The organism is Buchnera aphidicola (Panaphis juglandis) (genome assembly GCF_964059065.1).
Lineage (GTDB): Bacteria > Pseudomonadota > Gammaproteobacteria > Enterobacterales > Enterobacteriaceae > Buchnera_L > Buchnera_L aphidicola_AM.
In genome coordinates, this window is sequence record NZ_OZ060378.1 from 304930 (window position 1) to 420272 (window position 115343).

Consider the following 115343-nt stretch of genomic DNA (forward strand, 5'->3'; position numbering starts at 1 on the left):
AAAAATAAAAATTGTCTAAATACACATCTTATCTGAGATATTTTAATTATGAAAAATAATATCATTTACAGAATTGAAAAAAAACAAATGAAAGATAAAGTTACAAAATTTAAAACAGGAGATACAATAGAAATAAAAATATGGATTATAGAATCTTCTAAAAAAAGATTACAATCATTCGAAGGTGTTGTTATTTCTATTAAAAATAAACAACTGCAATCATCATTTGTAGTAAGAAAAATATCACATGGTGAGGGTATCGAACGAATGTTTCAAACACATTCTAATAATATTGAAAATATTATTATTAAAAAAAGAGGTATGGTAAGAAAATCAAAATTATACTATTTACGATATAAAACTGGAAAATCAGCACGTATTAAATCTCGTATATAAAAATATATGAAAAATATTAATATTTTATGCAGTCATAATTGTATTGACTGCAAAATCTAAACTAATTATATAAAATTCCTCATATTAATAATTTTACTTAAAATAATTTAATTTTTAATATATTTATAAAATTTATAATGAATATAATATTTATGAAAATATGGAAATTTAAAAATAAAATAATATTTCTAATACATAGAATATAAAAAAGTAAAAAAATTAAAATTTGAAAATAAAATACCAATCATATCAATTAAAAATAATGAAAAATATTTCATCATCTAAATTTTAAAAAATCAAATATATTAAAAAATTAATATTAAAAATTAAATCAATACGTAAATCATTTTAGATGATGAAAAATATAAAAATAAAATCTGTTATTAATAAAAATAAATATATAACAATTATTTCATTAAATTAAATATCAGAATATAAAATGTACACATATTCACTATAACAATATTTATATCGATTCAATTTCAATATCTATCATATAGAGTATAATATCTAAATAACAATATTAATTCTTTATTTATATTTTTACTCATCATATGATACGATTCATAAAATATTAATATGATATAAAATAAAAATAATAAAAATATAAATATTTTAATAATCAAAAATAAATTCATATTATTAATATAATGAAATTGAAATAATAATTCCGGAAATAATTTACAACTATTGAGTTTCAATAAATAATATATAAAAGTATCATTCATGAAATAAATTAATTTTAAAAACTTGAAATATCAAAAAATAAAAAATATTATTATATTATAAAAATTTTATTTCATGATAAATTTTAAATACAGTAATAATATAAATTAATGAATAATGATAATATTTTATAAAATAAAATATAATACTATCATTCATCGGAAATGTATAATCTTTATACAGTAAAATATTATTCTATTGTGATTTATATAAAATAAGTAAAAATACTATTTAATTATATAAAATAAAATTATAAAAATATTTTAAAAAATTAAATTGTTAAAATAAAAGTATTTAAATCATCATAAAAATTATACATGATAAAAATATTTTATTCTCATATTATTAAAATATTTATGATAAAATATTGATTATATTCTTTATGAATATGCAGTATAAAAAATTAAAATCTTTACAAAAAATTTAAGATTATTTATCATAAAAATAACATTAATATCATTAAAATAAAAAAGATTAAATAGTATGTCTCAATTCAACATATTATTATTAAACGGTCCTAATTTAAATTTATTAGGAAAAAGAGAATCAAATATATATGGAAATAAGAATTTAAATGATGTATTAGATATTTTAAAAAAAAAAGCTAATAAAATGAACGCAAAAATTACACATTTACAATCGAATGCAGAACACATACTAGTAGAAAAAATTCATCAATCACAAGATTTCGATTATATTATCATCAATCCAGCTGCTTTTACACACACAAGTATCGCATTAAGAGATGCTTTTTTATCTATAAAAAAGCCATTTATTGAAGTACACATATCAAATATTTATGCAAGAGAAAAATTCCGTAAAAAATCTTTTTTATCAGATATTTCAAATGGAGTAATTTCTGGATTTGGAATTGAAGGATACTATTGGGCTTTAAAAACAGCTATTAATCGACTTATTATTAATAATAAATACAATTAATAATGAAAATCAATATTAATATCGATATAAATATTTAATATATACATCATAGATATTTCATAATTTCAATCATATCCTTTGGTAATGACAAATAACAGTCTACTATAACATTTATAATTGGATGAAAAAATTTAATATGACTTGCATGTAAAGCTTGTCTTGAAAATAATTTTAATTTATTTAAAACATTTGTATTAATTTTCAATGGAAAACAGTTTCTTAATTGATACAAAGGATCACCTAAAATTGGTTTTTTAATATTTAACATGTGTAGTCGAATTTGATGTGTTCTTCCTGTTTCTAATTTTAAATGAACATGAGTATAATATTTAAATCTTTGTATAATTTTATAGTGTGTAACAGATATTTTTCCAGAATTATGAACAACCATACGAATGTTTTTCCTAATTTTCTTTATAATTGGTAAATTTACTGAACCACTAGAAATCAAGTTACCAAAAACAAAAGCATCATACTCACGAATCACCATTCTATTTTTAATCAATGTAACCATACTATAATACGTAATAGTGTCTTTAGCAATTATTAATAAACCAGTAGTATTTTTATCCAATCGATGTACAATTCCAGCTCTCGGAACATGATATAAAAAAGGATATTTTATTAATAACATATCCATTAAAGTTGTACTATTTACGTTACGACCAGAATGTATAACTATATTTTTAGGTTTATTAATAATAAATATATATTGGTCTTCATAAACAATATGTAAAAAAAAACCATTTTTAAAAAATATTTTTCTCATTTTATTCATAATAAAAATTTAATTTCCTATTTTAACTGTAATAAAAAATATATCAATTATTATTGTATATCATTGATACAATATTTAGATTATATAACACTAATAATGTTAAAAACATACTATAATGAATATTATATTGTATAATAAAATCAAAAATAAACATTTGTTGTATTAATTACATCATCAAAAAAAATGGGAAAATCAAATCAAAAAAAAAACTAATAAAATATATAGGAAATACATGAAATATACAACTAATAACATTCGTAACATGTTTTTAAAATTTTTTTCGGAGAATAAACATGCAATTGTTCCAAGTAGTTCACTAATTCCTAAAAAAAAAACTAATTTATTATTCACTAATGCTGGAATGAATCAATTTCAAGATATTTTTTTAGAAAAAAAAAAGTATACTCATTCAACAGTAACAACAATACAAAAATGTTTACGAACAGGTGGAAAACATAACGATTTAGAACAAGTAGGATGTAGTGATTATCATAATACATTTTTTGAAATGTTAGGAAATTTTAGTTTTGGAAAATATTTCAAAAAAGAAGCTATAGTATACGCATGGACACTATTAACCGATGTAAATTGGTTTAATATTTCAAAGAATAAATTATTTGTAACAGTATACATTGATGATATCGAAACATATAATATTTGGAGGGATATTATTAAAATATCAAAAGATAACATTATTAAAATTGGAGATAAAAAAAAAAAATACGAATCTGATAACTTTTGGCAAATGGGAGATATAGGTCCATGCGGACCTTGTACAGAAATATTTTTTAAAAATGTAGAAAAAAAAATTAATATTCATGATCTTTCAAATAAAAAGATATGTTTAGAAATTTGGAATATTGTATTTATACAATTTAATCGTATTAATGAAAATACCATTATACCATTAAGCTCAGTTTTTGTAGATACAGGAATGGGTTTAGAAAGAATTGCATCTGTTTTACAAAATGTTAAATCTAATTATGAAACAGATGTATTTAAAAAAATAATACAAAACATATGTAAAACAAATAACATTAAGAATAAAAAACATAAATCATTAAATGTAATTGCCGACCATATTCGAGCAGCAATTTTTATTATTCATGATAATGTATTACCATCAAATGAAAATCGTGGATATATTTTACGTAGAATCATTAGAAGAGCATTACGACATGGAATCAAATTAGGTATTAAAAATATATTTTTTTATAAATTAGTTACAAATGTTATCAGCATTATAGATATAAAAGATATTGATTTAAAAAATAAAACAAATTATATTGAAAATATTATTAAACAAGAAGAACTACAATTCATCAAAACATTAAATTATGGATTAAAACTACTAAAAAAAAAAATAAAGCAGTCACATAAATATCCAATAGATGAAAATACTATTTTTTATTTGTATGATACATTAGGTTTCCCAATTGATTTAACTAAAGAAATTTTTAATGAAAATAATATCATATTTGATGAAAATAAACTCAATCGTATCATTTTGAATAATAAAAAAAACAATAAAAAATTATCCAATCATATAAATATAAATATTTTTAATAAAAATTCTGAATCAGAATTTAAAGGGTACACAAAAAATAAAACGATTTCAATTATAAAAAACATTTTTATCAATAACCAACCAAAAAAAAAAATTATTGAAAATGAAACAGGAATCATCATTCTCGATAAAACACCATTTTTTGGTGAATCAGGAGGACAAAAAGGTGATAGTGGAATTATTTATCATAACGAATCCATTTTTGATGTTATCGATACACAAATATTTTTTAATACCATTCTTCATATCGGGAAAATTCGTGTAGGAGAAATTAAAGTAAACCATATTGTAAAAACAAATATTGATTTAAAAAAAAGAATAAATATTCAAAATAATCATTCTGGAACACATTTATTAAATTATACATTAAAAAAATTATTAAAATCCAGTATTCAGCAAAAAGGATCATATATTAATGAGAAATATTTTAGATTCGATTTCTCATACTACCAAGATATTAATACCGAACAAATAAAAAAAATTGAAAACACAATTAACAAGTATATACAAGATAATATCGAAATTAATACCAACTATTTAACATTACAAGAAGCAAAATTAAAAAACTTTGTTTGTTTAAATAATAAACAATATCCTAATATAGTCCGTTCTGTTTCTATAGGGAATTTTTCTAACGAACTTTGCAAAGGAACACATTCCATTAGAACTGGAAATCTTGGAATATTTAAAATTATTAAAAACAAAAATATTGCGTTTGGTATAAGAAGGATTGAAGCCGTTACTGGTATGCAAGCAATAAAAAAAATACAAAAAAATATTCAGTATATAAAAGAAATTAAATTATTACTTAAAACTAACATTATTGATATTGTCCCAAAAATAAAAAAACTAATCAATACATGCGATTATTTAAAAAAAAAAAATACCATCTTAATTAAAGAAAATATTAAATATTATAAAAATAAAATTATAAAAAATGCAGTAAAAATTAAAAATACTAATTTCATTTTTAATGAAATTAAAAAAAATAAAAGTAAAACACTAAAAATACTAATTGATAACATAAAACAAAAAATTCAATCCGGTATTGTAATACTATTTTATCAAAATAAAAAAAAAAATATTTTTATTGCAAGCGTTACAAAAGATTTAATAAAAAAAATTACAGCAAAAGATATCATCAATGTTATTAAAAAAAAAACATCAGGATCAGGAGGTGGAACAAATAACATTGCAGAATGCATTGGAAATAACAACATAGAAATATCAAAAATAATTCAACATATGAAATTATGGATTGCATCAAAAATATAGTGTACATTATCAAATGTAATATATTTCCATGTTCAGGAAATCTTAGGAATCAACATTATGCTTATTTTAACTCGTAGGGTTGGAGAAACACTCATTATTGGTGATGAAATTACTATTACAATATTAGGAGTTAAAGGTAATCAAGTTAGAATCGGAATTAATGCTCCAAAAACTATTTCAATACACAGAGAAGAAATATATCAAAAAATAAAACTAAAAACTAGTAAAAATTTTCATTTCAAAATACTAAAATATACTAGTTAAAAAAGTAATATAATATTAAAAATATTATTTAAACCAAAAATTATCATTATCATTTTATATAAAAAATTATATTTCTAAAAGATATATATTTTATTTATTAAAAATACATTTGACTTAAATTAATAAAGAAGTAATATAAAATATGTAGCATAAAAGTAATATTTAGTGAGATGGCCGAGCGGCTTAAGGCGTTCCCCTGCTAAGGGAATATATAGCATTTCTGTATCGAGGGTTCGAATCCCTCTCTCACTGAAAATATTAAATAAAATTTTTGCATCCGTAGCTCAGTTGGATAGAGCACTCAGCTACGAACTGAGAGGTCGAAGGTTCAAATCCTTTCGGATGCATAAAATTATTCATCATAATCAAACCAATTATATAGTCGTAAATATTAATAACCTTTATGATAAAAAATAAAACATATCATAATTTCATGAAAAATATGGTATGTAAGTTTTTATAATGATAATATAAATATCAATTTAAATAAAATTATTAATAAAAAATAAAAACTTTAAATCATTTAATAATTTTAATTCCATTCATTGTACCAATCATAACCATATCAGCGGTTCTAATAGAGAATAATCCAACAGAAACCACTCCTGGTAAAGAATTAATAATATTTTCAATCCTCTGAGGAAATTCTAAATTTAAACCATAAATATCAATTATTATATTTCCATGATCAGTAACAAAACCTTCTCGATAAATTGGATTACCACCAATTTTTCTTATTTCTTCACATATATATGAATAAGAAATAGGTATTACTTCTATTGGAACAGGACAAAAAGAACCTAATTTTTTTACTAATTTAGATTCATCAACAATACAAATAAAAGTTTTTGCTTTAAAAGATATAATTTTTTCGTTTGTTAAAGCACCTCCTTTACCTTTAATCATTTGCATATCACTATTAACTTCATCAGCGCTATCTATGTAAATAATGGGTTCATTAATAGTATTTAAATCAATTACTGTAACATTATATTTTTTTAACAAAATTGTCGTATTGTATGAACTAGAAATTGCACCAATAATATTTTTTTTATACTTATTAATAGATTTAATAAAATATGAAATGGTTGTTCCAGATCCAACACCAATAATTGAATTAGGAGGAATATAATTTAAAACAGATACAGACACATTTTTTTTTAAAATATTGAAATTCATAAAAAATACTATTATAAAACTATAAAATTGTAAAATTAAAAATATAAATGTATAAAATTAAATAAAATAAAATATTTAATATAAATAATTAAAAACTGGGGTACCTGGATTCGAACCAGGGATGTCGGTATCAAAAACCGATGCCTTGCCACTTGGCTATACCCCAAAAATATATTCACACATTATAATGTACGGGAGACGAGATTTGAACTCGCAAACCTAAAAAGTGCCAGATCCTAAATCTGGTGCGTCTACCGATTTCGCCACTCCCGTAAAATACTTTAGCTACGAAGGGAATCGAACCCATGACCCCAGCGTTATGAATGCTGTGCTCTAACCAACTGAGCTACGTAGCCTTAAATTGAATTATGCTGGTTAACAGTATTTTGTCAACAACTTTTTAAAATCAAAAATTTATAATACAAACATTTATCACTAAAAAAAGATAAAAAAATAAATAAAATATTAACTTAATTCTAATCTAAGGATAGTATGAATAATCATAAAAAAAAAAGAGATATTAGTTTTATACATAAAATAATTAATAAAGATTTAAAAAAAAAATATGAAAAAAATATACATACTAGATTCCCTCCAGATCCAAATGGATATTTACATCTTGGTCATGCAAAATCACTATATATTAATTTTGAAATTGCCAAACATTACCAGGGTAAGTGTAATTTACGATTTGATGACACCAACCCAAATAAAAAAAATTCTAAATATATTAAAAGTATTAAACAGGATATATTATGGTTAGGTTATAAATGGAATAAACATGTTAAATATGCATCAATGTATTTTAAAAAAATATATAAATATGCCGTAGAACTCATTAAAAAAAACCTAGCATATGTGGATAAATTAAAAAAAACAGATATTCGTACATTTCGAGGCACATTAAATAAACCAGGAATAAATAGCCCGTATCGTAATCAAACAATTGAAGAAAATATGACATTATTTGAAAATATGAAATATGGAAATATTCAAGAAGGAATGGCTTGCCTTAGAGCAAAAATTGATATGAAATCTCCAATTATTATTATGAGGGATCCAGTTTTATATAGAATAAAATTTAATGAACATCATAAAACAAATCACCAATGGTGCATTTATCCAACATACGATTTTGCACATTGCATCTCAGATGCTATTGAAGGTATTACTCACTCCTTATGCACACTAGAATTTCAAGATAATCGTGTATTATATAAATGGATACTCGATAATTTAAATATTTTAAAACAACCTCAACAATACGAGTATTCAAGATTGAATATTGAACACATGATACTATCAAAAAGAAAATTAGGATTATTAATTAAAAAAAAAATTATAAATAATTGGGATGATCCGAGAATGCCAACTATTTCTGGATTAAGGAGAAGAGGATATACAGCAAACTCTATACTTAATTTTTGTAAAAATCTAGGAATTACAAAACAAGATAATTTAATTGAAATGTCTTCTTTAGAGTCTTGTATTCGTAAAGAACTAGATTCTACATCTTACAGAACAATGGGAATATTAGATCCTATTACTATTAGTATTACTAATATTAACGAAGAATATGAAGAAAGTATTCAGATACTTAACCACCCTAAAAATCATAGTATGGGATTTAGAAAAATAATATTTAATAATATGATATATATTGACCGATCAGATTTTCAAGAAAACCCTAAAAAAAACTATTATCGATTAAAAATAGGTGGAACCGTAAAATTAAAATATTCTTATACTATTACCGCAAATTCTATTGAAAAAGATTGTGATAATAACATTACTAAAATATTTTGCACATGTAATTTTCAAAAAAATCATAACAAAGACCATGGTATTATTCACTGGATTTCTAAAAAACAAGCTAAAAAATGTGAATTAAGAATATACAGTTATATATTTAATGATAAAAACCCTAACATAAAAAAAAATTTTTTATCCAATATCAATAATGAATCAAAAATTATATATAATGGTTTCATTAACAAAGAGATTCAAAAATCCTCTCCTGTTAACACTTATCAATTAGAACGTATTGGTTATTTTAAGATAGACAATCAAATATCAACTAATAAAAATATTATTCTTCATCAAATAGTATCATTAAAAGAAAATAAAAAAAATAAATAAAATAATTTTAAAAATATAAATTTCTTTAAATATAATACAAATATTATATAAATAAAAAATAAAAATTCTACTATATAATTTATAATTTATAAAATATTTATTATAATCACAATCATTTTAACAACTAAAATATTATTAATGAGAAAAAAGTATGTCTAAAATTAAAAAAATACACGCTAGGGAAATTATTGATTCACGCGGTAATCCAACTATAGAAACCGAAGTACACTTAGAAGACTCTTCAATTGGGACATTTTCTTGCCCTTCAGGAGCTTCTACTGGATCAGAAGAAGCAGTAGAATTAAGAGATAATGATATATTTCGATTCTTAGGTAAAGGAGTATCAAAATCCGTTGTTATCGTAAATACTATATTATCAAAAAAACTAAAAGGAAAAAATGCATATGATCAAACATCAATTGATCAAATTATGCTAGAACTAGATGGAACAAAAAATAAAAAAAAGATTGGAGCAAATTCAATTTTATCTGTTTCAATGGCTACTGCAAAAGCAGCAGCAGTATCTAAAAGTATACCTTTCTATCAACATATTGCTGAATTAAATAACACACCTCAACAATTCTCCATGCCTTTACCCATGATTAATATTTTAAATGGTGGAAGTCATTCAAATAATAATGTTGATATTCAAGAATTTATGATTCAACCAGTAAGTGCAAAATCTATAAAAGAAGCAATTAGAATGGGATGTGAAATTTTTCATCACCTTGGTAAAATTATTAAAAAACACAATCTTCATGCATCTGTAGGTGATGAGGGTGGATATGCTCCAAACCTAAAATCCAACGAATCTGCAATTCTTTTAATTAATAAAGCAATAAAAAAAGCAAATTATATTTTAGGAGAAGATATAACTTTAGCAATTGATTGCGCTGCTTCTGAATTTTATAACTTCAATACTAAAAAATATTATTTGAAAAGTGAAAATAAAAAATTTAGTTCACATGAATTTAGTCATTATATTCAAGAATTAACTTTAAAGTACCCTATTGCATCCGTAGAAGATGGTCAAAGTGAATTAGATTTAGATGGATTTTTGTATCAAACTAAATTATTAGGAAACCGTGTACAAATTGTAGGTGATGATTTATTTGTCACCAATCCTGATAAATTATCAGAAGGTATCAAAAAAAACATTGCAAATTCAATACTAATCAAATTAAATCAAATTGGAACACTAACAGAAACATTAAAAGCTATCCAAATTGCAAAAAAATCTGGATACACTACAATAATATCACATCGATCTGGAGAAACTGAGGATCATTCTATTGCTGATTTAGCAGTTGGAACACAAGCTGGACAAATAAAAACTGGTTCTATGAGTCGTTCTGAAAGACTTTCAAAATATAATCAACTTCTTAGAATTGAAGAACAACTCGGAAATGAAAAAGCACCTTTTTATGGAATTAAAGAACTAAAAAAATATAAAAATTATTTTTAATAATAAAAACATGAAATATTTAATATAATTTTAAATTTTAAAAAATTCAAACCATTATTTTATACTATATTATATAATCGTTATTATAAAAATTATGAATAAAAAAAAAAATGTTATTCTAATTGATGGACATTCATATTTGTACAGATCATATTATGGATTATTTAAAAATCGTCATCAATATTATCATCTAGATGATATTATTTATCAAATTTTATACATCTTTAAAACCATGTTTATAAAATATAAACCAAATAAATTTATTATTATATTCGATAAAGATAAAAAAAATTTTAGAAATAAAATATTTGAACCATATAAAAAGAATAGAAAAAAAATGCCAGAAAAATTAAAAATACAAATTCCAATTTTAATTAAAATATTAAACAACATAGGTATACCTGTCATTAGTATACCTAATGTTGAAGCAGATGATGTTATAGGAACAATATCGAAACAAGAAGAAAAAAAAAACCGTCATGTATTTATCGGAACTTCTGATAAAGATTTAACACAACTTGTTAATAAAAATATTCATATTATTAATAATATGAATAACAGTATTTTAACTGAAAATGAAGTTAAAAAAAAATATGGAGTATATCCAAATTTCATGATAGATTTTTTATCACTAGTCGGTGATGTTTCTGATAATATCCCTGGAGTCAAAGGAATTGGTAAAACAATAGCTATAAAATTAATAAATAAAATAGGTCCAATAAAAAAAATATATAAAAATTTATCCAAAATTCATCAAATGGAATTTCGAGGTCATCAAAATATCATAAAAAAATTATGCGATGGTAAAGATATGGCATTTTTATCCTATCAATTAATTCAACTAAAATTTAATGTAAATATTGATAAAAAATATCTTCCATTTAATTTAAAACAACTTTTTCAACCATGTCAATATTATAACGTAAAGTATATTAATATCATTCATGATATGAAAAAAATAATTCTAAATAATCAAAAATAATATATATTTAAAAATTTAAAATTAAATACTATAAAATAAAATTTATTCTATATAATCTTTAAAATAATCAAAAAACTCATTTACACCAATTTTTTTAAATGATGAAAATAAAATTATTTTAATATTGCTAGTATATAAAAAAAAACGTTTTCTTAAAATACATAATTGTTTTTTTTGTTGATAAAATTTCATTTTATCACATTTATTTAATAAAATAACTATATTAACTTTTTTTTTTTTTAAATATAACAAAATTTTTTTATCTTCTACCCTTATTAATCTTCGAATATCAATTAATAAAACAATACTTGTTAACCAAAACCTATATTTAATATAACTAAAAATTAATGAATGATTTTTATTGATTTTTAAATCAGATATTTTAGAATATCCATAACCTGGAAAATCTACAAAACAAGTGTGATTATTTATTTCAAAAAAATTCATCATCTTTGTACGACCAGGAAATTTACTACAACGAGATAATTTATTATTATTCGTTAAACAATTAATAACACTAGATTTTCCAGAATTAGAATATCCAATAAAAATAATTTCATTTTTATATTTTTTAATATTAATTTTTTTAACATTCACTCCACTCATTAAAAATCTAACCATATAATTTTTTATCTCTATATTAGCATCTTGTTCATTTTAAAAAATAACATATTAACATCATTTATATGTAAAATATAGCTTTTAATATAAATATACAATTTATTTTAAGGATAAATATGGTTAAAAATATTAGAAATATAGCAATTATAGCACATATTGATCACGGTAAAACTACATTATTAGATAAATTATTAGAACAATCAGGATTATTGGAGGACCATAAAGAAAAATACACTCGAATTATGGATTCTAATGATTTAGAAAAAGAACGTGGTATTACTATTACATCCAAAAACACAGCAATCGAATGGAAAAATTATAGAATTAACATAATTGATACTCCAGGTCATTCTGATTTTGGTGGTGAAGTTGAACGCATATTATCTATGGTAGATTCTGTACTATTAATTGTCGATGCAGTTGATGGACCGATGCCTCAAACAAGATTCGTAACAAAAAAAGCATTTGAATATAATTTAAATCCTATTGTAGTCATTAATAAAATTGATCGAAAAAACTCAAGACCAGAATGGGTCATCGATAAAATTTTTGATTTATTTATCAACTTAAATGCTACAGATCAACAATTAGATTTTCCAATCATCTATACTTCTGCAATTCTTGGAACGTCTGGAAAAAAATTAAACGATATTAAAAATAATATGTTTTCATTATTTGAAGCAATTATAAAGCACGTTCCACACCCTAAAGTCAATATTAATGGCTCATTACAAATTCAAATTTCACAATTAAACTACGATAATTATTTAGGGGTAATAGGAATTGGTCGTATTCATCAAGGAAAAATTTATACAAATCAAAAAGTTTCTATTATTGATCGTGAAGGTAAAATTAAAAACGGAAAAATCGGAAAAATATTTAAATATCTTGGATTAAATACTATAGACATTCAATCTGCATGTTGTGGTGAAATTGTTGCAATTACAGGATTAAATGAACTGAAAATTTCTGATACTATTTGTGATATTCATGAAGTAAAACCATTACCGATAGTAAATATTGACCCCCCAACAATTAATGTACTATTTTCAGTAAACACATCCCCATTTTGTGGACAAGAAGGAAAATATTTAACATCCAACCAAATTTACAAAAGATTACAAAAAGAAACAATACAAAACGTTGCTTTACAGGTAAATACTACACAACAATCTAATATATTTTCTGTTTCTGGAAGAGGAGAATTACATTTATCAATACTAATTGAAAACATGAGAAGAGAAGGATTTGAATTAGAAGTATCAAGACCAAAAATAATATTTCAAAATAAAAAAAACTATCAAACTGAACCTTTCGAAACATTAATAATAGATATCGAACATCGTCATCAAGGAATAGTTATGGAATGTATGGGTGAAAGAAAAGGAAAAATAATAAATATTATACCTCACATTAATGAAAGATTACAACTTGAATATATTATATCAAGTCGAGCACTAATTGGTTTTCAAAACAAGTTTATGAATATAACATCAGGAACTGGAATATTTTATACATCATTTTTAAAATATGACAAAATTCAAAATAAAGATATTGGTCAAAGAAAAAATGGTGTTTTAATTTCTAATAATACCGGAATCACTACAGGATTTTCACTATTTAATTTACAAGATCGAGGTCAATTATTTGTAAAACCAGCACAAAAGGTTTATATGGGACAAATTATCGGAATACATAATCGATCTAATGACTTAACTGTTAATTGTTTGATTGGTAAAAAATTAACTAATATGAGAGCATCAGGTACAGATGAAGCAATTATGTTAACAACACCTATTCAAATAACATTAGAACAGTCTCTAGGTTTTATTAATGATGATGAACTAGTAGAAATTACACCAAAATCAATACGAATACGAAAAAAACAACTTAATGAAAATGATCGTAAAATCTCCAATAGAAATTTTGAAAAATAAATTCAAAATATTGCATCCTATTCTTAAAAAAATAGGATCAAATTCTAATAACTATAAAATATTTATCATATTGAATAAATATTCATATATTTACTCATATTATACTATTCAATACACAATAATCGATATGAATACTATTAATTAATTATTTATTTAAAATAAAAAAAATACTTTTTTTATCTGAAACAACACGAAACTTTTTATATTTTATGTGTTCATTTTTTATGATGCACTGAAGTAAAAACCAATTACTGAAAAAATGATATACAAATGATACATTTCCAGATCTTTTCCATATTTTACCATTATATCCTTCCAAAATACTAAGAATTTCTACTTCATAATAAGAATATCCAAGCAAACAAAACATATTTTTATGATTAACATTCCTAAAATGAAGTTTTGAAATTATTTCTTGACCACAATAACATCCTTTATTAAAATCAATACCATTAAAAAAAACTAAATTCATATCTTTAGGAAAAAATTTTCTAAATATCGATGATTCAAAAATTGGAATCCCAGCATAAATATCTAATAATAACCAAAAATTTTTTATTTTCATTATTTTTTTTAATATTATAAAATTATTTAAATTATCTAACCGATCCTTATGAATAATACATAAAAATCTTTCAATTGGATCTTTAAACCATAATATAACAGTATTATTAGTTGTAATAGTTTGAATTTTTTTATTTGGCAATTTCACAAAATAATTTAGTAATACTTTTCTTATAAATAAACCCATAAAACCAAGTAAAACATAACTGTTATTTTTTTCAAATTTAACATCCGAAAATACTGAATACTTTTTCAATTCTTGATTTTGTAAATCGACTACACTTTTACGTTGAATATAAGCATATTCATTATGAAAACGAAATAAACGTAACAAACCTTGAACCTTTCCGTTATGATGACAATTAGCACATAAAATATGAGTATTAGTTTTTAAAGATTCAATATTATACGTTAATTGTCCTTGAAGGTATTTTTTATTATCTTTTCCTGTTACAGATGTTAAAACTAAATCATCTAAAATTTCAAATGTACAGAAATTTTCATCAACTCTATTTAATTTATGTAATAGCATAATTAATAAATATTTTATAAATTATATAAAAATATTAAAATCATATTTATAATATTCTTAAAATAAATCATTATCATGTTTTAATTGTAATCATTTTAAAATATTAATACAATGAATAATTTTATATACTATACGCAATAAAAGATATAGGAATTTAATGAAATATGATAATAACAATGCATAATGAAAAAATTGATGATATATGTAACAAAATTAAAAACTTACAACAAGTATTAAAATATGAAAAAAAAAATATATTCAATAATATGGAAAATATAAAAAACAATAAAAAAAAAAAAAAAATTATTAATTCTTATGATAATAATAAACAAATAAAAATATTGAAAGAAATAAAAAATACTCAAAAAATTATTAATGATGTTCGTGAAATGATAAAATTATCTCTAGAACTTAATGACAATAGTATTTTCATAGATTTAAAAAAAGAAATAAATAACATTGAAAATAAAATTAATAATATAAAAATTCAAAATATCTTTAAAAAAAAAAATGATATTTGTAATTGTTATTTAGATATACAATCTGGATCTGGAGGAATCGATGCTCAAGATTGGTCACAAATGCTATTAAAAATGTATTTAAAATGGTTATGTAAAAAAGGTTTTAAAACAAAAATTATTCATGAACTATACGGAGATATTGCAGGAATTAAATCAGCTACAATTCATGTAATTGGAAAATATGCATTCGGTTGGCTAAGGACCGAAACTGGAATTCACAGATTAATTCGAAAAAGTCCATTTGATTCTGGTAGTAGACGACATACTTCATTCAGTTCTGCATTTGTATATCCAGAAATTAATAATGATATTAATATTAAAATAAAAACATCAGATTTAAGAATTGATGTGTATCGATCCTCTGGAGCTGGGGGTCAACATGTGAATAGAACAGAATCAGCAGTACGAATTACACATTTACCAACATCAATAGTTACACAGTGTCAAAACGAAAGATCTCAACATAAAAACAAAGAACAAGCATTAAAACAAATGAAACTCAAATTATATAATTTAGAAATAAAAAAAAAACAAAATGAAAAAAAAATGATTGAAAACACTAAATCTTCCATTGGTTGGGGACATCACATTCGGTCATATATACTCGATAATTCAAGAATAAAAGATAATCGAACAGGAATAGAAGTTCGTAACATCGATTCTGTACTTAATGGGAACTTAGATATTTTTATTGAAACTAGTTTAAAACAAGGATTATAGAAAATAATACTATGCTATGTAAAAAAAACAATCATCATAAAAACATTATTAATCCTGAACATGAATATGAAATCCGTAAAAAAAAATTAATCGAGATGGAAAAACAGGGATTTAATTTTCCCAATACATTTAAGATAAATACTAATATTACAGATATTAACAAAAAATATTCACGATTTGATAATACAGAATTATTAAAAAAAAAAAAATTTTTTAATGTTTCTGGTAGAATTATTAAAAAACGTCACATGGGAAAAGCTACTTTTTTAGTTATACAAGATATGTTAGAAACGATTCAAATTTATGTTACAGAAAAAAAAATTTCTTATGATTTTTATAGAAACACATTTAAAAAATGGGATATAGGAGACATAATATTTACAACAGGTACAATATTTAAAACAAAAACAGGACAACTATCCATTTATTGTTCTGAAATCAATATTTTATCTAAAGCATTACAGCCATTTCCAAATAAATTTCATGGTTTATTAAATCAAGATATTAAATATCGGAAACGATATTTAGATTTGTTATCTAATGTCAATGTAATGAAAATATTTTATAAAAGATCTAAAATTTTATCAATCATTCGTAATTTTATGAATAAAAATAATTTTTTAGAAGTTGAAACACCTATGATGCAACATATTCCAGGAGGAGCATCTGCACGTCCTTTTATCACTCATCATAATAGTTTAGATTTAAAAATGTATTTAAGAATCTCTCCAGAATTATATCTAAAAAGATTAATTATTGGTGGATTTTCAAAAATATATGAAATGAATAAAAATTTTCGTAATGAAGGTATTTCATATAAACATAATCCAGAATTTACTATGATGGAATTATACATCACTTATGCAGATTATAAAGATTTAATGATTTTTATAAAAGAACTATTGCAACACATTGTATATCAAACTACTGGCAATTATATATTAAATTATCAAAACAATGAATTTGATTTAAAAAAACCATTTAAAATATTAACAATAAAAGATGCTATTCTTCATTACAATCCAAAAATAAAACATTCAGACTTATTAAATATCTCAGAAGTTCAAAAATTATTATATCATCATAATATTCCAATAAAAAAAAATTGGAGCTTAGAAAAAATGATAATTAAAATATTTGAACACACCACAGAAAATAAAATAATAGAACCAACTTTTATCACTGAATATCCAACTGAAACCTCACCATTAGCTCGAAAAAATGATTTCAATAAAAATCTTGTTGATCGATTTGAATTTTTTATAGGGGGATTAGAAATTGGTAATGGTTTTTCTGAACTCAACAATCCTATAGAACAAAAAGAACGTTTTTTAAAACAAAAAAAACTAAATCAAATGAATCAGAAAAAAGAACCATATGATAAAGAATACATTTTAGCAATGGAATACGGAATGCCACCTACTGCAGGATTAGGAATAGGAATTGACAGATTAATTATGGTTCTTACTAATCAAAAAAATATACGTAATGTGATATTGTTTCCAACACTACGTCCAATTAAATAATTATTTTATTTTATGGATCTCAAAATATGATGAATTTTTTTAATAAAAAGTCACAAATTAGTATTAAAGATATATTATCAATTTTAAAAAACGAATCAACACCTCTTTGGATTTATCATACAGAAACTATTATAAATCAAATTAAAAAACTCAAAAAATTTGATATTATTAGATTTGCACAAAAATCATGTTCTAATATCCATATATTACGAATAATGAAAAAAATGAATGTAAAAATTGATGCCGTATCATTAGGAGAAATAGAACGAGCAATAAAAGCTGGATATACATCAAAAAATGATGACATCGTTTTTACTGCTGATATGTTTACTAAAGAAACACTAAAAAAAATTGTAAAATTAAATATTACTGTAAATGCAGGATCAGTAGATATGTTGGAACAGTTGGGAAAAATATCACCAGGACATAAAGTCTGGATTCGTATTAATCCAAAATTTGGACATGGACATCACTTTAAAACTAATACCGGTGGAGAAAATAGCAAACATGGAATTTGGGATCCAAAATTAACAATACCAATTATAAAAAAATATGAACTAAATTGTATTGGATTACACATGCACATTGGTTCAGGAGTAAATTATGAACATTTAAAAAATGTATGCAATGCCATGAAAAAACAATGCATAAAATTTAATCAAAAAATTAAAGCAATCTCTGCTGGTGGTGGTCTATCTATTCCATATAAAAAAACGGATATTCCAGTAAATGTAAATCACTATTTTCATTTATGGAATAATGTACGAGAAGAAATATCAAAACATTTTAATAATCCTATAAAATTAGAAATTGAACCAGGGAGATTTTTAGTAGGAGAATCTGGAATTTTAATTTCTCAAATATGTACCATTAAAAAAGTCGGAAAAAAAATATTTACTTTAATTGATTCTGGATTCAACGATTTAATGAGGCCAGTATTATATGGAAGTTATCATCATATATCAGTAATACCAAAAGATAACAGAAATATCAATACTAATAAAATTATTAAAACAATAATTGGAGGACCATTATGTGAATCAGGAGATATCTTTACACAAAATGAAAATAATCAATTAATTGAAATTGAATTACCAGAAATTAAAATCGGTGATTATATTGTTTTTCATAATACTGGAGCATATGGTGCATCTATGTCATCAAATTATAACAGTAGACCGTTAATATCTGAAGTATTAATTACTGAAAAAATTCCAAAAATTATCCGAAGAAAACAAACAATACAAGAATTAATTAGATTAGAAACAGAAATATAGTATAAAATCAAAAAGAATTTAAAATATATGAAATTATTTATAAATTTTTATATTAAAAGAAATATCTCATAATGTTATTATTTAAAATATTATATTATAAAATATCATAAAATTAAAAATGAATAAAAAAAAAAAATTTTATATTAAAACTTGGGGTTGTCAAATGAATGATTATGATTCATTGACAATCGCTAACATATTAAAAAAAAACAAAATATATACTGATACAAATAATTATTATGAAGCAGACATATTAATTTTAAACACTTGTTCTATTCGAGAAAAAGCACAAGAAAAATTATTCCATCAACTAGGACGATGGAAACAATTGAAAAATCAAAATCCTAATATTATTATTGCTGTAGGTGGTTGTGTCGCCAATCAAGAAGGCAAAAAAATAATAAAACGATCTAATTTTGTAGATATTATCTTTGGAACACAAACACTACATCGATTACCTAAAATGATCGAAAAACATAATAAAACAAAAAAAATATCTATAGATATTAGCTTCCCAAAAATGGAAAAATTTAAAAATATTATACAACCAAAATATCCAAATTTTTCTGCATCCATTTCTATTATGGAAGGATGTAACAATTATTGTTCATTTTGTATCGTACCGTACACAAGAGGTAAAGAAAGTTATCGACCAATAAAAGATATTATTAAAGAAGTTTCAAAATTATCAGAACAAGGAATTAAAGAAATACAACTACTAGGTCAAAATGTAAATTCATATTATCATATTGGAACGTCTGGAAAAAAATATACATTTTCCAAACTTTTAAAAAAAATCTCTATGATTTCAAAAATTAAAAGAATTCGATTCATTACAAGTAACCCTATGGATTTTACAGATGACATCATTAATTCATATTATGAAATACCCAAGATAGTTAGTTTTTTACATTTACCAATACAAAGTGGTTCAAACAGAATATTAAAATTAATGAAACGTCCATATTCCGTAGAAAAATATCAAGATATTGTATATAAACTAAAAAAAGCAAGACCTCAAATACAAATTAGTTCTGATTTTATTGTAGGTTTTCCAGGAGAAACTCAAGAAGACTTTGAAGATACCATAAATATCATTAAAAAAATTAATTTTGACATGAGTTTTAGTTTCATATACTCTGTAAGACCAGGAACACCAGCATCAAAATTAAAAGACAATGTTACCCTTATAGAAAAAAAAAATAGATTAAAAATATTACAGAAACAAATTAAAAAACAAGCATTAAATTGGAGTAATAAAATGATTAACAGTATACAAAAAATATTAGTAGAAAAAATTCATAACATTAATGAAAATGAATTCATAGGAAAAACCGAAAATTATAGAACAGTAATCGTTAAAAGCAAAAAAAACCTTCTTGGTAAGATTATTAAAGTAAATATCACTAAGAAAAACAAAAATATTTTACATGGTAAACACATCCAATAACATTAGAAACTAAAATCATGAAAAATCTTAAAATAAACTTATATATAAAAACAAAAAATAAAAAAAAAATTCCTAAAAAAAAAAAATCATTAAATGGATAAAAAACATTATAAAAAAAAATACCACCATTAATATCTGCATTGTTAACAAAAAACAAATGAAAATACAAAACTTAAAATACCGAGGAATAAAAAAAACTACCAATATACTCTCTTTTCCATATCAACCCATAAAACAAATTAAAACATCTTTAATTGGAGATTTAATAATATGTAAAAATACTATTCAAAAAGAAGCAAAAATCCAAAAAAAACCAATCAATATGCATTGGGCTCATATAATTATACATGGTACACTACATCTAATAGGATATCATCATTATTATCCGAAACAAAGGAAAATTATGGAAGAAATAGAAATTCAAACAATGATGAAAATAGGATATAAAAATCCATATATCATATAAAATATTATCAAAAAATTGATTAAAATTAATATTTTAAAATATAATATTTAAAATTTATCAAGGATTGAATTACAATTTATGTATGAACAAGAACAAAAAATAAAAAACAAAAAAAACGGTTTTTTTTCTATATTTAAACACATACCATTAAAAATGAAGCTCATCAATAACAAAGAAAATTTATTAGAGGTACTCAAAAGTTCTAAAAAACACGAAATTATTAATAATATTATATACAAAATGTTAAAAAAAGTCATAAGAACCAAAAAAAAAAGAATCCGAGATATTATGATTCCTATAAATCAAATAACTGCATTAAAATACCATTACTCGTTTAAAAAATGCCTAGATATTATTATAAAATCCAATTATTCTCGATTCCCAGTTATGAGTCATAATAATCATGTTACTGGAATTTTATTTGCAAAAGATTTATTACCATTAACCAATAAAACAAAATATTTATCTCACATAAAAAATATTTTAAAACCGGTAAATATTATTCCAGAAAATAAATACATAAATAATATATTGAATAAATTCCCAAAACAGAAACATCACATGGCAATAGTAATTGATGAATTTGGATCAGTATCCGGATTAATTACTATTCAAGATATATTAAAAGAAATATTTGGAATCTCTTACAAAAAAAATCACAATATAATTAAAAAAAAAAAAAATAATACACGTATTTTTTCCATACAATCAATAAAAAATATGAAAATTCAAAATAGATAAATAATAAAAATCTAAAAAACTATCAAAATATTTAAAAAATAAATCAATATTAAATTAAATATTATTCAAGTATAATTATTAAAATTTATAACACATCATATACTATTTATTTAATTAATATTAAAATTAAAATATAATTCTCAAAAAATAATATTCACATATAACTTCATTTATTGAATCAATATGAATATTAAAAATAACAATAGTATAAAAATAAATTAATATGGAAAAAATATATAATCCGAAAATAATAGAACCAATTGTACAAAAATATTGGGATAATCAAAAAACCTTTGAAGTATCTGAAAATAAAAATAAAAAAAAATATTATTGTTTAGCAATGTTACCATATCCATCTGGTAAATTACACATGGGTCATGTTAGAAATTATACAATTAGTGATGTTATTGCTCGATATCAAAGAATGCTAGGAAAAAACGTTTTACATCCAATTGGATGGGATGCATTTGGATTACCAGCAGAAGAAGCTGCTATTAAAAATAATATCATTCCATCAAAATGGACATATAATAATATTAATTATATGAAAAAACAGCTAAAAAACCTAGGTTTTAGTTATGATTGGAATAGAGAAATTACTACATGTAATCCAGAATATTATAAATGGGAACAATGGTTTTTTAATAAGTTATACTTAAATAAACTAATATATAGATCAAAATCATTGATTAATTGGTGTCCAAAAGACAAAACAGTACTAGCAAATGAACAAGTAATACATGGAAAATGTTGGCGTTGCCAGACTGAAACTATTCTTAAAATTGTACCACAATGGTTTCTTAAAATTACTTCATATGCAGAAAAATTATTAAAAGATTTAAAATTACTTACAAAATGGCCAAAGCAAGTCATTAAAATGCAAAAAAATTGGATAGGAAAAACTAAGGGATTCGAAATTATTTTAAATTTAGTAAACAACAAAAAAAAACTTAAAATATATACCCAACGTATCGACATTTTAATGGGAGTAACATATATTTCCATATCTCCATTTCATGATTTAGCAAAAAAAGAACTACGAAAAAATGAAAAGAATCAATTCATGAAATATATGTACACTACTAACCACCATCATTTTCATATGTCAAAAATAAAATATATAGGTAAACCAACTAAACAATATGCTATTCACCCCATCACAAAAGAAAAAATTCCAATTTGGATTACTAATTATACAGCATTGGAAAATAATACTACAGCAAAATTATCAACCCCAGCACACAATAAACACGATTGGAATTTTGCAAAAAAATTTAATATAAAAATTAAATCTGTGATTTTATTAAACAAAAAAAATAAAAATGAAAATATTCATCAACCTATAGAAAATTTAGGAATTTTATATAACTCATTGCAATTTAATGGTTTAAAAAGCAAGATTGGATCTAAAAAAATATTTGAATTTTTACATGAAAAAAAAATAATTCAAAAAAAAAATCAATATCGATTACAGGATTGGGGAATATCAAGACAACGCTATTGGGGTACACCTATTCCAGTGACGTATCAAAAAAATAAAAAAATTGTTTTAATACCAAATTCAAAATTACCAGTTATACTACCTACTATTTCTAGTATGAGGGATTTTAAAAATATCTCAACAATATACAAAAAATGGTCTAAAACTAAAATTAAAAATATTAATGTCAGACGTGAAACAGATACTTTCGATACGTTTATAGAATCATCATGGTACTATATCAGATACACATCACCACATTATTTAAAATCAATGATTAATATTCAATCCGCAAAATATTGGTTACCAATTGATCAATATATTGGTGGTATTGAGCATGCTACAATGCACTTAATTTACTTTAGATTTTTTCATAAATTATTATATGACTTAAAATTAGTAACAACACCAGAACCTGCAATAAAATTATTATGTCAAGGTATGGTTCTTTCAGATGCATTTTATTATATTAATCAAGAAGGAAAAAAAATTTGGATTTCACCAAACGAAATAAAATCTATAAAAAATAAAAAAGGAGAAAAAAAATACATCCATAAGGACAAAAATAAAAAAATTATTCATGAAGGTATGATAAAAATGTCAAAATCGAAAAATAACGGTGTTGATCCAGAATTAATGATTCAAAAATATGGATCAGATACTATTCGGTTGTTTATTATGTTTTCAGCACCCGTACAATCAGATATTGAATGGAATGAATCCGGTGTCAAAGGAATGTATCGATTTTTACAAAAAATATGGAATCTAGTATACAACTATATTCATAATATTAATACAACAAAAAAAAAAAAAAAAATAAATTCTATAGAAAATATTCAATCAATTTTAAATACAACAATTAAAAAAGTATCTCAGGATATCAATAACAGACAATCTTTTAACACTGCAATATCTGAGATCATGAAATTTACCAACTTTGTTTGTAACATATCATTCAATGAAAATTCAAATAGAAAAATAATAAAAAATATTATAGAAACAATTATTAAATTGATTTATCCATTCACACCACATTTGAGTTTTATTTTATGGAAATATTTAAATAATAGTACCATTATTGATTATGTCAAATGGCCAAAATATGATGAAAAATGTATCATCAAAAATAATTTTAAATACATTATACAAATTAATGGTAAAAAAAAAGATATAATATGTATCCAGAATCAAAATAATCAAGATGAAATATTATATATCCTAAAAAAAAAATCAAAAATATCAAAAATACTAGAAACAAAAAAAATTAAAAAAATAATATTTATTAAAAATAAATTAATTAATTTGGTTATATAAAATGAATAATGTATTCAAAAAAAAAAGTACCATTCAAAAAATAACATACAATTCATACACAAATTATTTAATTATAGAACAAGATTTTTTTATTACACAACAAACTATAAAAAAAATACTACATCAATATTTTAAATTAAAATATACATATTTAAATAAAATATATCTCACAAAAAAAAAAGATTTAAAAGAAATAAATTATAAATTTAAACAACAAAATATTTTTTTAAAAAAACAAATATTTTTAATAGAAATTGATAAAAAAAAAATAAAATTTGATACTTTTAATACTATTAAAAGTATTTTAAATCATCACATACACAATAATATATTAATTGTATATGTGAAAAATATAAATCAAGAAACTATCATTGAAAAAATAAAACAATTATCCAATTCCTATCAAATAAAAATTATATATTGCCAATATCTTTCAAAAAATGAAACAAAAAAATGGATAAAAAAAAAAAATCAAGTTATGAAACTAGATTTAAAACAAAGTATTATTGATATTCTATCATATTATTATGAAAGAAATTTGCTGCTTTTATATAAAACGTTAAAAATGTTAAAAATAATCAGTATAAACAAAAAAATAAAAACAAAATGTGTTAAAAAAATTATCCATGATAATGTAAATTTTAATATTCAACATTTAATTAAATCAATATTTCAAAATAAAAAAAAACAAATAACAAGAATATTAAATTATCTTCAATATCATAAATACGATATTAATGTTATACTGCGATACATACAAAACTACTTAATTCAATACATAAAATTAAAATATCAAAAAAAAAATGATGACAAAAATAATATGAATCATAAAAATTTAAATTATGATTTAAATCATAAAAAATTATACATACTAATTAAAAAATTAGTACAACTAGATATTGATATAAAAAAAAAAAATAAAGATTTTTTATGGAATCAATTAAAAATATATATCATGATGCTATAATGTATTCAATAATACTAAATATAATAAAAATAAAAAATATGTCTTTAAAAATAATCAATTTAACAAATTTTAACTGTCCAAATACAATTATTGAATTTAGAAAAAAAATAAAAAATATCAATTGTTATGATAAAATATTAATTTTATCAAATGATATTTCTACAAAATGGGATATACCATTATTCTGTAATCATATGAATTATAAATTAATATTTAATAATTTCAAAAAAAAACCATATCAATTCCTGATTCAAAAATTCGAATAATAAAATTCAATTCATAAATTGTATTATATATTATAAGTAATATTTATAAATTATGATAATAATAACATTAAAATACGTCTTAAGGGTTCTGCAGCACCCCATAATAGCTGATCACCTACAGTAAATACAGAGAAAATATTTGATCCAACATTTAATTTTCTGATACGACCAACAGAAATATTTAACGTACCAGAAACTGATATTGGTGTTAAATATTTAATTGTAGATTTATAATCATTAGGGATGACACGTATCCAATCATTATGATTTTGAATAATCTCAGTTAAATTATCACATGATAAATTTTTTCTTAATTTTATAAAAAATGATTGACTATGACAACGTAATGCTCCTACTCGAACACATGTTCCATCAATACAAATATTGTTTTTTTGATTCAATATTTTATTAGCTTCTTCTTGTACTTTCCATTCTTCTTTAGTTTGTTGAGATTCCGTAAAAACATCAATCCAAGGTAAAACATTACCTGCTAATGATGTTCCAAACTGTTTTTTTGGAAAATTTAATTCTAATATTGAATTAGAAATCTTTTTTTCAATATCTAGTATTGAGATTGAAATATTATTCAAATCAGAAGATACAATATTATATAAATAACCCATTTGACGAATTAATTCTATTATATGTTTCGATCCAGCACCAGATGCTGCTTGATACGTTGAAAATATCAACGATTCAATTAAATTATTTTGAAATAAACCTCCTAATGCCATTAACATTAAACTAACCGTGCAATTACCACCAACAAATGTCTTAATACCATTGTAGATTCCTTTTTTTATTAATTGTATATTAACGGGATCTAAAACAATGATAGAATCATTATTCATTCTCAATGATGATGATGCATCTATCCAATATCCGTTCCATCTTAAAGAACGAAGTTTATTATACACAATATCAGTATATTCTGAACCTTGACATGAAACAATAATATCCATATTTTTTAAAAGTGAAAAATCATAAGCATCATTCAAAATATAATTTTTACCTAAAAATAATGGACAAATACTACCAATTTGTGATGTTGAAAAAAATGTAGCATCAATATTTTCAAAATTATTTTCTTCAATCATCCTTCTCATTAAAACAGAACCTACAATACCTCTCCAACCAATAAAACCAACTTTTTTTATCATAATTTTATACTCTACAACAGTTATAATTAGTAATTTAAAACATATATTATATCACGTAATAAAAAAAAAAATCTTAAAAATAAATATTACAATTATTACTTTTGTAGAATAAGTATATATTGTATACTAAAATTTATTTTAAAATGTTCAATATGATGAAATCTAACATCATTAATATATAATTAAAAATAAATAAATTATATAAAAATTTTTATCAAAAAGGAAAGAATATGAATGAAATGATTTCAACTACAATACTACTAGTTCTAATCATGGATCCACTTGGAAATCTACCAATTGTCATGTCTATCTTAAAACATTTATCACCAAGAAGAAAAATGATAGTATTAATAAGAGAAATGATCATTGCATTAATAATTATGATATCATTTTTATTAGCTGGAGAAAAAACATTATCTATTTTAGATTTAAAAGCAGAAACTGTATCTATTGCTGGAGGTATCATATTATTTTTAATAGCAATTAAAATGATATTTCCAGATGAAAACACAAATAGTAAAAAAAACTCCATAGAAGAACCATTTTTAGTACCCCTAGCAATTCCCCTTATTGCTGGTCCATCATTATTAGCAACTCTAATGTTACTATCCCACCAATATTCCAACCAAATTATATCATTATCAATTGCATTACTTATTGCCTGGAGTATCACTTTAATTATTTTACTATTATCAGGAACCTTTCTAAAATGTTTAGGAGAAAGAGGTGTAAATGCATTGGAAAGATTAATGGGATTAATATTAATTATGTTATCTACTCAAATGTTTTTAGATGGAATCACTACATGGTGTAAAATATAAATAATAAATTTATCAATTATATAATGTATACTACTTTAATATTTATTTAATTTAAATTATACTTAAAAAATATGAATACAGAAAATATTTTAAATCATTATGAAAAACACAATATAATACAAATGAAAGATTTAAACTTATATAACAAAACATTACTCATTCGTGTAGACTTTAATGTTCCAATTAAAAATCAAAAAATATTATTTGATACACGAATCAAATCAACTATACCAACCATTAATTTTGCTTTAAAAAAAAAATCAAAAATTATCCTTATGTCACACTTAGGGCGACCAAAAGAAGGAAATTCTGAGAAATGCTTTTCTATGTTTCCTATTTTTGAATATTTAAAAAAATTTTTCTATAAAAATAATGTTTATTTTTCTAACAATCTTGAAATAAAAAAAATGAAAATAGGAGACATTAGAATACTAGAAAATGTTCGATTTAATATAGGAGAAAAAAAAAACGACATTGAATTATCAAAAAAATATGCTAATTTATGTGATATTTTTGTTATGGATGCATTTGCAAGTGCACATAGAAAAGAGGCTTCAACTGTTGGTGCAGGAAAATTTTCAAAAATTGCATGCGCCGGTCCACTATTTATTAAAGAAATAACAGCTTTAAAAAAATCTCTAAAAAACCCAAAACGTCCTATGACTGCAATTGTAGGTGGTTCAAAAATTTCAACAAAATTTAACATTTTAAAAAAACTTTCTGTAATTGCAGATACTGTGATAGTAGGTGGAGGAATTGCAAATACCTTTTTAGCTATTGATAATGATATTGGAAAATCATTACATGAAAAAAAATTTATACCATTAGCAAAAAAACTACGTGACACAAATAAAATATTAATTCCAGTAGATTCTAGAGTAGGTACAAATTTTTCAAAAAATGCTATTGCTATACAAAAAAAACCAAATTCAATTAAAAAAAACGAAGAAATTATGGATATTGGTGATATTAGCATCAGGAATATTAAAAATATCATAAAAAGATCAAAAACAATACTCTGGAACGGTCCATTAGGAGTATTTGAATTTCCCAATTTTTGTATTGGTACTAAAAAATTAGCACAATATATTTCAAAAAGTAATGCGTTTTCCATCGCTGGAGGTGGAGAAACACTATCAGTTATTAAAATTTTTAAAATTCAAAACAACATATCTTATATTTCAACAGGTGGTGGAGCATTTTTAGAATTTGTAGAAGGAAAAAAATTACCTGTAATTAAAATGTTAGAAAAAAAATATACAAATAAATAATAAAACGTTATATTATATATATAAAAATTTTTTTAGGAAAATAAATTTGTCTAAATTATTAAATTCTATAAAAACAGGAATCATATTTGGAGATGAAATTAAAAAAATATTTCATATAGCAAAAGAAAAAAAATTTGCAATTCCAGCTATTAATTGTACCAGCATTGATACTATAAATGCAGTTTTAAAAACTGCTCATGATATGAAATCACCAGTCATTATACAATTTTCATACGGAGGATCTTCATTTATCGCTGGACCTGATATTATAAATATTTCGGAATATAAAAAATCTGCATTAGGTGCATTATCTGCAGCCCACCATGTGCACTTAGTTGCTAAATACTATAAAATACCTGTAATATTACATACAGATCATTGTCATAAAAATAATCTACCATGGGTTGATTATTTAATTAAAAAAAGTGAGGAAAACTTTAAAAATTATGGATATCCAATTTTTTCTTCACATATGCTTGATTTATCAAAAGAAAGTATTAAAAAAAATATAAAAATATGTAAAAAATATTTAACGCGAATAGAAAAAATGAATATGATTTTAGAAATTGAATTAGGATGCACCGGGGGCGAAGAAGACGGAGTTAATAACAGTAATATTAATACCAATTTGCTGTATACAACATCAGAAGATGTATATTACGCATATAAAGAACTAAAAAAAATTAGTTCTAATTTTATTATTGCGGCATCTTTTGGAAATGTACATGGTGTATATCATCCTGATAACATTCACCTAAAACCTAAAATTTTACTTGAATCTCAAAAATATATTCAAAAACATTATCAGTTAAATGATAATAGGCCTGTAAATTTTGTTTTTCATGGAGGATCTGGATCAAAAATTTCAGATATTCAAGAATCAATAAATTACGGTGTTGTAAAAATGAATATCGATACTGATATACAATGGTCAACATGGAATGGAATATTAAAATATTATAATAAAAAAAGAAAATATTTACAAAGTCAACTTGGTAACCCAGAAGGAAAAAATAAACCTAATAAAAAATACTATGATCCAAGAACATGGATAAAACAATCTCAATCATCAATTTTAATAACATTAAAAAAAATATTTAAAAATTTAAATTCATATAACTTAATATAAATGTTATTTTATATCATAAATCAGGAGATAAAAATGTACGAATACAACGTAGTTAATAACATTAATTATGTAGGAAATTGGATAATACATCATCAGCAAGTATTATTAAAATACATCATACATTCAATATCAGCCATCCTGATTATGATAATTGGAATTTTTTCTTCAACATTCATTTCAACTACATTAAATAAAATACTTTCTAAACAAAATATTGATACTACCATATCTGATTTTTTAGCAGTAATTACAAGATATACAATCATTATAATCACTATTATTGCTTCTCTTGGAAGGCTTGGTGTACAAACAACATCCATTATAGCTATCTTAGGAGCTGCAGGTATGGCAGTTGGTTTAGCTTTACAAGGATCATTATCTAACTTTGCAGCAGGAGTATTATTAATAGTATTTGGTCCATTTCGAGTAGGAGAATATGTAGTATTAAAAACTGTATCAGGAACAGTAATGAATATACATGTCTTTTACACTACTCTAAAAACACTAGATGGTAAAATTATAGTTGTTCCAAATGGAAAAATTACATCAAATAATATTATTAATTATTCTAGAGAACCATGTAGAAGAAACGAATTTACCATCAGTGTATCACATGTTTCTAATGTAAATGAAATTATCAAAATTTTAAAAGATGTCATGTATAATGAACCAAGAGTTTTAAAAAATAAAGATATTGTAGTTAGTTTAAATAAATTAGATCCATACTCTATTAGTTTTGTAGCACGATGTTGGAGCAATACTAATATCTTAAATACTGTATATTGGGATTTAATGATACAGTTCAAAAATGCATTAGATGAAAATCAAGTAACTACTTCCATTCCAAAAATGGATATATATTTACATAAAGATAAATAAATTTGATAAATTAATAAAAAATATAAAAATATAAAAATATAAAAATATAAAAATATAAAAATATAAAAATATAAAAATTTTAATCTAAAAATATAATAATTATCTTAAAATATGGAAATTATGGAATATAAAAATTTTATTTTAAAAATAGTTTTCATTTTTAATAATTTTCAAAAATGAAATTAAAAAAAATTAATATACATTATTTACTAATTTATGAATAAAATAAATAATATTAAAAATTTAAAAAAAAATATAAAAATAAAAATATAATATATAAAATATTTATTAAAAATAATTTAATGATTAAAAATAATAAAATTACTAATAAAAACAAAAAATAATTATAAATTATAAAAATAAATATATAATATAATTATTTTAATGATATAAGTAAAATAAATATTATTATTTATTCAAGCATATCACTAAAATTAAATTCATAATTCTATATTCATATTTTTAAAATAAAATTGATAAAATATTATAATAATATTAATATTGTAATGAATTAATTTTATAATATTATTGGTAAATATTTAATAAACAATCAATAAATAAAAATTTAATATAAAATTTTTTATAAAATAGAATTAAAAATAATATTTATTAAGAAAATAAATATTAAATCATATAAAAATAAAAATATGAAAAAAATTAAAAATAATTAATATTAAATTAAATAATTAATTAAAAATCAAATAAAATAATAATTAGTATCAATATAATAATGAATAAAATATTGATATGATATTTATATTATATTAAATATTAATAATATTTTATATAAAAAGTTAAATTAAAAATATATTTAAGGTTGCGGGAGCTGGATTTGAACCAGCGACCTTCGGGTTATGAGCCCGACGAGCTACCATACTGCTCCACCCCGCGATATGTAAAAATTATATAACATAACGATATAAAAATCAATATAAAAAAACAAATATTGATAAAATATTTAAAATAAAATAAGGGATGTATCATGAATATAAAAGAATATCATTATAAAATAAAAAAATTCAATACCATAAACTCACAATATGAATCCCAAAACTCTAATATTGCTATTATAGTTCCAAGATTTAATTCATTTATTAATCAAAATTTATTATTTGGAGCATTAGATACACTAGAACGAATCGGAAAAATAAAAAAAAAAAATATAAAAATCATAAAAGTTCCAGGAGCATATGAGATACCAATTATTGCAAATATATTATCTCAAACTAAAAATTATCAAGGAATTATAGCTTTAGGAACAATTATAAAAGGTGAAACTATGCATTTTGAAAAAATATCTAATGCAATTATACAAAAATTATTAGAAATTAGTATTAAAACCAGTACCCCAATTGGTTTAGGAATATTAATACTAAAAAATATAGATCAAGCAATTAATCGTTCTGGATTAAAATTTGGAAATAAAGGAAGTGAAGCAGCAATGACAATTTTAGAAATGATTAATATTATTCAAGACATTCAAAAATAAAAAATAAAAATATTAGATCAGATTAATTACTATAAAAATCTTAAATATAAAAGAAATTAATATATTCAAATAAAATATTAAAAATTCAAAATAAAAATAAAAAAATATATAAATAAAAATCATGATACTATTTTTAATCAAGTATAATATCATACATCATAATTTTCATTATAAAAATATAAAATATCTTTTTTAATATTAAAAATATTAATAACTCTAATAATAAAAATACATTTAAAACTAAAAATTATATAATACTTTTAAAAAATTCAATTAAAATCAATATAGTAAATATCATATTTAAGAAATATAATCTATATATCATAAAATTTAAACCATAAATAAAAATAATAAAAGAATAAATTCATTAATAAATTTAATAATAAAAATCATTTAATAACTTTTCAATATAAATTTAATTTTAAAAAAAAATAAAAATCATAATGCATATGGAATAAAATCATTATTTAAAATTAAAATTATTATTAATAACAATATAAATGAAATAAATATTAACCTAATTATTAATTTAATAATTCAAAATTATCATTTATATATTAAAAAACAAAAGTATAAAAAGGAAAAATAATGAACCCAAGTACTCGAAGACAAGCAAGAAAATGCATCATACAAGCACTATATACATGGGAATTATCAAAAAACAAAATAATAGATATTGAACGTGAATATCGTAAAAATATCGACACTAAAAAAGTTGATATAAAATATTTTCATGAAATATTCAATAGTATTGTAATTAACTGTAAAAAAATTGATCAAAAAATTAAATTATGTTTAGATAGAAAACTTCAAGAAATCGGATATATAGAAAAAGCGATACTAAGATTATCCGTATATGAATTATATAATAGAACAGATATTCCATACAAAGTATCAATTAATGAAGGAATTGAATTAGCAAAAATATTTGGAGCTCAAAACAGTCACAAATTTATTAACGGTGTATTAAACCATGCTTCAAAGAACTCTAAAAAATACCTAAAAAATAAAGAGAATAATAAAAACTCATATTAAAAAATAATTATTCATTATTAATATAAAAATATAAAACATTAAATCAATGAATTAATAAAATAAAAAATAAAAAATAAAAAATAAAATTAAAAAATATCACAAGAACAAAAATATTCATAATAATATCATATTTTTGTTTCTTACAATAAGAAGTAAAACTTATTGTTAGAAACGTTAAAATTAAAAATCATAAAAAATTTTAATGTTAATGAAATATTTAATATTTTAATGAAAATTCATATCAACAGTATAAAATTAAAATTAATAAAAATTTAAATATTACTATTATAAATAATTATTAGAGTTTTAATTAAAATATACTAAAATTAATATGAATATCATAAAAAATGATATTATAAAATATCATTTTAAATATTAAAAAAATTATAAAATAAATATAATATACTATAAAATAAATTAAATAAATATTTTATAAATAAAAATATAATAAAAATTAAAATCATCTAAAATAGCACTATAAATAAAAATTTTTCAATAATCTGATTATATAAAAATATTAATTATCGATAACGATATGAATAATAAAAAAAAATGGAACAAAAATACTGCTATAAAAATCGCTAAAAAAGAATCCATCATATTAACATCTGAACATTGGGAAATAATATACTTATTAAGAGAATGTTATAAAAAATTTAAAATCATACCAAAAAATAGAGTATTATTACAATTAATTAAAGAAAAAACCATGATAAAAGACATCAATAACCGATATTTATTAAAATTATTTCCAAAAGGAATAATGAAACAAGCAAATAAAATTGCAGGATTACCAAAATCAAATATATGTTTGTAATCAAAATTAATTTTTAAAAATTAAAACAAAATTTAATGACATGATTACTATAATAGACCAGTAAAACAATAATCTGGATAAATGTAAATTATATAAAAAAAAATATTGCATACATGCTATAAATAACCAAACTAAACCTAAAGAAAAAATAAATAAAAAACATAAAAAAGAAATATAACTAAGAAAAAAAAACAAATAAGAAAAAATACAAAATAAAAATATATAAAAAATAATTTCTTTTAAAGTTCTAGATACACCTTTTATATAAACAATAGTAGGCAAACAAGCATCATAATAATCATGATTACGAAAAATAAAAATAGAATATGAGTGCGGTATTTGCCAAATAATAAATATTAAAAATAAAAAAAATACTTTTAAATCAATAGCATTAGTGATAGAACAATAACCAATAACAGGAGGAATCGCTCCTGAAATGCTACCAATAATCACAGAATACATTGAAACACGTTTCATATAATAACTATAAACAATTACATAAATAAAAAAAGCAAAACAAGATATAACACATGATAAAAAATTTACATAATTTAAAAAAATAAATATACTTAATAAAAATAAAAAAATACCAAAAAACTTAATGTGCAACAAATATTTTTTAGATTGAACTAATACTCTGTTTTTTGTTCTCGACATATTTTTATCAATATCAATATCAATAATATTATTAAAAATACAACTTGATGAAATCACACAAATTGTAGCACATACTACAATTAATAAATAATAAATGTTATATTTATAACTTGAAGAAAAATAAAAACCACCAAGTAATGAAAATATATTAGCAAAAACAATTCCAGGTTTAATTAAATTAATATAAGATTTAATCATAGTTATTTATGAATATGATATACTATGTTATGATGTAAATGATTCATAATCCATATTGAACCAAAAACTATAACAATGATTACAATAACAGAAAAAAATAAAAAAATTAAATTCCAAAAATAAATTTTAGAAAATTTAAAATGAAAAAAATATTTAAAATGTACTAAAATTTGAAAAAAAGAAGAAAGAAAAATAAAATAAAAAATAAAATTATTTTTAAAAAAATGATGATATGTCAAAAAAAACGGTATAATCGTTAAAATTAGAGATAAAAAAAAACCAAAAATATAAGACAATGTCTCATTTATAAAATTATATTTGTAAACAATTGTTTTTTTCATTTATATACTCCTCATCAAATAAACAACTGTGAACAAACAAACCCAAATAATATCTAAAAAATGCCAGAACAAACCAAGACATAATATACGAATATATATCGTTTTATTAATATGAAATTTTAAAATCTGAAAAAATAAACCTAGCATCCAAACTAATCCTAAAACCACATGAATACCATGTAAACCAACTAAAGTAAAAAATGAAGATAAAAATCCATTGTTTTGAGGTTTATATCCCAATTTCCATAAATGATAAAATTCATATGATTCTAACATGATAAAAATTAAACCTAATGCAAAAGTTATTAATAAAAAAAAACATACAAAAAATGTTTTTTTATACCTTGCACTAATAGATAATAAACCATATGTAACAGAACTCAATAATAATACCAAGGTTTCTATAAAAACAAACCATAAATTAAAAAATCCAGTATATAAAATTACATGTGACGAAATAATGATATGAACACTAAACATTGTTGCAAACAATATACAATCACTCATCAAATATAACCACATCCCAAACATATCATTATTTTTAATTTCATCATTTTCTATATATACTTTATTAAGAGTCATAAATATTCCTTATTTCGAAGAACCATATTTTTCAATCTTTTTAATTTCAGAATTAGAAATATAAAAGTGACTATCAAAAAAACTATCGATAAAAAAAACCATTATTCCAAAAAAAATAAATAATGTACTCACAAAAAAAGAATGCCAAACCATTGAAAAACCTATAAAAAAAAATATTATTCCTAAAAAAATACCTAATGAAGTGTTTTTCGGTAAATGAATATCATAATATTCTTTAGGTTTTTTTAATGCACCCTTCTGTTTTTTATACCAAAAATCATCAATACTATCCACATATGGAATATGAGCAAAATTATATATTGGTGGTGGTGAAGAAGTACTCCATTCTAATGTTCTACCATTCCATGGATCTCCAATATTATCAAAATATCTATTTCGATTTTTTATTGATACACATAATTGAATGATTTGACATAATATTCCTATAAAAATTAAAACAACTCCGAAAATAGAAACAAGTAACATATTATGAAACCTATGATCAATATTTTGACTAATTCTACGTGTCATACCCATTAAACCTAAATAATATAATGGCATAAAAGTATTAAAAAAACCTAGAATCCAAAAAAAGAAAGAAAATTTACCCCATTTTTCATCTAAAACAAAACCAAAAAATTTTGGAAACCAATATGTAATCCCTGCAAAACAACCAAAAACTACTCCACCAATAATTACAGTATGAAAATGCGCAACTAAAAACACACTATTATGTAACATAAAATCAATTGCAGGCATTGATAATATAACTCCAGCCATACCTCCAATTGTAAAAGTAATTAAAAAACCAATTGTCCATAGCATACAAGAATGCATTTTAATTCGACCTTGATACATTGTAAATAACCAATTAAATATTTTTACACCAGTTGGAATTGCAATAATCATTGTAGTAATTCCAAAAAACGCATTAACATTAGCACCAGAACCCATAGTAAAAAAGTGATGTAACCATACAATAAAAGATAAAATAGTAATTGATATTGTTGCCCAAACAAGGGATAGATAACCAAACAGAGATTTCTCTGAAAATGTTGAAACTATTTCTGAAAACACTCCAAATGCAGGTAAAATTAAAATATATACTTCAGGATGACCCCATATCCAAATTAAATTCACATACATCATAGCATTACCACCACATTCGTTGGTAAAAAAATGAAAACCACAATAACGATCTAAAGTTAATAATGCTAATGTAAGAGTTAATACTGGAAATGAAGAAATAATTAAAATATTTGAACATAATGAAGTCCAAGTAAAAACAGGCATCTTAAATAAATTCATGCCAGGAGCACGCATTTTTAAAATTGTAACAATAAAATTAATTCCACTTAATGTGGTTCCTATACCAGAAATTTGTAAACTCCAAATCCAGTAATCTACTCCTACTCCTGGACTATATTTTAATTCAGACAATGGTGGATATGCTAACCATCCCGTACGAGCAAATTCTCCAACAAATAAAGATATATTCACTAATAATGCACCGCTTACTGTTAGCCAAAAACTAAGATTATTTAAAAATGGAAAAGCGACATCTCGTGCACCAATCTGTAATGGTATTACAAGATTCATTAATGAAATAATCAAAGGCATAGCAACAAAAAAAATCATGATTACACCATGAACTGTAAATATCTGATCATAATGTTTAGGGGGTAAAAAACCCTTTCCTCCCATAGAAGAAAAAAACTGTTGTGTTCGCATCATAACAGCATCAACAAATCCTCTTAACAACATAACAAAAGCTAGAACAAGGTACATGATGGAAATTTTCTTATGATCTACAGAAGTGAGATATTCACACCATAAATATTTCCATTTTTTTAGTTGTGTGATTTTAAAAATTAAATATATACCAATAAAAGCAATAAATATAAAAGTTAACATAATAATTGGATCATAATATGGTATATCTGAAACTGTTAATTTTCCAAACATAAATACTCTTCCTTATATTATTGTATATAAAAAAAAATAAATAAAAGCACCATAAAGTATTTATTTCATACCATTTATAAATTATTGTTAAGAATATTATCAAAGATACTATCATAAACAAAAGAAAAATATCTAATTTGATGTAATATATTTGGTTTAGCTAATATATTAAAATCATTAATATTTTTTAATGTGTCAGGTGCAGTGTGTACTTTATTTACCCAAGTAATAAAAGTATCATTTGGTACAACAATAGTATTAAATTTCATATCAGAAAATCCTTCACCATTATAATTCGATGAAAAACCACAATATTTTCCAGGTAATGTAGACAATAAATTTAAAATAGTTTTCATACCAGGCATAGCATAAATTTGACTACCTAAATTTGGAATAAAAAAACTACTCATAACAGAATTAGATGTAATAATAAATTTAATTGGAGTATTATTTGGAATAACCAACTCATTTAAAGTAGCAATTTTTTCTTTAGGATAAATAAATAACCATTGCCAGTCTAAAGCTACAACATGAATTTTTACAATACTGTTATTCGAAACAATTTTTTTTTTTGGATCTAAAGAATGTGATGTATTCCAAGTTATAAAACTAAAAAATACTATTATCAAAATTGGTATTATCCAAACCATGCATTCAATAAAATATGAATGCGACCAATTTGGTCGATATGTATTATTTTTAGATCTTCGATAACTATATACAAAAAAAAACGTTAATATGAATACTGGTAATACAATTACTAGCATAACAAGAAAAATTAAAAAAATTAATTTATATTGTTGTATTGCAATAATACCTGAAGGATAAAAAATAAAACGATGACAACCTGTCAAAAAGAATATCCCTAAAAAAACTAAAAATTTGTCAAAAATACTATTTTTGTTCATTAATAAGATTTACCTCAAAATATATTGTTAATAATAAAAATAAAATATCTTCATTATGAATACATAATATTAATACTATTTTTAAATCATTACTACCAATTGTCATTGAATTTTAAAAAACATCATGATATTATCGATAATCATAAAATTTTATCATATATGAAAGAATATCCTATAATATGTTAAAAAAACTTAAAAAATACTTTCAACCAAAAATTATCAAAATATATAATAACAGTATATATCACAATATTAAAAAAAACAAAAAACATCTTGAAATAATAATTGTTAGCGATTACTTCAAAAAGTATACATTATTTAATCGTCATAAAAAAGTTTATGATGTATTATCTCAAGAAATTCAAAATGAAATTTATGCATTATCTTTACATATATATACTGTATATGAATGGAATAATCATGAAATAAATTTTATACAAAAAAATCGATGTCAAAATAAAAAATACTAATTTATTTTTCATTTACTTATTTAAAATATCTATGAATCATGATGAATAAAAATCATCAAAAATAAATTCAATGATTATTTTATATAAAATATTTACGATACAAAAACTTATTAAAATCATATAAGGGAAATGATGGAATTTTCTTTAAAAACTATAAAAAACTTTGATAAAAAACTAACTATTAGTATTCCTTTAAACGATATACATGATGTACAAAAAAAAGAAATCATCAAAATCAGAAAAACAGCTATTATCAATGGATTTAGAAAAAATAAAATACCTATTAATATTATTCAAGAAAAATATAAAAATGAAATTAAAAATACTGTCATTAAAAAAATTATTTCTTATAATTTTAAAAATATTATAAAAAAAAAAAAATTAAAAATAATTAATGAACCAATTATCAATATAAAAAAAAATAAAAAAAACTCCAATTTAATGTGTTCAATATATTTTCAATCTCTTCCAAATATTGATTTTAAAATTTTAAAAAAAATTACTATCAATAAAATATCCATAATTACTCATGATGAAGATGCTTCATATTATATAGAAAATATCAGAAAAAATTGTATCATTTGGAAAAATACAAAAAATAAAATTCAAATTAAAAATAAAATTACAATTGATTGTATATTTCATATTATTAATGAGAAAGAAAAAAATAAAAAAATACAATTAACATTCATTATTGGTAAAAAAACAATTATTCCAGAAATAGAAACGGAATTATTAAATAAAAAAATCGGTGATACTATTTATATAAAATTAAAAATTCCTAGTGATCATCCTGATATTAATTATCAAGGTAAGATGGTTCAGTTAAAAATTTATGTCAATAATATTCAATCAGATGAAATCATGTACTCAAAAAAAGAATGCATCGATTTTCTAAAAAAAACATTCAATATTAATAAAGATAATGAACTGAAAGAAATTATATTGAATAAGATACAAACAGAAGTTATGAATTTAGAATACCATCTTTTAAAAACACAACTCATACATCAATTGTTAAATACAAAAATGATAGAAATACCTATAGAAATATCAGAAAAAGAAAAAAAAAATATGCAAAACGATGCATTTAAAAATTATCATCATAATAAAGGAAATATATTTCAAAGTAAATATTACAAAAATTTTCAAAAAAAAGCAGAAAAAAAATTACTTTTAGATTTTATGATAAAGATTCTTGTTCAAGATAATAAAATATCTGTTACAGAAAATGAACTTCAAAAACAAGTAAAAAAACTTAAAAAAAATCAACCAGAACTAATAAAAAAAATAAAAATCCAATACCAAAAAAATGACTTCATTAACTATGTAAAAAATATGATTATAGAAAAAAAAATTATGAATCATTTATTAAAATTATTTAAAATAAAAGAAAAAAAATATCATTTTAAAAAAGCAATACAAATTCTCAACCAAAAATAAATGATTTCTATAACATAAAAAATAGAATCATTCTCTTTAATAAAGATAGGAAAAATTATGTTAAATAATATCACACATCATAAAAAATATTTACAATTAATACCATCAGTAATTGATAAAAATGAACATGGAGAACGATCATATGATATATATTCACATTTATTACAGAAAAGAATCATATTCATTACAGGACCAATTGAAGATAATATGTCTAACTTAATCATTGCACAAATTCTATTTTTGGAATCAAAAAATCCAAATGAAGATATTTTTTTATACATTAATTCTCCTGGAGGAATAATCACCTCAGGTTTATCAATTTATGATACTATGCAATTTGTAAAATCAGATATTAATACTATTTGTATCGGACAAGCTTGCTCAATGGCTGCAATACTACTATGTTCTGGTACTCCTGGTAAAAGATTTTGCCTAAACAATTCAAAAATTATGCTGCATCAACCATTAGGAGGGTTTCAAGGACCAGCATCAGATATTTTAATACACACAAAAGAAATCATCAAAACAAAAAAAATAATCCATAAAATTATATCATTTCATACAAAACAAGATATTAAAAAAATACAAAACGATACAGAAAGAGATCATTTCTTTGATGCCAAAGAATCTATAAAATATGGTTTAATTGATCAAATAATACCATCTAAAAAATTATCATAAAAATTGAATTAAACATCTTAAATCGTAAAAAATTTATAAAATCATTAAAAATATTCTTATAAATAATTTAATTAATTTACAATAATCACTATCAGAGATATGAAATATGGTAAAAAATCATATAAAAAAAACAAAAAAAAATTACTTATGCTTCTTTTGTAAAAAGAACCAATACCAAGTAAAAAATATAATATCAGATACCTCAATAAATATATGTAATGAATGCACAATATTATTTCATCAAACAATTCAAAATCAGGTGTTAAAAACTGATCAAAAAAAAAACAGTAATAATTTAACACCAAAAAAAATAAAAAAACAATTAGATGAATACATTATTGGTCAAAAAAAAGCTAAAAAAGTTTTATCAGTAGCTGTTTATAATCATTATAAAAGATTATTATTTTTAAATACTGTACATAATAATACTATTGAATTAAAAAAAAGTAACGTTTTATTAATAGGTCCAACTGGATCCGGAAAAACATTATTAGCAGAAACACTAGCTAAAATACTTGATATTCCATTTGTTATTTGTGATGCAACATCTCTAACAGAAGCTGGATATGTCGGTGACGATGTTGAAAGTATACTACAAAGATTACTACAAAAATGCAATTATAACATCAAGAAAGCTGAAAAAGGTATTATATATATTGATGAAATTGATAAAATATCTAAGAAATCAAATAATATTTCTATTACACGAGATGTCTCTGGAGAAGGAGTTCAGCAATCACTATTAAAAATTATGGAAGGAACAATAGCTTCCGTACCTCCTCAAGGGGGTAGAAAACATCCAAATCAAAAATGTTTATATATCGATACTTCAAAAATATTATTTATTTGTGGAGGAACATTTGATGGATTAGATAAAATTATTAAAAAAAAAAAATTAACGAAATCAATTGGATTCAATAACACATCTATTAATAATAATAATATTCATTATTCAAAATATTACAATATTGAAACCAAAGATCTTATACAATATGGTTTAATACCAGAATTTATTGGACGTTTACCAATTATTGTTGTATTAAAAGAACTTAAAAAAAAACATCTAAAAAAAATCTTATGTGTTACAAAAAACTCATTAATTAAACAGTACCAAACAATTTTTTCTTTAGATAATGTATATTTAGAATTTGATGATGATGCCATTGATGAAATATCAAATCAAGCAATAAAAAAAAAAATTGGGGCACGGGGTTTAAAAACAATAATTGAAACAATATTATTAAATACTATGTATAATTTACCATCCATGAGAAACGTTAAAAAAATAATCATTAATAAAAAGGTTGCGCAAAAAAAAATTCCACCAATCATAGTGCATCATAAATAACATATTAGTAAACACATATTAAATCATACTACATATTACATTAAAATATATGTATAATATTTAAATGATGACTCGAAAACTCATAAATATTTTCTAGATTAAAGAAAAATATTATGTATCTTAAAATTATTACAATCAAATTAAGAGAACTATATGAATTCTGAATGTTCTACATATATTGAAATACCAATTTTACCATTACGTGATATAGTAGTATATCCAAATGTAATAATACCACTATTTGTTGGACGAAAACAATCAATTAATTGCGTTGAATCTGCTATTAAAAATAAAAAAAAAATTATTTTGGTTACTCAAAAAAAACCAATTGTAGATAATCCAAATATGAATGAACTATTTAATATAGGTACTATATCAACAATTTTACAAACTTTTACATTACCCGATGGAACTATTAAAATTCTCGTAAAAGGATTACAACGAGGAAAAATTAAAAAAATAAATCACTGCAATAATATATTAACTGCTCAAATTGTAAAAATCCATTCATATGAAATCAATCCTACTGAAATACCAGCATTAATGAAGATTTCTATTGAAAGCTTTGAAAAATATTTACAATGCCACAAAAAAACTCCTATCGAAATTTTAACTGCACTTCAAGAGATTCATGAGGCATCAAAATTATCAAATATTATTGCATCACATATTTCATTCAAATTATTAGATAAACAAAAAGTATTAGAAATTTTAGATGTTAATGCAAGATTAGAATATTTAATTATAAAAATGCAAACTGAAATTGATATTTTTATGATTGAAAAAAAAATAAGAAATAGAATACAAGGAAACATAGAAAAAAATCAAAAAGAATACTATCTAAATGAACAAATTAAAGCTATTCAGAAAGAACTCGGTGAAAATGAAGGTATGATGAACGAATGCGATATTTTGAAAAAAAAAATCAATTTACTAAAAATACCAAAAACCGTAAAAAATAAAGCGTTATCTGAATTAAAAAAACTAAAAATGATGTCATCAATATCAGCAGAAGCAGCGGTTATTAGAGGATACATTGATTGGATTTTACAAATACCTTGGTCAAAAAAAAGCAAAATAAAAAAAAATATTCATCAAGCACAAAAAATACTTGATAATGATCACTTTGGATTAGAAAAGGTTAAAAATAGAATATTGGAATACCTAGCAGTTCAAACAAGAAGAAATACAATTCAAGGAACAATTTTATGTCTAGTAGGTCCTCCTGGTGTTGGAAAAACATCTTTAGGAAAATCTATTGCTAAAGCAACCGGAAGAAAATATACTAGAATGGCTTTAGGTGGAATACGAGATGAAGCAGAAATCAGAGGACACAGAAGAACCTATATTGGAGCTCTTCCTGGAAAAATAATACAAAATATTACAAAAAGCGGTGTTAAAAACCCATTATTTCTTTTGGATGAAATAGATAAAATCTCTAATGACATCCGAGTTGATCCAATTTCAGCATTATTAGAAGTATTAGATCCTGAACAAAATTCAAATTTTAACGATCATTATTTAGAATTAGATTATGATTTATCTAATGTAATGTTTATTGCAACAGCGAACTCTACAAATATTCCAAAACCATTATTAGATCGAATGGAAATTATTCATGTATCCAGTTATACAGAAAACGAAAAATTTTACATAGCAAAAAACCATCTCAAACCTAAACAAATTAAAAAACACGCTTTAAAAAAAAAAGAAATTACAATTTCAGATAATGCTATCAAAAACATTATACAGTACTATACTCGAGAATCTGGAGTACGTAATTTAGAAAAAGAAATTGCTAAAATATGTCGAAAAGTTGTGAAAGAAATGCTTATAAAACCGTTAATAACAACTATTCTAATAAATAGAAGTAGTTTAAAAAAATATTTAGGGATTAAAAAATTTTATTATGGAAAAAATTCAAAAAAAAATAAAATCGGACAAGTAAATGGATTAGCATGGACAGAAGTTGGTGGAGATTTATTAACAATAGAAACATCATGCGTTCCTGGAAAAGGAAAATTAATTTATACAGGCTCATTAGGTAAAATAATGCAAGAATCTATACAAACTGCATTAACTGTTGTAAGATCACAATCTAAAAAACTAAAAATTCCAAATGATTTTTATGAAAAATACGATATTCACGTCCACATTCCAGAAGGTTCAACACCAAAAGATGGTCCAAGTGCAGGAATTGCTATTTGTACTGCTATTGTTTCTGCATTAACTAAAAACCCTGTCAAATCAGATGTTGCCATGACTGGAGAAATTACATTGAATGGAAATGTATTAATGATTGGAGGTTTAAAAGAAAAGCTATTAGCAGCTCATCGTGGAAGAATTAAAAATATTATTATTCCCTATCAAAATCGATATATTTTAGAAAAAATACCAAAAAATATCTTATCACAACTAGTGATACATCCAATCAAGAAAATCAAAGATGTATTATTACTATCTTTAAATAATCAACCTTACATTATATAAATATGAATATCATTAATTATAAAAATTAATATGAGTATATTGGCTGGAAAATTATTATCTTTTATTATCCAGCCTCTTTTGATAGATAAAATACAAAATAAAAAATTTATTTAAAATATTAAAAATATAAAAAATAATCAATAAATATTCAAAATAATAAAAAATTAAAAATTATTAATATTTTCAAATACAATAAAATATAAATGTATTTATAATATTTTAAAATAACAAATATTATTAATATACAGGATAGTTTTGTGCAATTATTTAATCAAATTAGTTGGTATCTTTTTCAAGAATGGAAAAGATATTTAGGATCTATCGCATTACTAATTATTATCGCCATCCTTCAACTTCTTCCACCAAAACTTGTAGGATTTTTAATTGATACAATTAGTACGAACAAAAAATATCATTATAAATTATTCTACTGGCTTGTATTAATATTTTTAACATCAATTATAATATATATTTTTAGATACATGTGGAGAGTATTATTATTTGGAGCTTCATATAAATTAGCTATTATACTGAGAAAAAAATTATACCTAAGTCTAAGTCAAAAAAATTCGAGTTTTTATGATAAATATAGAACTGGTGATTTAATGGCAAGAGCTACAAATGATATTGATAAGATAGTATTTGCTGCTGGAGAAGGTGTATTAACTTTAATAGATTCTATGATTACTGGAATTTCAGTATTAATAATTATGGTAATACAAATTAACTGGAAACTAACATTAATATCATTATTACCTATGCCTATTATGGCAATAATAATTACAAAGTATGGTAAAAAATTATATATTGCATTTCAAAAATCACAACAATCATTCTCTAATTTAAATAATCAAACACAAGAAAATATAAAAAATATATATACAGTAAAAAGTTTTGGTTTAGAAAAATATGAAATAAAAAAATTTAAAGAAATTCTTTCTGAAACTAGTAAAAAAAGTATTATAGTATCAAAAATTGATGCTAAATTTGATCCAATTATCTACTTTTCAATTACAGTTTCTAATCTATTATCTATTACTACAGGTAGTTATTTAGTATGGAATAATAATATTACTATTGGTCAATTAACTAGTTTTATTATGTATTTAAGTTTAATGGTTTGGCCTATGCTAGCTTTAGCTTGGATGTTCAATATTGTAGAACGAGGTAGTGCATCCTGGAGTAGAGTTAATGAAATTATTAGCGAAAATAATATAAAACAAATGAAAAATAAAAAAATATTACATCATAAAAGTAATATTAAAATTAAAATCTCTAGTTTTCAATATCCTAATACAAAAAATATTATACTAAAAAATATATCTCAAAAAATTAAATTTAATAATATTGTAGGCATTTGTGGTCCTACAGGGCAAGGAAAAACAACATTAATAAACCTAATACAAAGAAATTTTAAAATTAAAAAAGGTCAAATATTTTATCATAATGTATTAATCTCTAATTTTAAAATTCATTCTTGGAGAAAAAAAATTTCTACTGTAAACGAAAAAACATTTTTATTTTCAGATACTATTGCAAATAATATATCTTTTGGAAATATTAATATCACAAAAAAAAAAATTGAATACGTTTCATCTCTTGTTAATATACACCATGAAATTATAAAATTTCCAAAACAGTATGATACAAAAGTTGGAGCAAAAGGAATTATATTATCAGGTGGACAAAAACAAAGAATCGCAATTGCAAGAGCATTATTAATGAATCGAGAAATACTAATTCTAGATAACGCTTTATCTGCACTTGATAAACCCACACAAAACATGATTTTTAATAATATTATATTATGGAAGAAACAAAATCACACAATTATTATTGTCTCTCATGAATTACATATATTTAAAAAAATAAATAATATTTTTATAATTCAAAACGGAACAATTAAGGATTCTGGAACACACGATGAACTCATTAAATATCAAAACTGGTACAGTAAAATGTATCATCAACAACAACAAAAATAATCACTATATCGAAAAACATAAAATGAAATAAGGAAATATATGGCTAATTTAACACGTAGTTGGCCAATATTAAAACGTTTACTAAGCTATGGAAAATATTGGAAAAAAAAAATCGCTATAGCATTCATAATATTGTTTATTTCATCCATTTCTGAAATATTAGGTCCTGCAATTATTAGTTATTTTATTAATCACATTTTAACAAAACATATATTTAATAAAAATATCATTATATTTTTAATATTATTATACATTTCCTTACAAACAATATCAATTATTTGTAATTACTTCCAAACAGTTTTATTTAATACTACTGCTATTAAAATAGTCCAAAAATTAAGACTTGAAATCATGTCTTCAACATTATCAAAACCCTTATCATTTTTCAATCAAAAACCTACTGGAACAATTATTTCTATCATTACTAATGATACAGAAATTATCAAAGAATTATATGATACTGTATTCACAACACTATTTAAAAGTCTATCATTGATTATTATTATGTTGATTGCTATGTTTATTCTACAATATAAATTAGCAATAATTTCTACAATATTATTTCCATTAATTATTATTGTAATACTATTTTATCAACATTATAGCACACCAATTCTAAGACAATTAAGAATTTATATCGCAAAAATTAATCATGAATTCAATGAAATTATTAACGGAATGTTTCTCATTCAACAATTTTCACAAGAAAAAAGATTTTTAAAAACTGTAAATCAAACAAGTCAATCGCATTATGAAATAAGAATGAAAAGCTTAAAATTAGATGGATTACTTTTAAGACCACTAATAAGTTTTTTTTCTTCATTAATATTATGCGGATTAATGATGTTATTTATTCTATCTCCTGTTGGAACACTTGTGATTGGAACATTATATGCATTTATTAGTTATTTAAATCGATTAAATGAACCATTAATCACCCTAGCTACACAACAAGCAATATTACAACAATCAATCATTGCTGGAGAAAGAATTTTTAATATTATTGATTCTAAAAAACAAGAATATGGATCAGATACTACAATTTTAAAAACAGGAAAAATAAAAATTTTTAATTTAAGTTTTCAATATTTTAAAAACACACCCATAGTTCTTAAAAAAATCAACATTGATATTCCAAATAAAAGTTTTATTTCTATTGTCGGACGTACAGGAAGTGGAAAAAGCACATTAATTAATTTATTAATGGGATACTATCCTATAAGAGTAGGAAAAATTTTTATTGATCATCGGGTGATATCTTCATTAAGTTATTCAGTATTACGAAAAGGAATATGTATTGTACAACAAGAACCCATGATATTTACAGGTACTATATTTTCAAATATTACATTAGGAAAAAAAATAAAAGAAGATAAAGTTTGGAAAGTTTTAAAAATTGTACAACTATTTGAATTAATAAAAAATTTTCCAAAACAGCTATACGAAAAATTAAATGAGAATGGAAATAATTTATCCATTGGTCAAAAACAATTACTATCGATTGCAAGAGTTTTATTATTAAAACCAAAAATACTCATATTAGATGAAGCTACAGCAAATATAGATTTTGAAACTGAGAAATTAATCCAAAAAACATTAGTAAAAATTAAAAAATATTGTACATTAATTGTTATTGCCCACCGCCTATCTACAATCATTAAATCTGATAATATTGTAGTATTAAAAAAAGGAGAAATTGTTGAAAAAGGGAATCACCAATATTTAATGAATAAAAAAGGATTATATTACAGTATGCATGATAAAAAATCATAATATTAATAATAAAAAAAGCAAAAGCTTTGATAAAAATTTTAATACCTGTTTCCATTTAAACTAGCTGCTTCCTTCCAGACCTGACTAAGTATTTAAATTTTATACAGTATTAAAACTAACAAAGCTTTTTATGAAATTGTATCAGACAGTATTATATTGCATGAAACACAAAAAAAACACAAGAAATAATTTATAAATATATAATTAATATCATACAAATTATAGATAATATATGATATCAAATATTATTTTTATAAAGAAAACGAACATGCATTATATAGTATTAGCAAGAAAATGGAGACCGCAATCTTTTGACTCTATTATTGGACAAAATCACATTATTACAACACTTTTGAATAGTTTTACACTCAATAAAATACATCAATCATGGATATTCTATGGAACGCGAGGAGTTGGAAAAACAACTATAGCACGTTTGTTATCAAAATCCTTAAATTGTAAAAACCGAAATCAAATATATTCTTGCAATAAATGTAAAAATTGTAAAAACATCCAATTAGGTTGCTTCCCAGACATAATTGAAGTTGATGCTGCTTCTAAAACAAGAGTAGAAAACATAAAAGAAATACTAGATACAGTAAAATACATACCTATTCAAGGAAAATTTAAAATTTATTTAATTGATGAAGTACATATGTTATCTAAACACAGCTTTAATGCACTACTAAAAATCCTTGAAGAACCACCAAAATATGCAAAATTTATTCTTATTACCACTAATATTAATAAAGTACCTGATACCATCATATCTAGATGTATGTATTTCTACTTTACTCCAATAGATATAACAGACATTAAAAAAAATTTAATAAATATTTTAAATGAAGAAAAGATATTTTTTGAAGAAGAAGCTGTTCATATTATTGCTGAAAAATCCGAAGGAAGCATACGAGATTCTTTAAATTTAACTGAGCAAGTTATGATGTTTAGTAATCAAAAAATTACTCTTGATTCTGTATTCAAAATATTTGGTATGATCAGTAAAGAAAAAGTATTGAATATTATATTATCAATATTTAAAAAGAATACCATAAAATTATTTAAGATATTAAAAAAAATATATAATTCTAATATAGATTTAGAAAAAATTTTAATAGAAATATTAAAAATTTTCCACAAGATTGCTATCATAATTATCAAAAAATCTCAAAAAAAAAAGAAAAGATCATATCATACAGAAAAAATTATCGAAATATCCAAAAAAATTAATTTTTCTGAATTAAAAAAATATTATCAAATAATATTAAACGGAAGAAAAAACCTTTTCTTGGCACCAAATAAAAAAATTGGAATAGAAATCACACTATTGAATTTATTAAATGAAATAAAAAATAAAATCATTTTTTAAATAGACAATATGATAAAATTGTTATATATTATAAAAAACAATACATCATTCATGATATAATTGTGTGATGTATAGTAAAAAGGAATTAAATACCATGTTTGATAAAAATAACCTTGGAAATTTAATGCAACAAGCACAAAAAATGCAAGAAAAAATGAATCAAGCAAAAAATGAAATTGCAATAATGAAAGTTACAGGAGAATCTGGTGCAGGATTGGTAAAAATTACCATCAATGGAAAATATAACTGTACCAAAATAGATATTGACCCAATTCTGATTAAAAAAAACGATAAAGAAATCTTAGAAGACTTAATTGTTGCGGCATTTAATGATGCAAATAGAAAAATTAATGAAGAAAAAAAAAATAAAATATCAAACTTATCTACAGGAATACCATTTCCTAATGATATTAATTTATTAGGATAACAGTAATATTAAGATTATTTAAAGAAAGGAATCATAAAATGAATATTCAAAAAAAGGAAAAATATAGTTTTCAATCTGAAACAAAACAATTATTACATTTAATGATACATTCTCTGTATTCTAATAAAGAAATTTTTATTAGAGAATTAATATCAAATGCATCAGATGCAATTGATAAAATGAAATTCAAATGCTTATCAGATACAAGTAATAAATTTAAAAACCATGATATGCGTATTCGAATACAAATTGATAAAAAAAAAAATACAATCATTATCTCTGATAATGGAATTGGAATGACTAAAGACGATGTAATTCAAAATTTAGGAACAATTGCAAATTCAGGAACAAAAAAATTTTTACAATCTCTATCTTCCCAAGATATAAAAAATAACCAATTAATTGGACAATTTGGTGTCGGTTTTTATTCATCATTTATTGTTGCAAATAAAGTCACTGTAAAAACTAGATATGCAGAAGAAAATAATCCTAAAAATAGTATTTTATGGGAATCAGAAGGTAAAGGTGAATACAGTATTCAAACAACATACAAAGAAGAAAATGGAACAGAAGTCGAAATACATTTAAAAAATGATGAAAAACAATTTTTAGAAGAATGGAAAATAAATGAAATTATTAAAAAATATTCAGATCATATTTCCATTGCAATAGAGATTCAAGAATATGATGAAAAAAATAAAATATTATCTTGGAAACAAATTAATACTGCAAAATCAATATGGACAATCCCAAGCACACAAATTAGTGATGATGAATATAAAAAATTTTATCAATATTTAACAAAAGATATAAACGAACCATTATCATGGATACATAATAAAGTTGAAGGTACTCAAGAGTATACAAATTTATTATATATACCAAAAAAATCACAATGGAATATATGGGATCAAGAAAATAAAAAAAACGGATTGAAATTATATGTAAAAAAAATTTATATTATGGATGATGTAAATCAATTTTTACCAAACTATTTAAGATTCATTAAAGGAATAATTGATACCAATAATTTACCATTAAATATTTCAAGAGAAATTTTACAAGAAAGTTACGTTACAAAAGTTTTAAAAAAAGCATTGACAAAAAAAATATTAAAACTAATACAAAAAATTTCCATTCAAGAAAAAGAAAAATATAAAATATTTTGGAAAGAGTTTGGAAATATATTAAAAGAAGGAATAGCTGAAGATTTAAAAAACCAATCCATAATTGCAGGTTTGTTACGTTTTTCTTCCATGAAATCAAATTCTCAAGAACAAAAATTATCTTTAAAAGATTATATTAAAAATATGCATACTAAACAAAATAAAATATATTTTGTTATTGCAGAAAACTACAATTCTGCAAAAAATAGTCCATATTTAGAAATTTTTAAAAAACATGAAATTGATGTATTATTATTATCAAATCACATTGATGAATGGATGATGAATTACTTAACTGAATTTGAAAATAAAAAATTTCAATCTATTAATAAAATTGATGATGAATTTGAAAAAATATTTGATGAAAAAATAAATCAAAAAATTAAACAGGAAGTAAAAGATCTTTTAGATGACATCAAAAACATCTTAAAAAATAAAATACATAAAGTGAATATTAGTCATAGACTTTTTGAAAGTCCAGTAGTTTTAGTATCAGATAAAAATACTATGAGTAAACAAATGTCTAAATTATTTGAAGCAGCTGGACAAAAAACACCACCAGTAAAATATACATTAGAAATTAATCCAAAACATAAAATAATTAAAAAAATAATGAATATGAAACAAAAAAATCAAAATATCGATTTATGGATTAATATTTTATTTGAACAATCCTTACTTGCATATCAAGGAACTCTAGAAAATCCAAATGAATTCATAAAAAATATTAATAAAATTCTTATTCAGAAGTAATTTAATAATCATATGAAAATTATAATATTAGGTCCACCAGGATCTGGAAAAGGCACACAATCTCAATTATTAGAGAAACAATATAATATACCACACATCTCAACAGGAGATATACTCAGAAAAAATATAATTAAAAATCAAAAGATAAACATTTTGATTAACAAAAAAATTTCACAAGGAATATTAATTGATGATAATTTAATAATAAATTTAATCAAAAAAAGAATCCAAAAAAAAGATTGTATTAAAGGTTTTATTTTAGATGGATTTCCAAGAACATTATATCAATCAAAAAAAATAAAAGAAAATAATATTAAAATTAATTACATTATTGAATTAAGTTTAAAAAAAAATATCATATATGAAAGAATCTTAGGCCGTAGATTACACCCTAAATCAGGTAGAACATATCATGTTATATATCATCCTCCAAAATCTCCAGAAATAGATGATATTACAAAAGAACCACTAGTCATTCGAAAAGATGATAATATTAATACTATTAATAGAAGATGTATTGAATATCAAAATATTAAAAAAACAATTTTAAATTTTTTTATGAATGATATTCATAAAAATAAAATTAAATATTTAAAAATAAATTCAGATCAAAATATTGAATCTATAAACAAACAAATAAAAAAAATATTATAAAAATAATTATAAAATATTATAAAAATATACGCTCTATAGGATTCGAACCTATGACCTACGGCTTAGAAGGCCGTTGCTCTATCCAACTGAGCTAAGAGCGCTAAAATATATAATGTATTAAAAATTAATAATATATCATATTATTATATATAATATATATTAAATTTCAAGTAGGATATTTATATGATACAAAAAAATAAAATACTTAATGGTATAGATGTTTCAAAAATAATGATAAAAAAGATAAAAAACTCTATTATTAATGAAACAGGTTCTGGTAAACGTTTTCCTTCACTAGCAATGATTTGGATTAACAATAATGAATCCTCTAAATTATACGTAAAAAAAAAAAATATTGCTTGTCAAGATGTTGGAATTTCAACCAAAGAATGGATTTTTGATAATTCAGTCCAAGAAAAAAAAATAATTGAACTTATTAAAACACTAAATAATGACGAAAAAATTGATGGTATTTTAATACAATTACCACTACCAAATCATATTAATCCTAATAATATCTTTAAAACAATTCACCCAAAAAAAGATGTGGATGGATTCCATCCGTATAATATTGGATGTTTATGTCAAAAAACTCCAAAACTAAGACCTTGTACATCAAAAGGAATTATAACCCTTCTAAATCAGTATAAAATTAGAATGCAAGGATTACATGCAACAATAATAGGAGCTTCAAATATTGTAGGTCGTCCAATGGCACTAGAATTACTTTTCGCAGGATGTACAATTACTATTACTCACAGATTTACTAAAAATATTAAAAAACATACTAAAAAATCTGATATAATTATTATCGGAATTGGAAAACCAAATTTTCTAAATGATCAAGATGTTAAATCTGGATCTATTATTATTGATGTTGGAATTAATAAATTACCCAAAGAAAAAAAAATTTATGGAGATGTAAATTTTAAATCTGTTTTTCCAAAAGTATCATATATTACTCCTGTTCCAGGAGGAGTTGGACCAATGACAGTAGCTACATTATTGGAAAATACATTAGAAGCCTACCAAAACAAACATCAATATTAATTTTTATAATTCAATATAAAAATATTTTATAAATAAAAATTATACTATTTTTTTATTAATAAATTATTAAGATATTTTAAAAATTTTTTTGGATCCTGATTTAAAAGACCAAGAATTCTAGATAAATATTTCAATTGAAAAATCAACTGTGTTGCAAGAAATAATTTATTCTCTCTTAATAGTAAATTCACTTCTTTTAATATCGAAAATAAAACAGATATTGCTTTAGGGGTATTAAAATCATCATACATAGCATGATAGAAATCTATACAAAAATACTGATATTTTAAAACAAAAAATTTATTTTTAATAATTATCTTGTTGTACAAATTTTGCAAAACAATGTAAAATTTTCTTAAAGAAAAAACTGATCTATAAATATTATCAGAATTATAATATAATGGTTTACGATAATGGGTTGATAAAAAAAAATAACGAATAATTTCTGAATTATACTTTTTTAACAAATCACGTAATAAAATAGTATTCAATAAGGATTTTGACATTTTTTGATTTTTAATCAATAAAGAACCTACATGAACCCAGTATTTTCCATAATCTTTTTGGTTATTATAACAAACGGATTGAGCAATTTCATTTTCATGATGCGGAAAAATCAAATCTGAACCTCCACCATGAATATCAATATATTTTCCAAAAAAAACATTATTAATAGCTGAACATTCTATGTGCCAGCCTGGTCTACCAAAACCCCATGGAGAATTCCAATTTGGAGAATCTAAAAAACTTTTTTTCTTCCATAAAACAAAATCGTAATCAGAATTTTTTTCATCCATTAGATTAACTAAGTTATTCATCTTTAATTTATATTTATTTTGTTTCGATAAACGTCCATATTTTTTAAAACTATTTACTGAAAATAAAACATCGCCGTTTAATCCAATATAAGCATGATTTTTAGAAATCAATTTTTCGATCATAAAAATAATATCATTAATATGATTCGTGACACGAGGTTCAATATATGGAGGAATTAAACCTAAATCTAAAAAATCTTTATTCATATTAATAATCATCTCATCTGTAAAATCAGAGATTTTTTTATTAAATTTTTTTGATTTATTTATAATTTTATCATCAATATCTGTAATATTTCGGATATATTTAACTTTGTATTTACAATGATTAAGATATCTTATCATCATATCAAATGATATAAATGTACGTGCGTGCCCAATATGACAGTAATCATATACCGTTATACCACATACATAAAAATTAACTATATTTGAAAAATATGGAATAAATATTTCTTTTTTTTTCGTTATAGTATTAAAAATTTTTAACATCACTAGCTCTTACATAAGAATATTGATTTAATATATAAAAATTAAAAATATAAAAATATAAAAATATAAAAATATAAAAATATATCAGTATAATTAACTTCATATTTCACCACAGAACTACAATACAATTTTTATACTGTGGCGAATATGTCATATTAAAAATAAAATACTGTTACACATTACATTAATAAAATTATTATAGACTAACAACATTAGCTGCGGAAGGTCCTTTTGCACCTTCAGTTATTTCAAATTCAACACTTTGACCTTCTGACAAAGTTTTAAAACCATTACTTTGAATTGCTGAAAAATGAACAAAAACATCTTTACTTCCATCTTCAGGTGTAATAAAACCAAAACCTTTAGATTCATTAAACCATTTTACATTGCCTTTAATCTTGGACATCTAAATTACCTTAACCATAAAACACTAAAAAAAAAATCAATTTTACTTTAAAAGTAATATAATAGAATTATATTAATATTGAAAATTTAAAAAGTAAAAAATGTAAACAATCTAAATTTACAAATGTTATTAAATAATTATAACAAATTTAAAACAATAATCTAAATTATAATAAAAATTAATATAAAATATTTATAATGAATATTTAAATAATAATAATTAAAAATTAAATTATAATATTATAAATATAAAAAATGTATTATTAATTATTAATATATGAAATATTTTATTAAATAATTAAATAAATAAATAATTAAATAATAAAAAAATATATCTTATCCCTGGCAATGTCCTACTTTCACACGAGGAGACCTCGTACTAACATCGGCGTTATAATATTTCACTTCTGAGTTCGGTATGGAATCAGGTGGTACCATTACACTATATTCGCCAGGAATAAAATATATTTTTATAAATATATATAAAAATATTAACAATAAAATTAATAAAAAACAACTATATTTGTTAGATCAAGCCTCTTGGGTCATTAGTACTGGTTAGCTCAACATATCACTATGCTTACACATCCAGCCTATCAACGTTGTAGTCTTCAACGTCCCTTCAGTAGACTTTCGTCTCAGGGAAGACTAATCTTGAGGCAAGTTTCGTGCTTAGATGCTTTCAGCGCTTATCTTTTCCGCATGTAGCTACCGGGCAATGCCATTGGCATGACAACCCGAACACCAGTGATGCGTCCACTTCGGTCCTCTCGTACTAGAAGTAGACCCTCTCAATCTTCCTACGCCCACGGCAGATAGGGACCGAACTGTCTCACGACGTTCTAAACCCAGCTCGCGTACCACTTTAAATGGCGAACAGCCATACCCTTGGGACCTGCTTCAGCCCCAGGATGTGATGAGCCGACATCGAGGTGCCAAACACCGCCGTCGATATGAACTCTTGGGCGGTATTAGCCTGTTATCCCCGGAGTACCTTTTATTTGTTGAGCGATGGCCATTCCATACAGAACCACCGGATCACTAAGACCTGCTTTCGCATCTGTTCGCGTTATCACGCTCACAGTTAAACTGGCTTATGCCTTTACACTAACCTCACGATTTCCGACCGTGATTAGCCAATCTTTGTGCTCCTCCGTTACTCTTTGGGAGGAGACCGCCCCAGTCAAACTACCCACCAGACACTGTCTCTATACCGGATAACGGTACAAGGTTAGAATATTCAAGTTCAAAGGGTGGTATTTCAAGGTTGGCTCCACTAAACCTTACGATCTAGATTCTACGCCTCCCACCTATCCTACACATTAAAAATAAATACTCAATGTCAAGATATAGTAAAGGTTCACGGGGTCTTTCCGTCTTGCCGCGGGTATACTGCATCTTCACAGCAATTTCAATTTCACTGAGTCCCAGGTGGAGACAGCCTAGCCATCATTACGCCATTCGTGCAGGTCGGAACTTACCCGACAAGGAATTTCGCTACCTTAGGACCGTTATAGTTACGGCCGCCGTTTACCGGGGCTTCGATCAAGAGCTTCAAGTTTCCTTTAACCCCTTCAATTAACCTTCCGGCACCGGGCAGGCGTCACACCGTATACTTCCACTTTCGTGTTTGCACAGTGCTGTGTTTTTAATAAACAGTTGCAGCTAGCTGGTATCTTCGACTGATTACAGCTCTAAGAGTAAATCTTATTACTTAATATCAGCGTGCCTTCTCCCGAAGTTACGGCACCATTTTGCCTAGTTCCTTCACCTGGGTTCTCTCAAGCGCCTTAGTATTCTCTACCTAACCACCTGTGTCGGTTTTGGGTACGATTTAATTTTATCGTTAGCTTAGAGGATTTTCTTGGAAGTGTGGTATTAATTACTTCGTTACCTTGATAACTCGTCATCACGCCTCAACTTAAAAATAACCGGATTTACCTAGTTATTATATCTACACGCTTAAACCAGAACATCCGTTACCTGGATAATCTAACCTACTTCGTCACCACATCGCAATAAAATTAAGCACAGGAATATTAACCTGTTTCCCATCGATTACGCCTTTCGGCCTCACCTTAGGGGTCGGCTTACCCTGCCCCGATTAACGTTGGACAGGAAACCTTGGTTTTTCGGCGAGCAGGTTTTTCACCTGCTTTATCGTTACTCATGTCAGCATTCGCACTTCTGATACCTCCAAAATATTTTACAATATTTCTTCACAGGCTTACAGAACGCTCCTCTACCCAATAAAAAAAATCATATTTTTATTGCCACAGCTTCGGTATATAGTTTTAGCCCCGTTACATCTTCCGCGCAGGCTGACTTGACCAGTGAGCTATTACGCTTTCTTTAAATGATGGCTGCTTCTAAGCCAACATCCTGGTTGTCTATGACTTCCCACATCGTTTCCCACTTAACTATAATTTTGGGACCTTAGCTGGTGATCTGGGTTGTTTCCCTTTCCACAACGAACGTTAGCACCCGCTGTGTGTCTCCCGTGATAGCATTCTTTAGTATTCGGAGTTTGCATCGGATTGGTAAGCCGGTATGGCCCCCTAACCGAAACAGTGCTCTACCCCTAAAGATGAATTCACGAGGCGCTACCTAAATAGCTTTCGAGGAGAACCAGCTATCTCCCGGTTTGATTGGTCTTTCACCCCTAGCCATAGGTCATCCGCTGATTTTTCAACATCAGTCGGTTCGGTCCTCCAGTTAGTTTTACCCAACCTTCAACCTGCCCGTGGCTAGATCACCGGGTTTCGGGTCTGTACCTTGCAACTTAACGCCCTTTTAAGACTCGGTTTCCCTACGGCTTCCTTAAACAGTTAACCTTGCTACAAAATACAAGTCGCTGACCCATTATACAAAAGGTACGCAGTCACCTGATAAAATAGGCTTCTACTGCTTGTACGTATATGGTTTCAGGATCTATTTCACTCCCCTAACCGGGGTTCTTTTCACCTTTCCCTCACGGTACTAGTTCACTATCGGTCAATCAGGAGTATTTAGCCTTGGAGGATGGTCCCCCCATCTTCAAACAAGATTTCTCGTGTCTCGTTCTAATTTTTGAGTTCACTAATATAATTTTTTTCATATACTGGGCTATCACCATGTATCGCTATTTTTTCCAAAATATTCTATTAAAAATTAAAAAGATTATAACTCTGGGCTTTTCCCTTTTCGCTCGCCACTACTAAGAGAATCTCAATTGATTTCTTTTCCTCAAGATACTTAGATGTTTCAGTTCTCTTGGTTAGCTTTGTTAACCTATTTAATTTAGCTAACAATGACATAAAAATGTCGGGTTTCCCCATTCGGATACCACCGGTTATAACGCTTCTTATCAGCTCACCGATAATTTTCGCAGATTAGCACGTCCTTCTTCGCTTCTGATTGCCAAGGCATCCACCATATACGCTTAATTGCTTGATCTAACAAAATTTAGTTGCTTTTTATTAATTCTATTTTTTAAAAGAGCATAAAAAATTTTATATTTTATTTTTTATAAATAAAATATAAAACTTAAATATTATTCATTATAATAACATAATATGTATTTTTTTCATATATATTTTTTTATTTTTTTTTATTTTTTTTCATTTGTCCTCTAGGGGAATTGAACCCCTGTTGCCGCCGTGAAAGGGCGATGTCCTGGACCGCTAGACGAAGAGGACTAACAATAAAAATAAAAAATTTATAATAATTAAAAAAAATAATAAAAACATTTTATCCTGAAGAAATCTAATTATCACAAAATACTAAAAAATAGTCAAATATTTTCTTCAAATATTATTATATAATTTTAAAAAAAATATTTTTTATTTTGATTCAAGATATTAATTACAGATGAAATATTTGGTAAAATACCACTCCATAAATAAAAAGAATATGCTGCTTGACTCACTAACATTCCAATACCATCGGAATAATATAATGCCCCATTATCTTTACACCAAATCAAAAATGGTGTCATATCATCACTATAACATACATCATAAAATATTGTCCTTTCAGGATAAAATACAATATCAGAATTAAAAATATCATCCATACGTTTTATTTTTAATGATACTGCATTAATAACAATATCATAATTTAATTTTTTTAAATCATTAATTTTTATTGCATTAATTACACCTAATTTTTTAAAAAAAATAGACAAATTATAAGCACGTTTAAAAGTTCTATTGACAACATCAATCTTACAACCTAAAAATAATAAATCTGGAATAATACCTCTTGCTACTCCTCCTGCTCCAATTAATAATACTTTTTTATTTTTATGAATAAAATTTAATCTTTTTAAATCACACAAAAAACCAATTCCGTCAGTATTATCACCAGTGATACTATTATCTTTATTTTTTTTCAATACATTTACTGATCCAGATACTTTTGCTCTATTAGTTAAAATGTCTGATATTTTATACGCATCCTCCTTAAATGGAATTGTAACATTTGCACCTTTTCCGTAATTTTGAAAAAAATTTTTTAAAGTTTCAAAAAATGAATCTTCCTTGATAGATTGTATTTCATAATTTATATTAAATTTTGTCTGATTAGAAAACATCTGATAAATCATTGGTGATTTCGAATAATGAATATCTGTTCCAAACAAAACATAATTATATTTTTTATCTTGATTCATCACGAATACACTCTCCGGTAATAATATTAAAAATTTTAGAAGGATACAAAAAATTACCAATATTACCATCTAATATTGGAAAATCTGAACCAAAAAAATCACATACTTCATTAGGAGTTTTTGATGGTTGCATTCCAGAAATATTAGCACTAGTAGAAATAATAGGCTTTCCATAATACCAACATAAATTTCTTAAAATAGCATGAGAAGTAACTCTTACAGCAATTAAACCTGAATAACCAGTAATTAAATTAGAAACATTTGGTTGTGATGGAACTAAAAATGTAATACATCCTGGCCAACAAGAAAACATTATTGATTTTTCTTTAATAGAAAGATAAGTTTCATTAATATAAGGTAATAATTGATAATAATGAGAAGCAACTAAAATTAAACCTTGATTTCTATTTCTATTTTTTAAATTTATTAATTTTAAAATTGTATCTTGATGATCAGGATTACATCCTAAACCAAATACTGATTCCGAAGGATACGCAATAATATCATTATTATTTAAAAGGTTTAAACAATGCATCAAAGAAAAATAAGATTTTTTTTTTATCATCATATTAAAAATTTTTACACATTTATAATTTATTCATTAAATATTACTATTTTATATTTTTTATAATTTCGTATAATAATAAATTAAAATACATGATATCATATATAAATACTTAATTAAAAATTTTTTCATATGGGATTATTAAAAATATTACAACATCCAGATAAAAGACTGAGAAAAAAAGCAAAACCAGTAAAAAAAATAGATAAAAAAATCCAAAAAATAATTCATGATATGTTAGAAACAATGTATAAAAAAAAAGGTATAGGATTAGCAGCAACACAAGTAAATATTCATTTACAAATTATTGTTATTGATATCACAAAAGATAAAAAAAAACCAATAATTCTAATTAATCCTAAAAAAACATATGAATATGGTATAATTCAAATTGAAGAAAGTTGTTTATCAATTTCAAATGTCACAAAAAATATTAACCGATCACATATAATTAAAATTGAAGCATTAAACTACTATGGTCAAAAAACAAAAATTAGTGCAAAAGATTTATTATCTATATGTATACAACATGAAATGGATCATTTACAAGGTAAATTACTTATAGACTATTAATCATATTATAATTTTAATACCTTATTAAATCCATGAATGTTTACACTATATGAATATGAATTTTAAACCATTAAAAATTGTTTTTGCTGGAACTCCATATTTTGCATCATATCATTTAAAAAAACTAATATCATCTGAACACAAAATTGTACATGTTATTACTCAACCCGACAAACCATATGGTAGGGGTAGAAAAATTCAAGAATCACCAGTAAAAACGCTTGCAAAAAAATATAATATTCCAGTATCACAACCAAAAAATATAAATAAAAAAAAAAATTGTATAGAATTATTCAAAATCAAAGCAGATATTATTATTGTTGTTGCTTATGGAATGTTAATCCCAGACTTATTGTTACAAATATTCCCTATGGGAGGTATCAATATTCATGCATCATTATTACCAAAATGGAGAGGAGCATCTCCAATACAGTGGACAATTTTACACGGTGATAAATATACTGGGATTAGTATTATAAAAATAAATAATAAGATGGATTCAGGAAATATATTACATCAAGTAAAATGCAAAGTTGAAAAATTAGAAACTACAAGCAGTTTAATAATAAAATTATGTAAAATAGGTATAAAAGCAATATTATATGCTTTAAAAAAAATACAAAATAAAAAATATAAATCATTAAAACAAAATGAAATGGAAGCAACATATACAAAAAAAATAAATAAAAAAATGGGAGAAATTAACTTCTTAATTCCTGCTAATAAAATAGAACGTATGGTTAGAGCGTTTTATCCTTGGCCAAGTGTATACATTAATTTTTATAATACTAATATTAAAATTCATAAAGTAAAAGTAATAAAATCAGATATAGAATACCCAATTGGAAAAATTATTTCAATAAATATTCATGGAATACAAATTCAGACTAAAAAAAACATAATAAAAATAGAAAAAATCCAACTACCAGGTAAAAATATTATAAATGTATCACAATGGATACAAAGTAAAAATAACATTATTGAAAAAATAAAATCTAAAAAATCATTATGATTATTTGGAATTAAACGGCAATAAAATGCCGTTATATAACAACTAATGTTAATATTTTATTTATTTTGTATGATATTACGATCTACAAACTGAATATAAGCAACATTAGATTTATCACCTGATTTAAAACCACATTTTAAAATTCTTGTATAACCACCAGATCGATTTAAAAAATATGGACCAATTTCGTTAAATAACTTTGAAACAATAAATTTATTACGAATACGAGAAAAAACTAACCTCCTATTAGGAGTATTATCAATTTTTGAAATTGTAATTAATGGTTCAATAATCATTCGTAGTTCTTTTGCTTTTGGAACAGTAGTTTTAATAAATTCATACTGCAATAACGAACACATCATATTTCTAAACATAGATGTATAATGACTAGAAGTACGATTTAAATAACGACCACTTTTTTTATGTCTCATATCAATTTTATTCCTTAACAATCACAATACAAATTGAATATTTTATTCACTTAATAAACTTTTAGGTGGCCATTTTTTTAGCTTCATCCCAAGAGATAAACCCCTTAAAGCCAGTATATCTTTAATCTCAGTTAGAGATTTTTTTCCAAGATTAGGTGTTTTTAAAAGTTCTATTTCAGTTTTTTGAATTAAATCCCCAATATAATGTATTCTTTCAGTTTTTAAACAATTTGCTGATCGAACAGTTAATTCTAAATCATCTACTGATTTCAATAAAACAGGATCAAATTCTGGTTTTTTTTCTTTAATAACTTCTGGAGGTTTAATAATATTTTTTAAATCCACAAAAGCAGATAACTGATCCGATAAAATAGTGGCAGCTTTACGAATAGCAACCTCAGGATCAATTGTTCCATTAGTTTCAATTTCAATAATTAATTTATCTAAATCAGTTCTTTTATTAACACGAGTGGATTCTACAACATAAGCAATACGATCAATAGGACTATAACATGTATCTAATGATATAAATCCAATATTTTTATTAACATCACGAGATGCTATTCTAGAAGCAGCCGTAACATAACCAATACCTTTTTCTACTCTCATTTGCATATCAAGACACGTATGTTGATCAGTTAAATTACAAATTACATATTTTGAATTTATAATTTCGATATCACCATCATGAATAATATCAGACGCTCGAACAGGACCAATACCAGATTTTTTTATTCTTAACATTACATCATCTTTATTATACAAAATAATAGATAACGATTTTAAATTTAACAAAATTGTTAAAATATCTTCTTGAACTCCAGTTTTAGCGCTATATTCATGTAAAACATCTTTAATATAAACTTCAGTAATCGCGTATCCTGGTATTGAAGAAAGTAAAATTCTACGTAATGCGTTACCGATAGTATGACCAAAACCTCTCTCTAAAGGTTCTAAGGTAACTTTGAAATGAGTCATGCTAATTTGCTCAACATCAACTATCTTTGGTTTTAAAAAACCTGTCAAAAGATTTTGCATTTACATTTCTCCAAATGTTCATTTATAATTTATTTTGAATAAAATTCAATGATTAAATGCTCATTAATATCTGCAGATAATTCCGATCTGTCAGGAATTCGAATAAATACACCTGTTAATGTAGTATAATTGACTTTTATCCAAGTTGGTTTTTCTCTATGATGCGATAATTCTAAAGAAGATTTAATTCGAGATTGTTTATGAAACTTTTTACGTATTTGAATGCAATCATCAGCAGATAATTGATATGATGCAATATTTACAATACGATCATTCACCATAATTGTTTTATGATTAATTAATTGACGGGATTCAGCTCGTGTGGACCCAAAACCCATACGATATACTACATTATCTAATCTACTTTCTAATAACTTTAATAAGTTATCTCCAGTGTTACCTTTTAATTTTGAAGACCTCTTATAATAATTACGAAATTGACGTTCTAATATACCATACAAACGACGTACTTTTTGTTTTTCTCGTAATTGTACTCCATATTCAGAAAGTCTTGATCTTCTCGATCCTTGTTGACCAGGTATTTGATTTAATTTACATTTTGATTCAATAGATTTATAACCTGATTTTAAAAACAAATCTGTGTTTTCTCGACGACTTAATTTTAACTTTGGTTTTAAATATTTTGCCATTTTAATCTCTCAAAATATTGTCAATTTAAACTCGACGTTTTTTAGGTGGACGACATCCATTATGTGGAATTGGAGTAATATCAGTAATATTAGTAATTTTAAATCCAGCATTATTTAATGCTCTAATAGTAGATTCTCTACCTGGTCCAGGACCTTTTACCATTACTTCTAAAGTTTGCATACCATAATCTTTAATGGATGTGATACATTTTTCAACAGCAACTTGAGCTGCAAAAGGAGTAGATTTTCTTGATCCTCTAAAACCAGAACCACCTGCTGTTGCCCAACCCAAAGCATTACCTTGTCGATCAGTAATAGTAACAATAGTATTGTTAAATGATGCATGAATGTAAGCAATACCATCTAAAATTTGTTGTTTAATTCTTTTTTTTGTTCGTTTTGAAAATTTTCCCATACATTAAAACTCTCTAAAATTATTTTTTTATTGGTTTACGTGGACCTTTTCTAGTACGAGCATTCGTTTTAGTACGTTGACCTCTAACTGGTAAACTTCTACGATGACGAAAACCACGATAACACCCAAGATCTATTAATCGTTTAATATTTAATGCACGTTCTCTTCTTAAATCACCCTCAACAATAAATTTTGAAATTTCTTTTCTCAATATATCCAATTGATTTTCACTAAGGTCTTTAATTTTTATATTTTCTGAAATATTACAAGTAATACAAATATTTTTAGATTGTGTTTTCCCTATACCATATATTAAACGCAATGCAATCACAGTATGTTTATTATTAGGTATATTAATTCCTGCAATACGAGCCATTATATTCCTCTATAATTCTTTAAAAGAAATAAAATTTTATATATATAAATATTTATAAAAATTATCCCTGTCTTTGTTTATGTTTAGGATAACTAGTACAAATAACCCTAATAACATTTTTTCTATTTACAATTTTACAATCACGACAAAATTTTTTTACTGATGTTCGAACTTTCATATCACCACCAAAATTAGTAATTAAAATATTTAAATTATTTAAATAATTAATATTCATTATACATAGTTAATGTGTTATTCTTTAATATCGAATGATATTTTTTCGATATCAGAAGTGTTTGTACTTGATTAATGCCATCAATAATTACTACTACTATTATTAATAAAGATGTTCCGCCAAAATAAAAAGGAATTCTAAAAATCATTCGTAAAAATTCTGGAAGTAAACATATAAAAATAATATATATAGCATTTAAAATAATCAATTTATTCATAATACCATGAATATATTGAGATGTTTTTATTCCTGGTCTAATTCCTAATATGAATACTCCAGTTTTTTTTAAATTTTCAGACATTTCTCGTACATTAAATGACAAACTTGAATAAAAAAAACAAAATAAAAAAATAAATAAAGAATATAATATTATATATAAAATATGACCAGGTTGTAAATAATATATTATATGTATCAAAAAATGTACATTAGTATTAACACTAAAATATGATATTATAGTAGATAAAAAAATAATTAAATGAGATGAAAAAATTGCTGGAATAACTCCAGACATATTAACTTTTAATGGTAAATGAGTATGTTTAATAAAATTATTTTTTTTTGAATTACGACTTGAAGAATGATGTAAAATAATTTTTCTATAACTACTTTCTACCAAAACAACCAAATAAACTATAAAAAAAACAACTATGCTAACTAAAAAAAACATAAAAATTGATAAATTTCCATTTTTAATCTGAAAAAAAACATTAGAGATTGTTATTGGAAACTTAGATAAAATACCAATAAAAATAATAATAGAAATACCATTACCAATACCAGCAGTAGTAATTAATTCACCTAACCACATTAACAAAACTGTACCAGTACATAAACTAATTACTGTAGTTAAATAAAAATACCAATCTAAATTTAATATTAAACCCTCTAAACCAGATATATGTGGTAATGTTAATGCAATACCAATAGATTGTATTAAAGCTAAGAAAAGAGTTAAAAATCTAATATATTGCTTATTCTGTTTTTTTTGAAAACCAACATATTTTTTTATATCTGACATTCTCTTAAATATTAAAGTAACCATTTGAATGATAATAGAAGAAGAAATATATGGCATGATTCCTAAAGAAAAAATCGAAGCTCGACTCAAAGAACCACCAGAAAACATATTAAATAGATCTACTATACTACCTTGTTGCAACTTTAAAAATTTTAATAATACAGTATGATTCATTCCTGGAATTGGTATAAAAGAACCAAATCTAAATACAATTATTGAAAATATGATTAAAAAAATTCTTTGTTTAAATTCTAATATTGTATGATGAATATTTTTAAATTTAGATTGTATTTTATAAATCATTTTTTTGAAATTTTTCCCTCAACTTTGCCGCCGATTTTTTTTATGAGCTCAATAGCATTTTTTGTAACTTTTAATCCCTGAATAATAATAGGATAATTAATTGTACCTGATTTAATAATCTTAACATACTTAATACTTTTTTTAACAATATTATGTTTTTTTAATACATTTAATGTAATTATACGATCATCTATTTTATTAATTTCAAATAAACGAACTTCAGCAGTAATATTTTTTTTCCGAGAAGAAAAACCAAATTTAGGAAGTCTTCTATATAACGGCATTTGACCACCTTCAAAACCTCTCCTAATACTTGAACCTGTCCTAGATTTTTGACCCTTATGACCTCTACCACATGTTTTACCATAACCACTTCCTATACCACGACCAACTCTTTTATGTGTTTTTTTTGTTCCACGAATAAAATTTAAAGTATTTAAATACAATGTGATTATCCCTTTTTTACATGAACCATATAAGAAATTTTATTAATCATTCCTCGAACTGAAATAGTATCTTCTCGTTCTACTGTATGACCAATATAACGTAAACCTAAACCTAATATTGTTGCTTTATGTTTTGGCAAACGACCAATAGAACTCTTAATCTGTGTAATAAATATTTTTTTAGACATGTATAATTTTATCCTAATATTTCAGAAATTAGCTTGTTTCGTTTAGCAGCAATAATTTCTGGTGATTTCATTTTTTTTAAACCATTTATTGTTGCTCTAACAACATTGATAGGGTTTGTAGAACCATATGTTTTCGCTAAAACATCATGTATCCCTAATACTTCTAAAACCGCACGCATTGCACCACCAGCAATAATTCCTGTTCCTTTTGCAGCAGGTTTCATAAAAACTCTTGAACTAGTATGAATACCAACTACTGCATGCTGTAAAGTTCCACGTACAATTTCAATTATTATCATATTACGTCGAGCTTGATCCATTGCTTTTTGAATTGCAAAAGGAACTTCCCGAGCCTTACCATAGCCAAAACCTAATTTACCATTTTGATTGCCTACAACAGTTAATGCAGTAAATGAAAAAATTCGACCCCCTTTTACAGTTTTAGAAACTCTATTTACTGTAATTAATTTTTCTTTTAATTCAGTATTAATATTTTTTTCATGATGATTTAATTTCATTACTAATCCTTAAAATTTTAATCCTGATTTTCTAGCAGACTCTGCTAGCATTTTTACTCTACCATGATATTTAAAACCAGATCTATCAAAAGAAACCGTACTAATGCCCTTCTTTAAGGCTCGTTTAGCAATTGTATCACCAATATAATTTGCAGAATCTTGATTTCCAGTATATGAAATAAGATTTTTTCTAATAGATTTTTCTAATGTTGAAGCGGATACTACAACATTAAAAGAAATAGGATCAATAATTTGTGCGTACATGTGACGAGATGTACGATGTATCACTAATCTCATCATGTCACATGATTTTAATTTTATACGAGTTTTTAAACCTCGACGTATGCGAGATAATTTTTTATTTATACTAGTATTCATTTTATTTTTTTTTAGCCTCTTTAATACGTATATATTCATCAAAATATCGAACGCCTTTACCTTTATAAACTTCAGGTTTACGTTTTGAACGTAAATTTGCTGCAACTTGACCTAATAATTGTTTATTAAAACTTTTTAAAATTATTTCTGTTGCAGAAATAATTTCAGCTGTAACATCATTTGGTAAAAAATAATGAATAACATGTGAATAACCCAAAGACATAGTAATAATATTATTTTTTTCGATGTTAATACGATAACCTACACCAATTAACTTTAATTTCTTTGAAAAACCAACTGTAACACCTAAAATCATCGATGATACTAAAGAACGTAAGGTGCCAGCTTGCATCCAACCATTGCTATTATTATCTTGAGATTCAAAAAATAACCTATCATTATGATATTTTACCTTTACTAGACGATTTAAATTTTGAGAAATTAATTTACCATTGCAATCAACAGTAATCGTATTATTACGAATAATAATATTAACATTATTAGGCACTATAATAGGTTTTTTCGCAATACGTGACAATTTAACCTCCAATAAATTAATATACTGAACAAATAACTTCACCACCAATACCAATTTTATTCGCTGTTTTATTACTTATAACGCCTTTAGAAGTAGATAAAATCAAAATCCCTAAACCATCCATTACAACAGGTAAATCCTTATTACTTTTATAAATACGTAAACTTGGTTTACTAATACGTTTTATATTTTCAATGACTGATTTTCCGTTAAAATACTTCAAAAAAATTTTTAATATCAAATGATGTTTATTTTTCATCATCACATAATTTGAAATATAACCTTCCTGCTGTAAAACTTTAGCAATAGCAATTTTTAAATTAGAAGATGGAACACAAACAAAAATTTTATTTGCCATTTGACTATTACGAATACTTGTTAACATATCTGATATTGGATCTTGCATACTCATTATTATGACTCACTTATCGTAATATAATTAATATGAATGTTACCAACTTGACTTTCTTAAACCAGGAATTTCACCTCGCATTGCTGACTCTCTTACTTTAATTCTACTTAAACCAAATTTTCTTAAAAATCCATGCGGTCGACCAGTTTGTAAACAACGATTTCGTTGTCTGCATAAACTTGAATCACGAGGTAACATTTGTAATTTTAATACAGCATTCCATCTTTTTTTTTTTGAAACGGAAGCATTTAAAATGGTTTTTTTAAGTTTTTGACGTTGAAAAAAAAATTTTTTACCTAATTTTATTCTTTTTACCTCACGAGCTTTCATGGATTGTTTAGCCATTTAAATACCTTAAATATTATTATAATTGAAATGGGAATCGAAATGAAGATAATAATTCAAAACCTTCATCATCATTATTTGCAGTAGTAGTAATTGAAATATCTAAACCACGTATTTTATCAATTTTATCATAATTAATTTCAGGAAAAATAATTTGTTCTCGTATACCTAAATTATAATTTCCACGACCATCAAAAGATCTTTTAGAAAAACCTCTAAAATCTCGAATTCTTGGTATCACAATATTAATTAGTCGATTTAAAAAATCCCATTTTCGAACACCACGCAAAGTTACTTTACAACCAATAGGATAACCTTGACGTAGTTTAAAACCAGCAATAGATTTTTTTGCATGAGTAATTAAAGGTTTTTGACCTGAAATATTTTTTAAATCTTGCATTGTTAATTCAAGTTCTTTTTTATTATTTGATTGACCAAGACTCATATTTAATGTAATTTTATTAATTTTTGGTATCTGCATGACAGATCTGTATTTAAATTTTTTCATTAAATGTTTCATAATGTGTGACTTATAATATTCATTCAACTCAAACATAATATCCCTAATTTATTTAATAATTTGATTATTCGATTTTAAAAATCGCACTTTTTTACCATCTACAAATCTAAAACCAACACGATCAGCTTTTTTAGTTTCTAAATTTAGGATTGCGATTTTTGAAATATATAAAAAAGACTCTTTTTTAATTATTTCAGAATGAATATTCTGAGATGGAATACCTTTTTGATGTTTTTTAACAATATTAATTCCCTCAACAATCACTTTTTTTTTATTTGAAGAAATACATTTAACAATCCCTGTTTTTCCTTTATCTCGACCAGATAAAACAACTACATGATCAGAACAACGAATTTTTAAAGCCATATTTGATATCCTTATATTACAAAACTTCTGGAGCTAATGAAATAATTTTCATAAATTTAGATGTTCTTAATTCTCTAGTAATAGGTCCGAAAATTCGTGTTCCAACTGGTTGATGTAAATTATTTAAAATTACACAAGCATTTCTATCAAATCGAATTAAAGAACCATCAGAACGACGTATACCTTTTTTAGTACGAACAACAACAGCAGTAAAAACCTCGCCTTTTTTTATTTTCCCACGAGGCATCGCTTCTTTTATTGCTACCTTAATTAATTCTCCTATCTTAGCATATCTCTTTTTTGAACCACCTAAAACTCGAATACACATAGCAGATTTTGCTCCAGAATTATCAGCAATAAACAACATAGTTTGTTCTTGTATCATAAATATTTATACTCCAAAATTAATACTGATCAATAATATTAAATGCTATATATAAATATGTTACTATTTTATTTATAATGCGTTAAAGAAGACATGTCAATAATCATGTCTTCATTATAATAAAATTATTAAAGAACAAATTTCTTAATAATTTTTACAAAAACCCAAGATTTGGTTCTAGAAACTGGACGACATTCAGATATCTCTACTATATCACCATTAGAACATATATTATTTTCATCATGAATATGAATTTTTTTTTTTTTTTTAATGAATTTTTGATACATAGGATGTCTTACAAATCTCTCAATGACAATTACTGCAGATTTATGCATTTTACTACTTAATACACAACCTCTTAATGTTTTTACTTTGATTATCATGTGTAATAATACCTTTTTTTTCAGTAATTATTGTTTTAATTCTTGCAATATTTTTACGTACTTTTCTTAAAATATGAAATTTTTTTAATTTTCCTGAAGAAAGTTGAATTTTTAAATTAAATTGTTCTTTTAATAAATTTAATAATTCAAAATTTAAATCATTTAATGTTTGTTTTTTTAAAAATGATACTTTCATTAAATCACCATTTATGAATAAAAACTGTTTTTACAGACAATTTTGATGTTGCTAATTTAAATGCTAAACGTGATTCTTCTTCACATAAACCATCAATCTCATACAGAATCTTACCAGGTTGTATTAATGCTACCCAATATTCAACATTACCTTTACCTTTTCCCATTCTAACTTCTAATGGTTTTTGAGTAATTGGTTTATCTGGAAAAATACGTATCCATAATTTACCTTGACGTTTCATAGATTTAGTAATAGATCTTCTCGCAGATTCAATTTGACGTGATGTTAATCGACCACGAGTAACAGCTTGTAATCCATATTTACCAAAATGAATACTTGAATTCCAAATTAATCCACGATTTCGTCCTTTATGCATTTTACGAAACTTAGTACGCTTAGGTTGTAACATAAATACTTTTATCTCCTATCTTTTTTAAATTTTCGATACTGTTTTTTTTCTTTAAAAAAACTTTTATTTTCATCCCTTAAAAACTGCATACTATCTAAAATTTCACCTTTAAAAACCCATACTTTAACACCAATAATACCATAAGTTGTATGTGCTTCAGACAAACTATATTCAATATTTGCACGTAATGTATGCAATGGAACACGACCTTCACGATACCATTCACGTCTTGCAATTTCTGTTCCACCTAAACGACCACTAATTTCAACTTTTATACCCTGTGCTCCTTGTCTCATAGCATTTTGTACAGCTCTTTTCATTGCTCTTCTAAACATGATTCGTCGTTCAAGTTGCATAGTAATATTTTCAGCAATTAATTTTGCATCTAGTTCTGGTTTATTAATTTCAACAATATTTATTTGAGTTGGAACTTTTGTAATTTTTGATACTACTAATCTTAATTTTTCAACATCTTCACCTTTTTTTCCAATAACAATTCCAGGACGAGCCGTATAAATAGTAACACGAAGACTCTTAGTTGGACGTTCAATAATAATTCTTGATACCGATGCTTTACTTAATTTTTTTTTTAAAAATTCACGTATTTGAAAATCACTATGTAAATATTGAGAAAAATATTTCTTTTGTGCAAACCATGTAGAATTCCAGATTTTTACTATCCCTAATCTAATACCATGTGGATGTACTTTTTGACCCATGATTCATATCCTATTTTTAACAATTTATTTAACAGATACAATAATTGTAATGTGACTAGTCCGTTTTAAAATACGATCTGAACGTCCTTTAGCTCTTGGAGACATGCGTTTCATAACCGGTCCTTCATCAACAAATATTTTTTTAATGAACAAATCTTCTATATCAACTCCATAATTATGTTCAGCATTAGAAATCGCAGATTGCAAAACCTTTTTTACTAATTCTGCTGCTTTTTTTTTATGAAATCTTAAAACATCCATAATTGGTATTACTTTTTTACCACGAATCAAATTTGCTATTAATCGTACTTTTTGAGCAGATGATTTTGCTTTTTTATATTTAGCTATAATTTCCATATAATTAAATTACCCTACTTTTTTTTTAATTTTTTTATCAGCAATATGTCCACGATACGTTCTTGTTAAAGAAAATTCACCTAATTTATGACCAACCATTTCTTCTGTAATAAACACTGGAATATGCTGTCTGCCATTATGTACAGATATTGTTAAACCAACCATATTAGGGAAAATAGTAGAACGTCTAGACCAAGTTTTTATTAATTTTTTACTACCAGAAATTATTGCTTTTTCCACTTTTCTTAATAAACTAACATCAATAAATGGGCCTTTTCTAAGTGATCGAGGCATAAAATATCCTTAATATTATTTTTTATTACTACGATTCTTTAAAATAAAACGATCTGTACGTTTGTTACGGCGAGTTTTTTTACCTTTTGTTTGTTTTCCCCATGGTGTTACAGGATGTTTACCAAAGTTTCTTCCTTCTCCACCTCCATGAGGATGATCAATCGGATTCATTGCAGTACCTCTTACTGTAGGGCGAATTCCTCTCCAACGTGATGCACCAGCCTTACCCAACATACGTAACATATGTTCTGAATTACTCACTTCACCAATAGTCGCTCTACAATGAGCATTAACTTTACGAATTTCACCAGATCGTAAACGTAAACTAACATATTTATCTTCTATAGAAACAATTTGAGCATAATTTCCTGCTGTCCTAGCAATTTGTCCACCTTTTCCTACACGCAATTCAATGTTATGAATCAAAGTTCCTGTAGGGATATTCATAATTGGTAAACTATTACCAATTTTAATATCAATATTTATTCCTGAAATAACCTGATGATTGACTTCTAAACCTTTTGGAGCAAGAATATAACTTCTTGAACCATCTTGATATAAAATTAATGCTATATTAGCAGATCTATTTGGATCATACTCTAATCTTTCCACTCGAGCATATATGTTGTCTTTACAACGTTTAAAATCAATACAACGATATAAACGTTTATGTCTTCCTCCAATATGTCGAGTTGTAATACGACCACAATTATTTCTTCCACCACTTTTATTATTATGTTGTAATAACGATAACAATGGTCGACCTTTATAAAGTTTTTGATTTACTATTTTTACAACATGACGACGACCTGGAGAAGTAGGATTACATTTAATTACTACCATAAAAATCATTAAACCTCATAATATATTTATATAATATTATTAATAACATTTAAATTCTGACCTTTTTGTAATCTAATATATGCTTTTTTCCAATTTTTACGACGAGTATTATATTTACCTTTTTTTTTTATTTTACCTTTTACAAAAACAGTATTTACACTTCTAACAGAAATTGAAAATAATTGTTGAACCGCTAATTTAATATCCTGTTTAGTAGAATTAATAGATACTTTTAAAATAATAATATCATGTTTTTTAAACAACATATTTGATTTTTCAGAAACATGTGGTGAATGAACAACTTTAAAAATATTATATTTCGAAATCATATTAAACGATCCTCCAGTGCTTTAATTGCTTCTATAGTAATAATAACATTTTTAAAATAAATTAAACTCGCTGGATCAATTTTATTTACTGGCTTAGTATGTACCTTATATAAATTACGAGATGCTAATAATAAATTATGATCAATATTTAGGGTAATAATTAATACATCCATAATAGATATTTCTTTTAATTTATTTAATAGTATCTTTGTTTTTGACTCTAGTATTGAAAAATCTTTAAAAACCATCAATCGATTCTGATGAACAAGTTTAGATAAAATGCTTTTTAAAGCTCCACGATACATTTTTTTATTAATTTTATGAATATATAATTTAGATTTTGCTGCAAAAGTTACACCTCCAGAACGCCAAATTGGACTTCTAATTGAACCAGATCTAGCTCTACCAGTACCTTTTTGACGCCACGGTTTTTTACCAGAACCGGAAACTTCAGATTTATTTTTTTGAGCTCGACTACCTTGTCGAGCCATCGAAAAATATGAAGTAACCACTTGATGTACAAGAGTCGCGTTGAAATTTTTATTAAACACCTCATCAGAAACTGAAATCAATGATTGTTCATCTTGAACAATTAATTTCATATACACTCCTTATGATTTTATTGCTGGATTCACAATAATATTACCACCATTTGAACCAGGAACTGAACCTTTTAATAACAACAAATTTTCTTTAATATCAATTTTAAAAATTTTTAAGTTCTGTATTGTAACTTTCACATTACCTAAATGACCAGACATTTTCTTACCCTTAAAAACTCTACCTGGTGTTTGATTCTGACCAATAGAACCAGGTGCTCTATGCGATAATGAGTTTCCATGTGTCGCATCCTGCATCTTAAAGTTCCATCTTTTAACAGTTCCAGAAAATCCCTTACCTTTAGTATATCCAGAAACATCTACTTTTTTAATCTTAACAAATAAACTTAAATCCAATGGTTGACCAAGATGAAAATTATCTATTTCTAATGTTTTAAATTCCCACAAACCACAACCACAATCAACACCAGATTTTAAAAAATGACCTATTTCTGATTTTAATACATTTTTTTTCTTTTTTATTCCCGTTGTAACTTGAATAGCAGAATACCCATCACGAAATTTATCTTTAATTTGTATAATATAATTTTTTTTAATTTCTAAAACTGTAATTGGAATCATACAACCACTTTCATTGAATAAACGCGTCATTCCAATTTTTTTTCCAACTAATCCTACCATATTATCACCAATAATAATACTTACGATTTATTTTAATCTAAACTAATTTGTACATCTACACCAGCTGCTAAATCCAATCTCATTAATGCATCTACTGTTTTCTCAGTAGGTTGAACAATATCGATAAGCCTTTTATGTGTACGAATTTCATATTGATCACGAGCATCTTTATCAACATGAGGAGATATCAATACCGTGAATCGCTCTTTTTTTGTTGGTAAAGGAATTGGACCTTTAACTTGAGCTCCTGTTCTTTTAGCTGTAGAAACAATTTCAAAAGTAGATTGATCAATTAAACGATGATCAAATGCTTTAAGTCGAATACGAATTCTTTGGTTCTGCATAGCATCAGAACTCCAATTATATAAAATAAAATGAAAAATATATTGTATCAATATCTAAAATAAAAAACCATAATAAAATTATAATGTATAATAATATATTAAAATAATATTTTGAAAAAATATAACACATAATATAATAAAATATAAAGTATTAATAAAATTAAAAAATAAAAAATTACATGAATAGAAAAATTTATAATATAAAATTATTAATTAATTATAAAATTCATAAATAAAAATAAAAAATATCACGATATCTATTAATAAAAATAGCATCAAGAAAAGAGAATATGCTATCCTCTTTCTTGAAAATAAAAATTATTATATTCTATCATAAAATTATACAATTAGTATTTAATTTAACTAATTAATAATCTTAATTACTACACCTGCACCAACCGTTTTACCACCCTCACGAATTGCAAATCTTAAACCCTCACCCATTGCAACAGGATGAATCAATGTTACAACCATTTTAATATTATCACCAGGCATAACCATCTCTACCCCATCTGGTAATTCAATAAAACCTGTAACATCAGTCGTCCTAAAATAAAATTGCGGACGATATCCTTTAAAAAATGGAGTATGTCGACCACCTTCCTCTTTAGATAAAATATAAACTTCAGATTCAAATTTTGTATGTGGATGAATACTACCTGGTTTAGCCAATACTTGACCACGTTCTATTTCATCACGTTTTGTACCACGCAACAATATTCCAACATTTTCCCCTGCTCTTCCTTCATCTAATAATTTTCTAAACATCTCTACTCCAGTACAAATGGTTTTCGTTGTTGGTTTAATCCCAACGATCTCCACTTCTTCACCAACTTTTACAACACCTTTTTCTACTCTCCCCGTAACAACTGTCCCTCTACCAGAAATCGAAAATACATCTTCAATAGGTAATAAAAATGGTTGATCAATATCTCTTTTTGGATTAGGAATATAATTATCTAATGCATTTGATAAATCCAAAATTTTATCTTCCCAAATTTTATCCCCTTCTAATGCTTTTAAAGCAGAACCCCTAATAATAGGAATATTATCACCTGGAAAATCATACTGTGTTAATAAATCACGAACTTCCATTTCCACTAATTCTAATAACTCTTCATCATCTACCATATCACATTTATTTAAAAAAACTACCATATGAGGAACACCAACTTGACGGGCTAATAAAATATGCTCACGTGTTTGTGGCATTGGCCCATCTGTTGCAGCAACAACTAATACAGCACCATCCATTTGAGCTGCACCAGTAATCATATTTTTAATATAATCTGCATGACCTGGACAATCAACATGAGCATAATGCCTAATTTTTGTATCATACTCAACGTGTGATGTATTAATAGTAATACCACGAGCTTTTTCCTCTGGAGCGTTATCAATCTGTTCAAAAGCACGAGCTGATCCACCATAATGTTTAGATAATACAGTTGTAATGGCAGCAGTTAATGTAGTCTTTCCATGATCTACATGACCAATAGTTCCAACATTAATATGTGTTTTTAATCTTTTAAATTTTTCTTTAGACACAATATTTCCTTTTATTTATAAAAATTTCATTCATATATAATGTTATATTATCAAAATACACAATTATTTATTTCGATTTTGAATAATTTCTAATGCAATATTTTTAGGAATTTCTAAATAATTTGAAAATTCCATAGAATAAGAAGCACGTCCTTGAGTTTGTGAACGTAAATCCGTTGCATAACCAAACATTTCTGATAAAGGAACTCTAGCTGAAATTAACTTCCCCACCTGAAAATCTTTCATTCCTTCAATTATACCACGACGTCGATTTAAATCACCAATAACATCACCCATGTAATCATCAGGAGTTTCAACTTCAACTTTCATAATTGGTTCTAATAATACTGGATTTGATTTTTTAAAACCACTCTTAAATGCAATGGATGATGCAAATTTAAATGCTAATTCTGAAGAATCAACATCATGATATGAACCAAAATGTAATCTTATTCCAATATCCACTACTGGATAACCTGCTAAAGGACCTGAAATTAACTGTTCCTGTATACCTTTATCAATTGAAGATATGTATTCGTTAGGAATTACTCCTCCTTTAATATCATTAACAAATTGATAACCAGGACCTCCTGGTGATAAAGGAAATAAATCAATTACTACGTGTCCGTATTGACCACGACCACCAGTTTGTTTAATATATTTACCTTCAACATTTTTTATTGTATCACGAATAGTTTCACGATAAGCAACCTGTGGTTTACCTATACTAGCGCTAACATTAAATTCTCTTTTCATGCGATCAATAATGATCTCTAAATGTAATTCACCCATACCAGAAATAATGGTTTGATTAGATTCATGATCAGTATGAACACGAAAAGATGGATCTTCTTTTGCTAACCGATTTAAAGCTAATCCCATTCTTTCTTGATCGGTTTTAGTTTTTGGTTCAATAGCAATTGAAATTACAGGTTCTGGAAATTCCATTTTTTCTAGAACAATTGGATGATTTATATCACATAGAGTGTCTCCAGTCATAACATTTTTTAATCCAATTGCTGCAGCAATATCACCAGAATATACTTCTTTAATTTCTTCACGTTTATTAGCGTGCATTTGAACAATTCTTCCAAATCGCTCTTTTTGACCTCTAACTGAATTAAAAATTGTGTCTCCAGATTTTACAAATCCCGAATATACCCTAAAAAATGTTAAATTACCAACAAAAGGGTCATTAGCAATTTTAAATGCTAAAGCAGAAAAAAACTCTTTATCATCTGAAATACGCTTAACAGAAACTTTTTTACCTTTTTCAGAAACCCCATGTATACAATCAACATCTATTGGAGATGGTAAATAATCAATAATTGCATCTAAAAGAGATTGTATACCTTTATTTTTAAATGCAGTACCACATGTTACAAGAATTACTTCATTATTTAATACTCGTTGACGCAAACCTAATTTTATTTCTTTCTCAGATAAAAATTCATTATTCAGATACTTTTCCATCAATTTTTCATCACAATCAACAGCAGTTTCAACTAGCATTCGATTCCATTTTTGAGCAATAGGCAATAAATTATCAGGAATATTTTTATATTCAAAAGTAATTCCTTGATTCATATCATTCCAATAAATAGCACGCATTTGTACTAAATCTACAACACCAACAAAATTTTCTTCCGATCCAATAGCAATTTGTAAAGGTAACGTAGTAATTTTAAAACGAAGCTCCATTTGTTGTAAAACTTTAAAAAAGTCAGCTCCAACACGATCCATTTTATTAATAAAAGCAATTCTAGGAACATTATATTTATTTGCTTGTCTCCAAACTGTTTCTGATTGTGGTTGTACTCCACCAACTGCACAATATACCATCACTGCCCCATCTAAAATACGCATTGATCGTTCCACTTCAATAGTAAAATCAACATGACCTGGAGTATCAATTATATTAATTCTATGAGAAGGATATTGATTATTCATACCAGACCAAAACGTTGTTGTTGAAGCGGAAGTAATTGTAATACCTCGTTCTTGCTCTTGCTCCATCCAATCCATGGTGGCAGTACCATCATGAACCTCACCAATCTTATGATTGATACCTGTATAAAATAAAATCCGCTCAGTAGTAGTCGTTTTACCAGCATCAATGTGTGCACTAATTCCAATATTACGATAATAAATAATTGGTGTTGTTCGAACCATTCTGTTCCTCTTCAGGAGTAAATACAATACTATGCAATATATTGTAAAAAATCGCAAATTAAAATTATAGCTTCTCATAACTCAAAAAATCACATTTTAACAAAATTTACCAACGATAATGTGCAAAAGCTTTATTTGCTTCAGCTGTACGATGGACATCATCTCGTTTTTTAATAGAAGCTCCTTTATTTTCTAAAATATCAGAAAACTCGTGAAATAATCTTAAAAACATCGATTTATCTTTTCTCTTTCTAGCAGATTCTACAATCCAACGCATTGCTAATGTGTTACGTCTAACTGGACGAACTTCAATTGGAACTTGATACGTTGAACCTCCTACTCGACGTGATTTTACTTCAACCACTGGTTTAACATGTTCTAAAATAATATCAAATATTTCTAATTCATCTTTTTGAACTTGAATAGATAATTTTTCTAATGCAGAATATACAATGTTTTCAGCAATTGATTTTTTACCATTCATCATTAAGGTATTAATAAATTTTGCTAATATTTCTGATGAAAATTTAGGATCAGGTAAAATCTTTCGACTTTCAATCATTCGTCGTCTTGACATAATAATATCCCTGTTAACTAAAAAATGAAAACAATTATTTTTTTAATTTTTTAACACCATATTTTGATCGACCAGTACTTCTGTTTTTAACACCAGCGCAATCAAGAGCTCCTCGTACAACGTGATAACGTACACCAGGTAAATCTTTGACTCGACCACCTCTTATCAAAATTACAGAATGTTCTTGTAAATTATGACCTTCACCACCAATATAAGCAGTAACTTCAAATCCATTTGTTAGTTTAACTCGACAAACCTTACGTAAAGCAGAATTAGGTTTTTTTGGAGTAGTAGTATATACTTTAGTACATACACCACGCTTTTGAGGACATCCTGACAATGCAGGAACATTATTTTTAGAAATTTTCTTAATTCTTGGAATACGAACTAATTGATTGATAGTAACCATAGTATCCTTTTTATAAATAAATGGTAAAATAGTATGCGTTATACTTTTAAAAATTAAAATAAAATAAAATATTTAAAATAGTAATATATACTACCAATTCATATATTTTGAAAAATTTTGAGTTAATGTCACAAATTGAGAGTAATTAATTACATTACAATTATCACAAATATGATCCAGAATACCTCTAGCCAAAACATCTTCTTTTAAAACATATAACGTAATTGATTTTTTAAGTAATGTATTTAATACAATATTACCATTTAGTGCAATTAAAACACCGTCTTGTAATGCAACTAATGTATCTCGTTTTTTTAAAACCTCTATCATGCTCTGAATATCAATTTTAAAAGGAGAATTTAAAAGTATATTTAACATAATTTTTAATAAGTTAAAAATTTAAAATAACATCACATTTATCAATTTGATTTCTAAAATCAGTAGGATTACAAATAATTACATTCACTAAAAACTTTACTGATGAATTTAAACCACGTTTTATGAGTGATTCATAACATAAATAAAAATTTTTAATATTACTAAACTCTAAAAAACTAAAAGAATCAGAATAACTTTTAAAAAAAATAGAACTTGAGTCCTGATTTTCTAATATTTGAAAGATTCCATCTCCAATAAAAAACAAAAAAATATTATTTGTATAACAAGAAGCAGATAAAACAAAATTAATACCTTCTAAACCGAAACTAGTTCCATAAGGTGAATTTGAAAAAATTACAGCAATTTTTTTCATATAATATTAAAATTGTAATAAACGATCTGATTTTATTATTGAAGTAATTAAATGACCTAAACCAGTTAAGCGAAAACCAAAATGTAAATTTCCATGCTTGAAACCCATATTTTTAGAAATTTCATCAGAAATAATACCTCGATCTTGAGCAAAACTTGAGCAAACATTTAAATTTACAGAAAAATCTTTACTAAAATCATACCATTTTTTTATTAAACTAAAATCATCAAATATTGTATATACCATATTATTACTATTATAAACACCATCACCATAAAAAAAAATACTGTCAATAATATGATTATTTTCTACTAAATTTTGTGAAAAAAAAAGCGCACTCTTAGAATTTTCTTTACTATATGAGCTTGTAACTAGTATAGTATATGTAAATATTTTCATTTAAAAAAAAGTAACAATTAAAAATAAAAATAACAAATAAAAATAATATTATCATATAATAATACAAAAGTAAAAATATTTAATAAACATTTTAAATCATGATGATATAATTAAAATAATCATACGTAAATTCTTTCGAAAAGTGTTCATAATTTTCATTATTTAATCTTGTAAAAATCATCATACTATTTTCAGAGGAAATCATGATAAACAAAAATAAATATGGGTTAACAATAATAAGTTTTTTATCATATTATTTTACTGGATCGATGATTGTTGTAACAGGAATGATAATACGTAATATTGCAAAATATTTCCATCTCTCTGTTGCAAATATGAGTAACACATTTACGTTTTTAAATGCTGGAATATTATTTTCTATTGTATTAAATTCTTGGATTACGAAATTTTTTTCTCTTAAAAAACAAATCATTATGGGTTTTTTTTTAGTTTTAATTGCGATATATAATTTTGTAATTACACATAATTTAACTATTTTTTGTTTCAGTATGTTTATTTTTGGTATGGTTGGTGGAATTACAATGTCAATTGGTACCTTCTTAATTACAAATATTTATTCTGGTTCAGAGAGAACATCAAAACTATTATTAACAGATTCTTTTTTTAGTATTTCCGGAATTATGTTTCCAATAATTGCATCTATACTATTACACAAAAAAATATTTTGGTACTGGATTTACATTATCATTGGATTAGTATATTTTATAATTTTTTTAATTACAATTAATGTAGAATTCCCTAAACAAAATATTAAAATAACAAAAAAAAAAAATAAATATCACAGTAACTGTAAAAAAAGTATATTTATTCTATGTTGCTGTTCTTTATGTTATATTTTAGGTCAATTAGGATTTATTTCATGGGTTCCAGAATATGCTACACAAAATATTCATTTTAATCTTCAACATTCTGGAAGTTTAGTGAGTAACTTTTGGATGTCATACATGTTTGGAATGTGGTTTTTTAGTTATATATTAAAATTTATTGATTTACAAAAAGCATTAGTAATATTAACAGGTATTTCTACATTTTCAATGTATTTTTTTATTAAAAATAACAATATAATGCTATTTAATACTATTATTATAATACTTGGTTTTTTTTCAAGTGCTATTTATACAATAATTATCACACTAACATCTTTACAAACCAAAAAACCTTCTCAAAAACTAATTAACTTTACTTTGATGTCTGGAACTATTGGTACACTTTTAACATTCATAATTACTGGACCAATCATCTCAAAAATAGGAATTTGTGGTGCATTAGTCATTTCAAATATATTATATGGAATAGTATTCATATTATCCATAATATTAGGTTTAACAAGTCGTCACAAGAAAAATTTTTAAGTAACGAATAAAAATAAGATTTATAAACCTAAAACATGATATACTTGATTTATGATATTTTTAGCATAATATTGTGCTCTATATGATCCTTCTTTTAAGATTTCATTTAAATAATGCTCATTAGATCGAAAATAATAAAATTTTTCTTGTATTTTTAACAAAGTTTTAGAAATAACTTTAGCCACTAAATATTTAAAATCTTTATATGATGTATGTAAAAATTTTTCTTCTAATTCTAAAATACTTTTACCAGTGAAATTTGAATAAATATTTAATAAGTTCGAAATTCCTGCTTTTTTATTTACATCATATAATATTTTCTGTTCTGAATCAGTAACAGAACGCTGAATTTTTTTAAAAATAGATTTTGAATCTTCTAATAAAAAAATCACATTGTTAGGATTAGCATCAGACTTCGACATTTTACATGTTGGACATAATAAAGACATAACTTTTGAATTATTTTTTTGAGGAATACATATATTTGGCATTTTAAAAATATCACCATACAAAAAATTAAAACGTTTTACAAGATTTCTAACTAATTCTAAATGTTGTTTTTGATCATTCCCAATTAAAACGTATTCACTATGATATAGCAAAATATCGGATGCCATCAATATCGGATAAGTAAATAAACCAGAATTAACATTATTTGAATGTATTTTAGATTTATTTTTAAATTGTGTCATACGAATTAATTCTCCAAAATAAGTATAACAACTCAACACCCAATATAATTTACAATGTTCAGATACAGAAGATTGAAGAAATACAATACTTTTTTTTGGATCTACACCAACCGATAAATAAAAAGCAATAGTATCTAATTGTGATTTTTTTAATTTTTTTGAATCCTGTAATACAGTCATAGAATGTAAATCAGCAATACTAAAAATACATTGATATCGATCCTGAAAATCAGACCAATGAGATAATGTACCAATATAATTACCGATTGTTAATTGACCTGTAGGTTGAACCGCACTGAATAAAATGGGTTTTAAAAATGACATATTATTTCCTTACACGATATCAAATAACCTTAAAAAAAATCGCAATCCTAACTACTAACAAGAATTATTTTTTTTTTTAGGTTTTGAATTGTTTCATAATAATTATTAGAACAAAAAATCGCAGAACCCATAACAAATATGTCAGCTCCTGCTTCTGCAACATCAAAAATATTATTTATATTAATACCACCATCGACTTGTAATAAAATATTTGGAAAATTAAAATTTAAATATTTTCTTAGTGATCTGATTTTTTTTAATACTGATAATATGAATTTTTGACCAGAAAAACCAGGATAAACGCTCATTAATAAAATTAAATCCAATTTTTCTAAAAAAGGATCTAAAATTTTTATAGAAACATCTGGATTAATTGCTATACCTGATTTACAATTATTTTGTTTAATTATACGTATAGTATGATGAATATCCCGAGTAGAATCAGGATGAAAAGTAATATAATCCGCTCCTGATTTTGCAAAAATAGGAATTAATGCATCAACTGAAGAAGTCATTAAATGTACATCAATAGGAGCACGAATTGGATAACTTCTCAATGATTTTAATATCATAGGACCGAATGTTAAATTAGGAACATAATGATTATCCATAACATCAAAATGAATCATATCGCTTCCAGCATCCAAAACATTTTGTACATCTTGACCTAATCGAGAAAAATCTGCAGACAAAATAGATGGTGAAATAAAAAATTTTTTCATTTTTATATCTCTATAAATAATTCAAAAGTTTTAAAAAATTTAAATAATTAAAACATAAATTTATAATATACACTCTTGAATTGATTGAAGAATTATGTTCTTATCTATTTTATTAAAGATTTTAACTTTACCAATTGAAACTGGTAATATTAATTTAATATTCCCATTCCGACTTTTTTTATCACGTTTCATATATGGCAAATATTCTTCAGGGGGCATATTTTTTGGAGCAGAAAATGGTAAATTAGCTAATTTCAGCAAATTAATAATCCGATTTTCATCAAAATCATTTAATAATTTCAAAATTTTTGCAGTACGAGACGCAATCACCATACCTATAGAAATAGCCTCTCCATGTAAAAACAAAGAATATTTAAAATATGACTCAATAGCATGACCATATGTATGACCAAAATTTAATAAACAACGTAAATTATTTTCCCGTTCATCAAAAAAAACAACTTTTGATTTTAAATCACAGCATTTCTTAATACAATATAACAAACTATTTGGATCCATTACTAATATTTTTTCAATATTATCTTCTAACCATTGAAAAAAATCAATATCAAAAATAATTGCATATTTAATTACTTCTGCAATACCTGATATTAACTGATTAATTGGTAAAGTAGTTAAAAAACAAACATCTATTATTACTGCACTTGGTTGCCAAAAAGTACCAATCATATTTTTACCAAGAATATGATTAACTCCTGTTTTACCACCAATTGAAGCATCAACTTGAGATAATAATGTAGTAGGTATTTGAATAACTCTAATACCTCTTTGATAAATAGAAGCAACAAAACCAGTTAAATCTCCAATCACCCCACCACCCAATGCAATCAATATTGTGTTACGATCAAAATTATTTTTTAATAAATAACCTAGCAATAATTCTACAGAATTTAAATTTTTAAAATTTTCACCATCAGACAAAACAAAATCACTAACATCAATATTTATATTTAATAAATAATCCAAAACCATTTTTTTAAAAAATTTTGATACTGTAGTATTTGTTACTAAAACCACTTTATCATTTTTATTGAACGGATAAAAAAGATATTTTTTTTTAAATAATGAATATCCAATTTTTATCTCATACGTATGATTACTTGTATGAACAAATACATTTTCATTAAACATAGTATATTATTCTCACATACAATAGTATTTAAATCGTTTTTAAAAAATTCATAATATTTACAACTATTATTTTTGAATTTTTATTATTAGTATCAATAGATACATCTGAAATCTCTTCATACAAAGGATTTCTTATGATTGATAGTTTTTTTAAAACAACTTCAGCAGGTTCAGAAGTATTTAATAATGGGCGATGCTTATCTGTTTTAGTTCGCATTAATTGTTTTTCGACTGTAACTTTTAAATATACTATGATGCCTCTAGAAGATAATAAATTTCTAATTTTTTTTGATAAAATTGATCCACCACCAGTTGCTAAAACAATTTTATGCATGTTTGTCAATTCATTAATTACTTTTTCTTCGCGAACTCTAAATCCAGATTCTCCTTCAATATCAAATACCCAACTGATATCAGCTCCGGTACGTTTTTCAATTTCTTGATCAGAATCACAAAATTCCATATTTAATTCTTTAGACAACTGACGACCAATAGTGCTTTTACCAGCACCCATAGGACCTATTAAAAAAATATTTCGTTTTTCAAACATATTGTGTACATACACTAATCATGGTTTTATAGAAAACCAAAAATAAATAGTAATTTTTGGCATAAATAAAAAAAATCAACAAAGATTTATAAAACATATTATGTATAATACTATAAATCCTAAAAATCACAAAATGAAATTCAAAACAAAAATATTTCAACATTATGATTGTAAAAAAAAACAATAAAATGTTATAATGAACCATAATAATTTCACAATTTAAAATTCAATATAAAATATGGTGAGGTGTCCGAGAGGATTAAGGAGCATGCCTGGAAAGCGTGTATACATAAAAATATGTATCAAGGGTTCGAATCCCTTCCTCACCAAAATTATAATCATTAAATTATAATTAGAAATAACTATAAAAATAAAAATATTATGCAATCAATGTTTCTAAAGCTAATTTTATCATTTCACATAATGATGATTCTCGTTCTACAGAAGATAACTTTTGATTTCTTGTAATATGATCCGATACAGAACATATTGACATAGCTTTTACACTATGTTCTGCAGCAATGCTATAAATACCTGAAGTTTCCATATCTATACCTAAAATATTATACTTCTTTAATAATGGATATAATAATTCAGAATTCATATAAAAAGTATCTGTAGTAAAAAAACTCCCAACTTGAATATTAATTCTCATTTTTTTTGCAATACGTACTGCATTAGAAATAATATTAAAATTAGCAACTGCAGAAAAATCATAGTTGTTAAATCGTAAACGATTAAAATTAGAATCAGTACATGCACCTATTGCAATAATAATATCTTTTAAATTAATTTTTTTTTGAATTGTACCACATGTTCCAACACGAATAATTTTTTTTACACGATAAGATTTAATTAATTCTTCTACATAAATAGCAGCAGAAGGTATACCCATACCATGACTCATAATGGAAACTAAAACATCATTATAATATCCTGTAAAACCTAGCATTGAACGAACATTAGTAATTTGGATACAATGCTTCAAAAAATTTTCTGCAATATATTTCACTCGAAATGGATCACCAGACATCATTACCAATTCAGAAAAACTATTATTATTTGCATTAATATGAGGTGTTGTCATAAATTCAATTACCTTAAAAACAAAAATAACTTAAAAACCAAAAACCTATTTTAATATACTCAAATTATATAATTCTAATACCATAATCAATATTAGATAAATCAAAATATTTCTCAACTATTTATATAAATAAAAAATATCTTAATATCAAAATCTAAAAATTGTCATGAAAAATAAATAATATTAATTTATTTTATTTTTTATGATGATTAGAAAACATATTAAATAAAATTAATAATTTGAAATAATAATAAAATTATCATAATCACATGATTTATTTAAAATAATTAGAAATGAAATATTTAAAAAATATAAAATATTAAAATATTCTAATGCATTGATTTTTATATTTATATATAAAATGAAATACCTATCTTTTAAAAATATAAAACTAATGTACTATTTATCAAATTATTATAAATATGAATCTATACGATCAAAAAAATTCATCATAAAATAATTTCAAAAATATTTGAAACATTTAAAAAATTCATGAAAAATTTGAAAATTTTTTATAAATAGTATTTCAATTAATAGGTTTTAAAAAAATATAAAAACTATATTTTTAAAAAATCAATTTTTTTTAAAAATATTAAAAATATACAATTAATATTGAAATTATAATTTTCTATCATCATAATTATCTATTAAAAAATATTCATAATTATAAAAAAATTAAAAAATAAATACTCAAAATAATATCCAAAAAATCAATTTTATAATTTTAATGAATAATCATAAAAATAAAGCATTTATTAATAAAAAGATAAAAATCTTAAATATAAAAAATCATTCTTTTTAAATCAAAAATAAAAAAATAAAAAATAAAAAACAAAACTAAAAAAAAGAATGCATACCACGACTATGATTTGTAATATCTTGAACACCATTTAAATCTGGAAAATGACTTAAAATTTTTTTCTCAATATTTTCTGAAAATGTATTTTTTGACATTAAACAACCATTACAACCACCTAAAAACTTAATCATCGCATATCCCAGTGTATTAATCTCTACTAAAAAAACTTTTCCACCATGCATCATCAACATTGGATTAATATCATAATCAATAAAATTTTTTAATTTTTGAAATAAATGTTCATATTTAACGTTTTGAGTAGTTGGATTATGATGATTTAATTCCTGACCAGAATATGGAGCCATTAGCATTAATTGTTTTTCAGTATCATTAATAAATAAATCAATTTTAGAATCTTTTAAGTATGGTAGTATTTTCTCATCAACATAAATACTAAATGAATCATATTTTATTTCAATATCTGTTTTTTTTAAATTTTTACAATTTTCGTATGAAAGCTTACATTCCGAATATTGTGTTCCAGGTTTATTAATTAATATCCTTAAAGATACGTATTTATTATTTTTAGAAATTAAATTTTTTAAATATTTTTGAGCTTTTTTAGAAATCTTAATCATAAATCTTAATAATCATAATATTTAAATAAAACATTTAAATATACTATCATAATTAGTATTAATTATAAAATCATTAAAAATAAATAAAAATATAAATATGTATATAAAAATTATTGGAAAAGGTAATATAAATTTAATATTATTACATGGATGGGGTATAAATAATAGCATTTGGTTTTGGATAGAAAAAATTTTAATGAAAGATTTTAAACTACATATCATTGATTTACCAGGATATGGTAATAACTTTCATGTCATAGTAGAAAACCTGTATGAACTATTAGCATTAATTCATAATAATACACCAAAAAAATGTATTTGGATGGGGTGGTCTATGGGGGGTATAATTTCTAGTTATATGAGTATTTTGTATCCAAAAAAAACAATTGCTATAATTAATATATGTTCATCTCCATGCTTCATTAAAAAAAAAAAATGGCCAGGAATAGACATCAATACAATAAAAAATATTTTTAAAAATTTATTATACAACTATAAAAATACAATAAAAAACTTCTTTATTACTAACACATATAATATAATAAAAAAAAATACTCATGTTCAAAATATAATTAAAAAATATGTTTTACCACCATACCCAACATACAATACCTTAAAAATGAATTTAGATATAATATGTAAAACAGATATCAGAAAATACATAATGCAAACTAAATTACCTAATTTACAAATATACGGTAAATTAGATACTATGATACCAATAGAAATTTCAAAAATCATTAATAAATATAATAATAAAAATATTAAAATAATAGTTATTGATCATTCTGCACACATGCCATTCATATCAAAACCAATTGAATTCTGCAATTCTATCATTTCATTTAAAAAAAAATTATAAAAATAAATTAATTTCATAATAATAAAGTTAAAAGATATTTTAATTATAAAATTTTCAATTTTTAAAAAGGTAATTCATCATCAAATTCGACACTAGATATATCTTCAGATAATAATTTATTTTTTAATTCATTATTTACAGTTTTTGTTTGAGATAGTATATGACTATCTTGATTTAAGTTATCATCATTAGAATTATTAACATCTCTAACCGCATCCTTTCTGCTACCTAACATTTGCATTTTACCATTCATATTCACTATAATTTCTGTAGTATATCGTTCAATTCCATTTTTATCTTTCCATTTTCTTGTTTGTAAGGATCCTTCAATATAAACTTGAGAACCTTTACGTAAATATTCACCAGAAATTTCTGCTAATTTTCCAAATAAAACAATTCTATGCCACTCTGTTTTTTCTTTTATTTCATTTGTATTTTTATCTTTCCAAGTTTCAGAAGTAGCAAGATTAATATTAGTTACTGCATTACCATTTGACATGTATCGTATTTCAGGATCTTTACCTAAATTACCAATCAAAATAACTTTATTAATTCCTCTTATTGCCATAATATCTACCTTAATTGATTAAATAATCATTTTAATTCATAAAAAATCAAAAAAAATAATAAAAATAATATTTATATATTTTTAAAATATTTAAATAATATTAATATAATAAATACTATAATTGATGTTATAATAACTATACAAAATATACAAATCATTTTTACTGAAACAATTTTCATAATTCACTACATTAATATATTAAAAACATGAAAAAAAACAGTCAAAAACATATTCAAACTATAAAATCACAATTACCATATTCATTAGATGCTGAAAGATCACTTCTAGGTAGTTTAATGCTAGACAATAAACAATGGGATAAGATATCTAATAACATTACAATTAACGACTTTTTTCATATACCACATAAAATTATTTTTAAAGAAATGAAAAAATTAATTAATCAAAACTTTCCAATTGATTTAATTACTGTTTCTGAATCTTTAGAAAAAAAAAATATGTTCAATAACATCGAGTCCTTTTCTTATTTATCTGATATCATTAAAAATATACCTAGCACTGAAAATATGCAAGCATATGCAAAAATTATAAAAGAACGATCATTACTAAGAGAAATAATTTCTATAGGACAACAAATTACCAATTTAGGATATAATCCAGGAGAAAAAGATGGTGCAGAAATTTTAGAAGATGCGGAATGTAATATTTTAAATATTTCAAAGAAAATACTTAAAAATCACCATAACCCACAAAACATTAAAAATATGCTTGATAAGACCATTACTTTAATCGAGACATTAATTAATTCTCCAAACAATGCAATTACTGGATTAGATACAGGATATACTGAACTTAATAAAAAAACACTGGGATTACAAAATTCTGATCTAATCATCATTGCTGCTAGACCTTCAATGGGTAAAACAACATTAGCTATGAATATTTGTGAAAATACTGCTATGACATGTAAAAAACCAGTTTTAATTTTTAGTTTAGAAATGCCTGGTGAACAAATTATGATAAGAATGTTATCATCATTATCACGTATATACCAATGTAACATTAGAACTGGACAATTACAAGATGAAGATTGGTCAAGAATATCAAGTATAATTAATATACTATTAAAAAAAAAAAATATATACATTGATGATTCTGCTCAACTAACCCCAACTGAAATACGATCTAAAGCAAAAAAACTTTACAAAAAAAAAGGTGGTTTAAGTTTAATCATGATAGATTATTTACAACTAATTCATATCCCACATTTATCAACACAAAGAAACCTAGAAATTGCAGAAATTTCAAGAACATTAAAAGCTCTAGCAAAAGAACTAAAAATACCAATCATTGCAATATCTCAATTGAATCGATTACTAGAACAAAGAACTGATAAAAGACCGATAAATTCTGATTTACGTGAATCTGGTTCATTAGAACAAGATGCAGATCTAATATTATTTATTTATCGGGATGAAATATATAATGAAAACAGTAATTTAAAAGGAATTGCTGAAATTATTATTGGCAAACAAAGAAATGGACCAAGTGGATCAATTAAATTATTATTTAATGGTAATTTATGCAGATTTGATAATTATCATCATGATTAAAATATTCATTTTTTAAAAACTATAATATTCAAATATCAATAAAAAATTATAATTTCATTAATACAAATATAACTTATAAAATAACATACAATATTCATTTACTTATTGAGAATATCCAGTGAAAACAACCTTACAACATCAACTTTTAATTGCTATGCCTGGAATAAAAAACCCTCTATTTAAAAAAACTGTAATATATATTTGTGAACACAATCAAGATGGAGCTATGGGTATTATTATCAATAAACCACTAAAAAACATAAAAATACAACATATATTAAAAAAATTGAATATTGAATCCTCAAGATGCATCTTTGGACCAAAAATAAAGGATCCAGTAATTATGGGAGGACCACAAGCAAAAGAAAGAGGATTCATATTACATTCTTCAAAAAAACCATTTTATTCTAGTATACGAATTTCAGATACTACAACCATTACAACATCAAAAGATATCCTAGAATCTATGGGTATTATTGAAGAACCACAAAAAATTTTAGTAGCATTAGGATATTGCACATGGGGAAAAAACCAATTAGAAAAAGAATTACTCAATAATTTTTGGTTAACATCATCTGCAAATCATGACATACTTTTTAATATACCAATTTCAAAAAGATGGACTCATGCTGCAAAAAATATTGGTATTAATATGTATCAATTATCTGTTCATTTTGGACACGCTTAAATTATGTTTATAATGTCATTTGATTTTGGAACAAAAAATATCGGAACTGCAATTGGTCAAGATATTACACATACAGCAAGTATGTTATCAACAATTCAAGTAAAAAATAATATTCCAGACTGGAAAAAAATTTCATCTTTAATCCAATATTGGATACCAAAATTAATTATTATTGGATATCCACTAAATATGGATGGAACTACTCAAAAAATTACAAAAAAAACAATTGATTTTTCTAAAATATTATATAAACGTCATCTTATTCATACTGAATTTCATGATGAAAGACTTACAACTATAGAAGCAAAATCAATATTGTACCAAACAAAACGATATAAAAAAATTAATAAAAAAAATATTAATTCATTATCAGCAGTATTAATATTAGAAAGTTGGTTGAATAAAAACAAAAAATAACCACAACAATTTTATTCATACTAAGGATCATTATGTTTTTTGTTCCCCCATTAAGTTTATACATTCACATACCATGGTGTATAAAAAAATGCTCATATTGCGATTTTAATACATATAAATTTAAAAAAAAAATCAGTGAACAGATTCAATATATTAAAATGTTGATACAAGATCTAAAAAACGATGTAAAACTAGTTCATCAAAAACATATACAAACTATATTTATTGGAGGAGGAACACCTAATTTAATAAATCATCATTTATTAAGATACTTAATATGTAAAATAAAAAAAATTATACCAATAAAAAAAGGATCAGAAATTACAATAGAAATTAACCCTGATTATATTACTATTAAGGATATATTAAAATATATAAAAATTGGAATTAATCGGATATCAATTGGAATACAAAGTTTTCAAAATCAATTCTTAAATATTCTAGGAAGAACACACTCAAAAAATCAAATCATTACCCTTCTTTATCAAATAAAAAAAAACAATAATATTAATTTCAATATCGACTTGATGTATGGTCTTCCATTACAATCAACTCAAGACTGTATATTAGACTTAAAAACAGCTATTAAAATACAACCAAACCACATTTCATGGTATCAATTAAATATAGAAAAAAATACCATATTTTATTATCAAAAACCAAAACTACCAACAGAAAACACAATATGGAATATGTATCATAATGGAGATAAATTATTGAAAAAAAATCATTATTGTAGATACGAAATTTCTTCATATTCTAAAAAAAATTTTTTCTGTGCACATAATTTAAATTATTGGAACTTTGGAGATTATATTGGTATTGGTTGTGGTTCACATGGAAAAATTACAAACATTAATGGTCAAATTATTAGAACAATTAAAAAAAAAAGAATATATGAATACTGCAATCAACAATACAAATACATTGAAAAAAAAAATATCATAAAAAATTCAGAAAAACCAGTGGAATATTTTATGAATGTATTAAGATTATTGAAACCTATTAAAAAAAAATCATTTTGTTTGCATACCAATTTAAATCTATCATACATTAAAAAATCCATAGAAAAAGCTATCAAAAAAAAATATATTATAGAAAAAAAAAAATATTGGTTTATATCGGAAAAAGGTCAAAATTTATTAAATAATCTAATAGAATGTTTCATTATGTAATAATTTTTATAATACATATTCATCATATACAATATGTACAAATGAAATTCAATAACATCACTACATAAATATTAAAATATCTTAATTCATTAAATAATAAAAAACTATTCTATAAAAATAAAAAATAAAATTTATATCAAAATATTAAATATTAAGATTTAATACATTAATTAAATATTAAAATCTATAAATAATTTAAAAATATTTTAATCAAATATATTCATCATATGAATAATATGAAATAATATATTTATCCTATGAAAATTATTGAAATATAATATTTAAAGAAAAATAAACTATATAAATAAAATGAAAAATTGGGAAATAGCACAAAAAATTATTAACTGGAAACACTGCTATGGTAGAAATAAATTACCATGGCAAAAAAAAAAACCATATTTTATATGGATTTCAGAAATTATGCTACAACAAACATCAGTTACTACTGTAATACCATATTTTAATCGATTTATTAAAAAATTTAAAAATGTTTATGATTTATACAATTCTGATTTAAACGAAATATTACATATATGGAGTGGATTAGGATATTATAAAAGAGCATATAATATTCATCAATCATCAAAGATAATTATAAAAAAACATAATGGACATATTCCAGATAATATGAAACACCTAACACAATTACCAGGAATTGGAAAAACTACAGCTGGAGCAATTTTATCACTATCATATAATTTTTCATTTTCAATTTTAGATGGAAACATTAAAAGAATACTAACTAGATTATATAATATTGATATAAATTTAAAAAAATCAATAATTCAAAAAAAATTATGGAAACTGATAAATCAGATAACACCAATTCATCATGCAAACAAATTTAACCAAGGAATGATGGATTTAGGTCAATTAATATGCAAATATAAAAAACCAAAATGTATTATATGTCCAATAAAATCTATTTGTCAATATCATATGAGTCATGAAAAAAATCATATATCACTTAAAATAATGAATCAAAAAAAAATACATAAACATTTTATAATTATTGTAAATAATCAAAAAATTCTTTTAGAACAAAGAAAATCATATAAAATATGGAAATACCTTTTCTCTTTTCCAGAATTCGATAATTTACAAGATATGAAAATATGGATTAAAAAAAGAAAAATAAAAAATATTGTTTACCAAAAATATTATTATGAAATTCAAAAATTTAGTAATTTTATTCTACATATGAAATGTATACTAGTATCCTGTCAAAATAAAAAAATTTCTTATCCAAAAAAAAATCATATATGGTATAATCTTAAAAATAAACAACACGTTGGGATACCAAAAGCAATAAAAGAAATTTTATTGAAAATCAACCACAAAAAATAAAATTAAAAAAAATATGAAAATAATATTTTGTCATTATTTAAAAAAAAAATCAGAAGGATTTGAAGAACAATTTTATCCAGGAGAAATAGGAAAAAAAATAAAACAAAAAATTTCAAAAATAGCTTGGAAAATCTGGAATAAAGAACAAATAAAATTCATTAATGAAAATAAACTGAATATGATTAACCAAGAACATTATAAAAAAGTAGAAAAGTACATGATAAAATTCTTATTTTTAAATGATTCAAAAAAATAAAAAATTTTTAATGTATAGAATAAATATATTTTTTTAATTCAAGTAATAAATATAATTTTGATTTTTGAAATCGATATAATTTAATCAAATTATTAATTTCCTGTAAATATTTATTAATATTTTCTGAATTTAAATATTTTAAACAGTGTTTAATCCATACAGATTTTTCTTTTTGATTTAATAAATCTGGAAAATTTCTTGCTTTTAATCTAAAAAACATCTCATATAATTTTTTATCCAAAAAACTAAATTTCATATTATTCCAGTAATGAATTTTATAATTATGTATTTTTTTCATTAACATTCTATCATATTGGCAAAAAAAAGAATCATATATCTTCAAATCTACATCATTATGAACATTATGATAGGAGTGATTTTTAAAAAAAATAAAAATTTTATTAATCAATTGAGAATTTTTTTTTAAAATATTAATTTTGATATTAAATTTATTCGAATCAAAACCAAGACAAAAAAGCCTTTTTTTTGTAAAAAAATTTAATGGAATTAAAATTGGGCATTGATTAACATATAAAAAACGAATCCCAATACTATTTAATTTTTTTACTGTAATATCCATAACATCAATATTTTTTAAATACTGAATACAATTCTTTAAACACATATGTGAATCAAAAAATATTAACATATTATCATTCTTTGTATTCCAAAAAATTGGAATAATACATGAAACATTGTTTCTAACATTGCCAAATATATTAGAAATAAATATTAAAGGAACATATTTGTCGACATGAATAATGCGTTTTAAATTATCTTTTAATCTATATTGAAATAAAAAATTAAATAATTCAGGTATTTTATTACGAATTAATTTTATTAATTCAAGAGTTGCATATACATCAGAAAGAGCATCATGAGCATTATGATCAATATTATTTAATTTAGTTAAATATTCCAATCTAAAACTTATCACACCAGATGAATCTTTTGGCCATATTAATAATTTAGGGAATAATACATGACATGCTCTAATAATTAATATAACATCCCATCTAGAATTTTGGTTTCTCCAACTCCAAGAATATGGATCTAAAAAATTTCTATAAAATATATTACGAGTAAATTCATCATCAAATTTTATATTATTATAACCAAGAATACATGTTTTTGAAGAATTTAAAATTTTAAATATCTTTTTAGAAAAAAAAAATTCATTCATCCCGTATTTCTTTGTATATTGTGGAGTAATTCCAGTAATAAGTAAAGCTTTTGGATTTGGTAAATAATCAATAGATGGATAACAATATAAACATTTCGGAGAACCAATAATATTAAAATCATTATCAGTACGTATGTATGCAAATTGTGAGGGTTTATCTAAACTTGTATTTATTCCAAATGTTTCATAATCATAAAATAAAAACTGTAAATTATAATTTTTCATAAATAGATTATTAAAAATAATAATATAAAGTAATTTTCTATTATATTAATAAATTTCATTAATTTAAATTAAATATTATTCTCCTCCGACTGGATTCGAACCAGTGACATACGGATTAACAGTCCGCCGTTCTACCAACTGAACTACAGAGGATTATTTTTGTATAATAACACGTAAAAAATTTTTTGTCAAAAAAATTTATAAAATTATATTAAATAAATAAAATCCAAAAATTTATAGAATAAATAGCTTGTTTTTTTTTTAAAAAACATTACAATGAGTTGTTGGCTCTTTAGCTCAGTGGTTAGAGCACGCGACTCATAATCGCTTGGTCGCTGGTTCGAATCCAGCAAGAGCCACTCCAAAAAAATTTAAAAATATACAAAAAAAACATAAAATTGTATAGTATGATTATGAGACAACTATGATGCATTTAAAAAAAAAATTTATTCAATTTGCATTAAAAAACCAAGCGATACAATTTGGTAATTTTAAATTAAAATCAGGAAGAAATAGTCCATACTTTTTTAATTCATCTTGTTTTTATACAGGAAAAAACTTAATTAAGTTAGGAAAATTTTATGCATCATTAATTCAAAATTCAAAAATTAATTTTGATAGCTTATTTGGTCTATCATATAAAGGAATTCCAATTGCAGCTACAACAGCAATGATTCTTAAACAAAAATATAATCTCAATAAACCATTTTTCTTTAACAGAAAAATATTTAAAAATTATAGTGAAAAAGGTATTTTAGTCGATAACAATTGTATAAAAAATAAAATCATCATTATTGATGATGTTATGACATCAGGAAAAACAGTAAATGAATCTATAAAAGTTATGAATTCAATCTCAAGTGAAATAGAGATATTAGCAATATTCTGCGCTTTTGATCGAAAAGAAAATGAAAATAACAAAATAAAATACAAAATTGATGAAAAAAATCAAAAAAACTCCTATCAATTATTTTCAATCATTAATATTATCGATGTTATAGAATTTTTAAAAGATAAAAAAATATTCACGAAACATATAAAGCAAATTAAAAATTATTATAAAAAATATGGATCAGAAATTTTAAAATCATAAATATTTTATTTTACACCAGAATGTCCAAAACCTTTTTTATTTCTAGAAGTAGGTCTAAAACTAGAAACTATATTAAATATTGGTTTAATAATTGGAACAAACATTAATTGTGCAAACCGATCTCCAGGAAAAATATTAAAAGAATTAATATGACGATTCCAAATTGATACCATTAATTCACCTTGATAATCAGAATCTACAATTCCAATTGTATTACCTAAAATAATACCATGATTATGTCCTAATCCAGAACGGGGTAAAATCATTGCTGTAATTAATGGATCTTTTATAAATATTGAAATTCCAGTAGGAATCAAAATAACCTGTTGAGATAAAACAACAACTTCATTAAGTATCATAGCTTTTAAATCCATTGCACAAGATCCACGAGTTTGATATTTAATAAAATCAAACTCATTTCCTAAACGTTGATCCAATATCTTAATATCAATAGTATGCATAAAATTCAATGACCTAATAGTAATACAATAAAGATGTATTATGAAAATACATCCTTATAAAAATTATTTATATAATTAATACATTACTTAATAGTAATATGATCAAAATAATAAAAATAAATTAACACATTACTTAGGTAAAATTTGTATCAATACGTAACATGAAACCTCTTTATGAGGTTGAAAAATAATACTATAATTACCAATTTTTCTAATAATACTATTTTTCATAGTAATTTCATGTTTCTCAATTTTAATCCCTAATTTAATTATTACTTTAAAAATATCTTTTACACTAATAGAACCAAATAATTTTCCTTTATCACTTGCCTTAGAAAATATTTGAATTGGTAGAAATCTTTTCATTTTCATTATTCTATTTTGTGACTTTGCAATATTTAGTACATCTTTTTTAATTAAAGTATGTTTCTTTTGATTAAAAATATCTATATTTTTACTGTTAGATAATAATGATTTTCCATAAGGAATTAAATAATTTCTTGCATATCCAGCTTTTACTGTAACAATATTTCCAAATTTTCCTAAACCTGGAACATCTTGTAATAAGATAATATCCATATTAACCTTTCATAAAAATTCATTATATTAATGATGTTGATCTGTATAAGGAATTAAAGAAAGATATCTTGCACATTTAATTGCTTTCGATAATTGCTTTTGATATTTCGCACATGTACCAGTGATTCTACTAGGAATGATTTTACTACTTTCAGTAATATAATTTTTTAACATTATAATATCTTTATAATCTACTTTTTCAATTTTTTCGGCTGTAAAACGACAAAACTTTCTCCTACGAAAATATCGAGCCATAAAAACCTCTGAATAATAAATATATTAAAATTAAAATTTTAACATTATAAAATTATTTTAAAATCTTTTTTTTATCATCTTTCATTTTTAACATTGGCGAAATACTAGTTACCTTATCTTTTATTTTCATAATTAAGTTACGAATAATTATTTTATCAAATCGAAACTTTTCTTGTAATTTTAAAATAACTGTTTTTTTTACTTCAATATTCATCAGAACATAATATGCTTTATGAAACTTTTCTACTGAATAAGCTAATTGTCTTCTACCCCAATCTTCTAATCTATGTATAAAACCTTTATTATTAGTAATAAAAACTTTATATCCATTAATAATTTTTACAACTTTCTCTGATGTTTGATCGGGATGTATCATAAATACAATTTCATAATGACGCATTATAATCAAATCCTTGAAAATAAATATTCATATAAAAATAAAAACACTATACTAAAAAATATTATTGTATAAATTAATGTTCATACTTTAATGACAATCAACAATAATAAAAAATATTGAAAATCATATTTTAATAATTTATTAAATCTAAAAATATTAAATATTTATCATAATTTCAATATAATATATTATACATATTTTTTAAATATTATAAATAGTTTTAATCATTTATTTTATATCTTTAACAATAATATAAACAGTATGAAAATATATATTTTACATTCAAATGAATTAATTACTTTAAATGTCATTTAAAATATTATAAAAACGAAATTTATATAAAATTCATTAAATATCTCTCTTAATTATTGTATCTATTCTATTCGGACCAGTTGAAATAATATCAATTAACACTTGATGATTAAAAAATTTTTCAATAAAATATACATAATTCTGAGCAGGAGACGGTAGATCAGAAAAACTAGTAATTCCTCTAATAGATTGTTTCCAACCAGGTAAAATTTTATAAACTGGTTTTAAAAAACTATAATTAATGTTTTCAAAAATATCTTCAATGATATTCATATTTTTCATATTTTTATAAGCAACACATACTTTAATCTCTGATAAATCATCCAAAACATCTAACTTCGTTAAACATAAAGACGTTATCGAATTTAAAGTAATTACTCTTGATAGTAATACTAAATCTAACCATCCAGTTCTTCTTCTTCGACCTGTAGTAGAACCAAATTCTTTACCTTTCATACATAAATATGAATCAAGATCTCCAGTAATTTCTGTAGGAAATGGACCTGATCCAACTCTTGTACAATATGCTTTTGTTACACCTATAACATGATTCACTAATTTTAAATTTGCACCAGAACCAGTAAATACCCCTCCGATCGTAGTATTAGATGAAGTAACATATGGAAATGTTCCATGATCTAAATCTAACAAAGCACCTTGAGCACCTTCAAAAATTACTTTTTTTTTTTCTTTATATAATTTTTGTAATAATCCAGGTACATCTTTAATTTTATTTTTTATAAAATCACGAAATTCTAAAATCTCTTTCAAAATTCTATCATATTGAACAGTAGAACATTTATAATAATTAATAAATTGAGAATTATAATAATTAATATTGTTTTTTAATTTTTTAAATAATATCTCATCGTTATATATATCACGAATCTGTAGTCCTCTTCGAGCAATTTTATCTTCATAAGCTGGACCTATACCTTTTTTTGTAGTTCCAATAGAAGAATTCTTTAAAAACAATTCTCTCGCAATATCCATTTTTACATGATATTCTAAGACTAAAGGGCAACTCTCAGATAAAATTAAACGATTATTTATAGAAATTTTTAATTCAGACAACATCTTAATTTCATTCATTAATCCATAAGGAGATATTACCACTCCACCACCCAAAATACAAACAATGTTATCATGTAATATACCTGATGGAATTAAATGTAAAACTACCTTTTTATTATTTACAATCAAAGTATGACCGGCATTATTTCCTCCTTGATAACGCACCACATAATGAAATTTACGAGTTAAAAAATCAACAATTTTTCCTTTACCTTCATCACCCCATTGTGTTCCTAAAATAACTATATTGCTCTTCATAACTATCCTTATAATATATAAATATTAAAAACTTAAAATTATAATCTGAATATTATTCTTTACTTATTTTATTACACATAACGTCATGAATACGTCCAATTTAATGTTTTATCTAAAAGTTGAGTACCGTAGGTAGTTAAAATTGATTCTGGATGAAACTGAAAACCACATATTTTATCTGAATTATTTCTCACTGACATTACCATATTATTCATCACAGAATTAATAACTAAGCTTTTAGGTATGCTTTCACATACTAAAGAATGGTATCTGGCTACTAATAACGGATTAGTAATATTTAAAAACATTTCTTTTTCATCATGATGTATCAAAGATGATTTTCCATGAACCACTTCACCAGAATAATCCACAGAACCACCATAGTGTTCCACAATTGCTTGATAACCCAAACAAATACCAATCACTGGTATTTTACCAACAACATGGCTCAATAAATCTAACATACAACCAGCATTTTTAGGTTTACCTGGACCAGGTGACAATAATAATACAGGTTTTTTAAAATTTGATAATTTTAATAAAATAGTATTTAATGAAATTTTGTTTCGATAAATAATAACGTTATTTCCAGATATACGCAATTGATCAACAATATTATATGTAAAAGAGTCAAAATTATCTAATAATACAATATCCTTATGAATCACAATCTATCCTTTTTTTATAATTTGATTGAATAATAGAATCCAATACCACTTGAGCTTTTTTACGACTTTCGTATACTTCTTCAATCGGAATAGAATCTAATACTACACCAGCTCCAGCTTGAACAATAGCAATATCATTCTCTACATAAGCTGATCGTATTATGATACACGTGTCTAAAACTCCTGAACCAGTAAAATAACCTATAGATCCACCATAACTACCACGGGTAATTTTTTCAGTTTGATAAATTAATTCCATAGCTCTAACTTTTGGAGCACCAGTTAAAGTACCCATATTCATACAAGAAGAATACGCATGTAAAGCATCTAAATTATTTTTCAAAATTCCAACAACTTTAGATACTAAATGCATCACATGTGAATATCGATCTACATGAGTTAATTGAGATACAAATCTTGTTCCTGGGATACAAATCCTAGATAAATCATTTCTTGCTAAATCAACCAACATCAGATGTTCTGATAATTCTTTTTGATTAGTACGCATTTCTAATTCTATCTTACTATCAAGATCTAAATCAATATTACCATTTTTATCAAAACCACGAGACCTTGTACCAGCAATAGGATAAATTTCAATGGTACGATTAATTGGATTATATTTCAAAGAACTCTCAGGAGATGCTCCAAATAATGTAAAATTAATGTCTTGCATAAAAAACATATATGGACTTGGATTATTAAATTTTAATAAATCATATGCTTTTAAGGGATACGGGCAAGACAAAAAAAATCTTCTAGATGGGACTACCTGAAATATTTCACCTTTTTTGATACACATTTGTAAATCTTTTACAATTTTTTGATACTGCATATCATTAAAATTCACCTTCATTGGAACGCCATCAATTCTCGTATTTGGTATTTTAATACAACAATTATTTAATTGTTTTTTTAAATTTAACAATCGTTTTGTAATGCGACATTTTTCAATTTCATCATCAAAAAATACGCTACCTTGTATAATACTTTTCTTTTTTAAATGATCTATAATCATCAATACTTCTGATAAATAAAAACAAAAATCTGGACAATTTTGTACATTATCTACTTTTGGTAAATGTTCAAAATTACTAACAAGATCATAAGAAAACAAACCACCAAAAAATAATTCATATAACTCTTTATAATTTAAACGAAATAAACGAATAATAAAACGAAAACAATCAAAAATAGACAAAGATAACAATTTAGAATCCTCATCTAAATTTGAATCATAGGAAGGAAAAACTAATTTCATTTTATTATTTACATAATTCACATTTACTATTTTTGGAATTATAATTTGAATTTTATCTAATATATTCTTACCATTTTTTGAAAGTGCATCAAAAACCACAGTTCTTTTATAAGCTGTAATACGAATTGCGGTATCAATAATAATCATACTTTTTAATTGATTTTTATTGCTAATTTCAGATGATTCTAGTAACAACGTTGATTTTTTTTTACCACAAATGTTATAAAAAGTTTGTAATGGATGAATATAATATGGAACATTGAATTTTATTGTGTGAACGTTATACAGGATATTTAATGTGTTCATTGTAAATTTCATTTATAATTAATTATTTATGATATTTTTGTTACAAATCATATTCAAATTCTATATAAAATATCATTCTATAATTAATAATACTTTTAAATATATAAAAAATAATGGATAGTATTTTATATTTAATACAATTTGTAATCATATTATGTATGATGAAAAAAATAAAATTAATTAATATTTATTTTTACTTATAATTTTTAATATAATATCAATACAGGATTCAATATCCATATCATATATAAAATTAAGATTATTCCAACGTTTTAACCATGTCATTTGTCTTTTCGATAACTGCCATGTTGCTGTAATAATTTTTTGAATCATTTCATTATAACTCAATTTATTTAAAAAATATAACCACATTTGACGATAACCAATACAACGCATTGAAGGTAAATTAAGGTTTAAATCACCTCTTTCAAATAAACGACGAACCTCCAATTCTAAACCATTATTTAACATAGAATAAATACGACGTTCAATATTACGCATCAAACAGAATTGATTTTTTATAATTACAATTTGTACTACAGAATATGGAAAATTAAAAAATTTTTTATTTTTTAATTGATTCATTTTTTTTCCTGTAATTAAGCATATTTCTAATGCTCGAAGAAGTCTTTGTGTGTCATTAACATGAATCTTATATGATGTTTGAACGTCTAAATACGATAGTAACTGATGTAAAAAATTATTATCATATAAGTTCTTATAACATAATAATTTATTACGTAATATAATATTTGATTTGGGTAAATATGATATACCATTTAGCAAAACATGATAATAAAACATGGTTCCGCCAACTAAACATGGAATTTTATTCATATTAAAAATTTCTTCAATTGCTTTTAATGCATCATTTCTAAAATCTAAAACCGAATAAAAATCTGATGGATCACGTATATCAATCAATTTATGAGGATGTTTTTTTAATTCGGATGCATTTGGTTTTGATGTTCCAATATCCATGCCAGTATAAATTAAAGCTGAATCTACACTAATTAATTCAATAGGTAAATAACTCCTTAATTGCATAGCTATACTTGATTTCCCAGATGCAGTCGGACCCATTAAAAATAATACGAACTTTTTATTACTCATATTAAAAATTAATACACCAATTTAAATTTTATATTCATATTATACAGTTACTGATTATGAAAGTTATAAAAATCAATTAATCCCTGTGTTGAAGATTCATAACATAAATTACAATCATTATATAACAACTTTTTTAAAATATTATTAGAAATATTTTTTCCAAGTTCAACTCCCCATTGATCAAAACTAAAAACATTAAAAATAACTCCTTGAGTAAAAACTTTATGTTCATATAATGAAATTAATATTCCTAATGAATAAGGATTCATTTTTTTAAATAATAACGTATTACTGGGTTGATTACCTTTGAAAAATTTAAATTTTTTTAAAAAATCCATATCTTTATTAATAAAATTAGATTTCGATAAAAATCTATTTTTATTATAAAAATATTCACCAAAAGCCAATGCATGTGTTTGAGCAAAAAAATTTGATAATAAAATTTTATGATGCTGTTCCAAAGGATTATGAGATATAATAGAGGTAATAAAATCACATGGAATTAATCTAGTCCCTTGGTGTATGAGTTGATAAAATGAATGTTGACCATTTGTACCAACTTCACCCCAAATGATTGGTCCAGTATTCCATGATACTAAATTACCATTACGATCGATATTTTTTCCATTAGATTCCATATTACTTTGCTGAACATATGATGGAAAATATTTTAAATATTGATCATAAGGTAGAATTGCTTCTGTTTCTGAATTAAAAAAGTTATTATACCAAACACCAATAAGTGCTAAAAATATAGGAAGATTCTTTTCAAATGGTTCATTTTTAAAATGAATATCCATATCATAAGCACCTTGTAAAAATTTACAAAAATTTTTAAAACCAATCACTAATACAACTGATAATCCCATTGCAGACCATACTGAATATCTACCTCCAACCCAATCCCATAACTTAAAAATATTATCTTTAGGTATTCCTAAATTAATAGCTTCTGATTCATTCACAGTAATTGCAAAAAAATGCTGTTGAATACTGTTTTGATCTCCACATTGTTTTAAAAAATTATTTTTTAAAGTTTTAAAATTAGTAATAGTTTCTTCAGTAGAAAACGTCTTTGAAGAAATTAAAAATATGGTAGTTTCATAATCACACGTTTTCAATACATTAAATAATTCTGTACTATCAATATTTGAAACAAAAGAAACTTTTAAATGATTATGATATGGTTTTAAAGCTTCCACAACCATTTTTGGTCCCAAATGAGAACCTCCAATTCCTACATTAACAACATGAGTAATATTCTTACCAGAATAACCTTTCCATATCCCTTGAATAACTTTATTAGAAAATTCTTTCATTTTTTTCAAAATTAAATTCACTTCTATCATAATATCTAAACCATTTACAAAAATCGGAGTATTAGATCGATTTCTTAACGCAACATGCAAAACAGGTCGATTTTCAGTAATATTAATATGTTTTCCAGAAAACATGGATTGAATTTCATTTGATAAATTCATTTCCTGAACTAAATTTAACAATAACTTTATTGTTTGATGTGTAATACGATTTTTTGAAAAATCTAATAATAAATTTTTCTTAAAAATAAAAGAAAAATTTTTAAAACGATTAGTATCATTTTCAAATAAATTTACCAAATGTAGATGTTTAATATCATGGAAATGTTGTTCTAATTTTTTCCATGATCTTGTATGGATAGGGACAATGCTTTTCATAAATTCATTTCACCTCTAAATATGTGAAAATTAAATGATTAATATAAAAAAATAAAAAACTAATATAGAATTTTAAAATTTTATTTAACATTAAATTATAAAACTGAATGTAATTTATATAATCAAAAACTTAAATTGAAAGCATTATAATACAAAACTTAAGAATAAATATAACTATTTATAAAATAGTACTCGTATCAATAATAAAAAATTTTAAAAAAATCCAATAAATAAATAATCGTGACAAATGTCTCAAATTATGTAAAATGATTCATAAATCGAAATATATATAAAATATGTAATAAAATTAAACAAAAATACAAATTAAAACCATAAAAAAATTACTGAAATACTTGCAGTTTATTTATATTATGGTATATATTATATTTATAGTTAAAAAAATTTTTATAAATTGCGGGAATAGCTCAGTTGGTAGAGCGCAACCTTGCCAAGGTTGAGGTCACGAGTTCGAACCTCGTTTCCCGCTCAAATATAAAAATATTAATTATAAAAATTTTTTATTAAATTGTTCAATACGTCCACCTTTACTGACAACTCTTTGTTTTCCAGTATAAAAAGGATGACATTGTGAACATATATCAATATTAACAGTATTTTTTTTTAAAGTGGAACATACTTCAAAAGTATTACCACATGAACAATGAAAAGAAATTTTATTATATACTGGATGAATATTATTTTTCATACTAAAATCCTCATATTATTAAAATCACCAATAATATTTTACATTAAAAATTAAATATTATAAATATCAATTAATATACCATGATAACATATAATATTTAAAAATATTAACATGTTAATATTGTATAATATGCAAATTATAAAATATGGTTAAATAAAACCTATTATATATAAGAGACTTATTTATGACAACAATCCTAAGTATACGATTAAATAACAAAGTAGTAATTGGTGGAGATGGTCAAGCAACGTTTGGAAATACAATTATTAAAAAAAACGTGAATAAAGTACGATCTTTATATAATAATAAAGTCATTTCAGGATTTGCCGGAGGAACAGCAGATGCATTTTCTTTATTTGAATTATTTGAAAAAAAACTCGAAATGTATCAAGGACAATTAAAAAAGTCAGCAATAGAACTTGCAAAAGAATGGAGAAATGACCGAATATTAAAAAAATTAGAAGCAATACTAGCAGTAGCTGATAAAAATATTTCACTCATAATAACAGGTAATGGTGATGTCATACAGCCAGAAAACGACATTATTGCTATTGGTTCAGGAGGTCCATATGCTCAAGCATCTGCTTATGCACTATTGCAAAATTCAAATCTAGAAGCACGAAGTATTGTTGAAAAATCATTAAATATTGCTGCTGATATTTGTATATACACTAATCATATTTTTACTATTAAAGAACTACACTCAGAAAAATAAAAGGATTATTTTATGTCAATCATAACTCCTAAAGAAATTGTACAAGAATTAGACAAATTCATTATAGGTCAAGACAAAGCAAAGCGAGCAGTAGCTGTGGCATTACGTAATCGATGGAGAAGAATGAAATTAAATCGAGAATTTCGAAAAGAAATTACCCCAAAAAATATTTTAATGATCGGTCCAACAGGAGTAGGGAAAACAGAAATTTCACGCAGATTAGCAAAATTAGCTAATGCTCCATTTATTAAAGTTGAAGCAACAAAATTTACCGAAGTTGGATATGTTGGAAAAGAAGTCGACTCTATTATTCGTGATTTAACCGAAATAGCTATAAAAATTATTCGAATGAAAAAAATAAAAAAAAATAAAAATACGGCAAAAAAAATCGCCGAAAAAAGAATTTTAGAAATTTTAGTTCCTACAATACAAGATACCGATAACACCTCAAAAAAACCAAATACAACAATACAAATGTTTCATAAACAACTAAAATCTGGAAAATTAGATGATAAAGAAATTGAAATTCATGTTATAAACCAGTCTATGGGAATTGAAATTATGGCTCCACCAGGAATGGAAGAACTAACAAATCAACTACAATTACTTTTTCAAAATCTAAATCAAAATAAAAAAACAAAAAAAAGATTAAAAGTAAAAGAAGCATTACAAATATTATGTGAAGAAGAAGCATCAAAATTATTAAATATTGAAGAAATTAAAAAAGAAGCAATACAATCTGTAGAACAAAATGGAATAGTATTTATTGATGAATTGGATAAAATTTGTAAAAAACAAGGAACATCTGGACTTGATGTATCAAGAGAAGGTGTTCAAAGAGATCTATTACCATTAATAGAAGGTTGTACAGTATCTACAAAATATGGAATGGTAAACACGGATCACATTTTATTCATTACATCCGGAGCATTTCAAATATCTTCTCCAAAAGATCTCATCCCTGAACTACAAGGTAGATTACCAATTAGAGTACAATTGCATTCATTAAATATTAATGACTTTGAAAAAATATTAACAGAACCAAAAATATCCCTTGTAAAACAATATATTGAATTAATGAAAACAGAAGGGGTAAAAATAAAATTTACAAATGATGGAATACATAAAATTGCAGAAGCTTCATGGAAAATAAATCAAACTATGGAAAATATTGGAGCAAGAAGATTATATACTGTACTGGAACGTTTAATGGAAGATATTTCTTTTAAAGCTAATGAGTTACAAGATAAAATTATTAACATAAATTCTGAATATGTTAGTAAACATTTGGATCAATTAATATATAATGAAGATTTAAACCGGTTTATATTATAAATTTTATGTATAAAAATGAAAAATAATATTTACTTAAAAAGGTTTTTATATGACAATATGGGTTAAAGCTACAGTAATTAAAGTAAAAAGATGGACAGAAAAACTATTTACTTTAATTTTAAATGCTCCAATTTCTAAATTTGAAGCAGGACAATTTACAAAATTCTCCGTTAAAATTAACAAAGAAAAAAATATTAAAAGAGTATATTCTTATATTAATGCACCAAAAAACCCAAACCTAGAATTTTGTATTGCGTTAATTCCAAAAGGAATCATGACGAACAAATTATATCAATTAACTCCTGGAAATACAATCTTAATTTCTAAAACATCATCAGGATTTTTTACCATTCATGAAATTCCAAGATGTGAAAATCTTTGGATGTTTGCTACTGGAACTGCTATTGGCCCATTTTGTTCAATATTACAGGATGGAAAAAAGTTAGATAATTTTAAAAGAATAATCATAGTATATGCAGTAAAATATATTAATGAATGCATATATTTAGAATTAATAAAAAATATAAAAAAAAAATACAATAAAAAAATTATCATTCAAACTATTACTAGTCAAGAAAAAAATAAGAATTCTTTAAACGGAAGAATTCCAAACTTATTAAAAAAAGAAATACTAGAAAAAAAAATAGGTTTTAAAATTAACCATAACAATTCACATGTAATGTTATGTGGAAACCCAGGTATGGTAAAAGATACTCAAGATTTTTTAATAAAACATCGAAATTTAAAAAAACACTTAAGAAGATCACCTGGTCATATTAGTAGTGAAAATTATTGGTAATAATAAAAAATTAACAATCTTTAAAAGAAAAAGATAGAATATTTTTTATATTTTTTTCTTTCAACATAATCATTATTATTCTATCTAAACCTAAAGAAACACCAGAACAATTAGGCATATATTTTTTTTTTAAAGCTTTTATCAAACGAAAATCAATACATTGTTGTGGTAATCCATTTTTTTTTCTAATTCTGTTTTCTAAATTAAATCGTTTATTTTGTTCATTAGCATTAATTAATTCACAAAATGCATTTCCTAATTCTATTCCTTGAAAAAATATCTCAAATCTTTCACAAATACGATGGTCATCATCATTAATTTTTGATAATAATGCTTGATTCGAAGGATAATTATAAACCGATATTGGACGTAATTTACCGAGATATGGTTCAATTCCAAAAACAAAAATCAAATTCAATATCTCAGTAATAGTATTATTTGAATTACAAAAATTACTACAATTAATTTTTTTTAAAATTAAATTTAACTCCTTAATATCGGTATGAAAAGGATCAACACAAAAATATTTTATAAATATATTTTGATAAGATTCTCGATCAAAAACACTAATATTAAAAACTTTATCAAATAACAATTCAATAATTTCCATCATATCAAACATATTATAAAATGGTTGATACCATTCTAACATGGTGAATTCAGAATTATGATATTGACCAATTTCTTCATCTCTAAAAACCCGACATATTTGATAAATTGCACCAATATCGGAAGATAACAAACGCTTCATATGATATTCTGGACTCGTACTTAACCAAAAATTAACGCCATCCATTTTATTTTTACCTAATACTTTAAAAGGTAAAATATTTATATCCGTTACCGTATATTTTATTAATGAAGGTGTATCAACCTCTAAAATATTTCTTTCAGAAAAGAAATCACGTATCCGTGCAATAATTTTAGAACGATAGAATAAAATCATATTTTTTTTAAAATTGCATCTCATACTATATGGACATTATAATATTTTTATATATTAATATAAATAATTCTAAAAATTTTATATGATACCTATATATAGTATAGATTATAGAGATGCGTAAATAGTATTAAAAATTACTTTATAAAATTAAAATATGCAATTTTTGGTAATTCATTTGTTGACAAAATTACTGATGTTCTAGCTCCAAAATGTGTATAATTTATAGTAACATTTTCTTTTTCAATTCTAGTTAATTTACCTAAATATGTGACAATTAATTTAAGTTTATTATTTTTTAGATTTTTAATAACATACGATATGATCGATTTTTCAGGATTAAATTTTGACATTTCTTTAGTATTGTAAAAAATTTCTAAACATGGAAGATCTGTTAAATTTTTTTTAAAACACACTTTAACTAAATTTCTTAAGAAAACATCTGGAACTAATTTTTTAAAATGAATTTCAGTATTTTTATGAGAAATATTTGACAAAGGATAATTATCAATAACAATTTCAGAAGGTAAAAAATCATTTTCATCACATATATTAATACTTTTTTTAGCTTCATCGAAAATTTTTTTACTCAAACATTTTGTACTATTTAACTGATTCATAGAATTTAATGGAAGCCAATAAATTCGATTCATTTTAAATGATTCATTCATTTCATTAATATCTGATATACAATTATTAAATTTAAAATTTTTTAACGGATACTGATTAATATCATAAAAACAACTATTACTTTCAGGGTTATTTAAAAAATCCATCATATTATTTTTTATAAATGTCATCACCTTATTCTTTTTAAAGAAATCTAAAAATGATGAATTTAATATTGGACTACAAATTTTATTTTCAATGAAATCTTTTATTGTTTCATTACAATATAAAATATTTTTTACAAATTTTCCTGTTTGAATAGAAGAATTAATTAATCTAGAACCATTAAAATTAGATTTAATATTATGAATAGAATTAAAAAAACTATATGCAAAAAAATGACCAATACTTTTTGGAATTGCAGAAAAATAATCTTCTATATAATGTTTAAAAAAAACAGAATAATTTTTATTTTTAAGATCATTAGAAGAATTAAAAAAAGGAAGATCAGATAAAATGTCACCTTCAAAATTTTTAAATGATACTTTATTTTTTAAAGTATCTTCCATTAATGTTTCTACAGAATTGTTAATATTATATGAATTTAATATTTTATTTTTTATTTTATTAATATCATTCAATTGTGATAATAAAACTTCATTATTATTTTGACGTATTTTCGTTAATTTTTCATTCTTTATTTTATCTAATATACCACTTTTATTGTATTTTTTTACACAAATTTCTACTGGGTAAAAAATACCATCTTGATTAATTTTATTTAATATCACATTTTTCATGTTAATAGGGAAAATATTTGACATATTATTTTATTCCCTTTAGTAAATTTGTCTAAGTGGATCATTATTATTAGTTTTTACTTGAAATGTAACTTTTCGTCAAGTAAAATTATTTATACAATGAATAAAAATTAATAAAAAAATAAAATATATATAATAATATAAACTATAAAATCTATACTACAACATATTAATATAAATAATAATGAAATATAAAATTAATATTATTGATTATACTAATGGAAAATATAAAGAGTTTCTTCTAAAAAACTGGAATATTCAACAAAATTATCATACTGAATTTTCTTTAATTATTCACGAACACCGAATTGAATTAAAAAATAACGCTAATAAAAATATAAAAAATATATGGATAGATTTTAACCATAAAAAAATGAAATCTTACCAAGATGATTCAAAAATAAAAATAATAAAAGCTATTGGTATAAAAAAAAAACCTTTTTTAAATGTCATAGATGCTACTGCAGGATTAGGAAAAGATTCATTCATGATGTTTTCATATGGTTGTACAATTACTATGATAGAAAATAATCCTATTTTATCAATTTTAATATATGACGGTTTAAAAAGAAGCTATAACGATCCAATCATTGGAAATATTATTAAAAAAAAAATGAAACATATAAATCATTCATCTATTAATATTCAATCACTAAATCTTCAAAAACCAGATGTCATTTATCTTGATCCAATGTTTCCTAGAAAAAAAAAAAAATCACTTCCTAAAAAACACATGAATACAATCCAAAATTTAGTAAAAAAAGATTCAGATACTCAATTATTATTCAATGCTTGTAAAAATTTTGCAAAAAATAGAATAGTCGTAAAAAGAAAAAAAAACTTCAAAATCATATCTAAAAATAAACCAAATTATATGATATATTCAAAAAAATATCGATTTGATGTATATTTAATTCATAAAAATTTAAAATCTTAATTTAAAATTATATATAATAAATCGTATTATCATTTTTTAGATACATAATATAAATTAAAAATTATTAAAAAATTTCATTATAAAATATATAAAAATTTGCATAATAAAAATAATATTTTATTTATAAATTATTCGTTAATACGAACTCTAAGTTGATATATCGATTTTATCCCAAGAAATAACATACAAACAATAAAAATAGAAATTCCTATCCAATTTCCAAGAGACCAAAAGCATCCTCCTAAAGTTCCAAGAATACTCGAACCAAGATAATAACAACATAAATATAAAGATGATGCCTGACCCTTAGCAACTTTGGATCGATATCCAATCCAACTACTTGAAATAGAATGAGCAGCAAAAA

119 protein-coding genes, 12 tRNA genes, 2 rRNA genes, 1 other RNA gene and 2 pseudogenes (1 of these 136 running past the window's edge) are annotated in these 115343 nt (G+C 23.8%); 56 read left to right on the forward strand and 80 right to left on the reverse strand.

Translation table 11 applies throughout. From position 1 onward, the window contains the following. Positions 1-48: 48 nt before the first annotated feature. The gene (rplS, locus tag AB4W46_RS01435; protein ID WP_367678387.1) at positions 49-396 is read left to right on the forward strand and encodes a 50S ribosomal protein L19; all 348 of its coding nucleotides are present in this window, start codon (positions 49-51) and stop codon (positions 394-396) included. A 1209-nt stretch (positions 397-1605) separates the two neighbouring features. Then, the gene (aroQ, locus tag AB4W46_RS01440; RefSeq protein ID WP_367678388.1) at positions 1606-2061 is read left to right on the forward strand and encodes a type II 3-dehydroquinate dehydratase; all 456 of its coding nucleotides are present in this window, start codon (positions 1606-1608) and stop codon (positions 2059-2061) included. A gap of 46 nt (positions 2062-2107) precedes the next feature. On the opposite strand, the gene AB4W46_RS01445 is transcribed toward aroQ, so the two are convergent. Then, the gene (locus AB4W46_RS01445) at positions 2108-2839 is read right to left on the reverse strand and encodes an RluA family pseudouridine synthase (protein ID WP_367678389.1); all 732 of its coding nucleotides are present in this window, start codon (positions 2837-2839) and stop codon (positions 2108-2110) included. A gap of 232 nt (positions 2840-3071) precedes the next feature. On the opposite strand from AB4W46_RS01445, the gene alaS reads away from it, so the two are divergent. The 4 genes from alaS to AB4W46_RS01465 all read left to right on the forward strand — a co-directional run bounded on the left by alaS (position 3072) and on the right by AB4W46_RS01465 (position 6292). After that, on the forward strand, positions 3072-5681 hold the full coding sequence (gene alaS / locus AB4W46_RS01450) for an alanine--tRNA ligase (protein WP_367678390.1): 2610 nt from the start codon (positions 3072-3074) through the stop codon (positions 5679-5681). 57 nt (positions 5682-5738) lie between these two features. Further along, entirely contained in the window at positions 5739-5945 is a 207-nt protein-coding gene (gene csrA / locus AB4W46_RS01455; RefSeq protein WP_367678391.1) for a carbon storage regulator CsrA, read from the forward strand. Between the two features lie 164 nt (positions 5946-6109). After that, positions 6110-6197, forward strand: a tRNA-Ser gene (locus AB4W46_RS01460). A 21-nt stretch (positions 6198-6218) separates the two neighbouring features. Beyond that, positions 6219-6292, forward strand: a tRNA-Arg gene (locus AB4W46_RS01465). A 172-nt stretch (positions 6293-6464) separates the two neighbouring features. On the opposite strand, the gene rpiA is transcribed toward AB4W46_RS01465, so the two are convergent. The 4 genes from rpiA to AB4W46_RS01485 form a co-directional block, all read right to left on the reverse strand. Next, the gene (gene rpiA, locus AB4W46_RS01470) at positions 6465-7124 is read right to left on the reverse strand and encodes a ribose-5-phosphate isomerase RpiA (RefSeq protein WP_367678392.1); all 660 of its coding nucleotides are present in this window, start codon (positions 7122-7124) and stop codon (positions 6465-6467) included. 95 nt (positions 7125-7219) lie between these two features. Next, positions 7220-7290 (reverse strand) — tRNA-Gln (locus tag AB4W46_RS01475). Between the two features lie 24 nt (positions 7291-7314). Then, positions 7315-7397: transfer RNA gene (locus AB4W46_RS01480), tRNA-Leu, on the reverse strand. A 9-nt stretch (positions 7398-7406) separates the two neighbouring features. After that, positions 7407-7480, reverse strand: a tRNA-Met gene (locus tag AB4W46_RS01485). A 136-nt stretch (positions 7481-7616) separates the two neighbouring features. Here AB4W46_RS01485 and glnS point away from each other — a divergent pair. From glnS to AB4W46_RS01500, 3 genes are all read left to right on the forward strand, one after another. Continuing rightward, on the forward strand, positions 7617-9263 hold the full coding sequence (glnS, locus tag AB4W46_RS01490) for a glutamine--tRNA ligase (RefSeq protein ID WP_367678393.1): 1647 nt from the start codon (positions 7617-7619) through the stop codon (positions 9261-9263). A 151-nt stretch (positions 9264-9414) separates the two neighbouring features. Then, on the forward strand, positions 9415-10728 hold the full coding sequence (gene eno / locus AB4W46_RS01495; RefSeq protein WP_367678394.1) for a phosphopyruvate hydratase: 1314 nt from the start codon (positions 9415-9417) through the stop codon (positions 10726-10728). Between the two features lie 94 nt (positions 10729-10822). Beyond that, positions 10823-11710: a 5'-3' exonuclease H3TH domain-containing protein gene (locus tag AB4W46_RS01500; protein ID WP_367678395.1), complete on the forward strand. Its 888-nt coding sequence runs from the start codon at positions 10823-10825 to the stop codon at positions 11708-11710. A 42-nt stretch (positions 11711-11752) separates the two neighbouring features. On the opposite strand, the gene yihA is transcribed toward AB4W46_RS01500, so the two are convergent. Then, complete coding sequence (yihA, locus tag AB4W46_RS01505) at positions 11753-12331, reverse strand: ribosome biogenesis GTP-binding protein YihA/YsxC (RefSeq protein ID WP_367678396.1); 579 nt, start codon at positions 12329-12331, stop codon at positions 11753-11755. 116 nt (positions 12332-12447) lie between these two features. On the opposite strand from yihA, the gene typA reads away from it, so the two are divergent. After that, the gene (typA, locus tag AB4W46_RS01510) at positions 12448-14268 is read left to right on the forward strand and encodes a translational GTPase TypA (protein ID WP_367678397.1); all 1821 of its coding nucleotides are present in this window, start codon (positions 12448-12450) and stop codon (positions 14266-14268) included. A gap of 145 nt (positions 14269-14413) precedes the next feature. Here the strand turns inward: typA and ygfZ are convergent, their stop codons facing one another. After that, positions 14414-15364 (reverse strand): tRNA-modifying protein YgfZ, encoded by a 951-nt coding sequence (gene ygfZ, locus AB4W46_RS01515; RefSeq protein WP_367678398.1) that lies wholly within the window; start codon positions 15362-15364, stop codon positions 14414-14416. Between the two features lie 164 nt (positions 15365-15528). Here ygfZ and prfB point away from each other — a divergent pair, with 164 nt between their 5' ends. From prfB to AB4W46_RS01560, 9 genes are all read left to right on the forward strand, one after another. Beyond that, on the forward strand, positions 15529-16605 hold the full coding sequence (gene prfB, locus AB4W46_RS01520) for a peptide chain release factor 2 (protein ID WP_367678399.1): 1077 nt from the start codon (positions 15529-15531) through the stop codon (positions 16603-16605). Between the two features lie 11 nt (positions 16606-16616). Then, positions 16617-18131, forward strand: a complete 1515-nt coding sequence (gene lysS / locus AB4W46_RS01525) for a lysine--tRNA ligase (protein ID WP_367678400.1) — start codon at positions 16617-16619, stop codon at positions 18129-18131. Positions 18132-18157: 26 nt separating this feature from the next. After that, complete coding sequence (lysA, locus tag AB4W46_RS01530; RefSeq protein ID WP_367678401.1) at positions 18158-19408, forward strand: diaminopimelate decarboxylase; 1251 nt, start codon at positions 18158-18160, stop codon at positions 19406-19408. A 118-nt stretch (positions 19409-19526) separates the two neighbouring features. Then, positions 19527-20858, forward strand: a complete 1332-nt coding sequence (gene miaB / locus AB4W46_RS01535) for a tRNA (N6-isopentenyl adenosine(37)-C2)-methylthiotransferase MiaB (protein WP_367678402.1) — start codon at positions 19527-19529, stop codon at positions 20856-20858. A 97-nt stretch (positions 20859-20955) separates the two neighbouring features. Continuing rightward, positions 20956-21324, forward strand: coding sequence for an rRNA maturation RNase YbeY (ybeY, locus tag AB4W46_RS01540; protein WP_367678700.1), 369 nt, complete (start codon positions 20956-20958; stop codon positions 21322-21324). 78 nt (positions 21325-21402) lie between these two features. Beyond that, the gene (locus AB4W46_RS01545) at positions 21403-22065 is read left to right on the forward strand and encodes a CBS domain-containing protein (protein ID WP_367678403.1); all 663 of its coding nucleotides are present in this window, start codon (positions 21403-21405) and stop codon (positions 22063-22065) included. Between the two features lie 223 nt (positions 22066-22288). Beyond that, complete coding sequence (leuS, locus tag AB4W46_RS01550) at positions 22289-24859, forward strand: leucine--tRNA ligase (RefSeq protein ID WP_367678404.1); 2571 nt, start codon at positions 22289-22291, stop codon at positions 24857-24859. A 1-nt stretch (position 24860) separates the two neighbouring features. Further along, positions 24861-25826, forward strand: a complete 966-nt coding sequence (locus AB4W46_RS01555) for a hypothetical protein (RefSeq protein WP_367678405.1) — start codon at positions 24861-24863, stop codon at positions 25824-25826. A 38-nt stretch (positions 25827-25864) separates the two neighbouring features. Next, the gene (locus AB4W46_RS01560; RefSeq protein ID WP_367678406.1) at positions 25865-26092 is read left to right on the forward strand and encodes a sulfurtransferase TusA family protein; all 228 of its coding nucleotides are present in this window, start codon (positions 25865-25867) and stop codon (positions 26090-26092) included. A gap of 50 nt (positions 26093-26142) precedes the next feature. Here AB4W46_RS01560 and asd read toward each other — a convergent pair whose 3' ends face one another. Continuing rightward, complete coding sequence (gene asd / locus AB4W46_RS01565) at positions 26143-27252, reverse strand: aspartate-semialdehyde dehydrogenase (RefSeq protein WP_367678407.1); 1110 nt, start codon at positions 27250-27252, stop codon at positions 26143-26145. A gap of 230 nt (positions 27253-27482) precedes the next feature. On the opposite strand from asd, the gene AB4W46_RS01570 reads away from it, so the two are divergent. The 4 genes from AB4W46_RS01570 to mscS all read left to right on the forward strand — a co-directional run bounded on the left by AB4W46_RS01570 (position 27483) and on the right by mscS (position 31352). Beyond that, positions 27483-28073, forward strand: a complete 591-nt coding sequence (locus tag AB4W46_RS01570) for a YhgN family NAAT transporter (RefSeq protein ID WP_367678408.1) — start codon at positions 27483-27485, stop codon at positions 28071-28073. A gap of 71 nt (positions 28074-28144) precedes the next feature. Next, positions 28145-29344 carry a phosphoglycerate kinase gene (locus AB4W46_RS01575; RefSeq protein WP_367678409.1) on the forward strand — a complete coding sequence of 400 codons (1200 nt, stop codon included), beginning with the start codon at positions 28145-28147 and terminating at the stop codon, positions 29342-29344. Between the two features lie 46 nt (positions 29345-29390). Next, positions 29391-30473 (forward strand): class II fructose-bisphosphate aldolase, encoded by a 1083-nt coding sequence (gene fbaA / locus AB4W46_RS01580; protein ID WP_367678410.1) that lies wholly within the window; start codon positions 29391-29393, stop codon positions 30471-30473. 33 nt (positions 30474-30506) lie between these two features. Further along, complete coding sequence (gene mscS, locus AB4W46_RS01585) at positions 30507-31352, forward strand: small-conductance mechanosensitive channel MscS (RefSeq protein WP_367678411.1); 846 nt, start codon at positions 30507-30509, stop codon at positions 31350-31352. An 817-nt stretch (positions 31353-32169) separates the two neighbouring features. On the opposite strand, the gene AB4W46_RS01590 is transcribed toward mscS, so the two are convergent. Continuing rightward, positions 32170-32243 (reverse strand) — tRNA-Met (locus tag AB4W46_RS01590). Between the two features lie 91 nt (positions 32244-32334). Between AB4W46_RS01590 and ribE the strand changes: the two genes are divergently transcribed. The 3 genes from ribE to AB4W46_RS01605 all read left to right on the forward strand — a co-directional run bounded on the left by ribE (position 32335) and on the right by AB4W46_RS01605 (position 34693). After that, complete coding sequence (gene ribE, locus AB4W46_RS01595; RefSeq protein WP_367678412.1) at positions 32335-32841, forward strand: 6,7-dimethyl-8-ribityllumazine synthase; 507 nt, start codon at positions 32335-32337, stop codon at positions 32839-32841. 588 nt (positions 32842-33429) lie between these two features. Beyond that, positions 33430-33876, forward strand: coding sequence for a transcription antitermination factor NusB (gene nusB, locus AB4W46_RS01600; RefSeq protein WP_367678413.1), 447 nt, complete (start codon positions 33430-33432; stop codon positions 33874-33876). Between the two features lie 535 nt (positions 33877-34411). Next, positions 34412-34693 (forward strand): TusE/DsrC/DsvC family sulfur relay protein, encoded by a 282-nt coding sequence (locus AB4W46_RS01605; protein WP_367678414.1) that lies wholly within the window; start codon positions 34412-34414, stop codon positions 34691-34693. A gap of 6 nt (positions 34694-34699) precedes the next feature. Here AB4W46_RS01605 and cyoE read toward each other — a convergent pair whose 3' ends face one another. The 5 genes from cyoE to cyoA form a co-directional block, all read right to left on the reverse strand. Continuing rightward, positions 34700-35548, reverse strand: coding sequence for a heme o synthase (gene cyoE / locus AB4W46_RS01610; RefSeq protein WP_367678415.1), 849 nt, complete (start codon positions 35546-35548; stop codon positions 34700-34702). 2 nt (positions 35549-35550) lie between these two features. Continuing rightward, a complete protein-coding gene (gene cyoD, locus AB4W46_RS01615; protein WP_367678416.1) occupies positions 35551-35889 on the reverse strand; it encodes a cytochrome o ubiquinol oxidase subunit IV in 339 nt (112 codons plus the stop codon). Further along, positions 35890-36471, reverse strand: a complete 582-nt coding sequence (locus tag AB4W46_RS01620) for a cytochrome c oxidase subunit 3 (RefSeq protein ID WP_367678417.1) — start codon at positions 36469-36471, stop codon at positions 35890-35892. A gap of 9 nt (positions 36472-36480) precedes the next feature. Then, positions 36481-38436 (reverse strand): cytochrome o ubiquinol oxidase subunit I, encoded by a 1956-nt coding sequence (cyoB, locus tag AB4W46_RS01625; protein ID WP_367678418.1) that lies wholly within the window; start codon positions 38434-38436, stop codon positions 36481-36483. Positions 38437-38510: 74 nt separating this feature from the next. Further along, entirely contained in the window at positions 38511-39344 is an 834-nt protein-coding gene (gene cyoA, locus AB4W46_RS01630) for a ubiquinol oxidase subunit II (protein ID WP_367678419.1), read from the reverse strand. Between the two features lie 179 nt (positions 39345-39523). Between cyoA and AB4W46_RS01635 the strand changes: the two genes are divergently transcribed. The 7 genes from AB4W46_RS01635 (at position 39524) to AB4W46_RS01665 (ending at position 49534) form a co-directional block, all read left to right on the forward strand. Continuing rightward, a complete protein-coding gene (locus AB4W46_RS01635; protein ID WP_367678420.1) occupies positions 39524-39814 on the forward strand; it encodes a BolA family protein in 291 nt (96 codons plus the stop codon). Positions 39815-39946: 132 nt separating this feature from the next. Further along, entirely contained in the window at positions 39947-41257 is a 1311-nt protein-coding gene (tig, locus tag AB4W46_RS01640; RefSeq protein WP_367678421.1) for a trigger factor, read from the forward strand. A gap of 57 nt (positions 41258-41314) precedes the next feature. Continuing rightward, complete coding sequence (locus tag AB4W46_RS01645; RefSeq protein ID WP_367678422.1) at positions 41315-41938, forward strand: ATP-dependent Clp protease proteolytic subunit; 624 nt, start codon at positions 41315-41317, stop codon at positions 41936-41938. A 106-nt stretch (positions 41939-42044) separates the two neighbouring features. Beyond that, positions 42045-43286 carry an ATP-dependent Clp protease ATP-binding subunit ClpX gene (clpX, locus tag AB4W46_RS01650; RefSeq protein ID WP_367678423.1) on the forward strand — a complete coding sequence of 414 codons (1242 nt, stop codon included), beginning with the start codon at positions 42045-42047 and terminating at the stop codon, positions 43284-43286. Between the two features lie 153 nt (positions 43287-43439). Next, positions 43440-45776: an endopeptidase La gene (gene lon, locus AB4W46_RS01655; protein WP_367678424.1), complete on the forward strand. Its 2337-nt coding sequence runs from the start codon at positions 43440-43442 to the stop codon at positions 45774-45776. Between the two features lie 257 nt (positions 45777-46033). After that, positions 46034-47761 (forward strand): ABC transporter transmembrane domain-containing protein, encoded by a 1728-nt coding sequence (locus tag AB4W46_RS01660; RefSeq protein WP_367678425.1) that lies wholly within the window; start codon positions 46034-46036, stop codon positions 47759-47761. Positions 47762-47800: 39 nt separating this feature from the next. Beyond that, positions 47801-49534, forward strand: coding sequence for a SmdB family multidrug efflux ABC transporter permease/ATP-binding protein (locus AB4W46_RS01665; protein WP_367678426.1), 1734 nt, complete (start codon positions 47801-47803; stop codon positions 49532-49534). 28 nt (positions 49535-49562) lie between these two features. Here the strand turns inward: AB4W46_RS01665 and ffs are convergent. After that, an RNA gene (ffs, locus tag AB4W46_RS01670) (signal recognition particle sRNA small type) lies at positions 49563-49654 on the reverse strand. Between the two features lie 148 nt (positions 49655-49802). Between ffs and dnaX the strand changes: the two genes are divergently transcribed. From dnaX to AB4W46_RS01690, 4 genes are all read left to right on the forward strand, one after another. Further along, positions 49803-50903, forward strand: a complete 1101-nt coding sequence (dnaX, locus tag AB4W46_RS01675; RefSeq protein ID WP_367678427.1) for a DNA polymerase III subunit gamma/tau — start codon at positions 49803-49805, stop codon at positions 50901-50903. A gap of 94 nt (positions 50904-50997) precedes the next feature. Then, positions 50998-51330, forward strand: coding sequence for a YbaB/EbfC family nucleoid-associated protein (locus AB4W46_RS01680; RefSeq protein WP_367678428.1), 333 nt, complete (start codon positions 50998-51000; stop codon positions 51328-51330). A gap of 44 nt (positions 51331-51374) precedes the next feature. Beyond that, on the forward strand, positions 51375-53249 hold the full coding sequence (htpG, locus tag AB4W46_RS01685) for a molecular chaperone HtpG (protein ID WP_367678701.1): 1875 nt from the start codon (positions 51375-51377) through the stop codon (positions 53247-53249). Between the two features lie 12 nt (positions 53250-53261). Further along, positions 53262-53903 (forward strand): adenylate kinase family protein, encoded by a 642-nt coding sequence (locus tag AB4W46_RS01690; RefSeq protein WP_367678429.1) that lies wholly within the window; start codon positions 53262-53264, stop codon positions 53901-53903. A 27-nt stretch (positions 53904-53930) separates the two neighbouring features. Here the strand turns inward: AB4W46_RS01690 and AB4W46_RS01695 are convergent. Then, positions 53931-54004: transfer RNA gene (locus AB4W46_RS01695), tRNA-Arg, on the reverse strand. An 82-nt stretch (positions 54005-54086) separates the two neighbouring features. Here AB4W46_RS01695 and folD point away from each other — a divergent pair. Next, on the forward strand, positions 54087-54953 hold the full coding sequence (gene folD, locus AB4W46_RS01700) for a bifunctional methylenetetrahydrofolate dehydrogenase/methenyltetrahydrofolate cyclohydrolase FolD (protein WP_367678430.1): 867 nt from the start codon (positions 54087-54089) through the stop codon (positions 54951-54953). 44 nt (positions 54954-54997) lie between these two features. Here the strand turns inward: folD and cysS are convergent, their stop codons facing one another. The 7 genes from cysS to AB4W46_RS01735 form a co-directional block, all read right to left on the reverse strand. Further along, entirely contained in the window at positions 54998-56263 is a 1266-nt protein-coding gene (gene cysS / locus AB4W46_RS01705) for a cysteine--tRNA ligase (protein WP_367678431.1), read from the reverse strand. Positions 56264-56459: 196 nt separating this feature from the next. Beyond that, on the reverse strand, positions 56460-56669 hold the full coding sequence (gene cspE / locus AB4W46_RS01710) for a transcription antiterminator/RNA stability regulator CspE (RefSeq protein WP_158349571.1): 210 nt from the start codon (positions 56667-56669) through the stop codon (positions 56460-56462). Between the two features lie 339 nt (positions 56670-57008). After that, positions 57009-57124, reverse strand: a 5S ribosomal RNA gene (gene rrf, locus AB4W46_RS01715). 71 nt (positions 57125-57195) lie between these two features. Further along, a 23S ribosomal RNA gene (locus AB4W46_RS01720) occupies positions 57196-60103 on the reverse strand. Between the two features lie 169 nt (positions 60104-60272). Then, positions 60273-60345 (reverse strand) — tRNA-Glu (locus AB4W46_RS01725). A 128-nt stretch (positions 60346-60473) separates the two neighbouring features. Beyond that, a complete protein-coding gene (aroE, locus tag AB4W46_RS01730; RefSeq protein ID WP_367678432.1) occupies positions 60474-61319 on the reverse strand; it encodes a shikimate dehydrogenase in 846 nt (281 codons plus the stop codon). Continuing rightward, complete coding sequence (locus AB4W46_RS01735) at positions 61306-61884, reverse strand: Sua5/YciO/YrdC/YwlC family protein (protein ID WP_367678433.1); 579 nt, start codon at positions 61882-61884, stop codon at positions 61306-61308. The genes aroE and AB4W46_RS01735 overlap by 14 nt, the downstream gene beginning before the upstream one ends. A gap of 132 nt (positions 61885-62016) precedes the next feature. Here AB4W46_RS01735 and def point away from each other — a divergent pair, with 132 nt between their 5' ends. Next, entirely contained in the window at positions 62017-62457 is a 441-nt protein-coding gene (gene def / locus AB4W46_RS01740; RefSeq protein WP_367678434.1) for a peptide deformylase, read from the forward strand. Positions 62458-62512: 55 nt separating this feature from the next. Beyond that, the gene (fmt, locus tag AB4W46_RS01745) at positions 62513-63469 is read left to right on the forward strand and encodes a methionyl-tRNA formyltransferase (RefSeq protein ID WP_367678435.1); all 957 of its coding nucleotides are present in this window, start codon (positions 62513-62515) and stop codon (positions 63467-63469) included. Positions 63470-63525: 56 nt separating this feature from the next. Here the strand turns inward: fmt and rplQ are convergent, their stop codons facing one another. The 35 genes and pseudogenes from rplQ to tusD all read right to left on the reverse strand — a co-directional run bounded on the left by rplQ (position 63526) and on the right by tusD (position 83005). Beyond that, the gene (gene rplQ / locus AB4W46_RS01750; protein WP_367678436.1) at positions 63526-63900 is read right to left on the reverse strand and encodes a 50S ribosomal protein L17; all 375 of its coding nucleotides are present in this window, start codon (positions 63898-63900) and stop codon (positions 63526-63528) included. Positions 63901-63942: 42 nt separating this feature from the next. Next, on the reverse strand, positions 63943-64938 hold the full coding sequence (rpoA, locus tag AB4W46_RS01755) for a DNA-directed RNA polymerase subunit alpha (protein ID WP_367678437.1): 996 nt from the start codon (positions 64936-64938) through the stop codon (positions 63943-63945). A gap of 29 nt (positions 64939-64967) precedes the next feature. After that, positions 64968-65588 (reverse strand): 30S ribosomal protein S4, encoded by a 621-nt coding sequence (gene rpsD / locus AB4W46_RS01760; protein ID WP_367678438.1) that lies wholly within the window; start codon positions 65586-65588, stop codon positions 64968-64970. Between the two features lie 25 nt (positions 65589-65613). After that, positions 65614-66003, reverse strand: a complete 390-nt coding sequence (gene rpsK, locus AB4W46_RS01765) for a 30S ribosomal protein S11 (protein ID WP_367678439.1) — start codon at positions 66001-66003, stop codon at positions 65614-65616. A gap of 19 nt (positions 66004-66022) precedes the next feature. After that, positions 66023-66379, reverse strand: coding sequence for a 30S ribosomal protein S13 (gene rpsM / locus AB4W46_RS01770; protein ID WP_367678440.1), 357 nt, complete (start codon positions 66377-66379; stop codon positions 66023-66025). Between the two features lie 61 nt (positions 66380-66440). Then, positions 66441-66557, reverse strand: coding sequence for a 50S ribosomal protein L36 (gene rpmJ / locus AB4W46_RS01775; RefSeq protein WP_367678702.1), 117 nt, complete (start codon positions 66555-66557; stop codon positions 66441-66443). A gap of 46 nt (positions 66558-66603) precedes the next feature. Beyond that, positions 66604-67938 carry a preprotein translocase subunit SecY gene (gene secY, locus AB4W46_RS01780; RefSeq protein WP_367678441.1) on the reverse strand — a complete coding sequence of 445 codons (1335 nt, stop codon included), beginning with the start codon at positions 67936-67938 and terminating at the stop codon, positions 66604-66606. Beyond that, positions 67935-68384 (reverse strand): 50S ribosomal protein L15, encoded by a 450-nt coding sequence (rplO, locus tag AB4W46_RS01785; protein ID WP_367678442.1) that lies wholly within the window; start codon positions 68382-68384, stop codon positions 67935-67937. Before rplO ends, secY begins: the two co-directional genes overlap by 4 nt. A gap of 5 nt (positions 68385-68389) precedes the next feature. Further along, complete coding sequence (gene rpmD, locus AB4W46_RS01790; RefSeq protein ID WP_367678443.1) at positions 68390-68572, reverse strand: 50S ribosomal protein L30; 183 nt, start codon at positions 68570-68572, stop codon at positions 68390-68392. 8 nt (positions 68573-68580) lie between these two features. Further along, the gene (gene rpsE, locus AB4W46_RS01795; RefSeq protein ID WP_367678444.1) at positions 68581-69090 is read right to left on the reverse strand and encodes a 30S ribosomal protein S5; all 510 of its coding nucleotides are present in this window, start codon (positions 69088-69090) and stop codon (positions 68581-68583) included. A 9-nt stretch (positions 69091-69099) separates the two neighbouring features. Beyond that, entirely contained in the window at positions 69100-69456 is a 357-nt protein-coding gene (gene rplR / locus AB4W46_RS01800; protein ID WP_367678703.1) for a 50S ribosomal protein L18, read from the reverse strand. Between the two features lie 13 nt (positions 69457-69469). Continuing rightward, positions 69470-70006, reverse strand: a complete 537-nt coding sequence (gene rplF, locus AB4W46_RS01805) for a 50S ribosomal protein L6 (protein ID WP_367678445.1) — start codon at positions 70004-70006, stop codon at positions 69470-69472. Positions 70007-70022: 16 nt separating this feature from the next. Beyond that, positions 70023-70418 carry a 30S ribosomal protein S8 gene (gene rpsH, locus AB4W46_RS01810; protein WP_367678446.1) on the reverse strand — a complete coding sequence of 132 codons (396 nt, stop codon included), beginning with the start codon at positions 70416-70418 and terminating at the stop codon, positions 70023-70025. Positions 70419-70457: 39 nt separating this feature from the next. After that, entirely contained in the window at positions 70458-70763 is a 306-nt protein-coding gene (gene rpsN, locus AB4W46_RS01815) for a 30S ribosomal protein S14 (RefSeq protein ID WP_367678447.1), read from the reverse strand. A gap of 19 nt (positions 70764-70782) precedes the next feature. Continuing rightward, positions 70783-71319: a 50S ribosomal protein L5 gene (rplE, locus tag AB4W46_RS01820; protein WP_367678448.1), complete on the reverse strand. Its 537-nt coding sequence runs from the start codon at positions 71317-71319 to the stop codon at positions 70783-70785. A 12-nt stretch (positions 71320-71331) separates the two neighbouring features. Further along, entirely contained in the window at positions 71332-71649 is a 318-nt protein-coding gene (gene rplX, locus AB4W46_RS01825) for a 50S ribosomal protein L24 (protein ID WP_367678449.1), read from the reverse strand. Between the two features lie 16 nt (positions 71650-71665). Beyond that, positions 71666-72034 (reverse strand): 50S ribosomal protein L14, encoded by a 369-nt coding sequence (rplN, locus tag AB4W46_RS01830; RefSeq protein WP_367678450.1) that lies wholly within the window; start codon positions 72032-72034, stop codon positions 71666-71668. 128 nt (positions 72035-72162) lie between these two features. Then, complete coding sequence (gene rpsQ / locus AB4W46_RS01835) at positions 72163-72417, reverse strand: 30S ribosomal protein S17 (protein WP_367678451.1); 255 nt, start codon at positions 72415-72417, stop codon at positions 72163-72165. Between the two features lie 16 nt (positions 72418-72433). Beyond that, positions 72434-72613 (reverse strand): annotated as a pseudogene (rpmC, locus tag AB4W46_RS01840) (50S ribosomal protein L29); the annotation flags it as partial. 4 nt (positions 72614-72617) lie between these two features. Beyond that, positions 72618-73022, reverse strand: a complete 405-nt coding sequence (gene rplP, locus AB4W46_RS01845; protein WP_367678452.1) for a 50S ribosomal protein L16 — start codon at positions 73020-73022, stop codon at positions 72618-72620. Between the two features lie 8 nt (positions 73023-73030). Continuing rightward, a complete protein-coding gene (gene rpsC / locus AB4W46_RS01850; protein WP_367678453.1) occupies positions 73031-73741 on the reverse strand; it encodes a 30S ribosomal protein S3 in 711 nt (236 codons plus the stop codon). Positions 73742-73765: 24 nt separating this feature from the next. Next, the gene (gene rplV / locus AB4W46_RS01855) at positions 73766-74098 is read right to left on the reverse strand and encodes a 50S ribosomal protein L22 (protein ID WP_367678454.1); all 333 of its coding nucleotides are present in this window, start codon (positions 74096-74098) and stop codon (positions 73766-73768) included. Positions 74099-74107: 9 nt separating this feature from the next. Further along, positions 74108-74392, reverse strand: a complete 285-nt coding sequence (rpsS, locus tag AB4W46_RS01860; protein ID WP_367678455.1) for a 30S ribosomal protein S19 — start codon at positions 74390-74392, stop codon at positions 74108-74110. 15 nt (positions 74393-74407) lie between these two features. Then, positions 74408-75235 (reverse strand): 50S ribosomal protein L2, encoded by an 828-nt coding sequence (rplB, locus tag AB4W46_RS01865; protein ID WP_367678456.1) that lies wholly within the window; start codon positions 75233-75235, stop codon positions 74408-74410. A 26-nt stretch (positions 75236-75261) separates the two neighbouring features. Further along, positions 75262-75564 (reverse strand): 50S ribosomal protein L23, encoded by a 303-nt coding sequence (gene rplW / locus AB4W46_RS01870; protein WP_367678457.1) that lies wholly within the window; start codon positions 75562-75564, stop codon positions 75262-75264. Beyond that, a complete protein-coding gene (gene rplD / locus AB4W46_RS01875) occupies positions 75561-76166 on the reverse strand; it encodes a 50S ribosomal protein L4 (protein WP_367678458.1) in 606 nt (201 codons plus the stop codon). Before rplD ends, rplW begins: the two co-directional genes overlap by 4 nt. A gap of 9 nt (positions 76167-76175) precedes the next feature. Continuing rightward, positions 76176-76805, reverse strand: coding sequence for a 50S ribosomal protein L3 (gene rplC, locus AB4W46_RS01880; RefSeq protein ID WP_367678459.1), 630 nt, complete (start codon positions 76803-76805; stop codon positions 76176-76178). 32 nt (positions 76806-76837) lie between these two features. Then, positions 76838-77149 (reverse strand): 30S ribosomal protein S10, encoded by a 312-nt coding sequence (gene rpsJ, locus AB4W46_RS01885; protein ID WP_367678460.1) that lies wholly within the window; start codon positions 77147-77149, stop codon positions 76838-76840. A gap of 363 nt (positions 77150-77512) precedes the next feature. Further along, positions 77513-78697 (reverse strand): elongation factor Tu, encoded by a 1185-nt coding sequence (gene tuf, locus AB4W46_RS01890; RefSeq protein WP_367678461.1) that lies wholly within the window; start codon positions 78695-78697, stop codon positions 77513-77515. 63 nt (positions 78698-78760) lie between these two features. Then, complete coding sequence (gene fusA / locus AB4W46_RS01895; protein ID WP_367678462.1) at positions 78761-80869, reverse strand: elongation factor G; 2109 nt, start codon at positions 80867-80869, stop codon at positions 78761-78763. Between the two features lie 106 nt (positions 80870-80975). After that, positions 80976-81446 carry a 30S ribosomal protein S7 gene (rpsG, locus tag AB4W46_RS01900; RefSeq protein ID WP_367678463.1) on the reverse strand — a complete coding sequence of 157 codons (471 nt, stop codon included), beginning with the start codon at positions 81444-81446 and terminating at the stop codon, positions 80976-80978. Positions 81447-81480: 34 nt separating this feature from the next. Next, positions 81481-81855: a 30S ribosomal protein S12 gene (rpsL, locus tag AB4W46_RS01905; RefSeq protein ID WP_367678464.1), complete on the reverse strand. Its 375-nt coding sequence runs from the start codon at positions 81853-81855 to the stop codon at positions 81481-81483. 90 nt (positions 81856-81945) lie between these two features. Further along, positions 81946-82233 (reverse strand): sulfurtransferase complex subunit TusB, encoded by a 288-nt coding sequence (gene tusB / locus AB4W46_RS01910; RefSeq protein ID WP_367678465.1) that lies wholly within the window; start codon positions 82231-82233, stop codon positions 81946-81948. A gap of 13 nt (positions 82234-82246) precedes the next feature. After that, entirely contained in the window at positions 82247-82606 is a 360-nt protein-coding gene (gene tusC, locus AB4W46_RS01915) for a sulfurtransferase complex subunit TusC (protein ID WP_367678466.1), read from the reverse strand. Positions 82607-82612: 6 nt separating this feature from the next. Beyond that, positions 82613-83005: a sulfurtransferase complex subunit TusD gene (gene tusD / locus AB4W46_RS01920; protein ID WP_367678467.1), complete on the reverse strand. Its 393-nt coding sequence runs from the start codon at positions 83003-83005 to the stop codon at positions 82613-82615. Between the two features lie 203 nt (positions 83006-83208). Between tusD and tsgA the strand changes: the two genes are divergently transcribed. Then, the gene (gene tsgA, locus AB4W46_RS01925) at positions 83209-84378 is read left to right on the forward strand and encodes an MFS transporter TsgA (protein ID WP_367678468.1); all 1170 of its coding nucleotides are present in this window, start codon (positions 83209-83211) and stop codon (positions 84376-84378) included. Positions 84379-84398: 20 nt separating this feature from the next. Here the strand turns inward: tsgA and trpS are convergent, their stop codons facing one another. Genes trpS through aroK form a run of 4 tightly spaced genes read right to left on the reverse strand, consistent with a single transcriptional unit; the run spans position 84399 to position 87818 of the window. Beyond that, the gene (gene trpS, locus AB4W46_RS01930) at positions 84399-85394 is read right to left on the reverse strand and encodes a tryptophan--tRNA ligase (RefSeq protein ID WP_367678469.1); all 996 of its coding nucleotides are present in this window, start codon (positions 85392-85394) and stop codon (positions 84399-84401) included. 47 nt (positions 85395-85441) lie between these two features. Further along, on the reverse strand, positions 85442-86116 hold the full coding sequence (gene rpe / locus AB4W46_RS01935) for a ribulose-phosphate 3-epimerase (protein WP_367678470.1): 675 nt from the start codon (positions 86114-86116) through the stop codon (positions 85442-85444). A gap of 60 nt (positions 86117-86176) precedes the next feature. Continuing rightward, positions 86177-87268, reverse strand: a complete 1092-nt coding sequence (aroB, locus tag AB4W46_RS01940) for a 3-dehydroquinate synthase (protein ID WP_367678471.1) — start codon at positions 87266-87268, stop codon at positions 86177-86179. 28 nt (positions 87269-87296) lie between these two features. Further along, positions 87297-87818 carry a shikimate kinase AroK gene (gene aroK / locus AB4W46_RS01945; RefSeq protein WP_367678472.1) on the reverse strand — a complete coding sequence of 174 codons (522 nt, stop codon included), beginning with the start codon at positions 87816-87818 and terminating at the stop codon, positions 87297-87299. Between the two features lie 240 nt (positions 87819-88058). On the opposite strand from aroK, the gene AB4W46_RS01950 reads away from it, so the two are divergent. Further along, positions 88059-88147, forward strand: a tRNA-Ser gene (locus tag AB4W46_RS01950). Between the two features lie 50 nt (positions 88148-88197). Here AB4W46_RS01950 and deoD read toward each other — a convergent pair. Together deoD and AB4W46_RS01960 are read right to left on the reverse strand one after the other, a co-directional pair. Continuing rightward, a complete protein-coding gene (gene deoD, locus AB4W46_RS01955) occupies positions 88198-88905 on the reverse strand; it encodes a purine-nucleoside phosphorylase (protein ID WP_367678473.1) in 708 nt (235 codons plus the stop codon). A gap of 837 nt (positions 88906-89742) precedes the next feature. Then, on the reverse strand, positions 89743-90342 hold the full coding sequence (locus AB4W46_RS01960) for a NifU family protein (protein ID WP_367678474.1): 600 nt from the start codon (positions 90340-90342) through the stop codon (positions 89743-89745). A 97-nt stretch (positions 90343-90439) separates the two neighbouring features. On the opposite strand from AB4W46_RS01960, the gene AB4W46_RS01965 reads away from it, so the two are divergent. Then, positions 90440-91204, forward strand: coding sequence for an alpha/beta fold hydrolase (locus tag AB4W46_RS01965; RefSeq protein WP_367678475.1), 765 nt, complete (start codon positions 90440-90442; stop codon positions 91202-91204). A 61-nt stretch (positions 91205-91265) separates the two neighbouring features. Here AB4W46_RS01965 and ssb read toward each other — a convergent pair whose 3' ends face one another. Continuing rightward, positions 91266-91772 carry a single-stranded DNA-binding protein gene (ssb, locus tag AB4W46_RS01970; protein WP_367678476.1) on the reverse strand — a complete coding sequence of 169 codons (507 nt, stop codon included), beginning with the start codon at positions 91770-91772 and terminating at the stop codon, positions 91266-91268. Between the two features lie 206 nt (positions 91773-91978). Between ssb and dnaB the strand changes: the two genes are divergently transcribed. The 6 genes from dnaB (at position 91979) to AB4W46_RS02000 (ending at position 97229) form a co-directional block, all read left to right on the forward strand. Further along, positions 91979-93346: a replicative DNA helicase gene (gene dnaB / locus AB4W46_RS01975; RefSeq protein ID WP_367678477.1), complete on the forward strand. Its 1368-nt coding sequence runs from the start codon at positions 91979-91981 to the stop codon at positions 93344-93346. Positions 93347-93464: 118 nt separating this feature from the next. Beyond that, positions 93465-94034: a YqgE/AlgH family protein gene (locus AB4W46_RS01980; RefSeq protein WP_367678478.1), complete on the forward strand. Its 570-nt coding sequence runs from the start codon at positions 93465-93467 to the stop codon at positions 94032-94034. A 12-nt stretch (positions 94035-94046) separates the two neighbouring features. Next, on the forward strand, positions 94047-94451 hold the full coding sequence (gene ruvX / locus AB4W46_RS01985; protein WP_367678479.1) for a Holliday junction resolvase RuvX: 405 nt from the start codon (positions 94047-94049) through the stop codon (positions 94449-94451). Positions 94452-94483: 32 nt separating this feature from the next. Further along, the gene (gene hemW / locus AB4W46_RS01990) at positions 94484-95626 is read left to right on the forward strand and encodes a radical SAM family heme chaperone HemW (protein ID WP_367678480.1); all 1143 of its coding nucleotides are present in this window, start codon (positions 94484-94486) and stop codon (positions 95624-95626) included. A gap of 309 nt (positions 95627-95935) precedes the next feature. Beyond that, complete coding sequence (mutY, locus tag AB4W46_RS01995; protein WP_367678481.1) at positions 95936-96973, forward strand: A/G-specific adenine glycosylase; 1038 nt, start codon at positions 95936-95938, stop codon at positions 96971-96973. A 13-nt stretch (positions 96974-96986) separates the two neighbouring features. Beyond that, the gene (locus AB4W46_RS02000; RefSeq protein ID WP_367678482.1) at positions 96987-97229 is read left to right on the forward strand and encodes an oxidative damage protection protein; all 243 of its coding nucleotides are present in this window, start codon (positions 96987-96989) and stop codon (positions 97227-97229) included. Between the two features lie 7 nt (positions 97230-97236). Here AB4W46_RS02000 and sbcB read toward each other — a convergent pair whose 3' ends face one another. Next, on the reverse strand, positions 97237-98637 hold the full coding sequence (gene sbcB, locus AB4W46_RS02005) for an exodeoxyribonuclease I (protein ID WP_367678483.1): 1401 nt from the start codon (positions 98635-98637) through the stop codon (positions 97237-97239). Between the two features lie 80 nt (positions 98638-98717). Next, positions 98718-98790: transfer RNA gene (locus AB4W46_RS02010), tRNA-Asn, on the reverse strand. A gap of 133 nt (positions 98791-98923) precedes the next feature. On the opposite strand from AB4W46_RS02010, the gene AB4W46_RS02015 reads away from it, so the two are divergent. Together AB4W46_RS02015 and pyrE are read left to right on the forward strand one after the other, a co-directional pair. Further along, a tRNA-Ile gene (locus AB4W46_RS02015) sits at positions 98924-98996 on the forward strand. 68 nt (positions 98997-99064) lie between these two features. Further along, the gene (pyrE, locus tag AB4W46_RS02020) at positions 99065-99730 is read left to right on the forward strand and encodes an orotate phosphoribosyltransferase (RefSeq protein ID WP_367678484.1); all 666 of its coding nucleotides are present in this window, start codon (positions 99065-99067) and stop codon (positions 99728-99730) included. A 5-nt stretch (positions 99731-99735) separates the two neighbouring features. On the opposite strand, the gene dut is transcribed toward pyrE, so the two are convergent. The 9 genes and pseudogenes from dut to pgi form a co-directional block, all read right to left on the reverse strand. Next, on the reverse strand, positions 99736-100191 hold the full coding sequence (gene dut, locus AB4W46_RS02025) for a dUTP diphosphatase (protein ID WP_367678485.1): 456 nt from the start codon (positions 100189-100191) through the stop codon (positions 99736-99738). 129 nt (positions 100192-100320) lie between these two features. Beyond that, complete coding sequence (gene rplI, locus AB4W46_RS02030) at positions 100321-100770, reverse strand: 50S ribosomal protein L9 (RefSeq protein WP_367678486.1); 450 nt, start codon at positions 100768-100770, stop codon at positions 100321-100323. A gap of 27 nt (positions 100771-100797) precedes the next feature. Beyond that, on the reverse strand, positions 100798-101025 hold the full coding sequence (gene rpsR / locus AB4W46_RS02035) for a 30S ribosomal protein S18 (protein WP_367678487.1): 228 nt from the start codon (positions 101023-101025) through the stop codon (positions 100798-100800). Positions 101026-101077: 52 nt separating this feature from the next. Further along, a complete protein-coding gene (gene rpsF, locus AB4W46_RS02040) occupies positions 101078-101425 on the reverse strand; it encodes a 30S ribosomal protein S6 (protein WP_367678488.1) in 348 nt (115 codons plus the stop codon). Positions 101426-101773: 348 nt separating this feature from the next. Continuing rightward, entirely contained in the window at positions 101774-103069 is a 1296-nt protein-coding gene (locus AB4W46_RS02045; protein ID WP_367678489.1) for an adenylosuccinate synthase, read from the reverse strand. A gap of 95 nt (positions 103070-103164) precedes the next feature. After that, positions 103165-103734: pseudogene (locus tag AB4W46_RS02050) on the reverse strand (aminodeoxychorismate/anthranilate synthase component II); the annotation flags it as partial. After that, the gene (locus AB4W46_RS02055; protein ID WP_367678490.1) at positions 103727-105304 is read right to left on the reverse strand and encodes an anthranilate synthase component 1; all 1578 of its coding nucleotides are present in this window, start codon (positions 105302-105304) and stop codon (positions 103727-103729) included. The gene AB4W46_RS02055 and the pseudogene AB4W46_RS02050, both read right to left, overlap by 8 nt. Before the next feature lie 180 nt (positions 105305-105484). Further along, positions 105485-106387, reverse strand: a complete 903-nt coding sequence (gene miaA / locus AB4W46_RS02060; RefSeq protein ID WP_367678491.1) for a tRNA (adenosine(37)-N6)-dimethylallyltransferase MiaA — start codon at positions 106385-106387, stop codon at positions 105485-105487. 77 nt (positions 106388-106464) lie between these two features. Continuing rightward, on the reverse strand, positions 106465-108114 hold the full coding sequence (gene pgi / locus AB4W46_RS02065) for a glucose-6-phosphate isomerase (protein ID WP_367678492.1): 1650 nt from the start codon (positions 108112-108114) through the stop codon (positions 106465-106467). 414 nt (positions 108115-108528) lie between these two features. Between pgi and AB4W46_RS02070 the strand changes: the two genes are divergently transcribed. After that, positions 108529-108601, forward strand: a tRNA-Gly gene (locus tag AB4W46_RS02070). Positions 108602-108619: 18 nt separating this feature from the next. Here the strand turns inward: AB4W46_RS02070 and rpmE are convergent. Next, on the reverse strand, positions 108620-108820 hold the full coding sequence (gene rpmE, locus AB4W46_RS02075) for a 50S ribosomal protein L31 (RefSeq protein WP_367678493.1): 201 nt from the start codon (positions 108818-108820) through the stop codon (positions 108620-108622). Between the two features lie 184 nt (positions 108821-109004). Here rpmE and hslV point away from each other — a divergent pair, with 184 nt between their 5' ends. Genes hslV through AB4W46_RS02090 form a run of 3 tightly spaced genes read left to right on the forward strand, consistent with a single transcriptional unit; the run spans position 109005 to position 111669 of the window. Beyond that, positions 109005-109535, forward strand: coding sequence for an ATP-dependent protease subunit HslV (hslV, locus tag AB4W46_RS02080; RefSeq protein ID WP_367678494.1), 531 nt, complete (start codon positions 109005-109007; stop codon positions 109533-109535). A 12-nt stretch (positions 109536-109547) separates the two neighbouring features. Continuing rightward, on the forward strand, positions 109548-110870 hold the full coding sequence (hslU, locus tag AB4W46_RS02085) for an ATP-dependent protease ATPase subunit HslU (protein WP_367678495.1): 1323 nt from the start codon (positions 109548-109550) through the stop codon (positions 110868-110870). 49 nt (positions 110871-110919) lie between these two features. Then, positions 110920-111669 carry an FAD-binding oxidoreductase gene (locus AB4W46_RS02090; protein ID WP_367678496.1) on the forward strand — a complete coding sequence of 250 codons (750 nt, stop codon included), beginning with the start codon at positions 110920-110922 and terminating at the stop codon, positions 111667-111669. A 10-nt stretch (positions 111670-111679) separates the two neighbouring features. Here the strand turns inward: AB4W46_RS02090 and epmA are convergent, their stop codons facing one another. Further along, positions 111680-112615, reverse strand: a complete 936-nt coding sequence (gene epmA / locus AB4W46_RS02095; RefSeq protein WP_367678497.1) for an elongation factor P--(R)-beta-lysine ligase — start codon at positions 112613-112615, stop codon at positions 111680-111682. Positions 112616-112749: 134 nt separating this feature from the next. Next, entirely contained in the window at positions 112750-114045 is a 1296-nt protein-coding gene (locus AB4W46_RS02100; protein ID WP_367678498.1) for a hypothetical protein, read from the reverse strand. A gap of 181 nt (positions 114046-114226) precedes the next feature. Between AB4W46_RS02100 and AB4W46_RS02105 the strand changes: the two genes are divergently transcribed. After that, positions 114227-114979 (forward strand): class I SAM-dependent methyltransferase, encoded by a 753-nt coding sequence (locus AB4W46_RS02105; protein ID WP_367678499.1) that lies wholly within the window; start codon positions 114227-114229, stop codon positions 114977-114979. A 128-nt stretch (positions 114980-115107) separates the two neighbouring features. Here the strand turns inward: AB4W46_RS02105 and AB4W46_RS02110 are convergent, their stop codons facing one another. Next, a protein-coding gene (locus AB4W46_RS02110; RefSeq protein WP_367678500.1) for an MFS transporter crosses the window boundary here: on the reverse strand, positions 115108-115343 show its 3' end. It continues 1021 nt past the right edge of the window; the window shows 236 of its 1257 coding nt (coding positions 1022-1257); its start codon lies beyond the right edge, outside the window; it ends in the stop codon at positions 115108-115110.

Bases quoted from the DNA above. Each gene is read 5' to 3' on its own strand.
- rplS (WP_367678387.1), top strand. From the start codon at position 49: ATGAAAAATAATATCATTTACAGAATTGAAAAAAAACAAATGAAAGAT.
- aroQ (WP_367678388.1), top strand. From the start codon at position 1,606: ATGTCTCAATTCAACATATTATTATTAAACGGTCCTAATTTAAATTTA.
- AB4W46_RS01445 (WP_367678389.1), bottom strand. From the start codon at position 2,839: ATGAATAAAATGAGAAAAATATTTTTTAAAAATGGTTTTTTTTTACAT.
- alaS (WP_367678390.1), top strand. From the start codon at position 3,072: ATGAAATATACAACTAATAACATTCGTAACATGTTTTTAAAATTTTTT.
- csrA (WP_367678391.1), top strand. From the start codon at position 5,739: ATGCTTATTTTAACTCGTAGGGTTGGAGAAACACTCATTATTGGTGAT.
- rpiA (WP_367678392.1), bottom strand. From the start codon at position 7,124: ATGAATTTCAATATTTTAAAAAAAAATGTGTCTGTATCTGTTTTAAAT.
- glnS (WP_367678393.1), top strand. From the start codon at position 7,617: ATGAATAATCATAAAAAAAAAAGAGATATTAGTTTTATACATAAAATA.
- eno (WP_367678394.1), top strand. From the start codon at position 9,415: ATGTCTAAAATTAAAAAAATACACGCTAGGGAAATTATTGATTCACGC.
- AB4W46_RS01500 (WP_367678395.1), top strand. From the start codon at position 10,823: ATGAATAAAAAAAAAAATGTTATTCTAATTGATGGACATTCATATTTG.
- yihA (WP_367678396.1), bottom strand. From the start codon at position 12,331: ATGGTTAGATTTTTAATGAGTGGAGTGAATGTTAAAAAAATTAATATT.
- typA (WP_367678397.1), top strand. From the start codon at position 12,448: ATGGTTAAAAATATTAGAAATATAGCAATTATAGCACATATTGATCAC.
- ygfZ (WP_367678398.1), bottom strand. From the start codon at position 15,364: ATGCTATTACATAAATTAAATAGAGTTGATGAAAATTTCTGTACATTT.
- prfB (WP_367678399.1), top strand. From the start codon at position 15,529: ATGATAATAACAATGCATAATGAAAAAATTGATGATATATGTAACAAA.
- lysS (WP_367678400.1), top strand. From the start codon at position 16,617: ATGCTATGTAAAAAAAACAATCATCATAAAAACATTATTAATCCTGAA.
- lysA (WP_367678401.1), top strand. From the start codon at position 18,158: ATGATGAATTTTTTTAATAAAAAGTCACAAATTAGTATTAAAGATATA.
- miaB (WP_367678402.1), top strand. From the start codon at position 19,527: ATGAATAAAAAAAAAAAATTTTATATTAAAACTTGGGGTTGTCAAATG.
- AB4W46_RS01545 (WP_367678403.1), top strand. From the start codon at position 21,403: ATGTATGAACAAGAACAAAAAATAAAAAACAAAAAAAACGGTTTTTTT.
- leuS (WP_367678404.1), top strand. From the start codon at position 22,289: ATGGAAAAAATATATAATCCGAAAATAATAGAACCAATTGTACAAAAA.
- AB4W46_RS01555 (WP_367678405.1), top strand. From the start codon at position 24,861: ATGAATAATGTATTCAAAAAAAAAAGTACCATTCAAAAAATAACATAC.
- AB4W46_RS01560 (WP_367678406.1), top strand. From the start codon at position 25,865: ATGTCTTTAAAAATAATCAATTTAACAAATTTTAACTGTCCAAATACA.
- asd (WP_367678407.1), bottom strand. From the start codon at position 27,252: ATGATAAAAAAAGTTGGTTTTATTGGTTGGAGAGGTATTGTAGGTTCT.
- AB4W46_RS01570 (WP_367678408.1), top strand. From the start codon at position 27,483: ATGAATGAAATGATTTCAACTACAATACTACTAGTTCTAATCATGGAT.
- AB4W46_RS01575 (WP_367678409.1), top strand. From the start codon at position 28,145: ATGAATACAGAAAATATTTTAAATCATTATGAAAAACACAATATAATA.
- mscS (WP_367678411.1), top strand. From the start codon at position 30,507: ATGTACGAATACAACGTAGTTAATAACATTAATTATGTAGGAAATTGG.
- ribE (WP_367678412.1), top strand. From the start codon at position 32,335: ATGAATATAAAAGAATATCATTATAAAATAAAAAAATTCAATACCATA.
- nusB (WP_367678413.1), top strand. From the start codon at position 33,430: ATGAACCCAAGTACTCGAAGACAAGCAAGAAAATGCATCATACAAGCA.
- AB4W46_RS01605 (WP_367678414.1), top strand. From the start codon at position 34,412: ATGAATAATAAAAAAAAATGGAACAAAAATACTGCTATAAAAATCGCT.
- cyoE (WP_367678415.1), bottom strand. From the start codon at position 35,548: ATGATTAAATCTTATATTAATTTAATTAAACCTGGAATTGTTTTTGCT.
- cyoD (WP_367678416.1), bottom strand. From the start codon at position 35,889: ATGAAAAAAACAATTGTTTACAAATATAATTTTATAAATGAGACATTG.
- AB4W46_RS01620 (WP_367678417.1), bottom strand. From the start codon at position 36,471: ATGACTCTTAATAAAGTATATATAGAAAATGATGAAATTAAAAATAAT.
- cyoB (WP_367678418.1), bottom strand. From the start codon at position 38,436: ATGTTTGGAAAATTAACAGTTTCAGATATACCATATTATGATCCAATT.
- cyoA (WP_367678419.1), bottom strand. From the start codon at position 39,344: ATGAACAAAAATAGTATTTTTGACAAATTTTTAGTTTTTTTAGGGATA.
- AB4W46_RS01635 (WP_367678420.1), top strand. From the start codon at position 39,524: ATGTTAAAAAAACTTAAAAAATACTTTCAACCAAAAATTATCAAAATA.
- tig (WP_367678421.1), top strand. From the start codon at position 39,947: ATGGAATTTTCTTTAAAAACTATAAAAAACTTTGATAAAAAACTAACT.
- AB4W46_RS01645 (WP_367678422.1), top strand. From the start codon at position 41,315: ATGTTAAATAATATCACACATCATAAAAAATATTTACAATTAATACCA.
- clpX (WP_367678423.1), top strand. From the start codon at position 42,045: ATGGTAAAAAATCATATAAAAAAAACAAAAAAAAATTACTTATGCTTC.
- lon (WP_367678424.1), top strand. From the start codon at position 43,440: ATGAATTCTGAATGTTCTACATATATTGAAATACCAATTTTACCATTA.
- AB4W46_RS01665 (WP_367678426.1), top strand. From the start codon at position 47,801: ATGGCTAATTTAACACGTAGTTGGCCAATATTAAAACGTTTACTAAGC.
- dnaX (WP_367678427.1), top strand. From the start codon at position 49,803: ATGCATTATATAGTATTAGCAAGAAAATGGAGACCGCAATCTTTTGAC.
- AB4W46_RS01680 (WP_367678428.1), top strand. From the start codon at position 50,998: ATGTTTGATAAAAATAACCTTGGAAATTTAATGCAACAAGCACAAAAA.
- AB4W46_RS01690 (WP_367678429.1), top strand. From the start codon at position 53,262: ATGAAAATTATAATATTAGGTCCACCAGGATCTGGAAAAGGCACACAA.
- folD (WP_367678430.1), top strand. From the start codon at position 54,087: ATGATACAAAAAAATAAAATACTTAATGGTATAGATGTTTCAAAAATA.
- cysS (WP_367678431.1), bottom strand. From the start codon at position 56,263: ATGTTAAAAATTTTTAATACTATAACGAAAAAAAAAGAAATATTTATT.
- cspE (WP_158349571.1), bottom strand. From the start codon at position 56,669: ATGTCCAAGATTAAAGGCAATGTAAAATGGTTTAATGAATCTAAAGGT.
- aroE (WP_367678432.1), bottom strand. From the start codon at position 61,319: ATGAATCAAGATAAAAAATATAATTATGTTTTGTTTGGAACAGATATT.
- AB4W46_RS01735 (WP_367678433.1), bottom strand. From the start codon at position 61,884: ATGATAAAAAAAAAATCTTATTTTTCTTTGATGCATTGTTTAAACCTT.
- def (WP_367678434.1), top strand. From the start codon at position 62,017: ATGGGATTATTAAAAATATTACAACATCCAGATAAAAGACTGAGAAAA.
- fmt (WP_367678435.1), top strand. From the start codon at position 62,513: ATGAATTTTAAACCATTAAAAATTGTTTTTGCTGGAACTCCATATTTT.
- rplQ (WP_367678436.1), bottom strand. From the start codon at position 63,900: ATGAGACATAAAAAAAGTGGTCGTTATTTAAATCGTACTTCTAGTCAT.
- rpoA (WP_367678437.1), bottom strand. From the start codon at position 64,938: ATGCAAAATCTTTTGACAGGTTTTTTAAAACCAAAGATAGTTGATGTT.
- rpsD (WP_367678438.1), bottom strand. From the start codon at position 65,588: ATGGCAAAATATTTAAAACCAAAGTTAAAATTAAGTCGTCGAGAAAAC.
- rpsK (WP_367678439.1), bottom strand. From the start codon at position 66,003: ATGGGAAAATTTTCAAAACGAACAAAAAAAAGAATTAAACAACAAATT.
- rpsM (WP_367678440.1), bottom strand. From the start codon at position 66,379: ATGGCTCGTATTGCAGGAATTAATATACCTAATAATAAACATACTGTG.
- rpmJ (WP_367678702.1), bottom strand. From the start codon at position 66,557: ATGAAAGTTCGAACATCAGTAAAAAAATTTTGTCGTGATTGTAAAATT.
- secY (WP_367678441.1), bottom strand. From the start codon at position 67,938: ATGATTTATAAAATACAATCTAAATTTAAAAATATTCATCATACAATA.
- rpmD (WP_367678443.1), bottom strand. From the start codon at position 68,572: ATGTCTAAAAAAATATTTATTACACAGATTAAGAGTTCTATTGGTCGT.
- rpsE (WP_367678444.1), bottom strand. From the start codon at position 69,090: ATGAAATTAAATCATCATGAAAAAAATATTAATACTGAATTAAAAGAA.
- rpsH (WP_367678446.1), bottom strand. From the start codon at position 70,418: ATGAGTATGCAAGATCCAATATCAGATATGTTAACAAGTATTCGTAAT.
- rpsN (WP_367678447.1), bottom strand. From the start codon at position 70,763: ATGGCTAAACAATCCATGAAAGCTCGTGAGGTAAAAAGAATAAAATTA.
- rplE (WP_367678448.1), bottom strand. From the start codon at position 71,319: ATGTTTGAGTTGAATGAATATTATAAGTCACACATTATGAAACATTTA.
- rplX (WP_367678449.1), bottom strand. From the start codon at position 71,649: ATGGCTTTAAAAATTCGTTGTTCTGATCATGTAGTTGTTTTATCTGGT.
- rplN (WP_367678450.1), bottom strand. From the start codon at position 72,034: ATGATACAAGAACAAACTATGTTGTTTATTGCTGATAATTCTGGAGCA.
- rpsQ (WP_367678451.1), bottom strand. From the start codon at position 72,417: ATGATAATCAAAGTAAAAACATTAAGAGGTTGTGTATTAAGTAGTAAA.
- rplP (WP_367678452.1), bottom strand. From the start codon at position 73,022: ATGTTACAACCTAAGCGTACTAAGTTTCGTAAAATGCATAAAGGACGA.
- rpsC (WP_367678453.1), bottom strand. From the start codon at position 73,741: ATGGGTCAAAAAGTACATCCACATGGTATTAGATTAGGGATAGTAAAA.
- rplV (WP_367678454.1), bottom strand. From the start codon at position 74,098: ATGGAAATTATAGCTAAATATAAAAAAGCAAAATCATCTGCTCAAAAA.
- rpsS (WP_367678455.1), bottom strand. From the start codon at position 74,392: ATGCCTCGATCACTTAGAAAAGGCCCATTTATTGATGTTAGTTTATTA.
- rplB (WP_367678456.1), bottom strand. From the start codon at position 75,235: ATGGTAGTAATTAAATGTAATCCTACTTCTCCAGGTCGTCGTCATGTT.
- rplW (WP_367678457.1), bottom strand. From the start codon at position 75,564: ATGATTTCGAAATATAATATTTTTAAAGTTGTTCATTCACCACATGTT.
- rplD (WP_367678458.1), bottom strand. From the start codon at position 76,166: ATGAAATTAATTGTTCAAGATGAACAATCATTGATTTCAGTTTCTGAT.
- rplC (WP_367678459.1), bottom strand. From the start codon at position 76,805: ATGGTAGGATTAGTTGGAAAAAAAATTGGAATGACGCGTTTATTCAAT.
- rpsJ (WP_367678460.1), bottom strand. From the start codon at position 77,149: ATGCAGAACCAAAGAATTCGTATTCGACTTAAAGCATTTGATCATCGT.
- fusA (WP_367678462.1), bottom strand. From the start codon at position 80,869: ATGGTTCGAACAACACCAATTATTTATTATCGTAATATTGGAATTAGT.
- rpsG (WP_367678463.1), bottom strand. From the start codon at position 81,446: ATGTCAAGACGACGAATGATTGAAAGTCGAAAGATTTTACCTGATCCT.
- rpsL (WP_367678464.1), bottom strand. From the start codon at position 81,855: ATGGTTACTATCAATCAATTAGTTCGTATTCCAAGAATTAAGAAAATT.
- tusB (WP_367678465.1), bottom strand. From the start codon at position 82,233: ATGTTAAATATACTTTTAAATTCTCCTTTTAAAATTGATATTCAGAGC.
- tusC (WP_367678466.1), bottom strand. From the start codon at position 82,606: ATGAAAAAAATTGCTGTAATTTTTTCAAATTCACCTTATGGAACTAGT.
- tusD (WP_367678467.1), bottom strand. From the start codon at position 83,005: ATGAAAATATTTACATATACTATACTAGTTACAAGCTCATATAGTAAA.
- tsgA (WP_367678468.1), top strand. From the start codon at position 83,209: ATGATAAACAAAAATAAATATGGGTTAACAATAATAAGTTTTTTATCA.
- trpS (WP_367678469.1), bottom strand. From the start codon at position 85,394: ATGTCATTTTTAAAACCCATTTTATTCAGTGCGGTTCAACCTACAGGT.
- rpe (WP_367678470.1), bottom strand. From the start codon at position 86,116: ATGAAAAAATTTTTTATTTCACCATCTATTTTGTCTGCAGATTTTTCT.
- aroB (WP_367678471.1), bottom strand. From the start codon at position 87,268: ATGTTTAATGAAAATGTATTTGTTCATACAAGTAATCATACGTATGAG.
- aroK (WP_367678472.1), bottom strand. From the start codon at position 87,818: ATGTTTGAAAAACGAAATATTTTTTTAATAGGTCCTATGGGTGCTGGT.
- deoD (WP_367678473.1), bottom strand. From the start codon at position 88,905: ATGACAACACCTCATATTAATGCAAATAATAATAGTTTTTCTGAATTG.
- AB4W46_RS01960 (WP_367678474.1), bottom strand. From the start codon at position 90,342: ATGATTAAGATTTCTAAAAAAGCTCAAAAATATTTAAAAAATTTAATT.
- AB4W46_RS01965 (WP_367678475.1), top strand. From the start codon at position 90,440: ATGTATATAAAAATTATTGGAAAAGGTAATATAAATTTAATATTATTA.
- ssb (WP_367678476.1), bottom strand. From the start codon at position 91,772: ATGGCAATAAGAGGAATTAATAAAGTTATTTTGATTGGTAATTTAGGT.
- dnaB (WP_367678477.1), top strand. From the start codon at position 91,979: ATGAAAAAAAACAGTCAAAAACATATTCAAACTATAAAATCACAATTA.
- ruvX (WP_367678479.1), top strand. From the start codon at position 94,047: ATGTCATTTGATTTTGGAACAAAAAATATCGGAACTGCAATTGGTCAA.
- hemW (WP_367678480.1), top strand. From the start codon at position 94,484: ATGTTTTTTGTTCCCCCATTAAGTTTATACATTCACATACCATGGTGT.
- mutY (WP_367678481.1), top strand. From the start codon at position 95,936: ATGAAAAATTGGGAAATAGCACAAAAAATTATTAACTGGAAACACTGC.
- AB4W46_RS02000 (WP_367678482.1), top strand. From the start codon at position 96,987: ATGAAAATAATATTTTGTCATTATTTAAAAAAAAAATCAGAAGGATTT.
- sbcB (WP_367678483.1), bottom strand. From the start codon at position 98,637: ATGAAAAATTATAATTTACAGTTTTTATTTTATGATTATGAAACATTT.
- pyrE (WP_367678484.1), top strand. From the start codon at position 99,065: ATGCATTTAAAAAAAAAATTTATTCAATTTGCATTAAAAAACCAAGCG.
- dut (WP_367678485.1), bottom strand. From the start codon at position 100,191: ATGCATACTATTGATATTAAGATATTGGATCAACGTTTAGGAAATGAG.
- rplI (WP_367678486.1), bottom strand. From the start codon at position 100,770: ATGGATATTATCTTATTACAAGATGTTCCAGGTTTAGGAAAATTTGGA.
- rpsR (WP_367678487.1), bottom strand. From the start codon at position 101,025: ATGGCTCGATATTTTCGTAGGAGAAAGTTTTGTCGTTTTACAGCCGAA.
- rpsF (WP_367678488.1), bottom strand. From the start codon at position 101,425: ATGCGTCATTATGAAATTGTATTTATGATACATCCCGATCAAACATCA.
- AB4W46_RS02045 (WP_367678489.1), bottom strand. From the start codon at position 103,069: ATGAAGAGCAATATAGTTATTTTAGGAACACAATGGGGTGATGAAGGT.
- AB4W46_RS02055 (WP_367678490.1), bottom strand. From the start codon at position 105,304: ATGAACACATTAAATATCCTGTATAACGTTCACACAATAAAATTCAAT.
- miaA (WP_367678491.1), bottom strand. From the start codon at position 106,387: ATGGGTCCGACTGCATCTGGGAAATCAAGTATAGCTATGCAATTAAGG.
- pgi (WP_367678492.1), bottom strand. From the start codon at position 108,114: ATGAAAAGCATTGTCCCTATCCATACAAGATCATGGAAAAAATTAGAA.
- rpmE (WP_367678493.1), bottom strand. From the start codon at position 108,820: ATGAAAAATAATATTCATCCAGTATATAATAAAATTTCTTTTCATTGT.
- hslV (WP_367678494.1), top strand. From the start codon at position 109,005: ATGACAACAATCCTAAGTATACGATTAAATAACAAAGTAGTAATTGGT.
- hslU (WP_367678495.1), top strand. From the start codon at position 109,548: ATGTCAATCATAACTCCTAAAGAAATTGTACAAGAATTAGACAAATTC.
- AB4W46_RS02090 (WP_367678496.1), top strand. From the start codon at position 110,920: ATGACAATATGGGTTAAAGCTACAGTAATTAAAGTAAAAAGATGGACA.
- epmA (WP_367678497.1), bottom strand. From the start codon at position 112,615: ATGATTTTATTCTATCGTTCTAAAATTATTGCACGGATACGTGATTTC.
- AB4W46_RS02100 (WP_367678498.1), bottom strand. From the start codon at position 114,045: ATGTCAAATATTTTCCCTATTAACATGAAAAATGTGATATTAAATAAA.
- AB4W46_RS02105 (WP_367678499.1), top strand. From the start codon at position 114,227: ATGAAATATAAAATTAATATTATTGATTATACTAATGGAAAATATAAA.